This is a genomic window from Streptomyces sp. cf386, from assembly GCF_900103585.1.
Lineage (GTDB): Bacteria > Actinomycetota > Actinomycetes > Streptomycetales > Streptomycetaceae > Streptomyces.
The window spans coordinates 57,672-173,014 of sequence record NZ_FNHV01000012.1 but is presented as its reverse complement, the minus strand read 5'-3'; the positions used below and the strand labels follow the sequence as shown (position 1 = coordinate 173,014).

Annotated in this window: 105 protein-coding genes and 1 riboswitch (2 of these 106 cut by a window edge); of the genes, 85 read left to right on the top strand and 20 right to left on the bottom strand. The window is 70.2% G+C overall.

The features are described from left to right. On the bottom strand, positions 1-1,545 hold the 5' portion of the coding sequence (locus BLU79_RS29270; protein ID WP_093908938.1) for a hypothetical protein. 111 nt of this gene lie to the left of the window's left edge; 1,545 of the gene's 1,656 nt are visible here — the first part of the coding sequence; the start codon lies at positions 1,543-1,545; its stop codon lies beyond the left edge, outside the window. 154 nt (positions 1,546-1,699) lie between these two features. Continuing rightward, entirely contained in the window at positions 1,700-3,898 is a 2,199-nt protein-coding gene (locus BLU79_RS29265) for an elongation factor G-like protein EF-G2 (protein WP_093908937.1), read from the bottom strand. Between the two features lie 277 nt (positions 3,899-4,175). Between BLU79_RS29265 and pgsA the strand changes: the two genes are divergently transcribed. The 16 genes from pgsA to BLU79_RS29180 all read left to right on the top strand — a co-directional run bounded on the left by pgsA (position 4,176) and on the right by BLU79_RS29180 (position 20,155). Further along, positions 4,176-4,862, top strand: a complete 687-nt coding sequence (pgsA, locus tag BLU79_RS29260) for a phosphatidylinositol phosphate synthase (RefSeq protein WP_093908936.1) — start codon at positions 4,176-4,178, stop codon at positions 4,860-4,862. Then, entirely contained in the window at positions 4,859-5,785 is a 927-nt protein-coding gene (locus tag BLU79_RS29255) for a phosphatidylinositol mannoside acyltransferase (protein ID WP_093908935.1), read from the top strand. Before pgsA ends, BLU79_RS29255 begins: the two co-directional genes overlap by 4 nt. Next, positions 5,782-6,963, top strand: coding sequence for a glycosyltransferase family 4 protein (locus BLU79_RS29250; RefSeq protein ID WP_093908934.1), 1,182 nt, complete (start codon positions 5,782-5,784; stop codon positions 6,961-6,963). The genes BLU79_RS29255 and BLU79_RS29250 overlap by 4 nt, the downstream gene beginning before the upstream one ends. A gap of 133 nt (positions 6,964-7,096) precedes the next feature. Continuing rightward, positions 7,097-7,639, top strand: a complete 543-nt coding sequence (locus tag BLU79_RS29245; RefSeq protein WP_093908933.1) for a hypothetical protein — start codon at positions 7,097-7,099, stop codon at positions 7,637-7,639. A gap of 128 nt (positions 7,640-7,767) precedes the next feature. After that, complete coding sequence (gene pdxS, locus BLU79_RS29240; protein ID WP_093908932.1) at positions 7,768-8,673, top strand: pyridoxal 5'-phosphate synthase lyase subunit PdxS; 906 nt, start codon at positions 7,768-7,770, stop codon at positions 8,671-8,673. Positions 8,674-8,685: 12 nt separating this feature from the next. After that, positions 8,686-9,294 (top strand): pyridoxal 5'-phosphate synthase glutaminase subunit PdxT, encoded by a 609-nt coding sequence (pdxT, locus tag BLU79_RS29235; RefSeq protein ID WP_093908931.1) that lies wholly within the window; start codon positions 8,686-8,688, stop codon positions 9,292-9,294. A 49-nt stretch (positions 9,295-9,343) separates the two neighbouring features. Next, positions 9,344-10,096 (top strand): YebC/PmpR family DNA-binding transcriptional regulator, encoded by a 753-nt coding sequence (locus BLU79_RS29230; protein WP_093908930.1) that lies wholly within the window; start codon positions 9,344-9,346, stop codon positions 10,094-10,096. Positions 10,097-10,235: 139 nt separating this feature from the next. Then, complete coding sequence (ruvC, locus tag BLU79_RS29225; RefSeq protein ID WP_093908929.1) at positions 10,236-10,775, top strand: crossover junction endodeoxyribonuclease RuvC; 540 nt, start codon at positions 10,236-10,238, stop codon at positions 10,773-10,775. Beyond that, on the top strand, positions 10,772-11,377 hold the full coding sequence (gene ruvA / locus BLU79_RS29220; RefSeq protein WP_093908928.1) for a Holliday junction branch migration protein RuvA: 606 nt from the start codon (positions 10,772-10,774) through the stop codon (positions 11,375-11,377). The genes ruvC and ruvA overlap by 4 nt, the downstream gene beginning before the upstream one ends. Positions 11,378-11,470: 93 nt before the next feature. Then, on the top strand, positions 11,471-12,541 hold the full coding sequence (gene ruvB / locus BLU79_RS29215; protein ID WP_093908927.1) for a Holliday junction branch migration DNA helicase RuvB: 1,071 nt from the start codon (positions 11,471-11,473) through the stop codon (positions 12,539-12,541). A gap of 175 nt (positions 12,542-12,716) precedes the next feature. Next, a complete protein-coding gene (gene yajC / locus BLU79_RS29210; protein WP_093908926.1) occupies positions 12,717-13,220 on the top strand; it encodes a preprotein translocase subunit YajC in 504 nt (167 codons plus the stop codon). 133 nt (positions 13,221-13,353) lie between these two features. Further along, a complete protein-coding gene (secD, locus tag BLU79_RS29205; protein WP_093908925.1) occupies positions 13,354-15,117 on the top strand; it encodes a protein translocase subunit SecD in 1,764 nt (587 codons plus the stop codon). Between the two features lies 1 nt (position 15,118). Next, complete coding sequence (gene secF, locus BLU79_RS29200) at positions 15,119-16,243, top strand: protein translocase subunit SecF (protein WP_093908924.1); 1,125 nt, start codon at positions 15,119-15,121, stop codon at positions 16,241-16,243. After that, the gene (locus BLU79_RS29195) at positions 16,240-16,779 is read left to right on the top strand and encodes an adenine phosphoribosyltransferase (protein ID WP_093908923.1); all 540 of its coding nucleotides are present in this window, start codon (positions 16,240-16,242) and stop codon (positions 16,777-16,779) included. The genes secF and BLU79_RS29195 overlap by 4 nt, the downstream gene beginning before the upstream one ends. A gap of 252 nt (positions 16,780-17,031) precedes the next feature. Further along, on the top strand, positions 17,032-17,433 hold the full coding sequence (locus BLU79_RS47900; RefSeq protein ID WP_143052531.1) for a hypothetical protein: 402 nt from the start codon (positions 17,032-17,034) through the stop codon (positions 17,431-17,433). A 187-nt stretch (positions 17,434-17,620) separates the two neighbouring features. Beyond that, positions 17,621-20,155, top strand: a complete 2,535-nt coding sequence (locus tag BLU79_RS29180; protein WP_093908920.1) for a RelA/SpoT family protein — start codon at positions 17,621-17,623, stop codon at positions 20,153-20,155. Positions 20,156-20,222: 67 nt separating this feature from the next. Here the strand turns inward: BLU79_RS29180 and BLU79_RS29175 are convergent, their stop codons facing one another. Next, entirely contained in the window at positions 20,223-21,452 is a 1,230-nt protein-coding gene (locus tag BLU79_RS29175) for a DUF349 domain-containing protein (protein ID WP_093908919.1), read from the bottom strand. Positions 21,453-21,586: 134 nt separating this feature from the next. Continuing rightward, positions 21,587-22,432, bottom strand: a complete 846-nt coding sequence (locus BLU79_RS29170) for a peptidylprolyl isomerase (RefSeq protein ID WP_093908918.1) — start codon at positions 22,430-22,432, stop codon at positions 21,587-21,589. 180 nt (positions 22,433-22,612) lie between these two features. Between BLU79_RS29170 and BLU79_RS29165 the strand changes: the two genes are divergently transcribed. The 19 genes from BLU79_RS29165 (at position 22,613) to nusB (ending at position 41,598) form a co-directional block, all read left to right on the top strand. Beyond that, positions 22,613-23,320, top strand: a complete 708-nt coding sequence (locus tag BLU79_RS29165) for an MBL fold metallo-hydrolase (RefSeq protein WP_093908917.1) — start codon at positions 22,613-22,615, stop codon at positions 23,318-23,320. Between the two features lie 11 nt (positions 23,321-23,331). Next, entirely contained in the window at positions 23,332-24,594 is a 1,263-nt protein-coding gene (gene hisS, locus BLU79_RS29160; protein WP_093908916.1) for a histidine--tRNA ligase, read from the top strand. Positions 24,595-24,803: 209 nt separating this feature from the next. Continuing rightward, positions 24,804-25,460, top strand: coding sequence for a vitamin K epoxide reductase family protein (locus tag BLU79_RS29155; protein ID WP_093908915.1), 657 nt, complete (start codon positions 24,804-24,806; stop codon positions 25,458-25,460). A gap of 56 nt (positions 25,461-25,516) precedes the next feature. Then, positions 25,517-26,872, top strand: a complete 1,356-nt coding sequence (locus BLU79_RS29150) for a replication-associated recombination protein A (protein ID WP_093908914.1) — start codon at positions 25,517-25,519, stop codon at positions 26,870-26,872. 302 nt (positions 26,873-27,174) lie between these two features. Then, positions 27,175-27,789, top strand: a complete 615-nt coding sequence (gene rpsD / locus BLU79_RS29145; protein ID WP_030053239.1) for a 30S ribosomal protein S4 — start codon at positions 27,175-27,177, stop codon at positions 27,787-27,789. Between the two features lie 213 nt (positions 27,790-28,002). Further along, a complete protein-coding gene (locus tag BLU79_RS29140) occupies positions 28,003-28,452 on the top strand; it encodes a DUF948 domain-containing protein (RefSeq protein WP_093908913.1) in 450 nt (149 codons plus the stop codon). A gap of 8 nt (positions 28,453-28,460) precedes the next feature. Beyond that, positions 28,461-28,811 (top strand): hypothetical protein, encoded by a 351-nt coding sequence (locus tag BLU79_RS29135; protein WP_093908912.1) that lies wholly within the window; start codon positions 28,461-28,463, stop codon positions 28,809-28,811. Beyond that, positions 28,811-31,483, top strand: coding sequence for an alanine--tRNA ligase (gene alaS, locus BLU79_RS29130; protein ID WP_093908911.1), 2,673 nt, complete (start codon positions 28,811-28,813; stop codon positions 31,481-31,483). Before BLU79_RS29135 ends, alaS begins: the two co-directional genes overlap by 1 nt. A gap of 35 nt (positions 31,484-31,518) precedes the next feature. After that, positions 31,519-31,983, top strand: coding sequence for a Holliday junction resolvase RuvX (ruvX, locus tag BLU79_RS29125; RefSeq protein ID WP_093909088.1), 465 nt, complete (start codon positions 31,519-31,521; stop codon positions 31,981-31,983). A gap of 124 nt (positions 31,984-32,107) precedes the next feature. After that, the gene (gene mltG, locus BLU79_RS29120; RefSeq protein WP_093908910.1) at positions 32,108-33,829 is read left to right on the top strand and encodes an endolytic transglycosylase MltG; all 1,722 of its coding nucleotides are present in this window, start codon (positions 32,108-32,110) and stop codon (positions 33,827-33,829) included. Beyond that, entirely contained in the window at positions 33,810-34,649 is an 840-nt protein-coding gene (locus BLU79_RS29115) for a shikimate dehydrogenase (protein ID WP_093908909.1), read from the top strand. Before mltG ends, BLU79_RS29115 begins: the two co-directional genes overlap by 20 nt. A gap of 51 nt (positions 34,650-34,700) precedes the next feature. Then, positions 34,701-35,099: a hypothetical protein gene (locus tag BLU79_RS29110; RefSeq protein ID WP_093908908.1), complete on the top strand. Its 399-nt coding sequence runs from the start codon at positions 34,701-34,703 to the stop codon at positions 35,097-35,099. A gap of 184 nt (positions 35,100-35,283) precedes the next feature. After that, positions 35,284-36,468, top strand: coding sequence for a chorismate synthase (gene aroC / locus BLU79_RS29105; RefSeq protein ID WP_093908907.1), 1,185 nt, complete (start codon positions 35,284-35,286; stop codon positions 36,466-36,468). After that, positions 36,465-36,983: a shikimate kinase gene (locus BLU79_RS29100; RefSeq protein ID WP_093908906.1), complete on the top strand. Its 519-nt coding sequence runs from the start codon at positions 36,465-36,467 to the stop codon at positions 36,981-36,983. Before aroC ends, BLU79_RS29100 begins: the two co-directional genes overlap by 4 nt. Then, positions 36,980-38,071 (top strand): 3-dehydroquinate synthase, encoded by a 1,092-nt coding sequence (gene aroB, locus BLU79_RS29095; RefSeq protein ID WP_093908905.1) that lies wholly within the window; start codon positions 36,980-36,982, stop codon positions 38,069-38,071. The genes BLU79_RS29100 and aroB overlap by 4 nt, the downstream gene beginning before the upstream one ends. A 169-nt stretch (positions 38,072-38,240) precedes the next feature. Next, positions 38,241-39,161, top strand: a complete 921-nt coding sequence (locus BLU79_RS29090; protein ID WP_093909087.1) for a Pro-rich N-terminal domain-containing protein — start codon at positions 38,241-38,243, stop codon at positions 39,159-39,161. A gap of 275 nt (positions 39,162-39,436) precedes the next feature. Next, positions 39,437-40,543 (top strand): aminopeptidase P family protein, encoded by a 1,107-nt coding sequence (locus BLU79_RS29085; RefSeq protein ID WP_093908904.1) that lies wholly within the window; start codon positions 39,437-39,439, stop codon positions 40,541-40,543. A 51-nt stretch (positions 40,544-40,594) separates the two neighbouring features. Then, positions 40,595-41,161 carry an elongation factor P gene (gene efp / locus BLU79_RS29080; protein WP_030947394.1) on the top strand — a complete coding sequence of 189 codons (567 nt, stop codon included), beginning with the start codon at positions 40,595-40,597 and terminating at the stop codon, positions 41,159-41,161. Between the two features lie 2 nt (positions 41,162-41,163). Then, positions 41,164-41,598: a transcription antitermination factor NusB gene (nusB, locus tag BLU79_RS29075; RefSeq protein ID WP_093908903.1), complete on the top strand. Its 435-nt coding sequence runs from the start codon at positions 41,164-41,166 to the stop codon at positions 41,596-41,598. Between the two features lie 175 nt (positions 41,599-41,773). Here the strand turns inward: nusB and bldD are convergent, their stop codons facing one another. Further along, positions 41,774-42,277: a transcriptional regulator BldD gene (gene bldD, locus BLU79_RS29070; RefSeq protein WP_019757325.1), complete on the bottom strand. Its 504-nt coding sequence runs from the start codon at positions 42,275-42,277 to the stop codon at positions 41,774-41,776. 253 nt (positions 42,278-42,530) lie between these two features. On the opposite strand from bldD, the gene pyrR reads away from it, so the two are divergent. The 14 genes from pyrR (at position 42,531) to BLU79_RS29000 (ending at position 59,170) form a co-directional block, all read left to right on the top strand. Continuing rightward, positions 42,531-43,103 (top strand): bifunctional pyr operon transcriptional regulator/uracil phosphoribosyltransferase PyrR, encoded by a 573-nt coding sequence (gene pyrR / locus BLU79_RS29065; protein ID WP_093908902.1) that lies wholly within the window; start codon positions 42,531-42,533, stop codon positions 43,101-43,103. A 102-nt stretch (positions 43,104-43,205) separates the two neighbouring features. After that, positions 43,206-44,183 (top strand): aspartate carbamoyltransferase catalytic subunit, encoded by a 978-nt coding sequence (locus tag BLU79_RS29060; RefSeq protein ID WP_093908901.1) that lies wholly within the window; start codon positions 43,206-43,208, stop codon positions 44,181-44,183. A gap of 5 nt (positions 44,184-44,188) precedes the next feature. Continuing rightward, the gene (locus tag BLU79_RS29055) at positions 44,189-45,475 is read left to right on the top strand and encodes a dihydroorotase (RefSeq protein ID WP_093908900.1); all 1,287 of its coding nucleotides are present in this window, start codon (positions 44,189-44,191) and stop codon (positions 45,473-45,475) included. Continuing rightward, the gene (locus BLU79_RS29050) at positions 45,472-46,059 is read left to right on the top strand and encodes a PH-like domain-containing protein (protein ID WP_093908899.1); all 588 of its coding nucleotides are present in this window, start codon (positions 45,472-45,474) and stop codon (positions 46,057-46,059) included. The genes BLU79_RS29055 and BLU79_RS29050 overlap by 4 nt, the downstream gene beginning before the upstream one ends. Then, positions 46,056-47,198: a glutamine-hydrolyzing carbamoyl-phosphate synthase small subunit gene (gene carA / locus BLU79_RS29045; protein WP_093908898.1), complete on the top strand. Its 1,143-nt coding sequence runs from the start codon at positions 46,056-46,058 to the stop codon at positions 47,196-47,198. The genes BLU79_RS29050 and carA overlap by 4 nt, the downstream gene beginning before the upstream one ends. Continuing rightward, a complete protein-coding gene (gene carB, locus BLU79_RS29040; protein WP_093908897.1) occupies positions 47,191-50,499 on the top strand; it encodes a carbamoyl-phosphate synthase large subunit in 3,309 nt (1,102 codons plus the stop codon). The genes carA and carB overlap by 8 nt, the downstream gene beginning before the upstream one ends. 74 nt (positions 50,500-50,573) lie before the next feature. Next, positions 50,574-51,689 (top strand): quinone-dependent dihydroorotate dehydrogenase, encoded by a 1,116-nt coding sequence (locus tag BLU79_RS29035; protein ID WP_093908896.1) that lies wholly within the window; start codon positions 50,574-50,576, stop codon positions 51,687-51,689. After that, positions 51,686-52,531 (top strand): orotidine-5'-phosphate decarboxylase, encoded by an 846-nt coding sequence (pyrF, locus tag BLU79_RS29030; RefSeq protein WP_177001223.1) that lies wholly within the window; start codon positions 51,686-51,688, stop codon positions 52,529-52,531. The genes BLU79_RS29035 and pyrF overlap by 4 nt, the downstream gene beginning before the upstream one ends. A 319-nt stretch (positions 52,532-52,850) precedes the next feature. Next, on the top strand, positions 52,851-53,174 hold the full coding sequence (locus BLU79_RS29025; RefSeq protein WP_026246651.1) for an integration host factor: 324 nt from the start codon (positions 52,851-52,853) through the stop codon (positions 53,172-53,174). Positions 53,175-53,233: 59 nt separating this feature from the next. Further along, positions 53,234-53,791, top strand: coding sequence for a guanylate kinase (gene gmk, locus BLU79_RS29020; RefSeq protein ID WP_093908895.1), 558 nt, complete (start codon positions 53,234-53,236; stop codon positions 53,789-53,791). An 84-nt stretch (positions 53,792-53,875) separates the two neighbouring features. Further along, positions 53,876-54,148, top strand: coding sequence for a DNA-directed RNA polymerase subunit omega (gene rpoZ, locus BLU79_RS29015; RefSeq protein WP_003988945.1), 273 nt, complete (start codon positions 53,876-53,878; stop codon positions 54,146-54,148). An 88-nt stretch (positions 54,149-54,236) separates the two neighbouring features. Next, positions 54,237-55,439: a bifunctional phosphopantothenoylcysteine decarboxylase/phosphopantothenate--cysteine ligase CoaBC gene (gene coaBC / locus BLU79_RS29010; protein WP_093908894.1), complete on the top strand. Its 1,203-nt coding sequence runs from the start codon at positions 54,237-54,239 to the stop codon at positions 55,437-55,439. Between the two features lie 228 nt (positions 55,440-55,667). Further along, a complete protein-coding gene (metK, locus tag BLU79_RS29005; RefSeq protein WP_093908893.1) occupies positions 55,668-56,876 on the top strand; it encodes a methionine adenosyltransferase in 1,209 nt (402 codons plus the stop codon). Between the two features lie 116 nt (positions 56,877-56,992). Then, on the top strand, positions 56,993-59,170 hold the full coding sequence (locus BLU79_RS29000) for a primosomal protein N' (RefSeq protein WP_093908892.1): 2,178 nt from the start codon (positions 56,993-56,995) through the stop codon (positions 59,168-59,170). A gap of 86 nt (positions 59,171-59,256) precedes the next feature. On the opposite strand, the gene BLU79_RS28995 is transcribed toward BLU79_RS29000, so the two are convergent. Beyond that, positions 59,257-59,799 (bottom strand): hypothetical protein, encoded by a 543-nt coding sequence (locus BLU79_RS28995; protein ID WP_093908891.1) that lies wholly within the window; start codon positions 59,797-59,799, stop codon positions 59,257-59,259. A gap of 430 nt (positions 59,800-60,229) precedes the next feature. On the opposite strand from BLU79_RS28995, the gene fmt reads away from it, so the two are divergent. Both fmt and BLU79_RS28985 read left to right on the top strand, forming a co-directional pair. Beyond that, complete coding sequence (gene fmt, locus BLU79_RS28990; protein ID WP_093908890.1) at positions 60,230-61,162, top strand: methionyl-tRNA formyltransferase; 933 nt, start codon at positions 60,230-60,232, stop codon at positions 61,160-61,162. A gap of 153 nt (positions 61,163-61,315) precedes the next feature. After that, on the top strand, positions 61,316-62,734 hold the full coding sequence (locus BLU79_RS28985) for an RsmB/NOP family class I SAM-dependent RNA methyltransferase (RefSeq protein WP_093908889.1): 1,419 nt from the start codon (positions 61,316-61,318) through the stop codon (positions 62,732-62,734). Positions 62,735-62,919: 185 nt separating this feature from the next. Here the strand turns inward: BLU79_RS28985 and BLU79_RS28980 are convergent, their stop codons facing one another. Beyond that, positions 62,920-65,031 (bottom strand): MMPL family transporter, encoded by a 2,112-nt coding sequence (locus tag BLU79_RS28980; RefSeq protein ID WP_093908888.1) that lies wholly within the window; start codon positions 65,029-65,031, stop codon positions 62,920-62,922. 122 nt (positions 65,032-65,153) lie between these two features. Here BLU79_RS28980 and rpe point away from each other — a divergent pair, with 122 nt between their 5' ends. The 7 genes from rpe to BLU79_RS28945 all read left to right on the top strand — a co-directional run bounded on the left by rpe (position 65,154) and on the right by BLU79_RS28945 (position 71,731). Next, positions 65,154-65,840, top strand: a complete 687-nt coding sequence (rpe, locus tag BLU79_RS28975; protein ID WP_093908887.1) for a ribulose-phosphate 3-epimerase — start codon at positions 65,154-65,156, stop codon at positions 65,838-65,840. 78 nt (positions 65,841-65,918) lie between these two features. Then, entirely contained in the window at positions 65,919-66,962 is a 1,044-nt protein-coding gene (locus BLU79_RS28970) for a sugar-binding transcriptional regulator (protein ID WP_093908886.1), read from the top strand. A gap of 26 nt (positions 66,963-66,988) precedes the next feature. Beyond that, complete coding sequence (locus tag BLU79_RS28965; RefSeq protein WP_093908885.1) at positions 66,989-67,294, top strand: barstar family protein; 306 nt, start codon at positions 66,989-66,991, stop codon at positions 67,292-67,294. Between the two features lie 220 nt (positions 67,295-67,514). Continuing rightward, a complete protein-coding gene (locus BLU79_RS28960; protein WP_218137798.1) occupies positions 67,515-68,957 on the top strand; it encodes a GuaB1 family IMP dehydrogenase-related protein in 1,443 nt (480 codons plus the stop codon). Between the two features lie 93 nt (positions 68,958-69,050). Next, positions 69,051-69,545, top strand: a complete 495-nt coding sequence (locus BLU79_RS28955; RefSeq protein WP_093908883.1) for a GNAT family N-acetyltransferase — start codon at positions 69,051-69,053, stop codon at positions 69,543-69,545. A 232-nt stretch (positions 69,546-69,777) separates the two neighbouring features. After that, positions 69,778-71,268: an amino acid permease gene (locus BLU79_RS28950; protein ID WP_093908882.1), complete on the top strand. Its 1,491-nt coding sequence runs from the start codon at positions 69,778-69,780 to the stop codon at positions 71,266-71,268. Between the two features lie 10 nt (positions 71,269-71,278). After that, complete coding sequence (locus BLU79_RS28945; RefSeq protein WP_062713983.1) at positions 71,279-71,731, top strand: Lrp/AsnC family transcriptional regulator; 453 nt, start codon at positions 71,279-71,281, stop codon at positions 71,729-71,731. A gap of 74 nt (positions 71,732-71,805) precedes the next feature. Here BLU79_RS28945 and BLU79_RS28940 read toward each other — a convergent pair whose 3' ends face one another. Both BLU79_RS28940 and BLU79_RS28935 read right to left on the bottom strand, forming a co-directional pair. Beyond that, the gene (locus tag BLU79_RS28940; protein WP_093909085.1) at positions 71,806-72,168 is read right to left on the bottom strand and encodes a hypothetical protein; all 363 of its coding nucleotides are present in this window, start codon (positions 72,166-72,168) and stop codon (positions 71,806-71,808) included. Between the two features lie 80 nt (positions 72,169-72,248). Next, positions 72,249-72,989: a GntR family transcriptional regulator gene (locus tag BLU79_RS28935; protein WP_093908881.1), complete on the bottom strand. Its 741-nt coding sequence runs from the start codon at positions 72,987-72,989 to the stop codon at positions 72,249-72,251. A 232-nt stretch (positions 72,990-73,221) separates the two neighbouring features. Here BLU79_RS28935 and BLU79_RS28930 point away from each other — a divergent pair, with 232 nt between their 5' ends. From BLU79_RS28930 to BLU79_RS28905, 6 genes are all read left to right on the top strand, one after another. Then, a complete protein-coding gene (locus BLU79_RS28930) occupies positions 73,222-74,367 on the top strand; it encodes an ABC transporter substrate-binding protein (protein ID WP_177001230.1) in 1,146 nt (381 codons plus the stop codon). Beyond that, positions 74,364-75,296, top strand: a complete 933-nt coding sequence (locus BLU79_RS28925; RefSeq protein WP_093908879.1) for an ABC transporter permease — start codon at positions 74,364-74,366, stop codon at positions 75,294-75,296. Before BLU79_RS28930 ends, BLU79_RS28925 begins: the two co-directional genes overlap by 4 nt. Beyond that, complete coding sequence (locus BLU79_RS28920; RefSeq protein ID WP_093908878.1) at positions 75,284-76,126, top strand: ABC transporter permease; 843 nt, start codon at positions 75,284-75,286, stop codon at positions 76,124-76,126. The genes BLU79_RS28925 and BLU79_RS28920 overlap by 13 nt, the downstream gene beginning before the upstream one ends. A gap of 25 nt (positions 76,127-76,151) precedes the next feature. Then, positions 76,152-77,243: an ABC transporter ATP-binding protein gene (locus BLU79_RS28915; RefSeq protein WP_093908877.1), complete on the top strand. Its 1,092-nt coding sequence runs from the start codon at positions 76,152-76,154 to the stop codon at positions 77,241-77,243. A gap of 134 nt (positions 77,244-77,377) precedes the next feature. Then, positions 77,378-78,865, top strand: a complete 1,488-nt coding sequence (locus tag BLU79_RS28910; protein WP_371131961.1) for an HAD-IA family hydrolase — start codon at positions 77,378-77,380, stop codon at positions 78,863-78,865. Between the two features lie 120 nt (positions 78,866-78,985). Continuing rightward, positions 78,986-80,182, top strand: coding sequence for an MFS transporter (locus BLU79_RS28905; RefSeq protein ID WP_093908875.1), 1,197 nt, complete (start codon positions 78,986-78,988; stop codon positions 80,180-80,182). Here the strand turns inward: BLU79_RS28905 and BLU79_RS28900 are convergent. Beyond that, positions 80,151-80,714, bottom strand: a complete 564-nt coding sequence (locus BLU79_RS28900) for a Repetin (RefSeq protein ID WP_093908874.1) — start codon at positions 80,712-80,714, stop codon at positions 80,151-80,153. The genes BLU79_RS28905 and BLU79_RS28900 overlap by 32 nt on opposite strands. A 298-nt stretch (positions 80,715-81,012) precedes the next feature. On the opposite strand from BLU79_RS28900, the gene BLU79_RS28895 reads away from it, so the two are divergent. Beyond that, positions 81,013-81,801 (top strand): carbon-nitrogen hydrolase family protein, encoded by a 789-nt coding sequence (locus BLU79_RS28895; protein ID WP_093908873.1) that lies wholly within the window; start codon positions 81,013-81,015, stop codon positions 81,799-81,801. A 71-nt stretch (positions 81,802-81,872) separates the two neighbouring features. Then, positions 81,873-83,591, top strand: coding sequence for a flavin monoamine oxidase family protein (locus tag BLU79_RS28890; protein ID WP_093908872.1), 1,719 nt, complete (start codon positions 81,873-81,875; stop codon positions 83,589-83,591). Between the two features lie 15 nt (positions 83,592-83,606). Here BLU79_RS28890 and BLU79_RS28885 read toward each other — a convergent pair whose 3' ends face one another. Then, positions 83,607-84,536 (bottom strand): LLM class F420-dependent oxidoreductase, encoded by a 930-nt coding sequence (locus BLU79_RS28885; protein ID WP_093908871.1) that lies wholly within the window; start codon positions 84,534-84,536, stop codon positions 83,607-83,609. A gap of 99 nt (positions 84,537-84,635) precedes the next feature. After that, the gene (locus BLU79_RS28880) at positions 84,636-85,322 is read right to left on the bottom strand and encodes a DUF5995 family protein (RefSeq protein ID WP_093908870.1); all 687 of its coding nucleotides are present in this window, start codon (positions 85,320-85,322) and stop codon (positions 84,636-84,638) included. 173 nt (positions 85,323-85,495) lie between these two features. Between BLU79_RS28880 and BLU79_RS28875 the strand changes: the two genes are divergently transcribed. Continuing rightward, the gene (locus tag BLU79_RS28875) at positions 85,496-86,632 is read left to right on the top strand and encodes a glycoside hydrolase family 6 protein (protein WP_093908869.1); all 1,137 of its coding nucleotides are present in this window, start codon (positions 85,496-85,498) and stop codon (positions 86,630-86,632) included. Here BLU79_RS28875 and BLU79_RS28870 read toward each other — a convergent pair. Next, positions 86,614-88,005: a uracil-xanthine permease family protein gene (locus BLU79_RS28870; RefSeq protein ID WP_093908868.1), complete on the bottom strand. Its 1,392-nt coding sequence runs from the start codon at positions 88,003-88,005 to the stop codon at positions 86,614-86,616. The two genes, BLU79_RS28875 and BLU79_RS28870, sit on opposite strands and share 19 nt — an antisense overlap. Positions 88,006-88,129: 124 nt before the next feature. Then, positions 88,130-89,341 carry an MFS transporter gene (locus tag BLU79_RS28865; protein WP_093908867.1) on the bottom strand — a complete coding sequence of 404 codons (1,212 nt, stop codon included), beginning with the start codon at positions 89,339-89,341 and terminating at the stop codon, positions 88,130-88,132. A gap of 121 nt (positions 89,342-89,462) precedes the next feature. Between BLU79_RS28865 and BLU79_RS28860 the strand changes: the two genes are divergently transcribed. Beyond that, on the top strand, positions 89,463-91,028 hold the full coding sequence (locus tag BLU79_RS28860; protein ID WP_093908866.1) for an ROK family transcriptional regulator: 1,566 nt from the start codon (positions 89,463-89,465) through the stop codon (positions 91,026-91,028). Between the two features lie 393 nt (positions 91,029-91,421). Here the strand turns inward: BLU79_RS28860 and BLU79_RS28855 are convergent, their stop codons facing one another. Together BLU79_RS28855 and BLU79_RS28850 are read right to left on the bottom strand one after the other, a co-directional pair. Beyond that, positions 91,422-92,177 (bottom strand): SDR family oxidoreductase, encoded by a 756-nt coding sequence (locus BLU79_RS28855; protein ID WP_093908865.1) that lies wholly within the window; start codon positions 92,175-92,177, stop codon positions 91,422-91,424. Positions 92,178-92,271: 94 nt separating this feature from the next. Continuing rightward, on the bottom strand, positions 92,272-93,159 hold the full coding sequence (locus BLU79_RS28850) for an RNA polymerase sigma-70 factor (RefSeq protein ID WP_093908864.1): 888 nt from the start codon (positions 93,157-93,159) through the stop codon (positions 92,272-92,274). A gap of 365 nt (positions 93,160-93,524) precedes the next feature. Continuing rightward, positions 93,525-93,655: riboswitch (FMN riboswitch) on the top strand. Positions 93,656-93,802: 147 nt separating this feature from the next. Between BLU79_RS28850 and BLU79_RS28845 the strand changes: the two genes are divergently transcribed. The 9 genes from BLU79_RS28845 (at position 93,803) to BLU79_RS28805 (ending at position 101,237) form a co-directional block, all read left to right on the top strand. Then, the gene (locus tag BLU79_RS28845) at positions 93,803-94,420 is read left to right on the top strand and encodes a riboflavin synthase (protein ID WP_093908863.1); all 618 of its coding nucleotides are present in this window, start codon (positions 93,803-93,805) and stop codon (positions 94,418-94,420) included. Continuing rightward, entirely contained in the window at positions 94,417-95,058 is a 642-nt protein-coding gene (locus tag BLU79_RS28840; RefSeq protein WP_093908862.1) for a nicotinamide mononucleotide transporter family protein, read from the top strand. Before BLU79_RS28845 ends, BLU79_RS28840 begins: the two co-directional genes overlap by 4 nt. After that, positions 95,055-96,419 (top strand): bifunctional 3,4-dihydroxy-2-butanone-4-phosphate synthase/GTP cyclohydrolase II, encoded by a 1,365-nt coding sequence (locus BLU79_RS28835; protein ID WP_093908861.1) that lies wholly within the window; start codon positions 95,055-95,057, stop codon positions 96,417-96,419. The genes BLU79_RS28840 and BLU79_RS28835 overlap by 4 nt, the downstream gene beginning before the upstream one ends. A gap of 25 nt (positions 96,420-96,444) precedes the next feature. After that, entirely contained in the window at positions 96,445-96,930 is a 486-nt protein-coding gene (ribH, locus tag BLU79_RS28830; protein WP_093908860.1) for a 6,7-dimethyl-8-ribityllumazine synthase, read from the top strand. Between the two features lie 34 nt (positions 96,931-96,964). Beyond that, complete coding sequence (locus BLU79_RS28825; protein WP_093908859.1) at positions 96,965-97,237, top strand: phosphoribosyl-ATP diphosphatase; 273 nt, start codon at positions 96,965-96,967, stop codon at positions 97,235-97,237. A gap of 48 nt (positions 97,238-97,285) precedes the next feature. Beyond that, complete coding sequence (hisG, locus tag BLU79_RS28820; protein ID WP_093908858.1) at positions 97,286-98,146, top strand: ATP phosphoribosyltransferase; 861 nt, start codon at positions 97,286-97,288, stop codon at positions 98,144-98,146. Positions 98,147-98,165: 19 nt separating this feature from the next. Further along, a complete protein-coding gene (locus BLU79_RS28815) occupies positions 98,166-98,624 on the top strand; it encodes a PH domain-containing protein (protein ID WP_093908857.1) in 459 nt (152 codons plus the stop codon). 202 nt (positions 98,625-98,826) lie between these two features. Next, on the top strand, positions 98,827-100,152 hold the full coding sequence (locus BLU79_RS28810) for a hemolysin family protein (protein ID WP_093908856.1): 1,326 nt from the start codon (positions 98,827-98,829) through the stop codon (positions 100,150-100,152). Further along, positions 100,149-101,237: a hemolysin family protein gene (locus BLU79_RS28805; RefSeq protein ID WP_093908855.1), complete on the top strand. Its 1,089-nt coding sequence runs from the start codon at positions 100,149-100,151 to the stop codon at positions 101,235-101,237. Before BLU79_RS28810 ends, BLU79_RS28805 begins: the two co-directional genes overlap by 4 nt. Positions 101,238-101,265: 28 nt before the next feature. Here BLU79_RS28805 and BLU79_RS28800 read toward each other — a convergent pair whose 3' ends face one another. After that, a complete protein-coding gene (locus BLU79_RS28800) occupies positions 101,266-103,131 on the bottom strand; it encodes an AAA family ATPase (protein ID WP_093908854.1) in 1,866 nt (621 codons plus the stop codon). Positions 103,132-103,588: 457 nt separating this feature from the next. After that, positions 103,589-104,125: a nucleoside/nucleotide kinase family protein gene (locus tag BLU79_RS28795; protein ID WP_256333505.1), complete on the bottom strand. Its 537-nt coding sequence runs from the start codon at positions 104,123-104,125 to the stop codon at positions 103,589-103,591. 324 nt (positions 104,126-104,449) lie between these two features. On the opposite strand from BLU79_RS28795, the gene BLU79_RS28790 reads away from it, so the two are divergent. The 5 genes from BLU79_RS28790 (at position 104,450) to BLU79_RS28775 (ending at position 109,585) form a co-directional block, all read left to right on the top strand. Then, positions 104,450-105,403: a hypothetical protein gene (locus BLU79_RS28790; protein ID WP_177001222.1), complete on the top strand. Its 954-nt coding sequence runs from the start codon at positions 104,450-104,452 to the stop codon at positions 105,401-105,403. Positions 105,404-105,528: 125 nt separating this feature from the next. Beyond that, positions 105,529-106,983: an amino acid permease gene (locus tag BLU79_RS28785; RefSeq protein ID WP_371131965.1), complete on the top strand. Its 1,455-nt coding sequence runs from the start codon at positions 105,529-105,531 to the stop codon at positions 106,981-106,983. A 246-nt stretch (positions 106,984-107,229) separates the two neighbouring features. Beyond that, positions 107,230-108,591 carry a peptidase C39 family protein gene (locus BLU79_RS28780; RefSeq protein WP_093908850.1) on the top strand — a complete coding sequence of 454 codons (1,362 nt, stop codon included), beginning with the start codon at positions 107,230-107,232 and terminating at the stop codon, positions 108,589-108,591. Positions 108,592-108,637: 46 nt separating this feature from the next. Next, positions 108,638-108,778 carry an SCO1431 family membrane protein gene (locus BLU79_RS47555; RefSeq protein ID WP_107489316.1) on the top strand — a complete coding sequence of 47 codons (141 nt, stop codon included), beginning with the start codon at positions 108,638-108,640 and terminating at the stop codon, positions 108,776-108,778. Between the two features lie 147 nt (positions 108,779-108,925). Next, positions 108,926-109,585: a TetR/AcrR family transcriptional regulator gene (locus BLU79_RS28775; RefSeq protein WP_093908849.1), complete on the top strand. Its 660-nt coding sequence runs from the start codon at positions 108,926-108,928 to the stop codon at positions 109,583-109,585. A gap of 94 nt (positions 109,586-109,679) precedes the next feature. On the opposite strand, the gene BLU79_RS28770 is transcribed toward BLU79_RS28775, so the two are convergent. Further along, entirely contained in the window at positions 109,680-110,930 is a 1,251-nt protein-coding gene (locus BLU79_RS28770) for a glycoside hydrolase family 18 protein (protein WP_093908848.1), read from the bottom strand. Positions 110,931-111,262: 332 nt separating this feature from the next. Here BLU79_RS28770 and BLU79_RS28765 point away from each other — a divergent pair, with 332 nt between their 5' ends. The 3 genes from BLU79_RS28765 (at position 111,263) to BLU79_RS28750 (ending at position 115,002) form a co-directional block, all read left to right on the top strand. After that, on the top strand, positions 111,263-112,435 hold the full coding sequence (locus BLU79_RS28765; RefSeq protein WP_093908847.1) for an acyl-CoA dehydrogenase family protein: 1,173 nt from the start codon (positions 111,263-111,265) through the stop codon (positions 112,433-112,435). A 416-nt stretch (positions 112,436-112,851) separates the two neighbouring features. Next, positions 112,852-113,892, top strand: coding sequence for an Rv3169 family protein (locus tag BLU79_RS28755; RefSeq protein ID WP_093909084.1), 1,041 nt, complete (start codon positions 112,852-112,854; stop codon positions 113,890-113,892). A gap of 12 nt (positions 113,893-113,904) precedes the next feature. Then, a complete protein-coding gene (locus tag BLU79_RS28750; protein ID WP_093908845.1) occupies positions 113,905-115,002 on the top strand; it encodes a phosphotransferase family protein in 1,098 nt (365 codons plus the stop codon). 22 nt (positions 115,003-115,024) lie between these two features. On the opposite strand, the gene BLU79_RS28745 is transcribed toward BLU79_RS28750, so the two are convergent. Next, a protein-coding gene (locus tag BLU79_RS28745) for a hypothetical protein (protein ID WP_093908844.1) crosses the window boundary here: on the bottom strand, positions 115,025-115,343 show its 3' portion. It continues 119 nt past the right edge of the window; the window shows 319 of its 438 coding nt (coding positions 120-438); its start codon lies off the right edge, out of view — the gene reads right to left on this strand; it ends in the stop codon at positions 115,025-115,027.

Below are 115,343 nucleotides of genomic sequence, written 5' to 3'. Positions count from 1 at the left end.
CTTGATCGCCGCGGCATGCACCACCCGCAGCACCGGCGTGGCCGCCCGCAGCGCGTCGTCGGCCATGAAGCGATGCCGCCAGGGCTGATCCGCCCAGGCATGCCGGAGCCCGAACGGCTCGGGCAGCCCTATCGTCCCGCCGAGCCAGTTGAGCAGCGGCGGATACCAGGAGATCGGTGCCCGCACCGCCAGCCGGACCACCTCGTCGCTGTTCACCAGGGGAAGCTTCACCTTGCGGGTCTCCCACGGCTTGAGCGACTTGGTGACCTCCTTGGTCGGCGCCTCGGGCTTCTCCTGGAAGAGCCCGTTCACCGGGCCGAGCGCATGCCCGGTCACCTCGATGCGCAACGTCTCGTGCAGCACGGTCACCGTGATCAGCATGGTGATGATCAACTGCCCGTCCCAGAGCGTCCACTGGACGCCCAGGTAGTGCCGGTCACCGCTGCCGAACTGCTGCTTGTTGCAGATGTCCTGTATCGCGTGCGACTTGACCTGGTACGCCTCGACGTCCGTGCCCTCCGGCCGGGACACCGCCTTCGCGCCCTCGGCGATCGGCGTGACGACCCAGTGCCGTATCGAAGGCTTGGGAAAACCACCGGTGTTGAGCGGACCGCGCTCCAGCATGCGCAGCTGGTCGTGGATGGACCGGATGACATCCCAGCTGCGGAAGGGGTGGATCTCCCGGTCGGGGTCGGCCTGGACCAAATTCTCGGCCAGCTGCCAGCTGCCCCAGCGGGTGCCCATGCCGAGTATCCCCTTGGGCCCGGCGTAGAACACGGAGTTGGACTGCTGCTCGGCGCTGAGCTTGGCGAGGGACTGGCGCAGCTGCTCGGCCCTGCTCTCGGTGGGGCTGGTCGGCACCGCCTCCGGTACCTTCGCGCCCACGCTGCTGCCGGCCAGCAGGCTGTCCCAGCGCTCCCGCAGGTCCTTAGCGGTGCGCTCGCAGATCTGCTTCGCGACGAACCAGCCGAGCACGGGGGCGATGACCGACGCTCGCGCGTACCAGGCCCAGAAGCCCGTGAACGGCATGCGGATCAGGAAGATCACGGCAAGGGCGCCCGCCGCGAGGAGCAGCGTGGTGGCGAGCGCACCGGCCCGCTTGTCCTCCTTCTTGGCGATGGTCGTGCGCAGCAGGAAGACGAGTAGCCAGCAGAGGAGTCCGGGCAGGAAGAGCAGGCCGGAGAGCACCATGACGATCGTCAGGCGGTTGTCGCGCTCCTTGCGGATGTTGTTCGCCGCCAGGCAGTGCTCGACGACGACCTGGGGTTCGGCACCGAAGGACTGGATGAGCGGCTTCCGGTCAGGGCCGATCATGCGGTCCACCACGGCCCGGGAGAACGCCTCGCCGAGCCTGGGCTTGAACAAGGGGATCTTTCCGGGCTTGATGGTCGACTCGTGCCACTCGTTGTTGGCCTTGAGGATCGCCTCGACGTCGTTGTCCCGGTAGGCCGCCGAGGCCAGCGCGAACGTCGCTGTCTGTCCCTCGCCGGCGGTGCGCGGCACCTGCGGCCCGAAGATGTCCGCGTAGCCGCTGTCAACGGTCATTCCCGCCCCCGATCGCCGCCGTCCTGCATCTGCGGCCTTCCCGACTTCCCTGCTTCGCACACCTGTTGATCAATGATCAGCGTATCCCCAGCCACCGACAATCGTCGGCGGACGGCCCAAAGCCGCCCGCCGACTCGGAGGTGTCGCGCGCCAACTACGAGGCGTCGCGCGCGTCTTCGCGAATCCTTTCCGCGATCTGCGGCGGCATCGGTTCGTGCCGCGCGTACGAACGGCTGAAGCGTGCGGTGCCGTGCGACAGCGACCGCAGATCGACGGCGTACCGGCCGATCTCGATCTCGGGCACCTCGGCCTTGATGAGCGTGCGGCCACCGTTGGTCTGTTCGGTGCCGAGGACACGGCCGCGCCGCCCGGACAGGTCGCTCATCACGGCGCCGACGTAGTCGTCGCCGACGAGGACGGACACCTCGGCCACCGGCTCCAGCAGATGGATCTTCACGTCGGCCGCCGCCTCCCGCAGCGCGAGCGCGCCGGCCGTCTGGAACGCGGCGTCGGAGGAGTCGACGGAGTGTGCCTTGCCGTCGAGCAGCGTGATCCGGACGTCGACGAGCGGATGGCCGGCCGCGACTCCCCTGGCGGCCTGGGCCCGTACGCCCTTCTCCACCGACGGGATGAACTGCCGCGGCACCGCGCCGCCGACGACCTTGTCGACGAACTCGACGCCCGAGCCGCCCGGCAGCGGCTCCACCTCGATCTCGCAGATGGCGTACTGCCCGTGGCCGCCGGACTGCTTCACATGCCGGCCCCGGCCCGCCGATTTGCTCGCGAACGTCTCCCGCAGGGAGACCTTGTGCGGTACGACGTCTACCTGCACGCCGTAGCGGCTGCGGAGCCGTTCGAGGGCGACGTCCGCGTGCGCTTCGCCCAGGGCCCACAGCACCACCTGATGGGTGGCCTGGTTCTGTTCCAGTCGCATGGTCGGGTCCTCGGCGACCAACCGGGACAGGCCCTGCGACAGCTTGTCCTCGTCCGCCTTGCTGTGCGCCTGGATGGCCAGCGGCAGCAGCGGGTCGGGCATCTGCCAGGGCTCCATCAGGAGTGGGTCGTCCTTGGCCGACAGGGTGTCGCCGGTCTCCGCGCGGCTCAGCTTCGCCACGCACGCGAGGTCGCCGGCGATGCAGTGGCTCAGCGTGCGCTGCTGTTTGCCGAAGGGCGCGGACAGGGCGCCGATCCGCTCGTCGACGTCGTGGTCCTCGTGCCCGCGGTCGGCAAGGCCGTGCCCGGAGACGTGCACCGTCTCGTCGGGGCGCAGGGTGCCGGAGAAGACGCGCACCATCGACACCCGGCCGACGTACGGGTCGGACGCCGTCTTCACGACCTCCGCGACCAGCGGCCCGTTCGGATCGCACAGCTTCAGCTCACGCGGTTTGCCGTCGACCGTGGTGACCGTCGGTGCCTGGCGCTCCAGAGGCGTCGGGAAGCCCCGCGTGATCAGTTCCAGCACCTCGACCGTGCCGAGGCCCTGGCGGCCGCCGTCGAAGGCGGGAGCGGCGGCGAGCACGGGGAAGAACGTGCCGCGCGCGACGGCCCGCTCCAGGTCCTCGATCAGCGTCTTGACGTCGACCTGCTCGCCGCCGAGATAGCGGTCCATGAGGGTCTCGTCCTCGCTCTCGGCGATGATCCCCTCGATCAGCCGGTTGCGGGCCTCCTCGATCTCGGGCAGCTGGTCCTCGTCCGGCTCGGACTCCTTGCGCTCCCCGGAGGCGTACTCGAAGAGCTTCTGCGACAGCAGCCCGGTCAGACCGGTCACGGGCGCGTGCCCGTCCGGGCCCTGCGGGCCGTGCAGCGGCAGATACAGCGGGAGCACGGCGTCGGGGTCGTCCCCGCCGAAGGCCTCCGCGCAGATCCGCGTCATCTCCTCGTAGTTCGCCCGAGCGGCCTCCAGGTGCGTGACGACGATCGCGCGCGGCATGCCGACGGCCGCACACTCCTCCCACACCATGCGGGTCGAGCCGTCCACGCCGTCCGAGGCGGAGACAACGAAAAGGGCCGCGTCCGCCGCTCGCAGACCGGCCCTGAGTTCCCCGACGAAGTCGGCGTATCCGGGGGTGTCCAGAAGGTTGACCTTGATGCCGTCCCATTCGACCGGCACCAGGGAGAGCTGTACCGAGCGTTGCTGCCGGTGCTCGATCTCGTCGTAGTCGGAGACGGTGCCGCCGTCCTCCACGCGGCCCGCCCGGTTCACTGCCCCCGCGGTGAGCGCGAGGGCTTCCACCAAGGTGGTCTTGCCCGATCCGGAGTGGCCGACCAGCACCACATTCCGTACGGACGCGGGGTGGTCGGCCGCTGTAGCCCTGCCGGCGGCTCCGGGGTGTGCGTTCGCCTTGTCGCCCATGATCCTGCCTCCCGTGCACGGTGAGGTCACTGTGGGCGCGGACATGCGGATCCGCGTGCGATGGCGGCTCCGGTGACGCCCGCGGTTCTTCGAGCTTTCCACTCCCGTCACGGTGCGTCCATACGGCGGACGTGATCGCGCCATCCGGCACCGGTGGACCGGGCTGCCCGCCCCCTGGACGAGTGCCCGGCGGTCGCACGTACGCGCGCGTGGCTACGATGGGCCAGCCGGTGGCCAGCAGGGGCCGCCCGGCGCCACACCGACCCTCGGGAAGGCCATGCTGAACAAGTACGCGCGTGCATTCTTCACGCGTGTCCTCACACCGTTCGCCGCGTTTCTGATCCGGCGGGGCGTCAGCCCCGACACCGTCACGCTCATCGGCACCGCCGGTGTGGTCGCGGGCGCGCTGGTCTTCTACCCCATGGGCGAGTTCTTCTGGGGCACGGTCGTGATCACGCTTTTCGTGTTCTCCGACCTCGTCGACGGCAACATGGCCCGCCAGCTCGGCCGCTCCAGCCGCTGGGGCGCCTTCCTGGACTCCACGCTCGACCGGGTCGCCGACGGCGCGATCTTCGGAGGCTTCATCCTCTGGTACGCCGGTGGCGGCGACGACCTCGTCCTGTGCGCCGTCTCGATCTTCTGCCTGGCCAGCGGCCAGGTGGTGTCGTACACCAAGGCGCGTGGCGAATCGATCGGCCTGCCGGTCGCGGTCAACGGCCTCGTCGAGCGCGCCGAGCGCCTGGTGATCTCGCTGGTCGCGGCCGGTCTCGCGGGCCTGCACAAGTTCGGGGTACCCGGCATCCAGTACCTGCTGCCCGTCGCCCTGTGGATCGTCGCCGTCGGTAGCCTCGTCACGCTCATCCAGCGCGTCGTCACGGTCCGCCGTGAGTCGGCCGAGGCGGAGGCGGCGGCCGCGCAGGAGAAGGCGCAGAACGCCTCTCAAGGGAGCGAGGCAGCCAAGTGAGCGCCCAGGAACGGCTCACGGACGCGCTGTACGGCCTCGGCTGGGGCACGGTCAAGAAGCTCCCCGAGCCGGTCGCCGTACGGCTCGGCCGCACCATCGCCGACCTCGCCTGGAAGCAGCGGGGCAAGGGCGTCCGGCGGCTGGAGAGCAACTACGCGCGCGTGGTGCCCGACGCGAGCCCGGAGCGCCTTTCCGAGCTCTCGCGCGCGGGTATGCGCTCGTACCTGCGCTACTGGATGGAGTCCTTCCGGCTGCCCGCCTGGAGCGCCGAGCGAGTCAAGGACAGCTTCGACGTCAAGGGCGTCCACCACCTGACCGATGGCCTGGCCGCCGGAAACGGCGTCGTACTCGCTCTGCCGCACCTGGCCAACTGGGATCTCGCGGGCGCCTGGGTCACCACCGAGCTGAAGACGCCGTTCACGACGGTCGCCGAGCGACTCAAGCCCGAGACGCTCTACGACCGCTTCGTCGCCTACCGCGAGGGCCTCGGCATGGAAGTCCTGCCGCACAGCGGCGGCACCGCGTTCGGCACGCTGGCCCGCAGGCTGCGCGACGGCGGTCTGGTCTGCCTGGTCTCCGACCGTGACCTGTCCGCCTCCGGCGTCGAGGTGGACTTCTTCGGTGCCACGGCCCGGATGCCGGCCGGCCCGGCGCTGCTGGCCCAGCAGACGGGGGCACTCCTGCTCCCCGTCACGCTCTGGTACGACGACTCCCCGGTCATGCAGGGCCGAATCCATCCCCCGATCGAGGTACCCGAGTCAGGTACCCGGGCCGAGAAGACGTCTGTCATGACACAGGCGCTGGCCGATGCCTTCGCCTCGGGGATCGCAGAACATCCGGAGGACTGGCACATGCTCCAGCGCTTGTGGGTCGCCGACCTGGAACCACGACCGGCCGACGGCCCCTCAGGGGAGCGTCCGTGAAGATCGGGATCGTCTGCCCGTACTCCTGGGACGTGCCGGGTGGCGTCCAGTTCCACATCCGCGACCTCGCCGAGTACTTCATCCGGCTCGGCCACGAGGTGTCCGTCCTGGCCCCGGCCGACGACGAAACCCCGCTGCCGCCGTACGTCGTCTCCGCGGGCCGTGCCGTCCCCGTCCCGTACAACGGCTCGGTCGCCCGCCTGAACTTCGGCTTCCTGTCGGCGGCCCGCGTCCGCCGGTGGCTGCACGACGGCCGGTTCGACGTCATCCACATCCACGAGCCGACGTCGCCGTCCCTCGGCCTGCTGACCTGCTGGGCGGCCCAGGGCCCCATCGTCGCCACCTTCCACACCTCCAACCCGCGCTCGCGGGCGATGATCGCCGCGTACTCGATCCTCCAGGCGGCCCTGGAGAAGATCAGCGCGCGCATCGCGGTGAGCGAGTACGCCCGCCGCACGCTGGTGGAACACCTGGGCGGCGACGCGGTGGTCATCCCCAACGGCGTCGACGTCGACTTCTTCGCCAAGGCCGAGCCCAACCCCGAGTGGCAGGGCGACACGATCGGCTTCATCGGCCGTATCGACGAGCCCCGCAAGGGCCTGCCGGTGCTGATGAGGGCCCTGCCGAAGATCCTCGCTGCACGCCCCCGGGCCAGGCTCCTGGTGGCGGGCCGGGGCGACGAGGAGGAGGCGGTCGAGTCCCTGCCCGCCGAGCTCCGCTCCCGCGTCGAGTTCCTCGGCATGGTCAGCGACGAGGACAAGGCCCGCTTCCTGCGCAGCATCGACCTGTACGTCGCTCCCAACACCGGCGGCGAGAGCTTCGGCATCATCCTGGTCGAGGCGATGTCGGCCGGCGCCCCGGTCCTCGCCTCGGACCTGGACGCCTTCGCCCAGGTCCTCGACCAGGGCGCGGCCGGCGAACTCTTCACCAACGAGGACGCCGACTCCCTGGCCGAGGCCGCGGTACGCCTCATGGAGGACCCTGCCCGTCGGGCGGAGCTGCGGGAGCGGGGGAGCGCGCACGTACGCCGCTTCGACTGGTCGACGGTCGGCGCGGACATCCTGTCGGTGTACGAGACGGTGACGGCGGGGGCGGCCGCGGTGGCGGCGGACGAGCGGGCGGCCGGGGGTGGCGGGGCCGGCGGGCTGCGAGCTCGCTTGGGGTTGGCGCGAGACTGAGGACCAAGCCTGTTGAGGGCCGAAGCGGAGGTCTGGGGGCGTTGGCCCCCAGTGCCGGCAACACCGACGCCCCGCACGAAACACCGACACCCGCACGAACCTCGGCCGACCCGGCGGAGCTAAGGTGCCGCCCGTGACCGCAACCCTCATCTGGATCCTCGTAGCCCTCGTCGCCATCGGCCTCTACCTGAGCTGGACCGCCGGCCGTCTCGACCGACTGCACGCCAGGATCGACGCGGCACGCGCCGCGCTCGACGCACAGCTGCTGCGCCGCGCCTCCGTGGCCCAGGAACTGGCCACCTCCGGCGTACTGGATCCGGCCGCGTCGATCGTCCTGTACGAGGCCGCCCACGCCGCCCGGCAGGCCGAGGAGGAGCAGCGAGAGGTCGCCGAGAGCGAGCTGAGCCAGGCGTTGCGGGCGGTGTTCGCCGAAGCCCCGCAGGTGGAGGTGGTGCGGGAGGCACCCGGGGGAGAGGAGGCGGCCCGCGAACTGACCGAGGCCGTCCGCCGGGTCCCGATGGCCCGTCGCTTCCACAACGACTCCGTACGCGCGGCCCGCGCCCTGCGCCGGCACCGCAAGGTCCGCTGGTTCCGACTGGCCGGGCACGCGCCGTTCCCCATGGCGTTCGAGATGGACGACGAGCCGCCCGTGGCGCTGGTCGACAGGGCCGCCTGACCAGCGCCTTCACGCCAACAGGCCGGAAAAGGATCCACCGGCTCCTCATTGGCCCTTGCAGTGGCCTGGTCCACTCCCGTTTCCTCGGTGCTTGCTGTAACCCTCTTTTTCACCGAGTGAGGTCACCCGTGTCCATCTCCGAAAACCAGGCTCCCGAGACCGGCACCGCGCGCGTGAAGCGCGGAATGGCCGAGCAGCTCAAGGGCGGCGTGATCATGGACGTCGTCACGCCGGAGCAGGCGAAGATCGCCGAGGACGCGGGCGCCGTCGCCGTCATGGCCCTGGAGCGGGTCCCCGCCGACATCCGCAAGGACGGCGGCGTGGCCCGGATGTCCGACCCGGACATGATCGAGGGCATCATCGAGGCCGTCTCGATCCCGGTCATGGCGAAGTCCCGCATCGGCCACTTCGTCGAGGCCCAGGTCCTGCAGTCCCTCGGCGTCGACTACATCGACGAGTCCGAGGTCCTCACCCCGGCCGACGAGGTCAACCACTCCGACAAGTGGTCCTTCACGACCCCCTTCGTCTGCGGTGCCACCAACCTGGGCGAGGCCCTGCGCCGTATCGCCGAGGGCGCGGCCATGATCCGCTCCAAGGGCGAGGCCGGCACCGGCAACGTCGTCGAGGCCGTCCGCCACCTGCGCCAGATCAAGAACGAGATCGCCAAGCTGCGCGGCTTCGACAACCACGAGCTCTACGCCGCCGCCAAGGAGCTGCGCGCCCCGTACGAGCTGGTCAAGGAGGTCGCCGAGCTCGGCAAGCTCCCGGTGGTGCTGTTCTCCGCCGGCGGTGTCGCCACCCCCGCCGACGCGGCCCTGATGCGCCAGCTCGGCGCCGAGGGCGTCTTCGTCGGCTCCGGCATCTTCAAGTCCGGCGACCCGGCCAAGCGCGCCGCCGCCATCGTGAAGGCCACCACCTTCTACGACGACCCGAAGATCATCGCGGACGCGTCCCGCAACCTCGGCGAGGCCATGGTCGGCATCAACTGCGACACCCTCCCCGAGACCGAGCGCTACGCGAACCGCGGCTGGTAAGGCACTGCATCCATGAGCGACACCCCCGTCATAGGCGTCCTGGCCCTCCAGGGCGACGTACGGGAGCACCTCATCGCCCTGGCCGCGGCAGACGTCGTGGCCAGGCCGGTGCGGCGCCCCGAGGAGCTCGCCGAGGTGGACGGCCTCGTCATCCCCGGCGGCGAGTCCACGACCATCTCCAAGCTGGCCGTCCTGTTCGGCGTGATGGAGCCCCTACGTGCGCGCGTGCAGAGCGGCCTGCCCGTCTACGGCACCTGCGCCGGCATGATCATGCTCGCCGACAAGATCCTCGACCCGCGCTCGGGCCAGGAGACGATCGGCGGCATCGACATGATCGTGCGCCGCAACGCCTTCGGGCGCCAGAACGAATCCTTCGAAGCGGCGGTCGACGTCAAGGGCGTCGAGGGCGATCCTGTAGAGGGCGTCTTCATCCGCGCCCCCTGGGTCGAGTCCGTGGGCGCCGAGACCGAGGTGCTCGCCGAGCACGAGGGCCACATCGTCGCGGTCCGCCAGGGCAACGCGCTGGCCACGTCGTTCCACCCGGAACTGACCGGCGACCACCGTGTGCACTCCCTGTTCGTCGAGATGGTGCGCGCCAACCGGGCAGCGGAGTCCTTGTAGGATCTCTGGCGTTCGTTGTTTGGATGGGTTACGCGAAGGAGACAGGCAGATGTCCGGCCACTCTAAATGGGCTACGACGAAGCACAAGAAGGCCGTGATCGACGCCAAGCGCGGCAAGCTCTTCGCGAAGCTGATCAAGAACATCGAGGTCGCGGCCCGCATGGGTGGCGTTGACATCGAGGGCAACCCGACGCTGTACGACGCCATCCAGAAGGCCAAGAAGCAGTCGGTCCCGAACAAGAACATCGACTCCGCGGTCAAGCGCGGCGGCGGTCTCGAGGCCGGCGGCGCCGACTACGAGACGATCATGTACGAGGGCTACGGCCCGAACGGCGTCGCCGTGCTCATCGAGTGCCTCACGGACAACCGCAACCGCGCCGCGTCCGACGTCCGCGTCGCCATGACCCGCAACGGCGGCAACATGGCCGACCCGGGCTCCGTGTCGTACATGTTCAGCCGCAAGGGCGTCGTCATCGTCCCCAAGGGCGAGCTGACCGAGGACGACGTCCTGGGTGCCGTCCTGGACGCGGGTGCCGAGGAGGTCAACGACCTCGGCGAGTCCTTCGAGGTCATCAGCGAGGCCACCGACCTGGTCGCGGTCCGCACCGCCCTCCAGGAGGCCGGCATCGACTACGACTCCGCCGACTCCAGCTTCGTGCCGTCCGTCCAGGTCGAGCTCGACGAGGAGGGCGCCAAGAAGATCTTCAAGCTGATCGACGCGCTCGAGGACAGCGACGACGTGCAGAACGTCTTCGCCAACTTCGACGTCAGCGACGAGATCATGGAGAAGGTCGACGCGTAGCGCTGCCGCGAGCTGAACGGGCTCAACGGGCCGACGGGGTATCCCCGTCGGCCCGTCGCTTTGCCGGACGTTGGTGACCGGCGTTGTCGGTGGCACCCGATAGCCTGCACAAACAGGCGATCGAAGGGAGGGCGCGCGGGTGCGCGTACTGGGGGTGGACCCGGGGCTGACCCGATGCGGTGTCGGCGTGGTCGAAGGCGTCGCCGGACGCCCGCTCACCATGCTCGGCGTCGGTGTCGTACGGACGCCCGCGGACGCCGAGTTGGGACACCGCCTCGTCGCCATCGAGCAGGGCATCGAGCAGTGGCTGGACGAGCACCGGCCCGAATTCGTCGCCGTGGAGCGGGTGTTCAGCCAGCACAACGTCCGTACGGTGATGGGCACCGCCCAGGCCAGCGCCGTCGCCATGCTCTGCGCCGCCCGCCGGGGCATCCCGGTCGCCCTGCACACCCCCAGCGAGGTCAAGGCCGCCGTCACCGGCTCCGGCCGCGCCGACAAGGCCCAGGTCGGCGCCATGGTCACCCGGCTGCTGCGGCTCAGCGCCCCGCCCAAGCCGGCCGACGCCGCCGACGCCCTCGCGCTCGCCATCTGCCACATCTGGCGCGCGCCCGCGCAGAACCGACTCCAGCAGGCCGTCGCCCTGCACACAGCCAAAGCACCGAAAGGCCGTACGGCATGATCGCCTTCGTCAGCGGCACAGTGGCCGCACTCGCTCCGGACGCCGCGGTCGTCGAGGTGGGCGGGGTCGGCATGGCCGTCCAGTGCACGCCGAACACGCTGTCCACCCTGCGCCTCGGCAAGCCCGCCAAGCTGCACACCTCGCTGGTGGTCCGCGAGGACTCGCTCACGCTGTACGGCTTCGCGGACGACGACGAGCGGCAGACGTTCGAGCTGCTCCAGACCGCGAGCGGAGTCGGCCCGCGACTGGCCCAGGCGATGCTGGCGGTGCACTCGCCCGACGCCCTGCGCCGAGCCGTGGCGACCGCAGACGAGAAGTCGCTCACCGCCGTCCCCGGCATCGGCAAGAAGGGCGCCCAGAAGCTGCTCCTGGAGCTGAAGGACCGCCTCGGCGAACCCATCGGCGCGCCCGCCGTGGGCGCCCCGGTCACCCAGGGCTGGCGCGACCAGCTGCACGCCGCCTTGATCGGCCTCGGCTACGCGACCCGCGAGGCCGACGAGGCGGTCGCCGCGGTGACGCCACAGGCGGAAGCCGCCGAGGGCACGCCGCAGGTGGGCCAGTTGCTCAAGGCCGCTCTGCAGACCCTCAACAGAGCGCGCTGACCGAGCGGCGCCCCGGAAGGCCTGAGGGCCCGACTCCGGGGGACGCCCTGATCCTCGTACGACCCACCCGACCGCGACCCCGAGGCACACTCCATGAACTGGGACGACACCACCGACACCCCCGCCCCCGAGCGGCTCGTCGGTGCGTCCGCCGACCGTGAGGACCAGGCCGTCGAGGCCGCGCTGCGCCCGAAGGACCTGGGCGAGTTCATCGGCCAGGAGAAGGTCCGCGAACAGCTCGACCTCGTCCTGCGTGCCGCACGAGCGCGTGGCGCCACCGCCGACCATGTGCTGCTCTCCGGCGCCCCCGGCCTCGGCAAGACGACCCTCTCGATGATCATCGCGGCCGAGATGGGCGCCCCGATCCGCATCACCAGCGGCCCCGCCATCCAGCACGCAGGCGATCTCGCCGCGATCCTCTCCTCCCTCCAGGAGGGCGAGGTCCTCTTCCTCGACGAGATCCACCGCATGTCCCGGCCCGCCGAGGAGATGCTGTACATGGCGATGGAGGACTTCCGCGTCGACGTGATCGTCGGCAAGGGACCGGGCGCCACCGCCATCCCGCTCGAACTGCCCCCGTTCACCCTGGTCGGCGCCACCACGCGCGCGGGCCTGCTGCCGCCCCCGCTGCGCGACCGCTTCGGCTTCACCGCGCACATGGAGTTCTACGAGCCCGCCGAGCTGGAGCGCGTCATCCACCGCTCCGCGAACCTTCTGGACCTCGAGATCGAGGCCGAAGGCGCCGCCGAGATCGCCGGCCGCTCGCGCGGTACGCCCCGTATCGCCAACCGCCTGCTGCGCCGCGTCCGTGACTACGCCCAGGTCAAGGCGGACGGGATCATCACGCGGGAGATCGCCGGGGCCGCCCTCGCCGTGTACGAGGTCGACGCCCGGGGCCTCGACCGGCTCGACCGCGCCGTCCTGGAGGCCCTGCTGAAGCTGTTCGGCGGCGGCCCGGTCGGCCTGTCCACGCTCGCCGTCGCGGTGGGGGAGGAGCGCGAGACCGTGGAGGAGGTCGCCGAACCCTTCCTCGTACGGGAGGGCCTGCTCGCCCGCACCCCGCGCGGCCGGGTCGCCACCCCCGCGGCTTGGGCGCACCTCGGCCTCACCCCGCCCCGCTCGTCAGCTGCGGGAAACGGACAACAGGACCTGTTCGGGACGTGAAGGCTCCGTCACGGCGAGCACAGTGGCCGTAGTAGGAACCCCGGTGCCATGCTGAGCGTTGTTCCATGCGCGGGGACTCGCTTAGACTCCGCCGATGCCGCCGTTGTCGGCGGCACATAAACCCCCAACCATCAGGCCGCTCACCATCGCGGTCGTGTGAAGGAAGTTCCGACCCGTGAGTCTCGTGACCCTCCTCCCGTTCATCGTGCTCATCGGGGCCATGTTCCTGATGACCCGGTCGGCCAAGAAGAAGCAGCAGCAGGCCGCCGACATGCGGAACCAGATGCAGCCCGGATCCGGTGTCCGCACCATCGGGGGCATGTACGCCACCGTCAAGGAGGTCAGCGACGACACCGTCCTCGTCGACGCCGGCCCGGGTGTGGAGCTCCTCTTCGCCAAGAACGCGATCGGTGCCGTCCTCTCCGACGACGAGTACAACCGCATCGTGCACGGCGTCGAGCACGACCTGAAGTCCGACGTCGTCCCGGACGACGCCTCCTCCCTCACCGGGACCGACGAGCCCGCCGCTGCCGCCGACTCCGACGACAAGCCCGTCGACTTCGCCAAGAAGGACGAGGACGCGAAGGACGAGGCCGAGGAGTCCTCCGACGACGCCGTGGCCGCCGAGGCCAAGGCGGACGAGCCGAAGAAGACCGACGGCGACTCTGAGGCGAAGTAGCCATGTGCCGGGGCGCGCGGGCCACGCCTGCGCGCCCCCGGGCATGCCGATCTCGCACGGGGATCCCTACACCATGTCATGGCCGCCCGCCCGCTGATCCGGCGCGAGGCGGCCCGAGAGGGAGTACGAGAAGGTGGCAGCACCTAAGAAGGGCCGGAGCGCGAGCGCCCAGAGCAAGCCGGGGCGCTCGCTGGCCTTCATCCTGATCGCCATCGCGGCGCTCACCGGAGGAATGTTCGCCTCGGGGCACACCACTCCGCGTCTTGGCATCGACCTCGCCGGCGGCACGAGCATCACGCTCCGTGCGGAAGCCGAGCCCGGCCAGGAATCCGCGATCAATCAGACCAACATGAACACCGCGGTCCAGATCATGGAGCGCCGCGTCAATGGTCTGGGTGTCTCCGAGTCCGAGGTTCAGACCCAGGGCGACAAGAACATCATTGTCAACATCCCCAAGGGCACGAACTCCAAGGAAGCCCGGGACCAGGTCGGCACGACTGCCAAGCTCTACTTCCGCCCGGTCCTGCAGCGCGAGGCCGCCACCGGCACGGCGACACCCACTCCGAGCGCGAGCCCCAGCGGGAGCGGCTCCCCGAGCGCCTCCAGCACCGATAAGGCTGGCGCCAAGGACTCCGCGACCTCCGGCTCCCCTGGCCCGTCGGCCAGCGCCACCTCGCAGGGCCGCGCCGTCACTGAGGCGCTGAAGGCGGACGCCAAGCCGTCCGCGAGCAACAGCCCCGAGACCTCCGGCAGCCCTTCGCCATCCGCGTCCAGCACCTCCGGCTCCTCGTCGGGTGATTTGGGGAAGGCGTACGCAGCGCTCGACTGCACTGACCCGAAGCAGCGCGCCGCCGCGGGCAAGGGAGCCAAAAAGGATGAACCCACCGTCGCCTGCGGCCAGGACGACAAGGTGTGGAGCAAGTTCCTGCTGGGTCCGGTCGACGTCGACGGCACCGAGATCAAGAAGGCCCAGGCGGCCTTCGACACCCAGAGCGGCGCAGGCTGGCAGGTCAACATGACCTTCAATTCCGCCGGTGCCAAGAAGTTCGCCAGCATCACAGGCAAGCTGGCGCAGCAGACCACCCCGCAGAACGAGTTCGCGATCGTTCTGGACGACGAGGTCGTCTCCCACCCGTTCGTCCAGGGCGCTATCAGCGGCGGCAACGCGCAGATCTCCGGCAGCTTCACCCAGCAGGATGCCCAGAGCCTCGCCAACATGCTCTCGTACGGCGCCTTGCCGCTGTCCTTCCAAGAGGACAGCGTCACCACGGTGTCCCCGGCACTCGGCGGCGAGCAGCTCAAGGCCGGTCTGATCGCCGGTGCGATCGGTCTCGCCCTGGTCGTCATCTACCTGCTGATCTACTACCGCGGCCTGTCGATCATCGCGCTCCTCTCGCTGCTGGTCTCCGCGGCCCTGACGTACACGATCATGGCGCTGCTCGGCCCTGCCATCGGCTTCGCGCTGAACCTGCCGGCCGTCTGCGGTGCCATCGTCGCCATCGGCATCACAGCGGACTCGTTCATCGTGTACTTCGAACGCGTCCGCGACGAGATCCGCGAGGGCCGCTCCCTGCGCCCCGCCGTCGAGCGGGCCTGGCCGCGTGCCCGGCGCACCATCCTGGTCTCCGACTTCGTGTCGTTCCTCGCCGCCGCCGTGCTGTTCATCGTCACCGTCGGCAAGGTCCAGGGCTTCGCGTTCACGCTCGGCCTGACCACCCTGCTCGACGTGGTCGTCGTGTTCCTGTTCACCAAGCCGCTGCTCACCCTCCTGGCCCGCACCAAGTTCTTCGGAAGCGGCCACAAGTGGTCCGGCCTCGATCCCAAGCGACTGGGTGCCACGCCGCCGCTGCGCCGCACCCGCCGACCCTCCGCCCCCGTCGAGACGAAGGAGGCGTGAGATGTCGAAGCTCGGCAACCTCGGCGCCCGACTGCACCGTGGCGAGGTCGGCTACGACTTCGTCGGCAACCGCAAGCTCTGGTACGGCATCTCGATCCTGATCACCATCACGGCCATCGTCGGCCTGGCGGTGCGCGGCCTGAACATGGGCATCGAGTTCCAGGGCGGAGCGGTCTTCAACACCCCGAAGACCAGCGTCTCGGTGTCCCAGGCGCAGGAGTACGCGGAAGAGGCGTCCGGCCACGACGCGATCGTCCAGAAGCTCGGCAGCGGCGACGACGCCAAGCTGCGCATCCAGGTCTCGGGCATCGACACGGCCAAGGCCGACAAGGTCTCGGCCGAGCTGGCCGAGAAGCTGGGCGTCGAGGAGAGTGCCGTTACCGGGGAGCTGGTCGGCCCCAGCTGGGGTGAGCAGATCGCCACCAAGGCCTGGCAGGGCCTCGCCATCTTCCTGGTCCTCGTGGTGATCTATCTGGCGATCGCGTTCGAGTGGCGTATGGCGCTCGCCGCGTTCGTCGCCCTGATCCACGACATCACCATCACCGTCGGTATCTACGCGCTGGTCGGCTTCGAGGTCACACCAGGCACGGTGATCGGTCTGCTGACGATCCTCGGTTACTCGCTCTACGACACGGTCGTCGTCTTCGACAGCCTCAAGGAGCAGACGAAGGACATCACCAAACAGACCCGCTGGACCTACAGCGACGTCGCCAACCGCTCGATCAACAGCACCCTGGTCCGTTCGATCAACACCACGGTGGTCGCCCTGCTGCCGGTGGCGGGCCTGCTGTTCATCGGTGGCGGCTTCCTCGGCGCCGGCATGCTCAACGACATCTCGCTGTCGCTGTTCGTCGGCCTCGCGGCCGGTGCGTACTCCTCGATCTTCATCGCCACGCCGCTCGTCGCCGACCTCAAGGAGCTCGAGCCGCAGATGAAGGCCCTGCGCAAGCGCGTGCTCGCCAAGCGCGCCCAGGCCGCCGCACAGGGCACGGCCTCGGACGTCCCGGACAGCGACGAGGTGCTCGGCGACGAGCCGGAGGACGCGGCCCCCGCGGTCGTCGGCCCGCGCAACCAGCCCGCGTCCCGTGGCCGGGGCCGTGGCCGACCCTCGGGGAAGCGTCGATGACCGACATCAGGGAACTCCTGCTGAGCCGTATCCGTGACGTCGCGGACTACCCGGAGCCGGGGGTGATGTTCAAGGACATCACCCCGCTCCTGGCGGACCCGGCGGCGTTCACGGCGCTGACCGACGCGCTGGCCGAGATCGCCGGGAACACCGGCGCCACGAAGATCGTCGGCCTGGAGGCCCGGGGCTTCATCCTCGGAGCGCCGGTCGCGGTCCGCGCGGGCATCGGCTTCATCCCCGTACGCAAGGCGGGCAAGCTCCCTGGAGCGACGCTCAGCCAGGCGTACGACCTGGAGTACGGCTCCGCCGAGATCGAGGTGCATGCCGAGGATCTGACTGGGGACGACCGCGTGCTGGTCATCGACGACGTCCTCGCCACGGGTGGCACGGCAGAGGCTTCGATCCAGCTGATCCGCAGGGTGGGCGCTGAATTGGCCGGCCTCGCGGTCTTGATGGAATTGGGCTTCCTGGGCGGCCGCGCCCGGCTGGAACCCTTCCTGGCCGGGGCCCCGCTGGAGTCGCTGCTCACGGTCTGAAGCTCCTGGCCAAAGAGGCGGGTGCCCGGGGAGTCGTGGGCGCCCGCCTCGTTTTGCTGCGCTGTTCGGAGCGACTTCCTGATGATTGGCAACTTTCCGTCATGAGTGGGGAGACGGGTGTTGTCCTTAGGGGTTGGATGCTCAGATGTTGCTCAAGTTGCTTGTGATGCACATGCAAATTGAGGAAGGCTGAGTATCGCCCCCGATGAGGGGGCTGACCATGAACGATTGACCAAGTGGGGAGTTCGAGAATTGATCTCGAGCAAGTTTGCAGCGGGGATAGTTGCCGTCACCTCAGTCGTAGCGCTGTCTGGGGGTGTGGCGTCAGCGAACGCGGCCTCTGACGGTACTGCGGAAACCGCAAAGGTTCGGGCGGACTGCAACAGCTGGAAGTCCGCCGTCGGTGCACCTGGCGTGTGGAGCAAGTCGAAGTACCACTGCTCGCTCCTGGGCAGCAGCGGTCTCAGGGTCCGTTACAGCTGGACCGCCGACAGGGGTACGCCTTGTATCAAGGTCAAGTACTTCGTCAACGGGAACACGAAGTGGTCCGCGGAGGCGTGCCGCAAGTCCGGAACCCTGGAAGTGCCGTGGGGGAACGTCGCGGCCCACAAGGAGATCCAGATCAAGGGCTTCTCGACGCTCAAGTGGCGTTGACCCTGAAGTGTTCGGATTGACCTGACACGAACCCGAGGCGGGCCCTGAGGAATCCGGTGCCCGCCTCTTGCGTTTCTCCGGTAGACGTCCCTCACATCGGGCTGAAGGCGATCCTGGAGCGCAGGATCGCTACCATGGGGTCTCCGGAGCCTGACCGGGGGACCCGGATCGCGCACGAGGAGTCCTCTTGCCAGACGAGGCCCAGCACCTGACCGCCGCCAAGCCCGAGTCCGCCTCGGCAGCCGCGGCGAAGCCCGCGCCGAACGCGTCGCACGCGAAGAACGACCCGCGCGGGACGGTCGAGCATGCCCAGTCCGCGCCAGTCGACAAGCCGGCCGAGCAGACGCGACCCAAGCCTGCCCCGCCGGAACGCCCCGTGAACCAGCCCGCGGCCCGCCCGTCCGCCGGTCAGCCGGCCCGCACCGGTTCCTCCAACCGCGTCCGTGCCCGCCTCGCCCGTCTCGGCGTCCAGCGCTCCAACCCGTACAACCCGGTGCTGGAGCCGTTGCTGCGCATAGTCCGCAGCAACGACCCGAAGATCGAGACCGCCACGCTCCGCCAGATCGAGAAGGCCTACCAGGTCGCCGAGCGCTGGCACCGCGGCCAGAAGCGCAAGAGCGGCGACCCGTACATCACGCACCCGCTGGCGGTCACCACGATCCTCGCCGAGCTGGGTATGGATCCGGCCACCCTGATGGCGGGCCTGCTGCACGACACCGTCGAGGACACCGAGTACGGCCTCGACCAGCTCCGTCGCGACTTCGGCGACTCCGTCGCACTGCTCGTCGACGGCGTCACCAAGCTCGACAAGGTCAAGTTCGGCGAGGCCGCGCAGGCCGAGACCGTGCGCAAGATGGTCGTCGCCATGGCCAAGGACCCCCGCGTCCTGGTCATCAAGCTCGCCGACCGCCTGCACAACATGCGCACCATGCGCTACCTCAAGCGCGAGAAGCAGGAGAAGAAGGCGCGCGAGACCCTGGAGATCTACGCGCCCCTCGCCCACCGCCTCGGCATGAACACCATCAAGTGGGAGCTGGAGGACCTCGCCTTCGCGATCCTCTACCCCAAGATGTACGACGAGATCGTACGGCTGGTGGCCGAGCGGGCACCGAAGCGTGACGAGTACCTGGCCATAGTGACCGACGAGGTCCAGCAGGACCTGCGTGCGGCCCGCATCAAGGCGACCGTCACCGGCCGCCCCAAGCACTACTACAGCGTCTACCAGAAGATGATCGTCCGCGGTCGCGACTTCGCGGAGATCTATGACCTGGTGGGGATTCGTGTACTTGTCGACACGGTCCGCGACTGCTACGCGGCCCTCGGCACCGTGCACGCGCGATGGAACCCGGTCCCCGGCCGGTTCAAGGACTACATCGCGATGCCGAAGTTCAACATGTACCAGTCGCTGCACACGACGGTCATCGGCCCCAACGGCAAGCCGGTCGAACTCCAGATCCGTACGTTCGACATGCACCGCCGCGCCGAGTACGGCATCGCCGCGCACTGGAAGTACAAGCAGGAGGCCGTCGCCGGTGCCTCCAAGGTGCGTACCGACGTGCCCAAGGCCGGCAAGGACAAGGACGCCATTAACGACATGGCGTGGCTGCGGCAGCTCCTCGACTGGCAGAAGGAGACCGAGGACCCCAGCGAGTTCCTGGAGTCGCTGCGCTTCGACCTGTCCCGCAACGAGGTCTTCGTCTTCACGCCGAAGGGCGACGTCATAGCGCTCCCGGCGGGCGCCACCCCGGTCGACTTCGCGTACGCCGTCCACACCGAGGTCGGCCACCGGACCATAGGCGCGAGGGTCAACGGACGCCTGGTCCCGCTCGAGTCCACCCTGGACAACGGCGATCTGGTCGAGGTCTTCACCTCGAAGGCGGCCGGGGCGGGCCCCTCCCGCGACTGGCTCGGCTTCGTGAAGTCGCCGCGCGCCCGCAACAAGATCCGGGCGTGGTTCTCCAAGGAGCGTCGCGACGAGGCGATCGAGCAGGGCAAGGACGCCATCGTCCGCGCGATGCGCAAGCAGAACCTGCCGATCCAGCGCATCCTGACCGGCGACTCGCTGGTCACGCTCGCGCACGAGATGCGCTACCCGGACATCTCCGCGCTGTACGCGGCGATCGGCGAGGGACACGTCTCCGCCCAGAGCGTCGTACAGAAGCTCGTCTCCGCGCTCGGCGGCGAGGAGGCGGCCACCGAGGAGATCGACGAGGCGGTTCCGCCGACCCGCACCCGCGGCCGCAAGCGCCGCTCCAGCGCGGACCCGGGCGTCATCGTCAAGGGCGTCGAGGATGTGTGGGTCAAGCTGGCCCGCTGTTGTACGCCGGTACCGGGCGACCCGATCATCGGCTTCGTCACACGCGGTAGTGGTGTATCGGTTCACCGCAGCGACTGCGTGAACGTGGAGTCACTGTCCCGTGAGCCCGAGCGCATCCTCGAAGTCGAGTGGGCGCCCACCCAGTCCTCGGTCTTCCTGGTCGCCATCCAGGTCGAGGCCCTCGACCGCTCCCGGCTGCTGTCGGACGTCACCCGCGTCCTGTCCGACCAGCACGTCAACATCCTCTCCGCGGCTGTCCAGACCTCCCGCGACCGCGTCGCCACCTCACGCTTCACCTTCGAGATGGGTGACCCGAAGCACCTCGGACACGTCCTGAAGGCGGTCAGGGGCGTGGAGGGCGTCTACGACGTGTACCGGGTGACATCGGCGCGCAGCCGGTCGTAGAAACAGCTGTACGGCATACGAGAAGGGCCCCGTACCTCGCGGTACGGGGCCCTTCTCGCAGTCGGCGTCAGCCGCCGAACTCCTGAAGACCCTTCAGCGCCTGGTCCAGCAGCGCCTGGCGGCCCTCCAGCTCACGCTCCAGCTTGTCGGCCTTGGCGTTGTTGCCCTGGGCACGCGCCTGCTCGATCTGGCCCGTCAGCTTGTCCACGGCGGCCTGAAGCTGTCCGGTCAGCCCCTCGGCACGCGCGCGCGCCTCCGGGTTGGTCCGGCGCCACTCGGACTCCTCGGCCTCCTGGATGGCCCGCTCGACGGCGTGCATCCGGCCCTCGACCTTCGGGCGGGCGTCGCGCGGCACATGACCGATGGCCTCCCAGCGCTCGTTGATCGAGCGGAAGGCGGCACGCGTGCCCTTCAGGTCGCCGATCGGCAGGAGCTTCTCGGCCTCCTCGGCCAGCTCCTCCTTCAGCTTCAGGTTCTCGCCCTGTTCGGCGTCCCGCTCGGCGAAGACCGAGCTGCGGGCGGCGAAGAAGATGTCCTGGGCGCCACGGAAGCGGTTCCACAGGTCGTCCTCGTGCTCGCGCTGGGCGCGGCCCGCGGCCTTCCACTCCGCCATCAGCTCGCGGTAGCGGGCAGCCGTCGGACCCCAGTCGGTCGAACCGGACAGCGACTCGGCGTCGGCGACCAGCCGCTCCTTGGTCTTGCGGGCCTCCTCGCGCTGCGCGTCCAGCTGCGCGAAGTGCGCCTTGCGGCGCTTGGAGAACGCCGACCGGGCGTGCGAGAAGCGGTGCCACAGTTCGTCGTCCGACTTGCGGTCCAGCCGCGGCAGGCCCTTCCAGGTGTCCACCAGGGCCCGTAGCCGCTCACCGGCTGCCCGCCACTGGTCGGACCGAGCCAGCTCCTCCGCCTCGGTGACCAGCGCCTCCTTGGAGTGCCGGGCCTCGTCGGACTGCTTGGCCCGCTGCTGCTTGCGCTCCTCGCGGCGCTTGCCGACGGTCTCGACCAGCTTGTCCAGGCGGGTCCGCAGGGCGTCCAGGTCACCGACCGCGTGGTGCGCGTCGACCTGCTCACGGATGTGGTCGATCGCGGTCTGCGCGTCCTTCGCCGACAGGTCGGTGGTCTTCACTCGCTTCTCGAGGAGGCCGATTTCGACGACCAGGCCCTCGTACTTGCGCTCGAAGTAGGCCAACGCCTCCTCAGGGGAGCCGGCCTGCCAGGAACCGACGACCTGCTCGCCGTCGGCCGTACGCACGTACACGGTCCCCGTCTCGTCGACGCGGCCCCACGGGTCGCTGCTCACAGCGCCTCCTCCACATGATGCCTGCGTGGGGCTGTGTTCCCCCGGGCATCGTCCACAGTTTCGTCACGGCCAACATAGGCGACCGGCGGGTTGCCTGTCCGCATCCCGCGCGACCGAAATTACGCAGTTGGCGGTCAGGATTTCGTGACCGTCGCCTTGTTGATGACGACCGTCGCGTTGGGGGCGGTGTTCATGGTCTGGGGATCGGCGGCCTGCGCTCCAGCCCCCGCGATCTTCTTCAGGACCTTCATGCCCGCCTCGGACACAGTGCCGAACGGTGTGTAGTCGGCCGGGAGCTGACTGTCCTGGTAGACGAGGAAGAACTGACTGCCCCCGCTGTCGCGCCCCTCCTTCGTCTGGGCGTTGTACTGGTTGGCCATCGCGACCGTGCCCGCCGGGTACACACCGCCCTTGAGGCTCGTGTCCTTGAGGTTCTCGTCGGGAATCGTGTACCCGGGGCCGCCCATGCCGGTGCCCTGCGGATCACCGCACTGCAGCACGTAGATGCCGCTGTCGACGAGCCGGTGGCACTTGCTGTGGTCGAAGTAGCCCTTGCCGGCGAGGAAGGCGAACGAGTTCACGGTGTGCGGCGCGGCCGACGCCTTGAGCGCGATGTCTATGTCACCGCACGTCGTCGCGAGCTTCATCGCGTACTTCGCCGACTTGTCGATGGTCAGCTCCGGCTCCTTCTTCCAGGTCGCCGTCTTGACCTTGCCCGCGGCGGGCTTCTCGCACGGGTCCGGGGCCTTGCTGGTCGCGCTCGGAGTGACCTCCGCGTTCGCGTTGCTCTTGCTGTCGTCGTCGCCCTTGAGGACGCCGGTCGTGTACAGCGCGAGGCTGCCGATGATGACCACCGCGAGCGCCGACGCGATCGCCGCGTTGCGCGTGCGCGTCTTGCGCCGGGCGACCGTGCGTCGCTGCTGCTGCCGCAAGAACTTCTCCCGGGCGAGCTGACGCCGCCGCTGCTCCTGGCTGACCACCGGGTTCTCTCCTCATGCGTCGTAAGTGTCGACCGGCACGCGTGCGTTCATTGAGCCGATCGCCTGCGTGTGCCCCGTACCGTATATGGGTTCGCTGAGGGATCGGCAGCGCCGGTAGGCTCTGACGTCAGGCGGAGCCCGCCGACAAACCACCTGTGTCGACACAAACGAAGGACGATCGTGCTCATTGCCGGGTTCCCCGCCGGGGCCTGGGGGACGAACTGTTATCTCGTCGCCCCCGCCGCCGGCGAGGAGTGCGTGATCATCGACCCGGGCCACGAAGCGGCCCCCGGAGTCGAGGAAGCGCTGAAGAAGCATCGGCTCAAGCCCGTCGCCGTCGTCCTCACCCACGGCCACCTCGACCACGTGGCCTCGGTCGTCCCCGTGTGCGGCGCACACGACGTACCGGCCTGGATCCACCCCGAGGACCGGTACATGATGAGCGACCCCGAGAAGGCGCTCGGCCGCTCCATCGGCATGCAGCTGATGGGCGAGCTGACCATCGGGGAGCCGGACGACGTCAAGGAGCTGACCGACGGCGCCAAGCTGGATCTGGCCGGCCTGGAGCTGACCGTCGCGCACGCGCCGGGCCATACCAAGGGGTCGGTGACCTTCGGCCTGCCCGAGGCGGCGGACATCCCGCCGGTCTTCTTCTCGGGCGACCTGCTGTTCGCCGGCTCCATCGGACGCACCGACCTGCCCGGCGGTGACATGGCCGAGATCCTCGACTCGCTGGCCCGCGTGTGCCTGCCGCTCGACGACTCGACCGTGGTGCTGTCCGGCCACGGCCCCCAGACGACCATCGGCCAGGAGCGCGCCACCAACCCGTATCTGCGGCAGGTGGCCGCCGGCCTGGGAGCACAGGAAGCTCCCCGACGAGGAATGTGACGAGACCTTCCGTGAGCACCTTCAAGGCCCCCAAGGGCACGTACGACCTGATCCCGCCGGACTCCGCCAAGTACCTGGCGGTCCGTGAGGCGATCGCGGCCCCGCTGCGCAACTCCGGTTACGGCTACATCGAGACGCCCGGCTTCGAGAGCGTCGAGCTGTTCGCACGCGGCGTGGGCGAGTCCACCGACATCGTGACCAAGGAGATGTACGCCTTCGAGACCAAGGGCGGCGATCAGCTCGCCCTGCGCCCCGAGGGCACGGCCTCGGTCCTGCGCGCGGCCCTGGAGGCCAACCTGCACAAGGCGGGCAACCTCCCGGTCAAGCTCTGGTACTCGGGCTCCTACTACCGCTACGAGCGCCCTCAGAAGGGCCGTTACAGGCACTTCTCCCAGGTCGGCGCCGAGGCGATCGGCGCCGAGGACCCGGCGCTGGACGCCGAGTTGATCATCCTGGCCGACCAGGCCTACCGCTCGCTCGGCCTCAGGGACTTCCGGATCCTGCTCAACAGCCTGGGCGACAAGGAGTGCCGCCCGGTCTACCGAGCGGCCCTGCAGGACTTCCTGCGCGCTCTGGACCTGGACGAGGACACGCGTCGCCGCGTCGACATCAACCCGCTGCGGGTGCTGGACGACAAGCGCGAGTCGGTCCAGAAGCAGCTCACCGGCGCCCCGCTCCTGCGCGACTACCTCTGCGACGCCTGCAAGGCGTACCACGAGGAGGTCCGCGAACTGATCACGGCGGCGGGTGTCTCCTTCGAGGACGACCCGAGGCTGGTGCGCGGCCTGGACTACTACACGCGTACGACCTTCGAGTTCGTCCACGACGGTCTGGGCTCCCAGTCCGCGGTGGGCGGCGGCGGCCGTTACGACGGGCTGTCCGAGATGATCGGCGGCCCCGCGCTGCCGTCCGTCGGCTGGGCGCTCGGCGTCGACCGCACGGTGCTCGCCCTGGAGGCGGAGGGCGTGGAACTCCAACTCCCGTCGTCCACCAGCGTGTTCGCGGTGCCGCTCGGCGAGGAGGCCCGCCGGGTGCTGTTCGCCAAGGTCACCGAGTTGCGCAAGGTCGGCATCGCGGCGGACTTCTCCTACGGCGCCAAGGGCCTCAAGGGCGCAATGAAGAACGCCAACCGCAGCGGCGCCCGCTACACGATCGTGGCCGGCGAACGCGACCTCGCCGAGGGCGTCGTACAGCTCAAGGACATGGAGTCCGGCGAGCAGTCGGCCGTCGGCGTCAACGAGATCGTGGCGGAGCTCGAAGCCCGGCTGGGCTGATTTCCGGAGCGCTGAATTCCGGCGTTGATTTCGGGGGCGGGGACCGCGCGGTCCTCGCCCCCTTTCCTTCTCGGCGGTGTCCTGAACCGAACGCCTTTACTCAGTCACGTGCCTTTGCTTATGTCCCGCGAACGGCGGGCACGCGTGCGTGTACGGCACAATGTGCGTGCCCGGAGAAGGTCCAACTCTCAAGTGACGGAATCGGCGTGATGAGCAAGACGACAGTCAAAGACGTCTCCACCGAGCCCGAGCCGGAGCGTGCCGAGGCGGCGCCGCAGTCGGTGGGCGGCAGCCGTGCGTTCGCCCTGATGCTGGTGATCACCGGCGCGGCGGGACTGCTTGCCGCTTGGGTCATCACGATCGACAAGTTCAAGCTGCTCGAGGCCAAGGTCGAGGGCAAGACGTTCACGCCGGGCTGCAGCCTGAACCCCATCGTCTCCTGCGGCAGCGTCATGGAGAGCAAGCAGGCCGCCGCCTTCGGGTTCCCCAACCCGATGCTCGGCCTCGTCGCCTACGGCATCGTCATCGCCGTCGGCATGAGCCTGCTCGGCCGCGCCCGCTTCCCGCGCTGGTACTGGCTGACCTTCAACGCCGGCACCCTCTTCGGCGTCGGCTTCTGCGCCTGGCTGATGTTCCAGTCGCTGTACCGGATCAACGCGCTGTGCCTGTGGTGCTCGCTGGCCTGGGTCGCGACGATCATCATGTTCTGGTACGTGACGTCGTTCAACATCCGAGGCGGCTTCCTGCCCGCGCCGAACTGGCTGAAGAGCTTCTTCGGCGAGTTCACCTGGGTCCTGCCCGTGCTGCACATCGGCATCATCGGCATGCTGGTCCTGACCCGCTGGTGGGACTTCTGGACCGGCTGAGCCCGGCATCCCGGGGCCCGGCGGGATTGTCAGTGCGGTGATTTAGGGTTTCCAGCGTGGAGCCCGACCTGTTCACCGCCGCCGCAGAAGAACGCCAGGAGAACGACCCCGCGGGGAGTCCCCTGGCGGTGCGCATGCGCCCCCGCACCCTGGACGAGGTGGTGGGCCAGCAGCATCTGCTGAAGCCGGGCTCGCCGCTGCGCAGACTCGTCGGCGAGTCCGGTGGCGGCCCCGCCGGACCGTCCTCGGTGATCCTGTGGGGCCCGCCCGGCACCGGCAAGACCACCCTGGCGTACGTCGTCTCCAAGGCCACCAACAAGCGCTTCGTCGAACTCTCCGCCATCACCGCCGGGGTCAAGGAGGTCCGCGCGGTCATCGAGGGCGCCCGCCGCGCCACCGGCGGCTACGGCAAGGAGACCGTCCTCTTCCTCGACGAGATCCACCGCTTCAGCAAGGCCCAGCAGGACTCCCTCCTGCCGGCCGTCGAGAACCGCTGGGTGACGCTGATCGCGGCGACCACCGAGAACCCGTACTTCTCGGTCATCTCCCCCCTGCTCTCCCGCTCCCTCCTGCTCACCCTCGAACCCCTCACCGACGACGACCTCCGCGGCCTTCTCAAGCGCGCACTCACCGACGAACGCGGCCTCAAGGGCGCCGTCACCCTCCCCGAGGACACCGAGGCCCACCTGCTGCGCATCGCCGGCGGTGACGCCCGCCGTGCCCTGACCGCCCTGGAGGCAGCCGCGGGGGCGGCGCTCGACAAGGGCGAGACGGAGATCGGCCTCCAGACGCTGGAGGAGACGGTCGACCGGGCCGCCGTGAAGTACGACCGCGACGGCGACCAGCACTACGACGTGGCCAGCGCCCTCATCAAGTCCATCCGCGGCTCCGACGTCGACGCCGCCCTGCACTACCTGGCCCGGATGATCGAGGCCGGCGAGGACCCCCGCTTCATCGCCCGCCGCCTGATGATCTCCGCCAGCGAGGACATCGGCCTCGCCGACCCGAACGCCCTGCCGATCGCGGTCGCCGCCGCCCAGGCCGTCGCCATGATCGGCTTCCCCGAGGCCGCCCTCACCCTCAGCCACGCCACCATCGCCCTCGCCCTCGCCCCCAAGTCCAACGCCGCCACCACCGCGATCGGCGCCGCCCTGGAGGACGTACGCAAGGGACTGGCCGGCCCTGTCCCGCCCCACCTGCGCGACGGCCACTACAAGGGCGCAGCCAAGCTCGGGCACGCCCAGGGGTACGTGTATCCGCACGACCTGTCCGAGGGCATCGCCGCCCAGCAGTACGCGCCGGACGCCCTCAAGGACCGCGAGTACTACAGCCCGACCCGGCACGGCGCGGAGGCGCGGTACGCGGACGCCGTGGAGTGGACCAGAAAGAACCTCGGTCGCAAGCGCTCCTGAGCAGCCTGTAGAATCGCTCGCAGTGCTGAGTCCCGTGTCCGACTCCGGTCGGCGCCTCAGGCGGGACAACCAGCCGGATCTGTTGATCCAGGAGCGTCGCGCACCGTTGTAGGTGTCGCGGGCAGCCCACCACCACCCGGAGTTCCGGGACCGGTCGGTGGGCCGTTCGTGTGCTGCACGTATGTGCCCAGACCAGGGGAGCGGCTACCCGGCAAGTCCCTAGCGGACCTGACGGGATTCCCCGGCTGCGGATGCGACCTCCCGTAACCCCTGAGGCAGCCGAAAGAGGAAAAGGAAAAGAAGTGGCGAACCAGTCCCGCCCCAAGGTCAAGAAGTCGCGTGCCCTCGGCATCGCGCTGACCCCGAAGGCCGTCAAGTACTTCGAGGCCCGTCCCTACCCGCCGGGTGAGCACGGCCGTGGCCGCAAGCAGAACTCGGACTACAAGGTCCGTCTGCTGGAGAAGCAGCGTCTGCGTGCTCAGTACGACGTGTCCGAGCGTCAGCTCGTCCGCGCCTACGAGCGTGCCTCCAAGGTTCAGGGCAAGACCGGCGAGGCCCTGATCATCGAGCTCGAGCGTCGTCTCGACGCCCTGGTCCTGCGTTCGGGCATCGCCCGCACCATCTACCAGGCCCGTCAGATGGTCGTCCACGGCCACATCGAGGTCAACGGTGGCAAGGTCGACAAGCCGTCGTTCCGCGTCCGTCCCGACGACGTCGTGATGGTCCGTGAGCGCAGCCGCGAGAAGACCCTCTTCTCCATCGCCCGCGAGGGCGGCTTCGCCCCCGAGGGTGAGACCCCGCGCTACCTCCAGGTGAACCTCAAGGCCCTGGCGTTCCGCCTGGACCGTGAGCCGAACCGCAAGGAGATCCCGGTGATCTGCGACGAGCAGCTCGTCGTCGAGTACTACGCCCGTTGATCCTTCAGCGGCCGTAGGACTTCTGCGCCTGAGCCCGCCGTCTCCCCGCCTCCGGGTGGGGGAGCCGGCGGGCTTTCGCTTGCCCCGCGGCAACTCGGCCTCGCGCAGGCGCCGATCCGGTGCAGCGCGCCACCCCCGGCGCGATAGGCTCGGTGCACGACTTTTTCGATGTAGACCGATGTAGAGGCACGTTTCAGGGAGCGGGTGCACACAGTGTCCGGTGGAGAGGTTGCCGGGATCCTGGTGGCCGTCTTCTGGGCGATCCTGGTCTCCTTCCTCGCCGTCGCGCTGGCGAGGCTGGCCCAGACGCTCAAGGCGACCACCAAGCTCGTCGCGGATGTGACCGACCAGGCCGTCCCGCTCCTGGCAGAGGCCTCCACGGCGGTGCGCTCCGCGCAGACCCAGATCGACCGGGTCGACGCGATCGCCTCCGACGTCCAGGAGGTCACGTCGAACGCCTCCGCCCTGTCGACCACCGTCGCCTCCACCTTCGGCGGCCCCCTGGTCAAGGTCGCAGCCTTCGGCTACGGCGTGCGCCGGGCCCTCGGCGGCGGCCGCAAGGACGACGTGCCCGCCAAGGAGCCCCGGCGTACCGTGATCGTGGGCCGCACGGTCCCGGCCGCGCGACGGGACAAGCGAAACCTCCGCGGAAAGAGGGACTGAGACCCAGCATGTTCCGCCGTACGTTCTGGTTCACCACGGGCGTCGCCGCCGGTGTGTGGGCCACCACCAAGGTCAATCGGAAGCTGAAGCAGCTGACCCCCGAGAGCCTCGCCGCGACCGCGGCGAACAAGGCGATCGAGGCCGGTCACCGGCTCAAGGACCGCGCGGTGGACTTCGCGCTCGACGTCCGCGACAACATGGCCCAGCGGGAGGAGGAACTGGGCGACGCGCTCGGGCTCAACGCCCCCGTCGACCATGAACTCCCCGCACCCCGGCGGTTCGCCGCCATCGAGAACCGCAACAACCCGAAGTACGTCGACAGGACGACGTACTCGTACAACCGAAACGAGGACCACTGATGGAGTCGGCCGAGATTCGCCGCCGCTGGTTGAGCTTCTTCGAGGAGCGCGGGCACACCGTCGTCCCTTCGGCGTCGCTCATCGCGGACGACCCGACTCTGCTCCTCGTCCCGGCCGGCATGGTGCCCTTCAAGCCCTACTTCCTGGGTGAGGTCAAGCCGCCGTTCGACCGCGCCACCAGCGTGCAGAAGTGCGTGCGCACGCCGGACATCGAAGAGGTCGGCAAGACCACCCGGCACGGCACGTTCTTCCAGATGTGCGGCAACTTCTCCTTCGGCGACTACTTCAAGGAAGGCGCCATCAAGTACGCCTGGGAGCTGCTCACCAGCCCCCAGGACAAAGGTGGTTACGGCCTGGAGCCGGAGAAGCTCTGGATCACCGTCTACAAGGACGACGACGAGGCCGAGCGCATCTGGCACGAGGTCGTCGGTGTGCCGAAGGAGCGCATCCAGCGCCTCGGCATGAAGGACAACTACTGGTCCATGGGCGTCCCCGGCCCCTGCGGCCCCTGTTCCGAGATCAACTACGACCGCGGCCCCGAGTTCGGCGTCGAGGGCGGCCCCGCCGTCAACGACGAGCGGTACGTGGAGATCTGGAACCTCGTCTTCATGCAGTACGAGCGCGGCGCGGGCATCGGCAAGGACAACTTCGAGATCCTCGGCGAACTGCCCAGCAAGAACATCGACACGGGCCTGGGCCTGGAGCGACTCGCCATGATTCTGCAGGGCGTGCAGAACATGTACGAGATCGACACCTCCATGGCCGTCATCAAGAAGGCCACCGAGCTGACCGGTGTGGCCTACGGCGACGCCCACGCCTCGGACGTCTCCCTGCGCGTGGTCACCGACCACATGCGTACGTCCGTGATGCTCATCGGCGACGGTGTCACCCCCGGCAACGAGGGCCGCGGTTACGTCCTGCGCCGCATCATGCGCCGTGCCATCCGCAACATGCGTCTGCTCGGCGCGACCGGTCCGGTCGTCAAGGACCTGGTCGATGTCGTCATCGGCATGATGGGCCAGCAGTACCCCGAACTGGTCACCGACCGCGAGCGCATCGAGAAGGTCGCCCTCGCCGAGGAGAACGCCTTCCTCAAGACGCTGAAGGCCGGCACCAACATCCTCGACACGGCCGTCAGCGACACCAAGGCCGCCGGCTCCGCCGTCCTGCCCGGCGACAAGGCGTTCCTGCTCCACGACACCTGGGGCTTCCCGATCGACCTCACCCTGGAGATGGCCGCCGAGCAGGGCCTTTCCGTGGACGAGGACGGCTTCCGCCGCCTGATGAAGGAGCAGCGGGAGCGCGCCAAGGCCGACGCCCAGGCCAAGAAGACCGGCCACGCCGGCGCCGGTGCCTACCGTGAGATCGCCGACAAGGTCGGCGAGACCGACTTCATCGGCTACTCGGACACCGAGGGCGAGTCCACCATCGTCGGCATCCTCGTCGACGGCGCCTCCTCCCCGGCCGCCACCGAAGGCGACGAGGTCGAGATCGTCCTCGACCGCACCCCGTTCTACGCCGAGGGCGGCGGCCAGATCGGCGACACCGGCCGGATCAAGGCCGATTCCGGTGCCGTGATCGAGATCCGCGACTGTCAGAAGCCGGTCCCGGGTGTGTACGTCCACAAGGGCGTCGTCCAGGTCGGCGAGGTCACCGTCGGCTCCAAGGCCCACGCCTCGATCGACGACCGTCGCCGCAAGGCCATCGCCCGCGCCCACTCGGCCACCCACCTCACCCACCAGGCCCTGCGCGACGCCCTGGGTCCGACGGCCGCACAGGCCGGCTCCGAGAACCAGCCGGGCCGCTTCCGCTTCGACTTCGGTTCGCCGTCCGCCGTTCCCACGGCCGTGATGACCGACGTCGAGCAGAAGATCAACGAGGTGCTCTCCCGCGACCTCGACGTGCGCGCCGAGGTCATGGGCATCGACGAGGCCAAGAAGCAGGGCGCCATCGCCGAGTTCGGTGAGAAGTACGGCGACCGGGTGCGCGTCGTGACCATCGGCGACTTCTCCAAGGAGCTGTGCGGCGGCACGCATGTGCACAACACCGCCCAGCTCGGCCTGGTGAAGCTGCTCGGTGAGTCGTCGATCGGCTCGGGTGTCCGCCGTATCGAAGCCCTCGTCGGCGTCGACGCGTACAACTTCCTCGCCCGTGAGCACACGGTCGTCAACCAGCTGACCGAACTGCTCAAGGGCCGCTCGGAGGAACTGCCCGAGAAGGTCTCCGCCATGCTCGGCAAGTTGAAGGACGCCGAGAAGGAGATCGAGAAGTTCCGCGCCGAGAAGGTGCTGCAGGCCGCCGCCGGTCTCGCCGAGTCCGCCAAGGACGTGAACGGCATCGCCGTCGTCACCGGCCAGGTCCCGGACGGCACCACCGCCGACGACCTGCGCAAGCTGGTCCTCGACGTGCGTGGACGTATCCAGGGCGGACGCGCTGCCGTGGTCGCCCTGTTCACCGTCAACAACGGCAAGCCGCTCACGGTCATCGCCACCAACGAGGCCGCTCGCGAGCGTGGCCTCAAGGCCGGTGACCTGGTCCGTACGGCGGCCAAGACCCTCGGCGGCGGCGGTGGCGGCAAGCCGGACGTCGCCCAGGGCGGCGGCCAGAACCCGGCCGCCATCGGCGACGCGGTCGACGCCGTCGAGCGGCTCGTGGCGGAAACGGCCAAGTGAGCGACGACACACACGCGGGTGGTGACGGCCGGGGCATGCGCCGCGGCCGTCGCCTGGCGATCGACGTCGGGGACGCCCGTATCGGCGTCGCCTCGTGCGACCCCGACGGGATCCTCGCCACACCGGTGGAGACGGTCCCGGGCCGGGACATCCCGGCAGCTCACCGCCGTCTCAAGCAACTCGTCGAGGAATACGAGCCGATCGAGGTCGTCGTCGGCCTGCCCCGTTCCCTCAAGGGGGGCGAGGGTCCGGCCGCGGTCAAGGTCAGAGGGTTCACGCAGGAACTGGCCCGCATGATCGCGCCCGTTCCGGTCAGGCTCGTGGACGAGCGGATGACCACCGTGACGGCCAGTCAGGGACTGCGCGCCTCGGGCGTGAAGTCGAAGAAGGGCCGGTCGGTGATCGACCAGGCAGCGGCTGTGATCATCTTGCAGCAGGCGCTCGAATCCGAACGGGTGTCAGGTAAAGCTCCGGGCGAGAGCGTCGAAGTGGTTATCTGATCGCGATACGGTAACGTTCCGCGCGATGCGCCGGTTTTCGAACAGCCGACGCACAAAGAGAGGCGGGACGGAAGCCGGATCTTCAACAGCCGCGTGACCGCCGCCTCGCGGCTCTAGGGGATCGATGACTGAGTATGGCCGGGGCCCAGGCTCCGAACCGTGGCATCCCGAGGACCCGTTGTTCGGGGACGGCGGATGGGAAGGGCAGCAGGCCCAGCCGGGCCAGCAAGCTGCCTACGGCGGCCAGCCGCAGCACTATCCGGAGCAGCAGCAGCCGCAGCACTACGGCGACTGGGGCAACGGCCAGCAGGCCGCATACGGTCAGGCGCAGCAGCAGTACCAGCAGCAAGGTCACGGTCAGCAGTACCCGCAGCAGGGCCAGGCGCAGCAGTACCAGCAGCAGTACGACCAGCAGATGTACGCGGGTCAGGGGCAGCAGCCGTACGACAACAACGGCTGGGCGACCGGCACTCACCACCAGGCCCAGTACCCCGACCCGGCGGACCCCTACGGGCAGCAGGCCGGTGCGTACGGTGGTCAGCAGCCCGATTACTACGGGACCCCCGAGGCCTACCCGCCGCCGGAGCCGCCGAGTCGGCGGCAGGCCGAACCCGAGCCGCCCCAGACCGACTGGGATCCAGGCCCTGACCAGGGCGAACACGCATTCTTTGCCGGTGGCGGCGATGATGACGACGACTCCGACGACGAGTCGGGGGACGGCCGAGGGCGCGGCGACCGGCGGGGCCGGGGCGGGGGCAAGCCCAAGAAGCGGCGCAGCGGGTTCGCCTGTCTGGTGGTCGTGCTGATCTTCGGCGGAGGCGTGGCCGGAGTTGGATATTTCGGGCACAAGTTTTTCCAGGATCGTTTCGGCGATGCGCCGGACTTCGCGGGTGACGGCACGAGCGCCACGGTGTCCGTCGAGATCCCCAAGGGTGCCCCCGGCTCCGAGATCGGTCAGCGGCTGAAGGCGGCCGGTGTCGTGAAGAGCGTCGACGCGTTCGTCGCCGCCCAGGCGGACAATCCGGACGGGGACAAGATCCAGGCGGGTGCCTATCTGCTGAAGAAGCAGATGTCCGCCGCGAGTGCCGTCGAGATGATGCTCGACCCCAAGAGCCAGAACAACGTTCTGGTCAGGCCGGGCGACCGCAATGTGGCCGTCTACAAGGCGATCGACGAAAAGCTCGAATTGTCGGCCGGTACCACCGCGAAGGCCGCCGAGCAGAAATACAAGACCCTCGGACTTCCGAGCTGGGCGAACGACAACAGCGAGATCAAGGACCCGTTGGAGGGCTTCCTCTACCCGGGCACCTATCCCGCCGCGAAGGGCATGAAGCCCGAGGCGGTGCTGAAGGAGATGGTGACCCAGGCCGCGAACAAGTACGACGCGCTGGGTCTGGAGGCCAAGGCCAAGGCGCTCAAGCTGGACAACCCGCTGCAGGTCGTCACGGTCGCGAGCCTTGTCCAGGCCGAGGGCAAGACCACCGACGACTTCCGCAAGATGGCGGAAGTGGTCTACAACCGGCTCGACCTCGCGAATCCCGAGACCTATGGGGCCGTGCAGTTCGACTCGACTTACAACTATGTGAAGAAACAGAGCAACATCGACGTCACCGAGTCGGAAGTCAAGGGTAACTACGACCCGTACAACACGTACACACACAAGGGGCTGCCGCCCGGACCGATCGGAAACCCCGGGGACGACGCGATGAAGTCGACTCTGAATCCGACGGACGACGGCTGGTACTACTTCGTGGCGACCGACGGCGTGAGCAAGACCGAATTCGCCAAGACGCATGACGATTTCCTGAAGCTCAAGGACAAGTTCAATGACAGCAGGGGCGGCTGACCCCCGCCGGGCCGCCGTCCTCGGCAAGCCCATCGCGCATTCCCTCTCCCCGGTGCTGCACCGCGCCGCGTACGAGGAGCTGAAGCTCACGAGCTGGTCGTACGACCGGTTCGAGATCGACGAGACCGCTCTGCCCGGGTTCTTCGCCGAACTGGGGCCGGAGTGGGCCGGGTTGTCCCTGACCATGCCGCTCAAGCGGGCCGTCATCCCGCTGCTCGACGAGATCAGCGAGACGGCGGCCTCGGTCGAGGCGGTCAACACGGTCCTCTTCACCGAGGACGGCCGTCGCGTCGGCGACAACACCGACATCCCCGGCATGGTCGCGGCGCTGCGCGAGCGCGGCATCGAACAGGTCGACTCGGCGGCGATCCTCGGCGCCGGCGCCACCGCGTCCTCCGCGCTGGCCGCGCTCGCGCGGATCTGCACCGGTGAGGTCGTGGCCTACGTGCGCAGCGAGGCACGCGCCGCCGAGATGCGGCAGTGGGGCGAGCGACTCGACATCGAGGTACGGACGGCCGACTGGGCGGACGCGGACCGGGCGTTGCGCGCACCGCTGGTGATCGCGACCACGCCGGCCGGGACGACGGACGCCCTCGCCGCCGTGGTACCGGAGCGCGCCGCCACCCTGTTCGATGTGCTCTACGACCCCTGGCCGACCGCTCTCGCCGCGCGCTGGTCCATGTACGGCGGAGCCGTCGTCAGCGGGCTCGACCTGCTGGTGCACCAGGCGGTGCTGCAGGTGGAGCAGATGACCGGCCGTGTTCCGGCACCCCTGGACGCCATGCGAAAAGCGGGAGAGCGCGCTCTCGCGGCCCGCTAGGATCCGCTGAGTTCCGCAGGGGGCGGAGCGTATCGAGGGGGAGTACCAACCGTGTCCACTGGTGTGCCGCTGGCGTCCGGCAAGGGCGAAATATTCGAGATCGTCCTGCAGTTCATGCCGGACTGGGTGCAGATCCCTGTGCTCGTCCTGGTCGTGCTGCTCGTCGTCGGGTCGTGGGCCTTCACGCTGAAGCGCAAGATCGCCCAGCGGCGCGCGAGGCGCCAGGGGCAGGCCGTCCAGGTGGCCGCGCAGCACGGGCAGCGGCGGGGCGCCGACTACCTGGGCCCGTACGCTCCCCAGCAGCAGGCGCAGCAGCCGAGCGGCGCCGACTTTCTCGGCGCCTACGCCCCACAGCCGACGCAGGCCGCGCAGCCCGGCCCGCAGGGCAGCGGCGCCGACCACCTCGGTGCGTACGCCCCGCGACAGCCCCAGGGCAACAGCCCCGCATGATCCTCGTCGGCCTCCGGCGCCGTCCGTCTTCCGTCCGTCTGGTGGACCGGCGGCCGGGCACCGGCCTGGGACGTGGGAGGATCGGAGGTGGCGGGCCGGGGCCGCGCACCTGGTCGCGCCGTCGCCGTACGCGAGGACGCGCGTACGCAAGGCAGTACCAGGGCGCGAGCATCGAGGAGCACCGTTGAGCAGGTTGCGCTGGCTGACCGCGGGGGAGTCCCATGGCCCCGCACTCGTCGCGACGCTGGAGGGCCTTCCCGCCGGCGTGCCGATCACCACGCAGATGGTGGCGGACCACCTGGCCAGGCGGCGGCTCGGCTATGGCCGCGGTGCGCGCATGAAGTTCGAGCAGGACGAGGTCACCTTCATCGGCGGCGTCCGGCACGGACTCACCCTGGGCTCGCCGGTCGCGATCATGGTGGGCAACACCGAGTGGCCGAAGTGGGAGCAGGTCATGGCGGCCGACCCGGTGGACCCGGAGATCCTGGCCGGGCTCGCCCGCAACGCCCCGCTGACCCGCCCGCGCCCCGGCCACGCCGACCTCGCCGGCATGCAGAAGTACGGCTTCGACGAGGCACGGCCGATCCTGGAGCGCGCCTCCGCCCGTGAGACGGCGGCCCGTGTGGCGCTGGGTGCGGTGGCCCGGTCGTACATCAAGGAGACGGCCGGCATCGAGATCGTCAGCCACGTCGTGGAGCTGTGCTCCGTGAAGGCCCCGCAGGGCGTGTACCCCACGCCCGCCGATGTGGAGAAGCTGGACGCTGACCCGCTGCGTTGCCTGGACGCGGACGCGTCGAAGGCGATGGTGGCCGAGGTCGACCAGGCCCACAAGGACGGCGACACCCTCGGTGGCGTGGTCGAGATCCTGGCGTACGGCGTGCCGGTGGGCCTGGGCTCGCACGTGCACTGGGACCGCAAGCTGGACGCCCGCCTCGCGGGTGCGCTCATGGGCATCCAGGCGATCAAGGGCGTCGAGCTCGGGGACGGCTTCGAGCTGGCGCGGGTGCCCGGCTCCAAGGCGCACGACGAGATCGTGAAGACCGACGAGGGCATCCGCCGTGTCTCCGGCCGCTCCGGCGGCACCGAGGGCGGCCTGACCACCGGTGAGCTGCTGCGGGTCCGCGCCGCGATGAAGCCGATCGCGACCGTGCCGCGCGCCCTGCAGACGGTGGACGTGACGACGGGTGAGGCGACGCAGGCCCACCACCAGCGCTCCGACGTCTCCGCGGTCCCGGCGGCCGGCATCGTCGCCGAAGCCATGGTGGCGCTCGTCCTCGCGGACGCGGTGGCGGAGAAGTTCGGTGGCGACAGCGTGGCCGAGACGCGCCGGAACGTGACCTCGTACCTCGACAACCTGGCCATCCGATGAGCGCAGCGCCTGTGGTTGTGCTGGTCGGGCCGATGGGCGTGGGCAAGTCCACCGTCGGGCAGTTGCTGGCCGAGCGGCTCGGTGTCGGATACCGGGACACCGACGACGACATCGTCGCCGAGCAGGGCCGCACCATCGCGGAGATCTTCGTCGACGAGGGCGAGCCCGTGTTCAGGGCGATCGAGAAGCAGGCCGTTCACCGGGCGCTCGCCACGTACGACGGTGTCCTCGCGCTGGGCGGCGGTTCGATCCTGGACGCCGACACGCGCGCGCTGCTCGCCGGACAGCGGGTCCTCTATCTCTCGATGGACGTCGAGGAGGCCGTCAAGCGCACCGGACTGAACGCCGCCCGCCCGCTGCTCGCGGTCAACCCGCGCAAGCAGTGGCGCGAGCTGATGGAGGCCCGCCGGCATCTGTACGAGGAGGTCGCCACGGCGGTTGTGGCCACCGATGGCCGTACTCCCGAAGAAGTGACTCAAGCCGCCCTGGACGCACTGGAGTTGAAGGACGCATGACTGAGGCAGTGACGCGGATCCAGGTCGGCGGCACCGCGGGGAACGACCCGTACGAGGTCCTGGTGGGCCGTCAGCTCCTGGGCGAGCTGGGCGGGTTGATCGGCGGCCGGGTCAAGCGGGTCGCCGTCATCCACCCCGAGGCGCTGGCCGAGACCGGCGAGGCGCTCTGTGCCGATCTGGCCGAGCAGGGCTACGAGGCGGTCGCCATCCAGGTGCCGAACGCCGAGGAGGCCAAGACCGCCGAGGTGGCCGCCTACTGCTGGAAGGCGCTCGGCCAGTCCGGCTTCACCCGCTCCGACGTCATCGTCGGCGTCGGCGGCGGCGCGACCACCGACCTGGCCGGGTTCGTGGCGGCGACCTGGCTGCGCGGGGTGCGCTGGATCGCGATCCCGACCACCGTGCTCGCCATGGTGGACGCGGCGGTGGGCGGCAAGACCGGCATCAACACCGCCGAGGGCAAGAACCTCGTCGGCGCCTTCCACCCGCCGGCCGGAGTGCTGTGCGACCTGGCCGCGCTGGAATCCCTGCCGGTCAACGACTACGTGTCCGGTCTCGCGGAGATCATCAAGGCCGGCTTCATCGCCGACCCGGCGATCCTGGAGCTGATCGAGGCCGACCCGCAGGCCGCGCGCACCCCGGCGGGCCCGCACACCGCCGAGCTGATCGAGCGGTCGATCCGGGTCAAGGCCGAGGTCGTCTCGTCGGACCTGAAGGAGTCGGGGCTGCGGGAGATCCTCAACTACGGCCACACCCTCGGCCACGCCATCGAGAAGAACGAGCGCTACAAGTGGCGGCACGGCGCGGCGGTTTCCGTCGGCATGCACTTCGCCGCCGAACTCGGGCGTCTCGCCGGGCGGTTGGACGACGCGACGGCCGACCGCCACCGCACCGTCCTCGAATCGGTCGGCCTGCCCCTCCACTACCGCTACGACCAGTGGCCCAAGCTGCTGGAGACCATGAAGGTGGACAAGAAGTCGCGCGGCGATCTGCTGCGCTTCATCGTCCTGGACGGCCTGGCCAAGCCCACCGTCCTGGAGGGCCCGGACCCGGCCGTCCTCCTCGCCGCGTACGGCGAAGTCGGCCAGTAAGTCCGGCCTACCACCCTTCCGTCCGATTCACCTGTGGCGATGGGCACTTCAGACCGCCTCCGGCCGTTCACCAATCGACGGCCGGGGGCGGTACCGTTCGGTAGCAGGCGGGGTCCGTGCCCTGCTGCCAGCGCCCATGGCCATGGAAGACGAGATGGAGTGGCACCGGATGCAGCATGCAGTGGGTTCTCCGCTGCCGCCGCCCCACCAGTCGGGGGACGGCTGGTCGCCGGCCGCACAACACCCCGGCCCGCACCACCCGGGCGCGCACCAAGGACCGGCACCGCATCAGGGACCCACACCGCATCCGGGACCTGCCCCGCACCTGGGACCCGCCCCCGTACCCCCGCCACCCCAGGCACCGGGCTTCACGCCCCCCGGCCCGGTCCCGCCCGCGCCACACCACGCCCCGGTTCCGCCGGCCCCGCCCGCTCTGCCGACCCCCGAGACCACCGGCCATGTACAGCTGCCGCCGGGCGGCCCCGTCGCCATGCCGAGCACCCCGCCCGCCATGGCGTCCCCCGACCCGACGACCACGACCCTCGCGGTGCTGCTCATCGGGCCCGCGGGGGCCGGTAAGACGAGCGTCGCCAAGTACTGGGCGGACCACCGCCGGGTCCCCACGGCCCACATCAGCCTCGACGACGTACGCGAATGGGTCCGCTCAGGCTTCGCCGACCCCCAGTCCGGGTGGAACGACAACTCCGAGGCCCAGTACCGCCTCGCCCGCCGCACCTGCGGCTTCGCCGCGCGCAACTTCCTGGCCAACGGCATCTCGTGCATCCTCGACGACGCGGTCTTCCCCGACCGCCCCGTGGTCGGCCTCGGCGGCTGGAAGCGTCACGTGGGCCCCGGCCTCCTCCCGGTCGTCCTGCTCCCGGGCCTGGAGATAGTCCTGGAGCGCAACGCCGAACGCACGGGCAACCGCCGCCTCACCGACGAGGAGGTCGCCCGCATCCACGGCCGCATGGCCGGCTGGTACGGCTCCGGCCTCCCGATCATCGACAACTCCCAGCTGGACGTCCCACAGACAGCCCAGGTCCTGAACGACGTACTGACAAGATCAATAGCAAGCCCCCCGAACTGGTAAGGGACGAGGGCTGGACCCCCTGAAGGGGCGCGGGTCTGTATCGACACGCAGCTCCGCCGCGTGGTCGCGACCCCAGCTGGTAGCCAAGGTGAGTGGACGCGCCTAAGGGGCGAGGGGAACTGCGCGACAAGCCCCCACGCACCCGCAGACGGCACACACCCCAAAGCCGCACCCCCGTTCCCCGAACGGCACCACCCCGACCCGCACAATCCAGGCACCGCCCACTCAGACGCCCTCAACCAGCGCCAACCCGGCGAAGCTCTTACGCTCGGGTCATGTCAGAGGTGTACGCCACCCGCCGATCCCGGCTGAGGGACCGCTGCCAAGCCAGCGGCAGCGCCACCGCGCTGATCTCCCGCCCCGCCAACGTCCGCTACCTCGCGGGCGCCGCCCCCCAGGGCTCCGCGCTGCTCCTCGGCAAGACCGAAGACCTGCTCGTATGCGTCGGCCCGCCCGACGACCGCTCCGCCCAGGGCCGCCCCGACGAGGCACTGCGCATCCACTCCCTCCCCGGCGCCGAGGGCGACCCCGCCGTCGCCGCGGCCGACCTCGCGGCAGCGCAGGGCGGGGAGACCCTGGCCGTCGAGGAACACCACCTCACGGTGGCCCGCCACCGAGCCATCCGCTCGGTTGTCCCGCGGCTGCGTCTCGGCGACCTCGGCGGAGCCGTGGAGCAGCTCAGGGTGGTCAAGGACGAGGAGGAGATCTCCTGCCTCAGAATCGGGGCCGAGATCGCCGACCAGGCGCTCGGGGAGCTCCTCGAATCCATCCTCGTCGGCCGCACCGAACGCCACCTCGCCCTGGAACTCGAACGACGCCTGGTCGATCACGGCGCCGACGGCCCGGCCTTCCGCACCTCCGTCGCCACCGGCCCGAACGCCGGCCGACGCGGCCACCGGCCCACCGATCGCCGCGTCGAGGAGGGCGACTTCCTCTCGGTCTGCCTGGGGGCCACGTACCGCGGCTACCGGTGCGAGATCGGCCGCACCTTCGTCATCGGTACGTCCCCCGCCGACTGGCAGATCGAGTTGTACGACGTCGTCTTCGCCGCTCAGCGCGCCGGACGGGAGTCCCTGGCACCCGGTGCGGCCTACCGTGACGTGGACCGCGCCGCACGTCAGGTGCTGGATTCCGCGGGGTACCACGAGGGCCTGCCGACCCTCACCGGCCATGGCGTAGGGCTCGAAATCGACGAGGACCCGCAGCTGGCTCCCGCGGCCATGGGTAAACTGGACGCTTGCGTGCCGGTCACCGTCGAACCGGGGGTCCACCTCCCGGGCCGGGGCGGCGTCCGGATCGATGACACGCTCGTCGTCCGCCCCGAGGCGGACGGCGGACCCGAGCTACTCACCATCACGACCAAGGAGCTGCTCGCCCTCTAGAAAGTGGCGTGCGCCGGGGTCGTCCACCGCAGTCCAGGAGATTCCGCAACCGTGGCTTCCACGAACGACCTCAAGAACGGCATGGTGCTCAAGCTCGATGGCGGCCAGCTGTGGTCCGTCGTCGAGTTCCAGCACGTCAAGCCCGGCAAGGGCCCGGCCTTCGTGCGCACCAAGCTCAAGAACGTGCTCTCCGGGAAGGTCGTCGACAAGACCTTCAACGCCGGCGTGAAGGTCGAGACGGCCACCGTCGACAAGCGGGACATGCAGTTCTCCTACATGGACGGCGAGTACTTCGTCTTCATGGACATGGAGACCTACGACCAGCTCATGGTCGACCGCAAGGCCGTCGGTGACGCCGCCAACTTCCTCATCGAGGGCTTCATGGCCACCGTCGCCCAGCACGAGGGCGAGGTGCTCTTCGTCGAGCTGCCGGCCGCCGTCGAACTCGTCATCCAGGAGACCGAGCCGGGCGTCCAGGGCGACCGCTCCACCGGCGGCACCAAGCCCGCCACCCTGGAGACCGGTCACCAGATCCAGGTCCCGCTCTTCATCACCACCGGTGAGAAGATCAAGGTCGACACCCGCACCAGCGACTACCTCGGCCGGGTGAACAGCTAACCGTGGCTGCTCGCAACACGGCCCGCAAGCGCGCCTTCCAGATCCTCTTCGAGGGCGACCAGCGCGGCGCCGACGTCCTGACGGTCCTCGCGGACTGGATCCGGCTCTCCCGGGCCGACACCCGGCAGCCGCCGGTCAGCGAGTACACGATGCAGCTGGTCGAGGGCTACGCGGGGCACGCGAAGCGGATCGACGAGCTGATCGCTCAGTACTCCGTCGGCTGGACGCTCGACCGGATGCCGGTCGTGGACCGCAACATCCTGCGCCTCGGTGCGTACGAACTGATCTGGGTCGACGAGACCCCGGACGCGGTCGTGCTCGACGAGATGGTGCAGCTGGCGAAGGAGTTCTCCACGGACGAGTCGCCCTCGTTCGTCAACGGCCTCCTCGGTCGGCTCAAGGACCTGAAGTCCTCGCTGCGCCGAGAGGAAGCGTAAGAGACTTCGAAAGACGCCGGAGGGCCCGCAGCATCGCCGCTACGGGCCCTCCGGCGTCCTGTACCACGGGGGACCCATCAGGCCCGCAGAACGCCGCCGGGGTGGCCGGAACCGCAAAGTTCCGGCCACCCCCGGCGGCACGTTTCTGCTGACTGGGTCGAACCCGGTGGAGCGCTCAGCTCTCCTCGGCGTGAGTGACCGCGCGGCGCGCGTCCGCGTCCAGCACACCCCAGCTGATCAGCTGCTCGGTCAGGACCGAGGGCGACTGGTCATAGATGACGGCGAGTGTGCGCAGGTCGTCCTGGCGGATCGAGAGCACCTTGCCGTTGTAGTCACCGCGCTGCGACTGGATCGTCGCGGCGTACCGCTGCAGCGGACCCGCCTTCTCGGCCGGCACGTGGGCCAGCCGCTCCAGGTCCAGGACCAGCTTCGGCGGCGGCTCGGCGGCCCCGCCCGGCGTGGTGCCAGGCAGCAGCTCCTGCACCGGGACGCCGTAGAAATCCGCCAACTCGGCGAGGCGCTGCACGGTCACGGCGCGGTCGCCGCGCTCGTACGAACCGACCACAACGGCCTTCCAGCGTCCCTGGGACTTCTCCTCGACACCGTGAAGGGAAAGGCCCTGCTGGGTGCGGATGGCCCGGAGCTTGGCCCCGAGCTGTTTGGCGTATTCGCTGGACATATAGCTCCCCGGCACTGGGTCGACGCGACTGGCTTGGGTTCCATGCCGCGCGGTTGGTAACTCACTGTGAGGTTACGCAGCGTTACTCTGGCGCGTCAAGCCGAATGGTCCACACCGACTCTTCCGTGCTATCGGTGGCCGATTAGGCCAAGGGGGTGAACGAGGTCGCGCCACCGGCCTGCTACCGTGGATGGCGCAAACCAGACGTCCTTTAAGGTCCGTCCCGTGAGGCGGAGAAGGAGGTCCCTTTCGTATGGACAGGCACCAGGACACGCAAGCGTCCGACGCCAGGCCCGTGCTCGAAGGCCCTGACATCGCGCGGGTGTTGACCCGCATCGCCCACGAGATCGTCGAACGCGCCAAGGGCGCGGACGACGTGGTGCTCCTCGGCATTCCCACCCGAGGCGTCTTCCTCGCCCAGCGGCTCGCCGCCAAGCTCGAGGAGATCACCGACCGCAAGATCCCGGTCGGTTCGCTCGACATCACCATGTACCGCGACGACCTGCGCATGCACCCTCCGCGTGCGTTGGCCCGCACCGAGATCCCCGGTGACGGCATCGACGGACGCCTCGTCGTCCTCGTCGACGACGTGCTCTTCTCCGGCCGCACCATCCGCGCCGCCCTCGACGCCCTGAACGACATCGGTCGTCCGCGCGCGGTCCAGCTCGCGGTCCTCGTCGACCGCGGCCACCGCGAACTGCCCATCCGCGCCGACTACGTCGGCAAGAACATCCCCACGTCGCTGCGGGAGACGGTCAAGGTCCAGCTCGCCGAGGAGGACGGTCGCGACACCGTGCTGCTCGGCGCCAAGCAGACCTCCCAGTAGCGCCCACGGCGTACGGCGGCTGCCGTGCGCCCGCTCAGCGCGCCCTCGCGCGCACCCGTCTGCCCCATTCGTCCGAATGAACTGCCTTACGGAGCCTGACAGATGCAGCGTCATCTCATCTCGGCCGCCGACCTCACCCGCGACGACGCCGTCCTGATCCTCGACACCGCCGAGGAGATGGCCCGGGTCGCCGACCGGCCGATCAAGAAACTGCCGACCCTGCGTGGCCGCACCGTCGTGAACCTCTTCTTCGAGGACTCCACGCGCACGCGTATCTCCTTCGAGGCTGCCGAGAAGCGGCTGTCGGCGGACGTCATCAACTTCTCCGCCAAGGGGTCGAGCGTGTCCAAGGGCGAGTCCCTGAAGGACACCGCCCAGACCCTGGAGGCCATGGGCGTCGACGCCGTCGTCATCCGGCACGGCGCCTCCGGAGCCCCGTACCGCCTCGCCAACTCCGGCTGGATCGACGCGGCCGTCATCAATGCCGGTGACGGCACCCACCAGCACCCCACGCAGGCGCTGTTGGACGCCTTCACGATGCGCCGCCGGCTCGTCGGTCGGGACGCCGGGATAGGGCAGGACCTCGCCGGCAAGCGCATCACGATCGTCGGCGACATCCTGCACGGCCGGGTCGCGCGCTCCAACGTGGACCTGCTGCACACCCTCGGCGCCGAGGTCACCCTCGTCGCGCCGCCCACCCTGGTGCCGGTCGGCGTCGAGACCTGGCCCTGCGAGGTGTCGTACGACCTCGACTCGACGCTGCCCAAGTCCGATGCGGTGATGATGCTGCGCGTGCAGCGCGAGCGGATGAACGCCGCGTTCTTCCCGACCGAGCGCGAGTACTCGCGGCGCTACGGCCTCGACGGCGACCGCATGGCCAAGATGCCCGAGCACGCCATCGTGATGCACCCCGGTCCGATGGTCCGCGGCATGGAGATCACCGCCGAGGTCGCCGACTCCGAGCGCTGCACCGCCATCGAGCAGGTCGCAAACGGAGTGTCCATCCGGATGGCCGTTCTGTACCTGCTGCTCGGGGGCAATGAGCCCGCCGTCACCCAGACCCGTACCGAGGAGAAGTAAGACAGATGAGCAAGATCCTGATCCGTGGTGCGAAGGTGCTCGGCGGCGAGCCGCAGGACGTGTTGATCGACGGCGGGACCATCGCCGAGGTGGGTACCGGTCTGAGCGCCGAGGGTGTCCAGGTCGTCGAGGCGGCGGGCAAGGTGCTGCTGCCGGGCCTGGTCGACCTGCACACGCACCTGCGTGAGCCCGGCCGCGAGGACTCCGAGACCGTGCTGACCGGCACGCGCGCGGCGGCCTCCGGAGGCTTCACGGCCGTGTTCGCCATGGCCAACACGTTCCCGGTCGCCGACACCGCCGGTGTCGTCGAGCAGGTCTACCGGCTTGGCCAGGAGCACGGCTACTGCGATGTGCAGCCCATCGGCGCCGTCACCGTCGGCCTGGAGGGCAAGAAGCTCGCCGAGCTGGGGGCCATGCACGAGTCGGCGGCCGGTGTCACCGTGTTCTCGGACGACGGCAAGTGCGTCGACGACGCCGTGATCATGCGGCGGGCGCTGGAGTACGTGAAGGCCTTCGGCGGTGTCGTCGCCCAGCACGCGCAGGAGCCGCGGCTGACCGAGGGCGCCCAGATGAACGAGGGCGTCGTCTCCGCCGAGCTGGGGCTCGGGGGCTGGCCCGCGGTGGCCGAAGAATCGATCATCGCCCGGGATGTCCTGCTCGCCGAGCACGTCGGCTCCCGCGTCCACATCTGCCACCTGTCGACCGCGGGCTCCGTCGAGATCGTGCGCTGGGCCAAGTCCCGCGGCATCGACGTCACCGCCGAGGTCACCCCGCACCACCTCCTCCTCACCGACGAGCTGGTCCGCAGCTACAACCCGGTCTACAAGGTGAACCCGCCGCTGCGCACCGAGCGTGATGTGTTCGCCCTGCGCGAGGCGCTCGCCGACGGCACGATCGACATCGTCGCCACCGACCACGCCCCGCACCCGCACGAGGACAAGGACTGCGAGTGGGCCGCGGCCGCCATGGGCATGGTCGGCCTGGAGACCGCGCTGTCAGTGGTGCAGGAGACCATGGTGGACACCGGGCTCCTCACCTGGGCCGGGGTCGCCGAGCGCATGTCCTTCAAGCCCGCCGAGATCGGGCAGGCGAAGGGGCACGGCCGTCCCGTCTCGGCTGGTGAGCCCGCCAACCTCACGCTCGTCGACACGGAATACCGTGGGTCCGTGGACCCCGCGGGCTTCGCCTCGCGCAGCCGCAACACCCCGTACGAGGGGCGTGAGCTGCCGGGCCGTGTGACGCACACGTGGCTCCGGGGCAAGGCCACGCTCGTCGACGGGAAGCTCACGTGACACCTGCAACACTGCTCGCAGCCGGCACCGGACTCGCGGCCGAACAGAAGTCGGCCGAAGTGACCGACTGGGCCGCCCGCGTCGGCTGGGTCGTCGGACTCGTCCTCTTCATCGCGCTCGTCTACTGGCTGATGCGCGAGGGCTGGAAGTGGCGCGGCACGCTCCAGGGCGACCTGCCCGAGCTGCCCAGCGCGCCGGACGACCCCGGCCCGGCGAGACTGAGCATGAGCGGCCGCTACCACGGCTCGACCACCGCCGGTCAGTGGCTGGACCGCATCGTGGCGCACGGCCTCGGCACCCGCAGCCGGGTCGAGCTCACCCTGACGGACGCGGGACTGGACGTCGTACGCCCCGGCGCGACCGACTTCTTCGTCCCGGCCGACCGGCTGCGCGAGGCCCGGCTCGACAAGGGCATCGCCGGCAAGGTCCTGACCGAGGGCGGACTGCTCGTGGTGACCTGGGCGCACGGCGAGCGGCTGATCGACTCAGGGTTCCGCTCGGACCACGCGGCGGAGCACAACGAGTGGGTCGACGTCATTAACTCCATGATCAACACCAACAGCACGGAAGGCGCCGAACGATGACGACCTCCACAAGGGGAGCCGCCAAGGTTCCCGCAGTACTCGTCCTGGAGGACGGCCGGATCTTCCGCGGCCGTGCCTACGGGGCCGTGGGGGTGACCTTCGGCGAGGCCGTGTTCTCCACCGGCATGACCGGCTACCAGGAGACTCTCACCGACCCGTCGTACCACCGCCAGGTCGTCGTGATGACCGCCCCGCACGTCGGCAACACCGGCGTCAACGACGAGGACCCGGAGAGCAAGCAGATCTGGGTCGCCGGCTACGTCGTGCGCGACCCCGCGCGCGTGCCGTCCAACTGGCGTGCCAAGCGGTCGCTGGACGAGGAACTGCGCCACCAGGGCGTCGTCGGGATCTCCGGCATCGACACGCGCGCGTTGACGCGTCATCTGCGTGAGCGCGGCGCCATGCGCGTCGGCATCTTCTCCGGCAACGCGCTGCCCGACGAGGGCGTCATGCTCGCCGAGGTGCGCCAGGCCCCCGAGATGAAGGGCGCCGACCTCTCCGCCGAGGTCGCCACCAAGGAGGCGTACGTCGTCCCGGCGATCGGTGAGAAGAAGTTCACCGTCGCCGCCGTCGACCTCGGCATCAAGGGCATGACCCCGCACCGCATGGCCGAGCGCGGCATCGAGGTGCACGTGCTCCCGGCCACGTCCACCGCCGAGGACGTGTACGCCGTCCAGCCCGACGGCGTGTTCTTCTCCAACGGCCCCGGCGACCCGGCCACCGCCGACCACCCGGTCTCCGTCATGCAGGCGGTCCTGGAGCGCGGCACCCCGCTCTTCGGCATCTGCTTCGGCAACCAGATCCTGGGCCGCGCCCTCGGCTTCGGCACCTACAAGCTGAAGTACGGCCACCGCGGCATCAACCAGCCGGTGCAGGACCGTACGACCGGCAAGGTCGAGGTCACCGCGCACAACCACGGCTTCGCCGTCGACGCCCCGACGGACAAGGTCTCCGAGACCCCCTACGGCCGCGCCGAGGTCTCCCACGTCTGCCTGAACGACAACGTGGTGGAGGGCCTCCAGCTCCTCGACAAGCCGGCCTTCAGCGTCCAGTACCACCCCGAAGCGGCAGCGGGCCCGCACGACGCCGCCTACCTGTTCGACCGCTTCGTATCCCTGATGGAGGGCCAGCGTGCCTAAGCGCACCGATATCCAGTCCGTCCTGGTCATCGGCTCCGGCCCGATCGTCATCGGCCAGGCCGCCGAGTTCGACTACTCCGGCACCCAGGCGTGCCGCATCCTGCGCGCGGAGGGCCTCAGGGTCATCCTCGTGAACTCCAACCCGGCGACGATCATGACCGACCCGGAGATCGCCGACGCCACCTACGTCGAGCCGATCACCCCGGAGTTCGTCGAGAAGATCATCGCCAAGGAGCGGCCGGACGCCCTGCTGCCCACCCTGGGCGGCCAGACGGCCCTCAACACGGCGATCTCGCTGAGCGAGGCCGGCACCCTCGAGAAGTACGGCGTCGAGCTGATCGGCGCCAACGTCGAGGCCATCAACAAGGGCGAGGACCGCGACCTCTTCAAGGAGGTCGTCGAGGCCGTCCGCGCCAAGATCGGGCACGGCGAGTCCGCCCGCTCGGTCATCTGCCACTCCATGGAGGACGTTCTCGCGGGTGTCGAGACGCTCGGCGGCTACCCGGTCGTCGTCCGCCCGTCCTTCACCATGGGCGGCGCCGGCTCCGGCTTCGCGCACGACGAGGAGGAGCTGCGCCGCATCGCCGGCCAGGGCCTGACCCTGTCTCCCACCACCGAGGTGCTCCTGGAGGAGTCCATCCTCGGCTGGAAGGAGTACGAGCTGGAGCTGATGCGCGACAAGCACGACAACGTCGTGGTCGTCTGCTCCATCGAGAACTTCGACCCCATGGGCGTGCACACCGGCGACTCGATCACGGTCGCGCCCGCCATGACGCTGACCGACCGCGAGTACCAGATCCTGCGGGACATCGGCATCGCCGTCATTCGCGAGGTCGGCGTCGACACCGGTGGCTGCAACATCCAGTTCGCGGTGAACCCCGAAGACGGCCGGGTCATCGTCATCGAGATGAACCCGCGCGTGTCGCGCTCCTCGGCCCTCGCCTCCAAGGCGACCGGCTTCCCGATCGCGAAGATCGCTGCCAAGCTCGCCGTCGGCTACACCCTCGACGAGATCCCCAACGACATCACGCAGGAGACCCCGGCCTCCTTCGAGCCGACGCTCGACTACGTGGTCGTGAAGGCGCCGCGCTTCGCTTTCGAGAAGTTCCCGCAGGCCGACTCCACGCTGACCACGACCATGAAGTCGGTCGGCGAGGCCATGGCCATCGGCCGCAACTTCACCGAGGCCTTCCAGAAGGCACTGCGCTCGCTGGAGAAGAAGGGCAGCCAGTTCACCTTCGTCGGCGAGCCCGGCGACAAGGACGAGCTGCTGCGCGAGGCCGTACGGCCCACCGACGGCCGTATCAACGCCGTCATGCAGGCCATCCGCGCGGGCGCCACGCAGGAAGAGGTCTTCGAGTACACGAAGATCGACCCCTGGTTCGTCGACCAGCTCTTCCTCATCAAGGAGATCGCCGACGAACTCGCCGAGGCGCCGGAGCTGACGAAGGACCTGATCGCCGAGGCCAAGCGGCACGGCTTCTCCGACCAGCAGATCGGCGAGATCCGCGGCCTGCGCGAGGACGTCGTCCGCGAGGTCCGGCACGCGCTCGGTATCCGCCCGGTCTACAAGACGGTCGACACCTGCGCCGCCGAGTTCGCGGCCAGGACGCCGTACTTCTACTCCTCCTACGACGAGGAGACGGAGGTCGCTCCGCGCGAGAAGCCGGCCGTCATCATCCTCGGCTCCGGCCCCAACCGCATCGGCCAGGGCATCGAGTTCGACTACTCCTGCGTCCACGCCTCCTTCGCGCTGAGCGACGCCGGGTACGAGACCGTGATGGTCAACTGCAACCCGGAGACCGTCTCCACGGACTACGACACCTCCGACCGCCTGTACTTCGAGCCGCTGACGCTGGAAGACGTGCTGGAGATCGTCCACGCGGAGTCGCTGGCCGGTCCGATCGCGGGCGTCGTGGTGCAGTTGGGCGGACAGACCCCGCTGGGTCTGTCGCAGGCGCTCAAGGACAACGGCGTGCCGATCGTGGGCACTTCTCCGGAGGCGATCCACGCGGCCGAGGACCGCGGCGCGTTCGGCCGCGTCCTCGCGGAGGCCGGCCTCCCGGCTCCCAAGCACGGCACCGCCACCACCTTCGAAGAGGCCAAGGCCATCGCCGACGAGATCGGCTACCCGGTCCTGGTGCGGCCGTCGTACGTCCTCGGCGGGCGCGGCATGGAGATCGTCTACGACGAGACGCGGCTGTCGTCCTACATCGCCGAGTCGACCGAGATCAGCCCCTCCCGGCCGGTGCTGGTCGACCGCTTCCTCGACGACGCGATCGAGATCGACGTCGACGCGCTCTACGACGGCCAGGAGCTCTACCTCGGCGGCGTCATGGAGCACATCGAGGAGGCCGGCATCCACTCCGGCGACTCGGCGTGCGCGCTGCCGCCGATCACGCTGGGCGGCTTCGACATCAAGCGGCTGCGCGCCTCGACCGAGGCCATCGCCAAGGGCGTCGGAGTGCGCGGCCTGATCAACATCCAGTTCGCGATGGCCGGCGACATCCTGTACGTCCTGGAGGCCAACCCGCGCGCGTCCCGTACGGTCCCCTTCACCTCGAAGGCGACCGCGGTGCCGCTGGCCAAGGCCGCCGCCCGGATCTCGCTCGGCGCCACCATCGCCGAACTGCGGGTCGAAGGGCTGCTCCCGGCGACCGGCGACAGCGGTGAGCTGCCGCTCGACGCGCCGATCTCCGTCAAGGAGGCCGTGATGCCGTGGTCGCGCTTCCGTGACATCCAGGGCCGCGGCGTCGACACCGTCCTCGGCCCGGAGATGCGCTCCACCGGCGAGGTCATGGGCATCGACTCCGTCTTCGGCACGGCGTACGCCAAGTCGCAGGCGGGCGCCTACGGGCCGCTGCCGACCAAGGGCCGCGCCTTCATCTCGGTCGCCAACCGCGACAAGCGCTCGATGATCTTCCCGGCGCGTGAACTGGTCGCCCACGGCTTCGAGTTGCTCGCCACGTCCGGCACCGCCGAGGTGCTCAAGCGCAACGGCATCAACGCCACCGTCGTGCGCAAGCAGTCCGAGGGCACCGGCCCGAACGGCGAGCGCACCATCGTCCAGCTCATCCACGACGGCGAGGTCGACCTCATCGTCAACACGCCGTACGGCACCGGAGGCCGCCTCGACGGCTACGACATCCGTACGGCGGCCGTGGCGCGGTCGGTCCCGTGCCTGACGACGGTCCAGGCGCTCGCCGCCGCCGTCCAGGGCATCGACGCCCTCAACCACGGTGATGTGGGCGTCCGTTCGCTCCAGGAACACGCGGAACACCTGATCGCGGCCCGCGACTAGCAGCCCTGAGGGGGACACCGGAAACGGTGTCCCCCTCTTCGTGAGGTCACCTGAGACTTCAAGAGGACAGAGTGATGTACAAGCTTTTCTTCCGTCTGGTCTTCACACGGATGGATCCCGAGCAGGCCCACTACCTGGCGTTCCGGTGGATCCGACTCGCCGCCAGGATCCCGGTGCTGCGCACCTTCGTCGCGGCCGCACTCGCGCCCCGCTACGAGGAACTGCGCACCGAGGCCTTCGGTCTGCGTATGCACGGCCCCTTCGGGCTCGCCGCGGGCTTCGACAAGAACGCGGTCGCGATCGACGGGATGTCGATGCTCGGCTTCGACCACGTCGAGATCGGCACGGTCACGGGGGAGGCGCAGCCGGGCAACCCCAAGAAGCGGCTGTTCCGGCTCGTGAAGGACCGTGCGCTGATCAACCGCATGGGCTTCAACAACGAGGGCTCGCTGGTCGTGGCGGCCCGCCTGGCGTCCCGTGAGCCGGTCTTCCGGACCGTCGTGGGCGTCAACATCGGCAAGACCAAGGTCGTCCCGGAGGAGGAAGCCGCCGGCGACTACGTGAAGTCGACCGAGCGGCTCGCGCCGTACGCCGACTACCTGGTCGTGAACGTCTCCTCGCCCAACACGCCCGGCCTGCGCAACCTTCAGGCCACCGAGGCGCTGCGCCCCCTCCTGAGCGCCGTCCGCGAGGCCGCCGACCGCACGGTGACCAGCCGTCGCGTCCCACTCCTCGTGAAGATCGCGCCCGACCTCGCCGACGAGGACGTGGACGCGGTCGCCGACCTGGCCGTGGAACTGGGCCTGGACGGGATCATCGCCACGAACACCACCATCGCGCGCGAGGGGCTCGGTTTGAAATCCGAACCCTCCCTGGTCAAGGAGGCCGGCGGGCTCTCCGGCGCCCCCCTGAAGGCGCGCTCCCTGGAGGTGCTGCGGCGCCTGTACGCGCGCGTGGGCGACCGGATCACCCTCGTGGGCGTCGGCGGCGTCGAGAACGCCGAGGACGCCTGGCAGCGGATCCTGGCGGGCGCCACGCTGGTCCAGGGGTACAGCGCCTTCATCTACGAGGGTCCCTTCTGGGGCCGCGCCATCCACAAGGGCCTCGCCGCCCGCCTCCGCACCAGCCCGTACGCCACCCTCGCCGACGCGGTCGGCGCCGACGTCAGGAAGGCAAGGAAGACCGCATGAATGCTCTGGAACCCTTTGGCGCGCGTCTCCGCAGGGCCATGGACGAGCGCGGCCCGCTGTGCGTAGGTATCGACCCGCACGCGTCCCTGCTCGCCGAGTGGGGCCTGAACGACGACGTGACCGGCCTGGAGCGGTTCAGCCGCACGGTCGTCGAGGCGATGGCCGACCGGATCGCCGTGCTCAAGCCGCAGAGCGCGTTCTTCGAGCGCTTCGGGTCGCGCGGTGTCGCGGTCCTGGAGAGGTCGGTCTCGGAGGCGCGGGCGGCCGGGGCGCTGGTGGTGATGGACGCCAAGCGCGGCGACATCGGCTCGACCATGGCCGCGTACGCCGAGTCCTTCCTCCACAAGGACTCCCCACTCTTCTCGGACGCGTTGACCGTCTCGCCGTATCTCGGCTACGGCTCGCTGTCCCCGGCCGTCGCCCTGGCCCGGGAGAGCGGCACCGGCCTGTTCGTGCTCGCACTGACGTCGAACCCGGAGGGCGGCGAGGTCCAGCACGCGGTCCGCGCGGACGGCCGCAACGTCGGCGCGACGATGCTGGCGCACCTGGCCGCCGAGAACACGGGGGAGGAGCCCATGGGTTCCTTCGGGGCGGTCGTCGGCGCCACGCTCGGCGATCTGTCGACGTACGACCTCGACATCAACGGTCCCCTCCTCGCGCCCGGCATCGGCGCGCAGGGTGCCACCCCGTCCGATCTTCCCCGGGTCTTCGGGGCGGCGGCGCGCAATGTCGTGCCGAATGTCAGCCGGGGTGTTCTACGTCACGGTCCCGACGTCGTCGCTCTGCGTGAGGCCGCGTCACGCTTCGCCGAGGAGATCCGGGCGGCTGTGGCGGTCGACTGACCGTCGTCAGGGACTTTCGAGCTCCGCGGGAGACCTCCGATGAGTGGCTCGGAGCCGACTTGAGTCTGAATACATCCTCAAATCCGGGGCGTTATGTCCTAAATGTCCGGCCTGGCGGAGGCTGACCAGGACTTTTCCGCTGTTCTCGCTGACTCTGGCGGACTTGCCCGCTAGTCTCCGACGAGTGGGGGCACCTCCCACACCCATTAGGTAGTGGGGGAGAACGGGCAAGCGTGTTGCTCGTGGCTCCCCAGGTGTGGGGCGACTAGGTTCCTCACCGGTCCGTATCCGACAGTTCGACATCCGAGGTGACGTAGGCGTGGCTCTTCCGCCCCTTACCCCTGAACAGCGCGCAGCCGCGCTCGAAAAGGCCGCCGCGGCTCGCCGGGAGCGGGCCGAGGTCAAGAATCGACTCAAGCACTCCGGCGCCTCCCTGCACGAGGTCATCAAGCAGGGCCAGGAGAACGACGTCATCGGCAAGATGAAGGTCTCCGCGCTGCTTGAGTCCCTGCCGGGCGTGGGCAAGGTCCGCGCCAAGCAGATCATGGAGCGACTCGGCATCTCCGAGAGCCGCCGCGTGCGCGGCCTCGGCTCGAATCAGATCGCTTCCCTGGAGCGTGAGTTCGGCAGCACCGGCGCCTGAGTCCGGAAGCTCCGGACCGGGAGTCCCGGGCACTCCGGGATTGCTGGAATAATCGCTGCATGAGTGAACGTCCGCGGCTGACCGTGCTCTCCGGCCCCTCCGGGGTCGGCAAGAGCACGGTCGTCGCCCATATGCGCAAGGAACACCCCGAGGTCTGGCTCTCGGTGTCGGCGACGACCCGCAAGCCCCGCCCCGGCGAGAAGCACGGAGTCCACTACTTCTTCGTCACCGACGAGGAGATGGACAAGCTGATCGCCAACGGCGAGCTGTTGGAGTGGGCCGAGTTCGCCGGCAACCGCTACGGCACCCCGCGTGCGGCCGTGCTGGAGCGGCTGGAGGCGGGTGAGGCCGTCCTTCTGGAGATCGACCTCCAGGGCGCGCGGCAGGTCCGCGAGTCCATGGCGGATGCTCAGCTGGTGTTCCTGGCCCCTCCCTCCTGGGAGGAGCTCGTGCGCAGACTCACCGGACGTGGCACCGAGCCGCCCGAGGTGATCGAGCGGCGTCTGGACGCGGCGAAGGTCGAGCTGGCGGCAGAGCCGGAGTTCGACGTGACCTTGGTCAACACCTCCGTCGAGGACGTGGCGCGCGAGCTGCTAGCCTTGATGGACGTTGTGTGATCGTGGCTGATCGTTGAGGTTTGGTCATTTCGTTCAAGCCTGATCATTCACACTGATTCTTTCCCATCCATCGGAAGGTAGAGCGTGTCCTCTTCCATCTCCGCGCCCGAGGGCATCATCAACCCGCCGATCGACGAGCTCCTCGAGGCCACCGACTCGAAGTACAGCCTCGTGATCTACGCGGCCAAGCGGGCCCGCCAGATCAACGCGTACTACTCGCAGCTCGGCGAGGGCCTCCTCGAGTACGTCGGTCCGCTCGTCGACACCCACGTCCACGAGAAGCCGCTCTCGATCGCCCTGCGCGAGATCAACGCGGGTCTGCTGACGTCCGAGGCCGTCGAGGGCCCCGCGCAGTAGCTGTTCGTTTTCGCATGACAGGCCCGGCGGCGCGACCGCCGGGCCTGTGGTGTGTCATGGAGACTAGGTTCGACGAAGAGGAGACCCGGTGGACAAGCCGAAGGTCGTTCTGGGCGTCAGCGGCGGAATCGCCGCGTACAAGGCCTGTGAGCTGCTGCGCAGACTGACGGAGTCCGGCCATGACGTCCGGGTCGTGCCCACCGACTCCGCGCTGCACTTCGTCGGCGCCGCCACCTGGTCCGCCCTGTCCGGCAACCCCGTCTCGACGGAGGTCTGGGACGACGTCCACGAGGTCCCGCACGTCCGTATCGGCCAGCAGGCCGACCTGGTGGTCGTCGCCCCGGCCACGGCCGACATGCTCGCCAAGGCCGCGCACGGCCTCGCCGACGACCTGCTGACCAACACCCTGCTCACCGCACGCTGTCCGGTGGTCTTCGCCCCGGCCATGCACACCGAGATGTGGGAGCACCCCGCCACCCAGGAGAACGTGGCGACGCTGCGTCGGCGTGGCGCGGTCGTCATCGAGCCCGCCGTCGGCCGCCTCACCGGCGTCGACACGGGCAAGGGCCGGCTGCCCGAGCCGGCCGAGATCTTCGAGGTCTGTCGCCGGGTCCTGGCCCGGGGCGTCACCGAGCCGGACCTCAAGGGGCGGCATGTCGTCGTGAGTGCCGGGGGCACACGCGAACCCCTCGACCCGGTCCGCTTCCTCGGCAACCGCTCCTCCGGCAAGCAGGGCTACGCCCTGGCCCGCACCGCCGCCGCCCGGGGCGCCCGGGTCACGCTGATCGCAGCCAACACCGGGCTGCCCGACCCGGCGGGCGTGGACGTGGTGCAGGTCGGCACGGCCGTGCAGCTGCGGGAGGCTGTCCTCAAGGCGGCCCCGGAGGCCGACGCGGTGGTCATGGCGGCGGCGGTCGCGGACTTCCGCCCGGCGACGTACGCGGCCGGAAAGATCAAGAAAAGGGACGGGCAGGAGCCGGAGCCCATAGTCCTGGTGCGGAATCCGGACATCCTTGCGGAGATCTCGACCGACCGGGTCCGCCCCGGCCAGGTGATCGTCGGCTTCGCCGCCGAGACGGACGATGTCCTGGCCAACGGGCGCAAGAAGCTGGAACGCAAGGGGTGCGACCTGCTCGTGGTGAACGAGGTGGGTGAGCGCAAGACGTTCGGCTCGGAGGAGAACGAGGCGGTCGTTCTGGGTGCCGACGGCAGCGAGACCCCCGTACCGCACGGGCCCAAGGAAGCCTTGGCCGAAACCGTGTGGGACCTGGTGACGCGGCGACTGGGGTGAATGTTTGATGCGCTGCGGGCCGCCCCCGATTCGGGTGTGGCGGCCCTGGCCAAGGGCGCGTGGCATTGGGCAGAATGCCCGTGCCGCAGGTCACAGCGCTCCCGAGAGGCGAGACAGGGGGTCCGTGGCCGAGCGCGACAGATAAACTGTCCTCGGACGACGCCGGGCGCAGCCCCCGTCCCGTCCGCCAATGATCAGCCAGCAGCCGCTGCAACCCCAGGGAGCGTTGTGTCCCGTCGCCTGTTCACCTCGGAGTCCGTGACCGAAGGTCACCCCGACAAGATCGCTGACCAGATCAGTGACACCATTCTCGACGCGCTACTGCGCGAGGACCCGACCTCTCGGGTCGCCGTTGAAACCCTGATCACGACCGGCCTCGTGCATGTGGCCGGTGAGGTCACGACCAAGACGTACGCGGACATCGCGACGCTGGTCCGCAACACGATCCTCGAGATCGGCTACGACTCCTCGAAGAAGGGCTTCGACGGCGCCTCCTGCGGCGTCTCCGTCTCGATCGGCTCGCAGTCGCCGGACATCGCGCAGGGTGTCGACACGGCGTACGAGTCCCGCGTCGAGGGCGACGAGGACGAGCTGGACCGCCAGGGCGCCGGTGACCAGGGCCTGATGTTCGGCTACGCGACGGACGAGACGCCGACGCTGATGCCGCTGCCGATCTTCCTGGCGCACCGTCTGTCGAAGCGCCTCTCCGAGGTCCGCAAGAACGGCACCATCCCTTACCTCCGCCCGGACGGCAAGACCCAGGTCACCATCGAGTACGACGGCGACAAGGCGGTCCGTCTGGACACGGTGGTCGTCTCCTCGCAGCACGCGAGCGACATCGACCTGGACTCGCTCCTGGCGCCCGACATCCGGGAGTTCGTGGTCGAGCCGGAGCTGAAGGCCCTGCTGGACGAGGGCATCAAGCTGGACACCGACGGCTACCGCCTGCTGGTGAACCCGACCGGGCGGTTCGAGATCGGTGGCCCGATGGGTGACGCCGGCCTGACCGGCCGGAAGATCATCATCGACACGTACGGCGGCATGGCCCGGCACGGCGGTGGCGCGTTCTCCGGCAAGGACCCGTCCAAGGTGGACCGTTCCGCGGCGTACGCGATGCGCTGGGTCGCCAAGAACGTCGTCGCGGCGGGTCTGGCCTCGCGCTGCGAGGTCCAGGTCGCCTACGCGATCGGCAAGGCCGAGCCGGTCGGGCTCTTCGTCGAGACCTTCGGCACGGCCAAGGTCGACACCGAGAAGATCGAGAAGGCCATCGACGAGGTCTTCGACCTCCGCCCGGCCGCGATCATCCGCGACCTGGACCTGCTCCGCCCGATCTACGCCCAGACCGCTGCCTACGGTCACTTCGGCCGTGAGCTGCCGGAGTTCACGTGGGAGCGCACGGACCGGGTCGAGGCGCTGCGGAAGGCGTCGGGGCTGTAAGGCCTGATTCCACTGGTGTGCACGAGGCCCGGCGTCCCTTGGGGCGCCGGGCCTCGGTGTGCGTCGGGGAACTCGGGCGCCGTCGGTTGTCAGTGGCGTTTGGTAAGAATGCAAGCGTGAGCAGCGAGAACGGGCAGACGGGCGGTGGGGCCGAGGGGGCGCCGCCCGAGCAGCTTGCGCTCATTCGGGAGAGCGTGCGCAGGGCCAACGTCCCCAAGGCCAAGCCGCGGACCTGGCGGGGCGCCGCGCTGGCCAAGGAACTGCCCGTGGCGCGGGTGCTGGTCGACAAGGGTGTGCTGCACCTCGATCGGTACTTCGACTATGCCGTTCCCGAGGAGTTGGACGCCGACGCACAGCCGGGCGTGCGGGTGCGGGTGCGGTTCGGGGCCGGGCGGCATCGGGTGCGGGAGGGGCGACGCGAGGGTGGGGGGCTCATTGACGGGTTCCTTGTCGAGCGGGTCGCGGAGTCCGACTACTCCGGGCCCCTGGCGGCTCTCGCACAGGTCGTTTCCCCCGAGCGGGTGTTGAGCGAGGAGTTGTTGGGGCTCGCTCGGGCCGTTGCCGATCGGTATGCCGGAGGGCTTGCCGATGTGCTGCAGCTGGCCGTGCCGCCGCGCAGCGCCAGGGCCGAACAGCGGCCTTCGCCGGAGCCGCTTCCGGCGCCCGGTGCGCCGGAGGTGGGGTCATGGGGGCGCTACGAGCGAGGGGCTGCCTTTCTGGAGTCGCTGGCTTCCGGCGGCACGCCGCGTGCCGTATGGAATGCGTTGCCCGGGCCCGAGTGGAGCGAGGAGTTGGCTCGGGCGGTTGTCGCGACGCTGGCCTCCGGGCGCGGGGCGCTCGTCGTGCTGCCCGACGGCAGAGCTGTCGCGCGGGTTGACGCCGCGCTGACCTCGCTGATGGGGGAAGGGCGGCATGCGGTGCTGACCGCGGACGCCGGGCCCGAGAAGCGGTATCGGGAGTGGCTCGCGGTGCGGCGGGGGAGTGTGCGGGCGGTGGTGGGGACTCGTGCCGCCATGTTCGCGCCCGTGCAGGACCTCGGGCTGGTCGCCCTCTGGGACGACGGCGACGACAGCCACAGTGAGCAGCATGCTCCGCAGCCTCATGCGCGGGAAGTGCTGTTGCTTCGGGCCGCGCAGGACAAGTGCGGCTTTCTGCTGGGGAGTTGGAGCTGCACCGTCGAGGCCGCCCAGCTCGTGGAGAGCGGTTGGGCCCGGCCGTTGGTCGCCGGGCGGGAACAGGTGCGGGGCGCGGCTCCGCTCGTACGGACCGTGGGGGACGGGGATCTCGCACGGGACGAGGCCGCTCGAGCCGCCCGGTTGCCGACTCTCGCCTGGCAGGTGGTGCGCGAGGGGCTGCGGCAGGGGCCGGTGCTCGTGCAGGTGCCCCGGCGTGGGTATGTGCCGCGGATGGCCTGCGCCAACTGCCGGGCGCCGGCGCGGTGCCGGCACTGCTCCGGGCCCCTGGAGGCGCAGGGCTCCGGGGCCGATCTGCGGTGCGGGTGGTGCGGGCGCGACGAGGGCTCCTGGCACTGTCCGGAGTGCGGTGGGTTCCGGCTGCGGGCTCAGGTGGTGGGAGCCCGGCGGACCGCCGAGGAGCTGGGGCGGGCCTTTCCCGCGGTTCCGGTGCGGACGTCCGGGCGTGAGCACGTGCTGGACACCGTGCCGGGCACTCCCTCGCTGGTCGTGAGTACCCCAGGGGCCGAGCCCGTGGCCGAGGGAGGGTATGCGGCGGCCCTGCTGCTGGACGGCTGGGCCATACTCGGGCGGCCCGATCTGCGGGCGGGGGAGGACGCGTTGCGGCGGTGGATCGGGGCCGCGTCGCTGGTACGGCCGCAGCGGGTCGGGGGGACGGTGGTGGTCGTCGCCGAGCCCACCCTGCGGCCCGTGCAGGCGCTGGTGCGATGGGACCCGGTCGGGCATGCGGTACGGGAGCTGGCCGAGCGGGCCGAGCTGGGGTTTCCACCGGTGTCCCGGATGGCTGCCGTGGCCGGGCCGGCGGAGACCATCGCCGAGTTCCTCGGTGCGGTCGAACTGCCGCCCGAGGCCGAGGTGTTGGGTCCTGTTCCGTTGCCCATGACGCCGGTGGGGCGGCCGAGGCGCGTGGGTGGGCCGCCGCCCGGGGAGCACTGGGAGCGGGCACTGATCCGGGTGCCACCGGGGCGGGGTGCCGCGTTGGCGTCCGCGTTGAAGGCCGCGCAGGCGGCACGGATGGCTCGGGGGAGTGGAGGCGGCAGCGGGGGTGGCGAGGGCGCGGTGCGGGTGTGGGTTCGGGTTGATCCGCCGGATATTGGGTGACGGTGGTGCCCTGGCGGGCGGTTGTTCGCGCACCGGCATGGCTCTGCCCTCCCGGGTGCGCTCCGGGAGGGCAGAGTTAGGGGGTGTCAGCCGTTGCGCGGGCCGGGGAAGGCCGTGGGCCTGGCCTCGTCGCGCAGCCCCGGGCTGCCTGCCGTCGGCTGCGTCGGCATGGAGCGGGCCGCGGGGACCGTCGGCACGCTGGGGATGGCGGTGGTGACGTTGACCGTACGGCTTCCCGCGGGTTCGGTCGTACGCTCGGCCTCGGCTGCCGCCTGGGTGGCGGCACGGCGAGCGCCGTAGCGGCGGTGTACCGCCTGTTTGGTGACGCCGAGGGCGGAACCCACCGCGTCCCAGGAGAAGCCGAGTGAGCGGTCGAAGTCCACGGCTGCCGTGACCAGGGTCTCGACACTGTCCCGCAGCTCCTGGGCGAGACGGACCGTCGGGGCGGGGGCGCGTCCGTAGACGACGAAGCCCGTGGCGGGACCGGAGCGGCGCGGGCGGTAGACGTTGCCCAGTTGCGCGGTGAGCGTGCGCAGTGCGTCCACCTGCCGGCGGACCCGCTCGATGTCCCGCACCAGCAAGTGCAGGCTGGCCCGAGCCTGGGCGTCGTGGGTTGCGTGGTCGGCCATGAACAAGCCTCTCGAACCGGCGTTGAAGGAGTGGGCCGCGGATACGGATGCGGCGGGTGCGGCCCGTTGTGGTCAACTCTTTCTTGACCAACGCGGGAGCGCTCCGCGGGTCACGGTGTGGGGGCGTGTGGGCATATGCCTACGCCCCTGCGCGGGGGGTGTGCGCCTCGGCCTTCGGCCTTGGATGTTTGCCCGCCGGCGCACCACCCGTTTCCAGTCGGCCAAGAGGCTGGACCCTCCTGTGGGGGTTGCTGCCGCCGGCGGCTTTCGGCTTGTGGGCCGGGAACGTAACTGGGTGTGGGCAGGGCTTGGTCGCTGTGGACAAGCGGGGGCGGTCGTTCCTGGGCCGCCGACGTGAGACCCCGTGGTGCGCACCCATAGACTTGTGTGTTGCCCAAGCCCATCCCGCCCGAGAGGCCCGTGCCCACCCATGAAGCTTGTCTTCGCCGGTACCCCCGAGGTCGCCGTTCCCGCTCTGGACGCTCTGATCGCCTCCGGGCGGCACGAGGTGGCCGCTGTCGTCACGCGGCCCGACGCGCCGGCCGGGCGTGGGCGCAGGCTGGTGGCCAGCCCGGTGGCCGAGCGGGCCGAGGAGGCCGGCATCGAGGTGCTCAAGCCGGCCAAGCCGCGGGACCCGGAGTTCCTGGAGCGGCTCAGGGAGATCGCCCCCGACTGCTGTCCCGTCGTCGCCTACGGCGCCCTGCTGCCGCGCGTCGCCCTCGACATCCCGGCCCACGGCTGGGTCAACCTGCACTTCTCGCTGTTGCCCGCCTGGCGTGGGGCCGCGCCCGTGCAGCACGCCATCATGGCCGGTGACGAGATCACCGGGGCCTCCACCTTCCTCATCGAGGAGGGGCTCGACTCCGGGCCCGTCTACGGCACCGTCACCGAGGAGGTCCGGGCCACCGACACCAGCGGCGACCTGCTGACCCGGCTCGCCTTCGCGGGCGCGGGGTTGCTCGCCGCGACCATGGACGGGATCGCCGACGGCACGCTGAAGGCCGTACCGCAGCCGTCCGAAGGGATCACCCTCGCTCCCAAGGTCAACGTCGAGGACGCCCACATCGACTGGAGCGCGCCTTCCCTGCGCGTCGACCGTGTCGTGCGCGGGTGCACCCCCGCGCCGGGGGCCTGGACCGTCTTCCGCGGTGAGCGGCTCAAGCTGATCCATCTGCAGCCGGTGCCCGGGCGGGACGATCTCGCGCCCGGTGCGCTCTCCGTCGGGAAGAACAACGTGTACGTCGGCACCGGGTCGTACGCCGTCGAGTTGCTGTGGGTGCAGGCTCAGGGGAAGAAGCCGATGCGGGCGGCGGACTGGGCCCGGGGTGTCAGGATCGGGGACGGGGAGATTCTCGGGGTTTGAGAGGGAGAGCCTCGGGGTTTGACGGAGAGAGCCCCGGGGTTTGACGGGGAGAATCTCGGTGCCGGGTGATCGCCCGCCCTTCCTGCGCACCGGGTGCCTGGTGCGACGTACGCTGTGTGCATATCTCAATCCAGCAATCCGGAGCACCTTTTCGTGAGCGACACCTCCCCTCGGTCCAGCAGACCTGGCAAGCCCTATCGACGGCCGAAGAAGGACCCCGTCCGGATGCTCGCCTTCGAGGCGTTGCGTGCCGTGGACGAGCGGGACGCGTATGCCAACCTCGTCCTGCCGCCACTGCTCAGGAAGGCGCGGGAGAAGGGCGACTTCGACGGGCGGGACGCCGCGCTCGCGACCGAGCTGGTGTACGGGACGCTGCGGCGGCAGGGGACGTATGACGCCGTCATCGCCTCCTGTGTGGACCGGCCGTTGCGTGAGGTCGATCCGCCGGTGCTCGATGTGCTCAGCCTCGGTGTGCATCAGCTGCTCGGGACGCGGATTCCCTCGCACGCCGCTGTGTCCGCGTCCGTGGAGCTCGCCCGGGTCGTGCTCGGGGACGGGCGGGCCAAGTTCGTCAACGCCGTGCTGCGGAAGGTCGCGCAGGACGATCTCGACGGGTGGGTCCAGAAGGTCGCGCCGCCGTACGACGAGGATCCCGAGGACCATCTCGCCGTGGTGCACTCGCATCCGCGGTGGGTCGTCTCAGCGCTGTGGGACTCGCTCGGTGGGGGGCGGGCCGGGATCGAGCGGTTGCTGGAGGCCGACAACGAGCGGCCCGAGGTGACGTTGGTCGCGCGGCCGGGGCGGGCCACTCCCGAGGAGTTGCTCGGGGAGGAGGCCGCGGTGCCGGGGCGGTGGTCGCCGTATGCCGTGCGGCTTGCCGAAGGTGGGGAGCCGGGGGCGATCGAGGCCGTGCGGGAAGGGCGCGCGGGGGTGCAGGACGAGGGGAGTCAGCTGGTTGCCCTCGCTCTTGCCCATGCTCCGCTGGACGGGCCCGATGAGCGGTGGCTCGACGGGTGTGCCGGGCCCGGGGGCAAGGCCGCGTTGCTCGGGGCGTTGGCCGCTGAGCGGGGGGCCGTGTTGGTCGCCTCCGAGAAGCAACCGCATCGGGCCGGGCTGGTGGCCAAGGCGTTGGCGGGGAATCCGGGGCCGTATCAGGTCATCGCCGCCGATGGGACGCGGCCGGCGTGGCGGTCCGGGAGCTTTGACCGGGTGCTGATGGATGTTCCGTGTACCGGGTTGGGGGCGTTGCGGCGGCGGCCCGAGGCGCGGTGGCGGCGGCGGCCGGAGGATCTTGAGGGGTTTGCGACGTTGCAGCGGGAGTTGTTGCGGGCGGCGCTTGACTCTGTGCGGGTGGGTGGGGTGGTGGGGTACGCCACCTGTTCGCCGCATCTTGCTGAGACGCGGGTGGTTGTTGAGGACGTGTTGAAGCGTCGGGGTGGTGGGGAGCTCATCGATGCTCGGGGGTTGTTCCCTGGGGTGCCGGAGTTGGGGGAGGGGCCTGATGTGCAGTTGTGGCCTCATCTGCATGGGACGGATGCGATGTATTTGGCGTTGATTCGGCGGGTGGGCTGAGCGGGGGTGTTGGTGCGGGGTCGGGTGTTTCTCGCCCCCGCCGCCCCTACCCGTCCCCTCCCCAGGGGCTCCGCCCCTTCGACCCCGCACGGGCTGCCGCCCCAGACCCCGCTCCGGCCCTGAAGGGGCCTTGTCCTCAAACGCCGGACGGGCTGAGATTGCGGCCGGCGTCTGTGGGTGGGTCCTCAAACGCCGGACGGGCTGGAAGTCCCCCGCGCCAGTCTGTGTGGCCACCACACCCTCGGGCCCACGTCCAGGAACAGTGCCGTCACCAGGACCGAGCGGACGATGAAGGTGTCCAGGAGTACGCCCAGGGCTACCGCGAAGCCGATTTCGGCGAAGGCGACCATCGGGAGGGTGCCGAGGGCGGCGAAGGTGCCGGCCAGGACCAGGCCTGCCGAGGTGATGACCGCGCCGGTGGCGGCGAGACCGGTGACCACGCCGGGGCGGGTGCCCTGGTGGGTGGCCTCCTCGCGGATGCGGGTCGTGAGGAAGATGTTGTAGTCGATGCCGAGTGCCACCAGGAAGACGAAGACGAACAGCGGGAAGTCGGTCGACTCGCCCGCGTAGTCGAAGAGGTGGCGGAAGGCCAGCGCGCTGATGCCCAGGGCGGCGGTGAAGGACAGGATCACCGTGCCGACCAGCAGGAGTGGGGCGATCAGGGCGCGGAGCAGGGCGCAGAGGATCAGCAGGACGACCAGCAGGACCAGCGGGATGATCAGGATGTTGTCGTGCGTGGTCGCCCTGTCCATGTCCAGCAGGGCTGCCGTACCGCCGCCCACCCGCGCGTCGGCGTCCGGCACCGCGTGCACCGCGTCGCGTACCCGTTCGACCGTCTGTTTCGCCGCCTCGCTGTCCGCGGGAGCGGTCATCGTGGCCTCGAAGAGCACCTTGCCGTCGTAGGAGGGTTTTGTGCCTGGGGGGAGGCCGAGTGACTCGGGGACCACGCCGCGTGTCCCGGCCACCGTGCGGCCCACCTGTTCCGCCTGTGCCTGGTTGCTGACGATGACCAGCGGGTCGCCGCTGCCGGCCGGGAAGTAGCGCTCGGAGATCTCCTGGCCGGTGATCGAGTCCGGCTTGTCGGTGAACGCGTCGGCGTTGCTCAGGCCGTTGGCGCGCAGTTGGACCAGGCCGAGGGAGCAGACCGCGAGGGCGATGGCGGTGACGGCCCAGACCATGCGCGGGCGGTGGGAGATACGGCGGCCCATCCGGGCCCAGACGCCTCGCTTGTCCGGGTTCTCCGTGCCCAGGTGCGGGATCACCGGCCAGAAGATCCAGCGGCCGACGATGACGAGGAGGGCGGGGAAGAGCGTGAGCATCGCGATCAGGCCCACCGCCACGCCGATCGCGGCAACCGGGCCCAGGCCGCTCGTCGAGTTCATCTCCGCCGCCAGCAGCACCAGCATGCTGAGGACGACGGTCGCGCCGGAGGCGATCACCGCCGGGCCCGCGCGGTGCAGGGCCAGGGCCATCGCCTCGTGGCGGTCCTCGTGTCGGCGTAGCTCCTCCCGGTAGCGGGCGACCAGCAGCAGTGCGTAGTCCGTGCCCGCGCCGAAGACCAGGACCGTGAGGATGCCGGCGCTCTGGCCGTTCACCGTCAGGCCCGCGTGTTCCGCCAGGAGATAGATGAAGGCCTGCGCGGTGAACAGGGCGGCGATCACGGAGAGGAGGGGGATCAGTAGAAGGGTCGGGCTGCGGTAGGTCAGCAGGAGCATCACGACGACCACAGCCATCGCCGACAGCAGGAGGGTGGAGTCGATGCCCTCGAAGGCCTCGGCGAAGTCCGCGGAGGTGCCGCCGGGGCCCGTGATGTGCACGGTGAGCCCCGCGCCGCCCTCGCCGACCACATCCCGGACGGAGTCGACCGCGGGCCCGATACGTTCCCAGCCCTGCTCGTCCATGGTGATCGGGACCTGGATCTGGGCCGCGCGCGGGTCCGCCTCGCGGTCGAAGACCGGGCCCCGTGTCTCGGCGCCCCGGATGCCGTGGTCGGTCAGCTGCTTGAGCCGGTCCACGTCCTCGGTGATCGCCACCCGGTCCTGTGCCGTCAGGCCGCCGTCACGGGAGTAGACGACGACCGCGGGGATCTGCTCCGGCCTGAAGTTCTCGGAAATCTGCAGGACTTGGGTGGATTCGGCGGAGCCGGGCAGCCACGAGGCCGCGTCGTTGTCCTGGGCGTCGGTGAGCTTCTGGGCGAACGGTGCGGTCAGGAACAGCACCACCAGCCACAGGACGAGCACCACCCACTTGGCGCGTCGCCCGCAGACAAGGTGCGCTATGCCTCGGTTCCCCGTCATGGCCACCCCCGTAGCCGGTTGGCCGCCAAGGATGGCACGCGCGGCGCGGACACAACATCCGATGAACGTCTCAGGTCTGTACCGGCGCGAACATTCGTGCCCGGACGTGGCAGTCTTGGGTCATGGCCGCGCAGATCAACCCCAGCATCCTGTCCGCCGACTTCGCCCGCCTCGCGGACGAGGCCAGGGCGGTCGCGGGAGCCGACTGGCTCCACGTCGACGTCATGGACAACCATTTCGTCCCGAACCTCACGCTCGGCGTGCCGGTCGTAGAGTCCCTGGCCCGTGCGACGGACACCCCGCTGGACTGCCATCTGATGATCGAGGCCCCCGATCGATGGGCGCCCCAGTACGTGGAAGCGGGGGCCTCCTCGGTCACCTTCCATGTCGAGGCCGCGGCGGCACCCGTGCGGCTGGCCAGGGAGATCCGGGCCAAGGGTGCCCGTGCCTCCATGGCGCTCAAGCCCGCGACGCCCATCGAGCCGTACGAGGATCTGCTGCCCGAGCTGGACATGCTGCTGATCATGACGGTCGAGCCGGGCTTCGGAGGTCAGGCGTTTCTCGACATCATGCTTCCGAAGATCCGCCGCACCCGCGAGTTGATCAGCAAGCACGGTCTTGAGTTGTGGCTCCAGGTCGATGGCGGTGTGGCCGCCTCGACCATCGAGAGGTGTGCCGAGGCCGGTGCCGATGTCTTCGTCGCCGGTTCGGCGGTGTACGGGGCCGAGGACCCGGCCGAAGCGGTCCGTGCGTTGCGTGCTCAGGCGGAAGCGGCCACCAAGACCGCAGCCTGGGCGTGCGACCACTGAGCCAAGGGAACGTGAACGGCGCCCATCAGGGCAAATCAAGAGCGCCGGATCTGCAAGGATGAACGGCGAATCCAGAGTGTGAACAGCAGTGAGGAGATCGCCGTGTCGGGTATGTCGGCGGGCCGGTCAGCCATGCGGATGGGACCCGCTGAGCTGGTGCAGGCGGCGGCCATGGCCCGCCGCTTCTACCTCGAGGGCAAGTCCAAGATCCAGATCGCGGAGGAGTTCGGCGTCAGCCGCTTCAAGGTGGCCCGGGTTCTGGAGACCGCTCTCGAACGGGATCTGGTGCGCATCGAGATCCGTGTGCCGGCCGAGCTGGACGCGGAGCGCTCGGACGCGCTGCGCGCCCGGTACGGCCTCAGGCACGCCGTCGTGGTCGAGTCCCCGGCCGAGGCCGAGGAGACGCCCGACCCCGAGAACCTGGGAGAGGTGGCCGCCGATCTGCTCGGCGAGCTGGTGAACGAAGGGGATGTACTGGGACTGGCGTGGGGCCGGTCCACCATCCACATGGCAGCCGCCCTCGACCGGCTGCCGCCGTGCACCGTGGTGCAGCTGACGGGCGTCTACGACGCCGGGACCGCCGAGCGCGGTTCGGTGGAGGCCGTACGGCGGGCCGCGCAGGTCTCCGGCGGCGACGCCCACCCCATCTACGCGCCGATGCTGCTGCCGGACGCGGCCACCGCGGCGGCGCTGCGCCACCAGACCGGGATCGCCCGGGCCTTCGAGTACTTCGACAAGGTCACGGTCGCCTGTGTCTCCATCGGCTCCTGGGAACCCGGTATCTCGACGGTGCACGACATGCTCAGCGACGAGGAGCGGGCGCATTACGCCTCCCTCGGCGTCGCCGCCGAGATGTCCGCGCACCTCTTCGACGGGGAGGGGCGCCGGGTCGGGCGGGATCTCGGCGAGCGGTGCATCACCGTCAAGGCCGACCAGCTCCGCCGTATCCCCGAGGTCGTCGCCATCGCGGGCGGAGCGCGCAAGGCGGCCGCCATCGACGCGGTGCTGCGCTCGGGGCTCGTCACCAGTCTGGTGACGGACACCTCGGCGGCGGACGTGCTGATGACGGCGGGCACGACGCCGAAGCCGGCGCTCAACAGGGCCGATCCGGACGGAAACTGACGGGATGTCAGGAGAACGGGGCTGAGATGACGGAGTTCGTGGTCACGCTGGACCTCGACGGGGTCACCGACAAGGCGGGTCTGATGGACCGCTGCGCCGGTGCCCTGCGGCTGCCCGACTGGTTCGGCCGCAACTGGGACGCGCTGGCCGACTCCCTCTCCGACCACACGGTCTGGCCGGAGGGTGCCGTCGAGCGGGGGTTGCTGGTCGTCGTACGGAACTGGCAGCCGTACGCGAAGACCAAGCCCGAGGAGTGGGCGGTCGCGCAGGACGTGTTCGGCGACGCGGTCGCCCGCGCGTCCTCGCTCACCGTGGCGCTCGCCCTCGGGTGACGCCTGCCGCGGGTGCTGACGGTCGAGCTCCCTCTGCGGCGCGTGCCGCCTCTCGCATGTCTGACGGCGGTCTTGGAGGTTCCTCCCAAGGGACCTCTGACCTGCTTGGACGATGTGACCGTGCATCGCAATCCGGTCAGCATGGGACAATGAAGTACGTGCTCCTCCCCCTGGCTGACCTGTCCGGGGGCCACCTCTGATCGACTGGGATGTGCAGCACGTGCGTTTCCTCAATGACATCCAGCCCGCGTACGACCTGACGTACGACGACGTCTTCATGGTCCCGAGCCGCAGTGCGGTCGGCTCGCGGCAGGGCGTGGACCTCAGCTCCCCGGACGGCACGGGCACCACGATCCCGCTGGTCGTCGCCAACATGACCGCCATCGCCGGCCGCCGGATGGCCGAGACGATGGCCCGGCGCGGCGGCCTGGTGGTCATCCCGCAGGACATCCCGATCGACGTCATCACCGATGTCATCTCCTGGGTCAAGAGCCGCCACCATGTCCTCGACACCCCGATCGTGCTGGCCCCGCACCAGACCGTCGCCGACGCGCTGGCCCTGCTGCCCAAGCGCGCGCACAACGCCGGTGTCGTCGTCGACGAGGACCACAAGCCGATCGGCGTCGTCACCGACTCCGACCTCTCCGGCGTGGACCGCTTCACTCAGCTCGAAGTGGTCATGTCCCGCGACCTGCTGATCATCGACGCGGACCTCGACCCGCGCGAGGCCTTCAACACCCTCGACCACCACAACCGGCGCTACGCCCCGGCCGTGGACGCCGAGGGCCGCCTCGTCGGCATCCTCACCCGCAAGGGAGCCCTGCGCGCCACGCTGTACACGCCGGCCGTCGACGCGAACGGCAAGCTGCGCATAGCGGCCGCCGTCGGCATCAACGGCGACGTGGCGGGCAAGGCCAAGCAGTTGCTCGACGCGGGCGTCGACACGCTGGTCATCGACACGGCGCACGGCCACCAGGAGTCGATGATCGCCGCGATCCGGACGGTGCGGGCGCTCGACCCGCAGGTGCCGATCGTGGCCGGCAACATCGTCGCCGCGGAGGGTGTGCGGGATCTGATCGAGGCCGGTGCGGACATCATCAAGGTCGGTGTCGGGCCCGGCGCCATGTGCACGACCCGCATGATGACCGGCGTCGGCCGGCCGCAGTTCTCGGCGGTGCTGGAGTGCGCGGCCGAGGCGAAGAAGTACGGCAAGCACGTGTGGGCCGACGGCGGCGTCCGGCACCCGCGCGATGTCGCCATGGCGCTGGCCGCCGGTGCGTCCAACGTGATGGTCGGGTCCTGGTTCGCGGGCACGTACGAGTCCCCGGGCGACCTTCAGCAGGACGCCAACGGCCGCCTCTACAAGGAGTCCTTCGGCATGGCGTCCGCGCGTGCCGTGCTCAACCGCACGTCGGAGGAGTCGGCGTACGACCGTGCCCGCAAGGCGCTGTTCGAGGAGGGCATCTCCACCTCGCGCATGTTCCTCGACCCGACCCGCCCGGGCGTGGAGGACCTGATCGACTCGATCATCGCGGGCGTGCGGTCGTCCTGCACCTACGCCGGTGCAGGCTCCCTTGAGGAGTTCGCCGAGAAGGCGGTCGTCGGCATCCAGAGCGCGGCCGGCTACGCGGAGGGCAAGCCGCTGCACGCCAGCTGGAGCTGACGGCTCGTCAATGCCTTTGTGTACGGCCCCCGTTGTCCCGTCCATCGGGAAAATCGGGGGCCGTTCCGCATGCCTGGGCCCTACCGTCGGCGTATGGAGATCGCCGTCTGCAGGGCCGAGGACATCCAGGTGCTGGACCGCTTCATGCCGTCGCGCAGCGTCGACGGCAACCATGCCGCCCGCTTCGCACGGCAGGAGGCGGGGGACAGCACCTATCTGATCCCGTGGCTGAACGGCAGGCCCGTGGGCCACGCGGAGGTGCGCTGGACCGGGTGCGCGGCGCCCGAGGTGCGGGCCGCACAGCCGGGCTGCCCCGAGATCAACGGCCTCCTCGTCCGGCCCGAATCGCTCCGCTCCCAAGGCGTCGGCACCGCCCTGCTGCACACCGCCGAGCGACTGGCCCAAGAGCGCGGAGTCGGCGTCATGGGTCTGGGTGTCGGCGACGACAACCCGCGCGCGGCGGCCCTGTACGCACGGCTCGGCTATCAGCCCAGGGTGGCCTACGTCGATCGCTGGGCGCACCTCGACGCCGACGGCGTACGGCATGAGCAGGCCGATCCCTGCATGTTCCTGGTCAAGGCCCTCTGAAGGGCCCTCGCGCAACGGTCGAAAGCCGCCGCGCAACGAACACCCACCCAACCCCCAGGAACGCAATGATCTTGCGGGTATGCGCAAGGTTGCTGCATTTCACCCGCAACGCCACTCCTCGTAGGCTGTCGCCTCGAACGTGGCGTGGCAGGGACCCCGCTCGGTGGGTCCCTGTTCCCAGGGGTGCCGCTGGTCCCTGCCGCCCTGAACGGCAGCGATAAGGAGCCAGCGCGTGCTCGACCAAGGCGCACCACCACAGAACCAGAGCCGGACCGCCGCCCCCGCGTCCCCGGGCGTCGGCGCGCGCCTGATGCGTCGCAAGCCCGTGGAACACCTGGTCGCGGAGGGTGGCCAGGGCGAGGGAGGGTCCCTGCGGCGCTCCCTGGGCATGTGGCAGCTCACCATGATCAGCATCGGTGCCACCCTCGGCACCGGCATCTTCGTCGTCCTCGGCGACGCCGTCCCGGAGGCCGGCCCCGCGGTCACCCTGGCGTTCGTGATCGCCGGACTCACGGCGCTGTTCTCGGCCCTCTCCTACGCCGAGCTGGCGGGCAGCATCCCCGTCGCGGGCTCCTCCTACTCGTATGCGTACGCAACGATGGGCGAGCTGGTCGCCTGGGTCTGCGGCTGGTGTCTGGTGCTGGAGTACGGCGTCTCGGTGGCCGCCGTCGCCGTCGGCTGGGGCGAGTACCTCAACGAGCTGCTCGACGGGACCATAGGCGTCACCATCCCGTCCGTGCTGTCCTCCGCCCCCGGCGAGGGCGGGATCATCAACCTGCCGGCGCTGATCGTCGTCCTGCTGGCGATGGTGTTCCTGCTGGGCGGCGTGCGTGAGTCCGCGCGCGCCAACACGATCATGGTCGCCGTCAAGATCGCCGCGCTGGTGCTGTTCTGCGCGGTCGGCTTCATGGGCTTCAAGTCCGGCAACTACGAGGACTTCATGCCGCTCGGCATGGCCGGCGTGAGCGCCGCGGGTGCCACGCTCTTCTTCTCGTACATCGGCTTCGACGCCGCCTCCACCGCCGGTGAGGAGGCGAAGGACCCCAAGCGGGACCTGCCGCGGGCGATCATGCTCTCGCTGATCATCGTGACCGTGCTGTACGTGCTCGTCGCGGGCGTCGCCGTCGGCGCCTGGAACTGGACCAAGTTCGAGGGCTCCGAGGCCTCCCTCGCCGCGATCATGAACGATGTCAGTGGCCAGAGCTTCTGGGGCACCCTGCTCGCCCTCGGCGCCGTCATCTCCATCGCGAGCGTCGTCCTCACCGTGCTCTACGGCCAGACCCGCATCCTCTTCGCGATGTCCCGCGACGGCCTGGTGCCCAAGGCGCTCGGCAAGGTCCACGCGAAGACCGGAGCGCCCCGGCTCAACACGGTCATCGTGTCCCTCTTCTGCGGTGCGCTGGCCGCGCTGATCCCGCTGGGCAAGCTGGTCGACGCCACCAGCATCGGCACGCTGTTCGCCTTCGGGCTGGTCAACATCGCGGTGATCATCCTGCGCTATCGGCGGCCGGAGCTCGAGCGCACGTTCAGGGTGCCGTTCGGGCCGGTGCTGCCGGTGCTGGGCTTCCTGTTCTGCGCGTACAACATGTTCAGCCTCGACACCGTCACCTGGGTGGTCTTCGGGTTCTGGATGGCCGCCGGTCTCGTGTTCTACTTCGTGTACGGCTATCGCCGTTCGCGCCTTGCCGCAGCAGGCGCATCAGTCGCATCAGAAGTGAAGTGAACCACCCGCAGTGCTGAACGATCTCGACGAACGCATCGTGCACGCCCTCGCCGAGGACGCCCGCCGCTCCTACGCGGACATCGGGCAACTGGTCGGCCTGTCCGCGCCCGCCGTGAAGCGGCGCGTGGACCGGCTGCGCGCCACCGGGGCCATCACCGGGTTCACCGTGCGGGTGGACCCGTCGGCGCTCGGCTGGGAGACCGAGGGGTTCGTCGAGATCTACTGCCGGCACAACACCTCGCCGGAGACGATTCGGCGGGGTCTTGAGCGGTACCAGGAGGTTGTGGCCGCGTCCACGGTGACCGGGGACGCGGACGCGGTGGTGCAGGTGTTCGCGTCTGACATGCGGCACTTCGAGCGGGTCCTTGAGCGGATTGCCGGGGAGCCGTTCGTGGAGCGGACCAAGTCTGTGCTGGTGCTGTCGCCGTTGTTGCGGCGGTTTTCTTCCGGGTCGCCCACGTAGTTTGTTGGCTGCGGGGCGGTGGGGGCTTGTCGCGCCCACGCGGCGGAGCCGCAGATTTATACAGCCCCGCGCCCCTACGGGGCGCTTCTACGCACCTTCTTCAGCATGTGCCGTATGGCCATCGCGTGCCCGCCCGTGCCTATGACCAGCCACCGATAGACGGCGCCTGCTCGGCCGGGGAACCTTGCCCTGCTCTCGGCGCGCAGGCGGGTGTGGCCCTGGCCGGTCTCCTCCAAGTGGAAGATCAGGGCGTACGTCGAGAACGGGTGACGGCCGACCAGGGCCAGCTCTTGGCCCGGGGTGGACACCGCCACCCGGAAACCGCGGGAGCCGCCCATCATGGTGCCCAGTTCGCGCCAGACGGCGTCTGTGCTCGCCTCGACGACCGCCGTGTGTTCGTCGACGAACGGCAGCGTGGGGATTTCGATGGCGTCCATGTGGGAAAGTCTTGCCCGCCGGCCCACACGGTGGCCTCCTCCGGCAGGCTGACCCGCATAGCCGCTCGGCGGAGGGCGCGTCAGTCGGCCGTCTTCCTCGCCAGGGCGTTGTTGTCGATCGAGTTGTGCACGCTGAAGCTCACCGCGTCCGAGCGGTAGCGGTCGTCCGACCACTCCACCGGGCGGCCCTCGCGGGTGGTCGTCACGCGCCGCACCCTCAGCAGCGGGCTCGTCCGGCGGATGCCCAACAGCTCGGCGTCCTGGGCGCCGGCCGCCACCGCGTCGATGACGTGCTCGCCGTAGGCGAAGACCAACCCCGTCTCCTCGTACAGGCGTTGAGTGACGGACGCGCACTCGGGCTCTATGGCCGCAACGGCGGGGGAGATCCAGTCGGCGTAGACCGTGCGCTCCAGCAGTACCGGCTCGCCGTCCAGGCCGCGGACCCGCAGGACGTGCAACACCGGGGTTCCGGCGCTCAGTTGGAGCCGTACCGCGTCCTCCTTCGTCGCCGGGTGGTACTCCTGCGCGACCACGTGCCCGGTCGCCTCCCGGCCCATCGCGTGCGCCCACTGGGCGAAGCTGCGCAGTTCGGCGAAGCTCTGGCTGCGGCGGCTGGCCAGCACCACGCGACGGGCGCCCTGGCGGGAGCCGATGAGGCCCTCGCCGGTCAGTGTGGCGACGGCCTGCCGGACCGTGCCGCGTGAGACGCCGTAGTGGGCCGCGAGTTCCGTCTCGGCGGGCAGCAGGCTGCCGACGGTGTACTCCTCGCGGTCGATCGCCCGGCGCAGCTCGTCGGCGATCTCCTCGTGTCGCGCCGTCATGCTTCCCCTCTGAGTCGGTTGCTGTGCACAGCGTGACCAGCCTAATCGAGATCGTCCGGTGATCCTTGTCGGTGGGGAGTGTGCACAAATTCAGGGCAGAGGCTTTCGCCAGTGTTTACGAACGTGTCACCATCGGCGGGCCTACTGGGGCCAACTTGTTCAGACAAGTTAGCGACCTTTCCTGGGCAAGATCCTCCTGCACCCTCGCGCGTCCCCTGGAGCAACCGTGTCCCTGCCGAGAACCGCCGTCCCGGTCGGCGCCCTCGCCGTCGTCGCCGCGCTCGCCCTGAGCGCCTGTGGCGCCGCCCCCGACAACGCGTCCACCACAGCCGACGGCAAGAACGTCGCCACCGCCACCTCCGCCGCCGACTTCGGCGGCATGGACGCGCTGGTGAAGGCGGCCAAGAAGGAGGGCAAGCTCAACGCGATCGCCCTGCCGCGTGACTGGGCGAACTACGGCGCCCTCATCGACGGGTTCCAGAAGAAATACGGCATCAAAGTCGAGGTCGACAATCCGGACGGGTCCAGCCAGGAGGAGATCAGCGCGGTCACCACGCTCAAGGGCCAGGACCGGGCGCCCGACGTGCTGGACCTGGGGCAGTCGTTCGCGCTGAGCGGGGCCCAGCAGGGCCTGTTCGCCTCCTACAAGGTGGCGTCGTTCGACGGCATTCCCGCAGGGCAGAAGGACGCTCAGGCCCGCTGGTACAACGACTACGGCGGCTACATCTCCATCGGCTGCGACGCGAAGCGCGTCAAGGAGTGCCCGACCACCTTCAAGGACCTGCTGAAGCCGCAGTACAAGGGCCAGGTCGCGCTCAACGGCAACCCCACCAAGTCGGGTTCGGCCTTCGCCGGCGTGTGGGCGGCGGCCCTGGCGAACGGCGGCTCGTTCGACGACCTGCAGCCCGGCATCGACTTCTTCGCCGAGCTGAAGAAGAACGGCAACTTCACGCCGGTCGAGTCGACCCCGGCCACCGTCGAGAAGGGCGAGACGCCCATCACCATCGACTGGGACTACCTGAACGCCGGCTACGCGCAGGAGTTCAAGTCCAAGGGCCTGGACTGGAAGGTCGCCGTCCCGACCGACGGCAAGTTCTCCCAGTACTACTCGCAGGCCATCAACAAGGACGCCCCGCACCCGGCGGCCGCCCGGCTCTGGCAGGAGTACCTCTACAGCACCGAGGGCCAGAACCTCTGGCTCAAGGGGTTCGCACGCCCGGCTCTCATGTCCTCGATGGAGAAGGCCGGCACGCTCGACAAGGCCGCCGCGGCCAAGCTGCCCGAGGTCTCGGGCACGGCGACCTTCCCGACCGAGGCCCAGCAGGGCAAGGCCAAGGAAGTCCTCGGCGCAGGCTGGGGCAAGGCCGTCTCCGGATGACGACCGAGACCGACGCGACCGTCGCCCCCGCTGCTTCGGCGGACACCGGCACCGACGCCGCCGCGCCCGCCGCCCCCTCCGGGCGGCGGCGCCGCGTCGGTGGCGGGCTCGCCGTCGTCCCGCTGCTCGCCTTCGTGGCGCTCGCCTTCGGGATCCCCGCCCTGGCCATGCTGAACGGCGCCTTCACCGTCAAGGACCCCGGCACGGGCGCCAGTTCGTACGGCGTGGCCAATGTGACCGCCTCGATGCAGGGGGCGTACCTCACCGCGCTGATCGGCAGCGTGAAGCTCTCCGCGTTCTCCGCGGCCATCGGCGTGGTGTGCGGGTTGCTGCTGGCGCAGGCCGTGGTGACCTCACGGTCCAGGGTGCTGCGTGAGGCCGTGCTCACCGCCTCCGGGGTCCTCGCCAACTTCGGTGGCGTCCCGCTGGCCTTCGCCTTCGTCGCCACGCTCGGCAACTCGGGCTTCCTCACCCGCCGCCTGGACCTGACGGACAAGGGGTGGAGCCTCTACGGCTTCTCCGGGCTGACGTTGGCCTATCTGTACTTCCTGATCCCGCTGATGGTCCTCACCATCACCCCGGCACTCGAAGGTCTGAGGGTCCAGTGGCGTGAGGCCGCCCGGAACAACGGCGCCACCAACACGCAGTACTGGCGGCATGTCGCGCTGCCGGTGCTCGCCCCGTCACTGCTCGGCGGCTTCGTGCTGCTCTTCGGCAGCGCCTTCGCCGCGTACGCCACCGCGGCCGCCATGGTCGGCAGCTCGATCCCGCTGGTCACCCTGCAGATCGCCGACGCCCTCGCCGGCAACGTCCTGGTCGGCCAGGAGAACGTCGCGCTGGCCCTGAGCCTGGACATGGTCCTCGTGGCGGGCCTCGTGATGGCCGTGTACCTGCCCCTGCAACGACGGAGTGCCCGATGGCTCGCCTGACCAGTCGCGGAATCGGGAAGGTCCGCCCCGGGCGCGCCGTCGTCCTGCTGTGCGCCGCGGTCTACTTCCTGTTGCCGCTCGCCGCCTCCGTGATCTTCACGGTCGACATACCGGGCGAGGGGGTGAACTTCGACGTCTACGGGCAGATCCTCGGCGCCGACGGCTTCGTCTCCAGCCTGCTGCTCTCGCTGGAACTGGCCGCCGCCACCATCGCGCTGGTCCTGCTGCTGATGGTGCCGGCGATGGTCGCCCTGCGGCTCGGTGCGCGGCGGCTGCGCCCGGTCGTGGAGATCGTCTGCGCGCTGCCGCTGGTCCTGCCGCCGATCGCGTTCGTCGCGGGCATCGCCACGGTGCTGAAGTGGGGGCCCGAGTACTTCTCCACGACCCCGTTGTTCCAGACCTTCGTGGCCGTCCAGAACCCCGACTTCCCCGTCGTGCTCGTCCTCGCCTACACGGTGATGGCGCTGCCGTTCGTGTACCGGGCGCTGGACGCGGGCCTGCGGTCGATCGACGTACCCACCCTCGTGGAGGCGGCCCGCAACTGCGGCGCCGGCTGGGCGCAGGCGCTGGTCCGGGCGGTGCTGCCCAACCTGCGCGGGGCCCTGCTGAACGCCTCGTTCCTCACGCTGGCGCTGGTGCTCGGGGAGTTCACGGTCGCCCAGATCCTGAAGTTCCGGCCCTTTGCGGTCTGGATCGTCGGCATCGGCGGCTCGCAGGCGCAGATGTCCGTGGCGGTGTCCGTCCTCAGCCTGTTCGTGACCTGGCTGCTGCTGCTCGCCATCGCCGCCGTCGGCGGACGTACCCCCTCCCCGACCACCACCGAGAAGTGATCCGATCCCAGAGGTGACCCGGAAGATGACACTCACAGCACCCCAGCCGAAGGCCGCCACGGCCGATACGGCCGCCACGGTCGAGTTCCGGGGCCTGCGCCGCTCCTTCGGTGGCACGGTCGCCCTCGACGGCCTCGACCTCGCCGTACGGCCCGGCGAACTCCTCGCCCTCCTCGGCCCCTCCGGCTGCGGCAAGACCACGGCCCTGCGCATGCTCGCCGGGTTCGAGCATCCCGACTCGGGCGCCGTCCTGGTCGACGGCGAGGACGTCACCCGGGTCCCGGCGCACCGTCGCGACGCCGGCATGGTCTTCCAGTCGTACAGCCTGTTCCCGCACCTCAGCGCGCTCGACAACGTCGCCTTCGGGCTGCGCATGCGCAAGGTCGGCACGTCCGAGCGCCGTGCCCGGGCCGCCGAACTGCTGGAGCTCGTCGGGCTCGGGGACAAGAGCGGGCGTTACCCGCACCAGCTCTCGGGCGGCCAGCAACAGCGTGTGGCACTGGCCCGTGCCCTCGCCCTGCGCCCCCGGGTCCTGCTGCTCGACGAGCCGTTGTCCGCGCTGGACGCCAAGGTGCGGCTCACCCTCCGCGAGGAGATCCGCCGCATCCAGCAGGAGCTCGGCATCACCACCCTGTTCGTGACCCACGACCAGGAGGAGGCCCTGTCCCTGGCGGACCGCGTGGCGGTGATGCGCGGCGGACGCCTGGAGCAGTGCTCCACCCCCCGGGAGCTGTACGCCGACCCGGCGACGGAGTTCGTGGCGGAGTTCGTCGGCACGGTGAGCCGACTGCCCGGCCGCACGACCGGTACGGACACGGTGCGGGTGCTCGGCCGCACGCTGCCCGTGAAGTCCGGCTCCCCTGCCGGGGGAGTCGAGGTGGATGTCCTCGCCCGCCCGGAGGCCGTACGAGTCGCCGTGGATCCGGAGGGGAACGGGCAGGTGGTCGCGGCCACCTTCCTGGGGGCGACCACCCGCCTCACGGTGCGAGTGCCGCACGACGGCCCCGAGATCAAGGCCGACATACCCACGGCCGACGCCGTGGACTTCGCCCCCGGCGTCCGCGTGGCCGTCACGCTGCCCGACCGGCCGGTGATGGTGGTGGACCGGGCCGGGTGATTACTTGAACATGCCGCAGTAGAGGTTCCCCGACGGGGTCTCCCAACGGAATTTCGGCGGTAATTGCAATCCACCTCGCTTCAGCATCGTTCCGTCCAATCCACCCTGAAGAGAATTGAAAGAGTCGGCGAAACGTGGCATCCCGAGACCGTGAAAATCCATCAGGGAATTCCCTGAGCGCCGTCCTGTTCGATATGGACGGCACGCTCGTCGACACCGAGCGACTGTGGTGGGAGGCGGTGGAGCAGGTCGCCGGACGGGCGCTGACCGAGGCGGACGAGGCGGAGGTGCTCGGGCGGCCCGTCGAGTACACCGCCGACTGGTTGGCCGCGGCCACGGGCGCGCCGGCCGCCGATCTCGCCGACGCGCTCCACCGCGAGTTCGCCGACCGCGTCCGCGCCGGCATCGTCCCCCGCCCCGGCGCGCTCGACCTGCTCGACGCGCTGGCCCGCGAGGGCGTCCCCACGGCCCTGGTCACGGCGTCACCCCGAGCCGTCGCCGACACGGTCCTCGAAGCCCTCGGCGCGAGCCGCTTCGCGGTCTCCGTCACCGCCGACGACACCGACCGGACCAAGCCCGCCCCCGACCCCTACCTCGCCGCCTGCCGCGCCCTCGGCGTCGACCCGAGGGCCTGCGTCGCCGTGGAGGACACCCGGACCGGCGTCAGCTCCGCCGAGGCGGCCGGCTGCACGGTGCTCGCGGTGCCCTCGCTCGCCCCGATCGAGCCGGCCCCCGGACGCACCGTCCTCCCCAGTCTGGAGGGCGTCACCACGCAGCGGCTGCGCACCCTGCCGACCGCCGCGCTGCCCTCGCCCGAGCTGCGCGTCATGAGCTGGAACCTCTGGTACGGCGGCACCAAGGTCCACGACCACCGGGCCAAGCAGCTCAAGGTCATCGCCGAGACCGGCGTCGACGTGGTCGGCCTCCAGGAGACGTACGGCACCGCAGCCCAGGAACTCGCCGACGCGCTCGGCTGGTACCACCACCGGGCCGGCGAGAACCTCGGAGTCATCAGCCGCCACCCGATCACGGGCCGCTTCGGCGACCCGGACGTCGGGTTCTACGGTGCGGCCGGCGTGCGCATCCAGGCGGGCGAGCGGGAGGTCGACCTCTGGACGGCCCACCTCGACTACACGCCCTATGGCCCCTACGAGTCGGCCTTCGACGGGCTCCCGGCCGCCGAGCTCATCGCCCACGAGAAGGTGCGGCTCGCACAGATGCGGGACGCCCTGCGCCGGATCGAGGAGACGGCCGCTCCGGGTGTGCCCGTCGTCCTCGTCGGCGACTTCAACAGCCCCTCCCACTTGGACCGGCCCGACGTGGAGTGGCCGGTGACGAAGGCCGCCGAGGAGGCGGGCCTGCGAGACTCCTACCGCGAGGCCCACCCGGACCCGGCCGCCCACCCCGGCCACACCTGGTCGCCGGTCCACGCCCTGCACGAGGACGGCGGCGGTCGCCCGGAGCCGCAGGACCGGATCGACTTCGTCCTGCACCGGGGCCTGCGCGTGCTCGACTCCAGGACGTACGTCAGCGGCCGGCCGCGCCCCTGGCCGGACGTCGAGGACAACGACTGGCCGTCCGACCACGCGGCCGTGATCACCACATTTTCCCTGCGCGAATGAGCGCGAGCCGCCTACCATCGGTGTCATGACCTGGCGACATTGATCCACCAGCCGTGCCTCCCGAGGGCCGCCTCGGACGCCGTACCGACGACGTCCGAACCGCCCTTCCGGGAAGGCCTCATGACACTCACACCCGCACGCGTGCCCGCCACCGGCGTCCGACGCCTGACGGCCACGCTGTACGGCTACTCGTTCCTCGACGACTTCGTCCTGCTCTACCCGGTGTACGCGCTGCTGTTCGCCGACACCGGCATGTCGCTCTGGCAGATCTCCTCGCTGTTCGCCCTGTGGTCGATCACGGCCGTCGTGCTGGAGGTTCCCTCCGGCGCGCTGGCCGACGCCGTCTCCCGACGGCTGCTGCTGTGGATCGGCCCGCTGTTCAACGCCGTCGGCTTCGCCCTGTGGGTGATCGTCCCGTCGTACTGGGCCTTCGCGCTCGGGTTCGTCCTGTGGGGCGTCGGCGGAGCACTGTGTTCCGGCTCGCTGGAGGCGCTGGCCTACGACGAGCTGGACCGGCTCGGCGCCGCCGGCCGGTACGCGCGCGTGATGGGACGGGTGCGGGCGGCGCGGCTGGCGGCCACCATGGCGTCGATCGGCCTCGCCGGACCCGTGTTCGCGCTGGGCGGCTACCGGGCCGTGGGCATCGCCAGCGTCCTGGCCTGTCTGCTGGCCGCCGCGGTGGCGATCCGGCTGCCGGAGCACCGGACGCGACCGGAACATGGTGGTGACGGCTGGTGGGTGACCCTGCGCACCGGCCTCGCCGAAGCCCGCCAGAACCATTCCGTGCGCGGCGCCCTCCTGCTGATCCCCGCCGTCGCCGCGGTGTGGGGCGCGCTCGACGAGTACACGCCCCTGCTGGCCCGGGACACCGGCGTGGCGGAGACGACAGTGCCGTACCTGATCCTGCTCGTCTGGACGCTCGTCACGGCGGCCAGCCTGCTGGCCGGACCGGCGGAACGCCTCGGCACCACAGGGATGGCCTGGCTGCTCGCGGGCTCCGCGCTCGCCCTGGCCGTCGGCGCCGCGGCCCGGACCCCGGCCGGCATCGCCCTCGTGGGCCTCGCCTTCGGCGGTTTCCAGCTGGCGGAGGTCCTCGCCGACGTCCGGCTCCAGCACCGGATCGACGAGTCCCGCCGGGCCACGCTGACCTCCGTGGCGAGCCTGGGGACGGAGCTCGCCACGGTCGCCACGTTCGGCGTGTACGCGCTGCTCGGCACCGGCGCGGCGCACAGCACGGTCTTCGCGGTGCTCGCCGTGCCCTACCTGGTGACAGCGCTGGCCCTGGCTAGAACTCGGGCCGCCACGGCACGACGGTGAAGTCGCCCGTCCCCTTCTTGACCTTCTCGAAGGGGGCGGAGCCGACACACTTGGGCAGCTCCTTCGTCTCGACGGGGTTGCCCGTCGAGGCCCAGCTGTAGCCGAGCCGGTCGCGGTGGCCGACGTCGTGGACGGTGATGCCGACCCGCTTGCCCTCGGCACCGGGCAGGTCGGAGGAGGTGATGACCCCGGAGACGACGGCCACCTTCCCGCCGGTCAGCAGGCAGTCGACCCTGGCCTTCGCCTTCGCGCCCTCGCCGTTCAGATAGTGGCTGAACTCGAAGGTGCCGGTGGCCTTCGTCGGATCGGCGTTGTCCTTCGCCGCCAGGTGCGCGTCGAAGGAGAAGGTGATGTCGTCCCCGGCCGAGCGGTACAGCTTGGCGGTGCCGGTGAGCGCGGCGGCCTCCCGCTGGCGCGGTGCGTCCGAGTCCGACGCCGTGGCGGCCGAGGCCGCCCCCGCCGTGAGCAGCAGTGCGGAGCCGAGCACGACGATCTTCGTACGGCGGTTCAGGGCGATCCTTCGGCGGTTCATCGTGGTCCTTTCGGCAGGTCAAGCGGACGGTCCCCACTCTCCCGACGCCGCGCCGGCACCACATCGCGCCGGAGACGGGCCCCCGTCTCCGCCGCCCGGCGGGGACGCCGTAGCGCCCTGCGCCCCGGGAACGAGCGGACGTACGCCTGTGGTCGCGCAACGAATCGCCGCCCACCCCCTGAGGCACGCAACAAACCGCTCACCGGCGCGCAACGGCTCCTTCTTGTCCGCCCTGGTCGGCCGCCCGTACCGTCTACGTGGCCCCCACAACCACCCCTCCGCCCCGGTGAGGACACGCATGCGCACCGCCCTGCTCCAGAGCTCCGGCCGCCCCGGCTCGACCGTCGAGAACCTCAAGGTCCTCGACGAGGCCGCGGGCCGTGCCGCCGCCGCGGGCGCCGGTCTGCTGGTCGCGCCGGAGATGTTCCTCACCGGGTACGCCATCGGCGACGACATCGCCCGCCTCGCGGAGCCCGCCGACGGCGACTGCGCGGACGCGATCGCCGAGACGGCGACGAGGCACGGGCTGGCGATCGCCTACGGCTACCCCGAGCGCGCGGGCGAGACCGTCTTCAACTCCGCCCAGCTGATCTCCGCCGACGGCACCCGGCTCGCGAACTACCGCAAGACCCATCTCTTCGGCTGCTTCGAGCGCGACCACTTCACGCCGGGCGACCAGCCGCTCGTCCAGGCCGAGCTCGACGGCCTCCGCGTCGGCATCCTGATCTGCTACGACGTCGAGTTCCCGGAGAACGTCCGTGCCCACGCCCTCGCCGGCACCGACCTGCTGCTCGTCCCGACGGCCCAGATGCACCCGTTCCAGTTCGTCGCCGAGTCGATGATCCCGGTGCGGGCCTTCGAGAACCAGATGTACGTCGCGTACGTCAACCGGGTCGACCGGGAAGGGGAGTTCGAGTTCGTCGGCCTTTCCACCCTCGCCGGGCCCGACGGAGTCGCCCGCACCCGCGCCGGACGAGGCGAGGAGCTGGTGTTCGCCGACGCCGACCCCGCCTTCCTCGCCGCGTCCCGCGAGGCGAACCCGTATCTGCGGGATCGCCGGCCCGGCCTCTACGGGTCCCTGGTCTGAACCCCCCACTCTCTGGCCTGAACCCCCCTGAGCTTCCCCCGAGTTCACTTCGTGCAAGGAGTCCGTACCGCATGACGTCCATGGTGCCCAACGCCGTCGAGCACACCGACGAGCAGCAGCAGCCGCCGATCACCATGTTCGGCCCGGACTTCCCCTACGCCTACGACGACTTCCTCGCCCACCCGGCGGGGCTCGGCCAGATACCGGCGACCGAGCACGGCACCGAGGTCGCGGTCATCGGCGGTGGTCTGTCCGGCATCGTCGCCGCGTACGAGCTGATGAAGATGGGCCTGAAGCCGGTCGTGTACGAGGCCGACCAGATCGGCGGCCGGCTGCGCACCGTCGGCTTCGACGGCCCCAGCACCGAGGGCCTGACCGCGGAGATGGGCGCGATGCGCTTCCCGCCGTCCTCCACGGCCCTGCAGCACTACATCGACCTGGTGGACCTCAAGACCGAGGCCTTCCCCAACCCCCTTGCCGAGGCGACCCCTTCGACGGTCGTCGACCTCAAGGGCGAGAGCCACTACGCCGAGACGATCGACGATCTCCCGCAGGTCTACCGGGATGTCGCCGACGCCTGGAACAAGTGCCTCGAAGAGGGTGCCGACTTCTCCGACATGAACCGGGCGATGCGCGAGCGGGACGTGCCGCGCATCCGGGAGATCTGGGCGAAGCTCGTCGAGAAGCTCGACAACCAGACCTTCTACGGCTTCCTCTGCGACTCCGAGGCCTTCAAGTCCTTCCGGCACCGCGAGATCTTCGGCCAGGTCGGCTTCGGCACCGGCGGCTGGGACACCGACTTCCCGAACTCCATCCTGGAGATCCTGCGCGTCGTCTACACCGAGGCCGACGACCACCACCGCGGCATCGTCGGCGGCTCCCAGCAGCTGCCGGTGCGCATGTGGGAGCGAGAGCCGGAGAAGATCGTCCACTGGTCCTACGGCACCTCGCTCGCGAAGCTCCACGAGAACGGCGAGCCCCGCCCGGCCGTGACCCGGCTGCACCGCGCCGCCGGCAACCGGATCACCGTGACCGACGCCAACGGTGACATCCGTACGTACCAGGCCGCCGTCTTCACCGCCCAGTCCTGGATGCTGCTGTCGAAGATCGCCTGCGACGACTCGCTCTTCCCGATCGACCACTGGACGGCGATCGAGCGCACCCACTACATGGAGTCCAGCAAGCTCTTCGTGCCCGTCGACCGGCCCTTCTGGCTGGACAAGGCCGTCGACGACAGGGGAAATCCGACCGGCCGGGACGTCATGTCGATGACGCTGACCGACCGGATGACGCGCGGCACCTATCTGTTGGACGACGGGCCGGACAAGCCCGCCGTCATCTGCCTCTCCTACACCTGGTGCGACGACAGCCTGAAGTGGCTGCCGCTGTCCGCGAACGAGCGGATGGAGGTCATGCTGAAGTCGCTCGGCGAGATCTATCCCAAGGTCGACATCAGGAAGCACATCATCGGCAACCCGGTGACCGTCTCCTGGGAGAACGAGCCCTACTTCATGGGCGCGTTCAAGGCCAACCTGCCCGGCCACTACCGCTACCAGCGGCGCCTGTTCACGCACTTCATGCAGGACCGGCTGCCCGAGGACAAGCGGGGCATCTTCCTCGCCGGTGACGACATCTCCTGGACGGCCGGCTGGGCCGAGGGCGCGATCCAGACCGCGCTGAACGCGGTCTGGGGCGTGATGCACCACTTCGGCGGCACGACCGACCCCTCCAACCCGGGGCCGGGCGACCGCTACGACGAGATCGCGCCGGTGGAGCTGCCGGAGGACTGAGTCCTCAGGGGCCCGTCACAGCCCGGCGGCCCGCACCGCCCCGAACAGCTCGGCGGCGACGTCCTTCAGCTCCTCGGCGTCGCGCGCCAGACCCTGGAGCTCGAAGAAGAACTCGTCGAGCCCCTCGGCGGCGTGGGCCGCCAGGTCCTCGGCGATCTGCTCGGCGCTGCCCTGGAACGCGGCGCGGTCGGCGCCGTCGTACGCCTTCGCGCTGTACTGCGCATTGATCCGGACCACCGCCTGGATCGGCTCGGTTCGGCCGCGCTCGGCCGCGAGGTCGCGCAACTGCCCCCACTGTGCGGCGAGTTGCTCGGCGCCCATGGCGATCGGCATCCAGCCGTCGAGGCGGTCGACCAGCCGGGTCATCGCCTTCTTGCTGTTGGTGGGCACCAGGATCGGGATCGGCCGCGCGGGCTTCGGGGAGACCACGGCCGACGCGATCTTGGTGTGCCGGCCCTCGTACCGCACCGGGTCCGGGCCCCACACGGCCCGGCACACGTCGATGACCTCGTCGAGCACCTTGCCCCGCTCCTCGAAGGGAGCCAGGCCCGCGGCCGCGTACTCGTCGAGCGACCAGCCGGTGCCGAAGCCCGCCACGACCCGGCCGCCGCTCGCCGCGTCCAGGGTGGCGAGGGCCTTGGCCAGCTGGAACGGGTTGTGGAGCGGGGCCACCAGGACGCTGGTGCCGAGCCGGGCCCGCTCGGTGGCCGACACCGCCAGGGCCAGCGTCACCAGGGGGTCCGGGACGCCCCGGTACATATCGGGCCACTCCAGCCCTTCGATGCCGTACAAGCCCTGGGTGTGCGGTTCCGGGAACAGGGCCCGTTCATAGACCCAGAGGCTCTCGTAGCCGATCTGCTCGGCGGTGCGCGCGACGTCCGGCACGTCACGGCCGATGTCGTACTGCTGTGCTTGGGGGAGGCTGAGCCCCAGCCTGATGGCCATCCGTACGCTCCTTTGCGTCGGTTTGTCTCAGACGGTTCAATCATCAACTTAACTCGGATGTCCGCCTGAGGCAGGTGTATGGCGCCGGTGTGGCCGAGATCAGTCCGCCAGTGGCGTAAGCAGCATGCGTCCCGCGAACCCCACCGCCGCGTCCAGCCGCTCCGTGAACTCCTCGGCGACGTCCGGGAGCCGGCGCAGCGCCCACAGCGCCCGGGCCGCCACCCAGGTGGCGTCGCGAGCGCGCTCCAGGCTCCAGGAGCCGAGCAGATGGGTGAGCGGGTCGGTGATCTGGAGCAGATCGGGACCCGGCATCAGATCTTCGCGGATGCGCTCCTCCAGCGAGACGAGGAGATCACCCACCCGATCGAACTCGTCCTCCAAGTCGGCGGGTTCGCAGCCGAGGCTACGACAGGCGTCCACCACGGCGAGCGCCAGATCGTGGCCGATGTGCGCATTGATGCCCGCGAGCGCGAACTGCAACGGTCGTACGCCCGGATGGCGGCGCATCTGGAACAGGGGCCGCCAGCAGGCCGGTGGGCGCCGCTCGTCCTCGGCCCGGTCCACCGCCGCGAGATACCGCTCCGCGAACCGCACGTCCAGCGTGATCGCCGCCCGCGCGTCCGCGAACCGGCCGCCGTCGATGTGCCGGTCCACCGTCTCCGTGACGGTGAGGTAGACGCGGTTGAAGACCGCGACTCCGTCGTGTTCGGGCAGGCCCGCGTCGAGGGCGCGCATACGGGAGATGACCGCGTCCACGGGTGTGGTGAATTGTTCGCATTGCGCCATGGGGGCAATGTCCCAGCTTTAGGCTGACGGGAGTGTCGGCGGGCCCGGCGCTTCCCCAGAACGGGGGAACGCGCTCGCTGTGCGGGAGGGGGAGCAGGACCGTGTCAGGCTTACGCGCCCAGCGACTGGCCGCACGCAGGTCCGAGCGCAGGAGGGCGGCCCGGCGCCATGCCATGGTCGTGGCGGCCTCGGTCGTGGTCGCCATCGGCACCGTGACCGGCATGATGTCCGCGCTCGACGACAGAGGGCGCTCCGACGAGGCCGGGCCGCCCGAGGTGACGCGCTCGCCGAGCCTGGAGACCCTGCCGGTCGTGCCCGCGCCCTCCCCGTCCGTGACGAAGTCACCGTCACCCACGTCCGCTGCTCCGACGCCGAAGCGGACGGCCGGTCCCACACCCTCGCCGACCAGGACCGAGACCGAGAGGAGGCAGCAGCCGACCGTGGTGTCCGCCCGCCTCTACCGCCACCCCGAGTCCCAGGTACTGGAGTGGGTCCGCGATAACTCCGGCGATCCGCGCCACGCCCTCATACAGACCCGGATCGCCGCCCAGCCGGCCGCGGTGTGGTTCGCCGACTTCACGCCGGACACCATCACCGCCCGGGTCCGCGCGGTCACCTCGGGCGGGTCGGCGTCGGGCCGGGTGCCGGTGGTCGTGCCGTACGCGATCCCGGACCGCGACTGCGGCGGGCACTCCCAGGGCGGGGCGCCCGACCTCGACGCCTACGACGCCTGGATCGACCGGTTCGCCGCCGGGCTGGGCTCCGGCGACGTCATCGTGATCCTGGAGCCCGACTCCGTCGCCCAGTCCGAGTGCCTCTCCGCCGGGGAGCGCGCCGACCGCTTCGCCTCGCTGGCCCGGGCGGGCCGCGCCTTCAAGGCGGCGAACCCGAAGGCCCGCGTGTACTACGACGCCGGGCACTCCGGTTGGAACGCGCCCGGCAAGCAGGCGCAGTGGCTGAAGCAGGCCGGCGCCGCCTCGACGGCGTCCTCCGACGGCGTCTTCAGCAACGTCTCCAACTTCCACGACACCACCGACGAGATCGCCTACGACCGTCAGGTCCTCGACGCCCTCGGCGGCCCCGCGAGCCTCGGCGCCGTGATCGACACCAGCCGCAACGGCGCCGGGGCGCCGACCGACGGGGAGTGGTGTGACCCGGCCGGCCGCAAGCTGGGCCGGGCGCCGACGCTCGCCACGGGTGAGGCGCGGATCGACGCCTACCTGTGGGTGAAGCTGCCGGGGGAGTCGGACGGCTGCAAGGGGAAGCCGGGGACCTTCACGGCGTCGTACGCCTACGACTTGGCGCGCTGATCCTCGCTGTCGTAGGAGGACGTGCCTTCGTCGAGCAGCGGCGCTTGCGTCTTGAGATGGGCCGGGGCGAACGCCCGCAGCGCGTGGTAGCCGGTGATCACGACGAGCGTGCCCAGCGCGATGCCGCTCAGCTCGAAGGTGTCGGTGAACTCCATGGTGACGTTGCCGACGCCGATGATGATGCCCGCCGCGGCCGGCACCAGGTTGAGCGGATTGCGCAGGTCCACCTCGGCGTTGATCCAGATCTGCGCGCCGAGCAGGCCGATCATGCCGTACAGGATGACGGTGATACCGCCGAGGACACCGCCCGGGATGGCGGCCACGACCGCGCCGAACTTGGGGCAGACACCGAAGAGCAGCGCGAAACCGGCGGCGGCCCAGTAGGCGGCGGTCGAGTAGACACGGGTCGCGGCCATCACGCCGATGTTCTCGGAGTACGTGGTGTTGGGCGGGCCGCCCACCGCGGTGGACAGCATCGAGGCGGCGCCGTCCGCGGAGATCGCGGTGCCCAGCTTGTCGTCCAGGTCGTCGCCGGTCATCTCGCCGACCGCCTTGACGTGCCCGGCGTTCTCGGCGACCAGGGCGATGACGACGGGCAGCGCGACCAGGATCGCCGACCACTGGAAGGACGGGCCGTGCAGGTCGGGCAGCCCGATCCAGTCGGCCTTCGAGACACCCGAGAGGTCGAGCCGCCAGTGGTCGGTGAGCTTGCCGCTCGCGTCGACCGAGTGGATCTTCCCGAAGACGCGGTCGAAGGCCCAGGAGATGCCGTAGCCGAAGATCAGGCCCAGGAAGATCGCGATACGGGACCAGAATCCGCGCAGACAGACCACCGCCAGCCCGGTGAACAGCATCACCAGCAGCGCCGTCCACTGGTCCTGCGGCCAGTACGTCGAGGCCGTCACCGGGGCGAGGTTGAAGCCGATCAGCATCACGACGGCACCCGTGACGATCGGCGGCATCGCGATGTGGATGATCCGTGCCCCGAAGCGCCGCACGGCGAGACCGACCAGGAACAGCACGGCCCCGACGACGAGGACCGCGCCGGTCACGGTCGCGCTCGAACCGCCGTCGGCCCGGATGACCGCGGCGACGCCGACGAAGGAGAGGGAGCAGCCGAGGTAGCTGGGCACCCTGCCGCGGGTGGCGAGCAGGAAGATGACCGTCGCGACGCCCGACATCATGATCGCGAGGTTGGGGTCGAGTCCCATCAGGACCGGCGCCACGAAGGACGCGCCGAACATGGCCACCACATGCTGGGCGCCGAGTCCGACGGTGCGGGGCCAGGAGAGCCGTTCGTCGGGGCGGACGACCGCGCCGGGCGCCGGAGTGCGTCCGTCACCGTGCAGTTTCCAGCGGACGCCGAGATCCATGGTGCGGTTTCGCTTTCGTCGTGCGGGTGCGTGTCCGGACCATTGTCAGGGACGCCGCAGTCCGCTCCGACCAGGCCCGATCAGGGATGTTGAGCCCCCGCTGCCGACGCCGCGCGGCGAGCGCTCAGGGGCGCGGGTCGGGAACCGCCGCGTCCGGGCGGCTGACCTTCGGGCGGTCGCGGTCGCCGGCCCGCAGGACGCGCGCGAACACGACGAGCCCCGAGGACAGCACGGTGACCAGGCAGAAGGACACCACCAGGCTGGTGGCCTGGGCGATCCCGCCGATCGCGCTCGGGGCGACGAGCCCCGAGGTGTACGTGATCGTCGCGACGCCCGCGATGGCCAGCGAGGGGTTGGGGCCGCTGCGACCGGCCGCCGCGAAGCACAGCGGCACGACCACCGCGATGCCCAGACCCAGCAGCGCGAACCCGGCCATCGCCAGGGCCGGCCGGTCCGACACCACGATGAGCAGGCCGCCGATCGTGGCCAGGACGCCGCTGAACCGGACCGTGCGCACGGCGCCGTAGCGGTCCACCACCCTGTCTCCCGCGATCCGGGCGATCGCCATGGTGAGCGTGAACCCGGTCGTGCACGCCGCCGCGAGCCCGGCCGAGGTGTCCAGCTGGTCCCGCAGATAGACCGCCGACCAGTCCAGGCTCGCGCCCTCCGCGAAGACCGCGCAGAACCCGACCGCGCCGATGAGCAGCGCCGACTTGGGCGGCAGCGCGAACCGGGGCGGCGGCTCCTCGTCCTCGGCGGGCTGGAGGTCGAGGACCCAGCGGCAGGCCAGTACGCCGAGCAGGGTGAGGGTCGCCGCCGCGAGCGCGTGGTGCAGCCGGGCGTCCGAGCCGAGGTGGGCCGCGAGCGTGCCGGCCGCCGAGCCGACCAGGGCGCCGGCGCTCCACATGCCGTGCAGCCCGGACATGATCGACCGGTCCAGCCGGTTCTCGACCTCGACGCCGAGCGCGTTCATCGCCACGTCCGCCATGCCGGCCGAGGCGCCGTAGACGAACAGCGCCAGGCAGAGGGCCGGCATGTTGGGGGCGAGGGCGGGCAGGACCAGCGCGAGCGTCCACAGGGCGATCAGTCCGCGCAGGGCGTTCCGGGCACCGAAGCGGTGGCTGATGCTGCCCGCGAGCGGCATCGCCACGGACGCGCCGAGCGCAGGGAAGGCGAGCGCGAGCCCCAACTGGCCCGCGCTGACCCCGGCGTGGTCCTGGATCCACGGCACGCGCGTCGCGAACGAGCCGGTGACGGCACCGTGCACGGCGAAGACGGCCGCCACGGCGTACCGGGCGCGCCTCACCTCACGCAGGTCGTAGACCACCTCACTCATTGTCAGGCCCCTCCTGGTCCTCGCCCGGTGCGTATGCCGCGCGTAAACTATCAGGAACCCTGCCTGATAGATAGAGACCCTTTACGGCCACCCGGCCCCGCCGATCTGGAAGGATCCCGGCATGCCCGCATCCCCGAGCACCGCCCGGGTCATCAACGACCGGCTCGCCCTCCGCCTCCTCCAGCAGGAAGGCCCCTTGACGGCAGGGCAGTTGAAGCAACTGACCGGCCTGTCCCGGCCGACCGTCGCCGACCTCGTCGAGCGCCTCACCGACGCCGGTCTGATCGAGGTGGTCGGCGAGGCGGGGGAGCAGCGGCGCGGGCCGAACGCCAAGCTGTACGGCATCGTCGCCGGCCGCGCCCAATTGGCGGCGCTGGACGTCCGTACCGAGGGCGTCTCGGTGGTGGTGTCCGACCTGGTCGGGGCCGTGCTCGCAGAGGAGTCGGTGCCGATCGGCGGCGACACGGGGACCGGGCCCGCGGTGGAGCAGGCGGTGGCCCTGGTGGAGCGGGTCGTGAAGGAGGCGGGGGCCGACCGGCTCCATACGGTGGGCATCGGCGCCCCGGGCCTCATCGACCCGGCGAGCGGAGAGCTGCGCGACTCCACGGGCCTGCCCGCCTGGCACCGCCGCCTGGTGGCAGCCCTGCAGGAACGGCTCCCCGAGGCCCGCGTCAACGTCGAGAACGAGACCAACCTCGCCGCCCTGGCGGAACAGCGCGACGGGGCGGCCCGCGACCGCGACACCTTCGTGCTCCTGTGGCTGGGCCACGGCACAGGCGCGGCCGTGGTCCTCGACGGCGCCCTGCGCCGCGGGGCCTCCGGCGGGACCGGCGAGATCGGGTTCCTGCCGGTACCGGGGACTTCGGGGCTGCCCTCGGCGGTGGACTGCGAGGGGGGATTCCATTCGCTGGCGGGGTCGGCGGCGATCGTGGAGCTGGCGCAGGAGTACGGGCTGGGTGTCGAGGGCGGCGCTGCGCACGAGCCGCCGGCCGCGGGGGTGGTCAGGGGCGCGGTGGCGTGGGTTGCGGCGGGCAGCGGGGAGAGCCTGGGGGACGGGGACGGGCGTGGAGGCGGGGGCGGGGACGGGGCCCGGAGGGCGGGGCGCAGCGGGGCGGACGCCTCCGGCGGTTTGGGCGGCCAGGCTGAGGTGGCCGACGCCAGGGTGCGCAGCCGAGTGGGACGGACCGATCAGGGACCTGCCGCGTCCGGTGCGTCGTCCGGGCTGTCGGGTGCGGGGGCTTCGGTGGAGTCGTCCGGGCTCTCGGGTGCGGCGGCATCCGCGGAATCGCCCCGCCTCTCCGGCACGGCTGCTTCCGCGGAATCCTCCCGCGCCTACACCACCGCGGTTCCCGTCAGCCCACACCACGACGCGGCTTCTGCCGCCCTGCCGCACAACGCCCCGGCATCCGCCGCCCGCTTCCTGGACGCCCTCGCCGACCGCCTTGCCATCGGCGTCGCCTCCGTCGTCGCCGTCCTCGACCCCGGCTGTGTGGTCCTCGCCGGGGAGGTCGGACAGGCCGGCGGGGAGGAACTCGCCGGGCGGGTGGAGGAGCGGATCCGGCGGATGTCGCCCCTGTCGACGAGCGTGCGGCCCAGCAGCCTGGGCGGCGCCGCCGTCCTGCGCGGAGCGCTGCTCACCGCACGGGACGCCGCACAGGACGAGCTGTTCACGCCGCCGGACCGGTGACTTGCCCGGCGTAAGGCCGCCGCGGGCCTTCCGGGGTGGATCGTAGGGGCGCTGCGGAGCTTCCGAGCCGGACCGTAGGGGCGCCGTGGGCCCTCGGCAAGACCGGCCGGTTCCCGCGGCCCCGGGGTCAGGCCGCTGCCGGTCCCCGGGTCAGCCAGCGCAGCCGCCGTGGGCCCCCGGGTCAGGCCGGATGGTCCCTGCGGCTCTGGGTCAGGTCGTACAGCTGCCGCTGGCCCTTTGGGTCAGGCCGCATGGCCGCGGCAGGCCCCGGGGCAGCGCGCGCACAGCTGCCGTGGGCCCGGGGCGGCCCGCGCAGCCGCCGTGGGCCCCCGGGTCAGACCGGACGGTCCCCGCGTCCAGGGTCAGCCCGCCCAGCCGCCCCCGAACCCCGGATCAGACCCCCTCCCCATCCCCGAACCGCCGCCCCAGACACTCCTCGAACGTCCCCTTGCCCACCGCGTGCCCCGGTGTCAGATGGCCCCCCGAGCGGAAGCCCCCGTACGCCTTCCCCCACAGCGGCACGCTCACCACGAGCCGCCTGCGGCCCGTCGCCCTCAGATAGGCGCGGGCCAGCGAATCGAGGGTCCGTACCTCGGGGCCGCCCATGTCCTCGACCCGTCCGGCCGGAGCCGCCAGGGCCAACTCGGCGAGCCGGTTCGCGACCTCGGCCGCCTCGACGGGCTGGTCCTTCACCCGGGCCGGCAGCAGCATGACGGGCGGCTTGGACACGATGCCGAACATCCTGAGCAGCAGGTCGTGGAACTGCGTCGCTCGCAGCACCGTCCAGCCCAGTCCCGATTCCTCGATCAGCCCCTCCACGGCGAGCTTGGTCCGGTAGTAGCCGTACGGCACTTGCTCGATGCCGACGATCGAGATGTACACGAGGTGTCGTACGCCGGCCTGCCGCGCCGCCGCGATCAGATGTGCGGCCGCCTTCTCGTCACCACCGCCGGGCGAGGTCGCGCAGTGCACGATCGTGTCCACGCCCGCCACGGCCGTGTCCAGGCCCGGGCCGCCCTTGACCAGGTCGACGGCGTACGGCTGGGCGTGCCGGCTGAGCACCCGCACCTCGTGCCCGTCCGCCCGCAGCCGTTCGCTGACGAGTCGGCCCAGCGTTCCCGTGCCGCCGGTCACCAGGATCGTGGTCATGGCGTTTCAGTCCCTTCGGACGCCGGGCGCCCCCGAATGGAGCGCCCCTCGTCAGCTGGGACCGAGTACCCGGTGCGGAATGTGACAGACGGCCCTACACCCCGGCCAGCTGACGGCCCGCGAACGTCAGCTTGTCCGGGTTCACCACGGCCCGGGCGTGCACGACGAGGCCGTCGCGCAGTTCGAACGCGACCACGCCGAGGAGCGTGCCGCCCGCCCACACGGCCACCCCCGGCCCGCCGTTGATCTCGGCCGTCGCGAAGTCCAGGCCCTGCGCGAACCGCTGGAACAGGCCCAGCAGAAAGCGGGACACCTTCTCCCGGCCCTCGACCGGCCGCAGGGCCGCCGAGACCTTGCCGCCCCCGTCGCTCGACCAGGTCACGTCGGCCGCCAGCAGCTTCTCCAGCCGGGCCAGATCACCCTCCCGGGCAGCCGCGACGAAGGACGCGACGAGCTCCTCCTGCCGCTCGGGCGTCGGCTCGAACCGCGCCCCCGGCTCCCCGACCCGCCGCACCGCCCGCCGGTACAGCTGCCGGCAGTTGGCCTCGGTCAGCTCCAGCACCGCGGCGATCTCCCGGTGGCCGTACGCGAACGCCTCCCGCAGCACATAGACGGCCCGCTCGGTGGGCGTGAGCCGCTCCAGCAGCACCAGCATCGCCATCGACACCGCGTCCCGCCGCTCGGCGGACTCCAGCGGCCCGAGGGTGCCGTCGGAGGTGACCACGGGCTCCGGCAGCCAGGGCCCGACATACCGCTCGCGGCGGACCCTGGCCGAGGTCAGCCGGTTCAGACAGAGGTTGGTGACGACCTTGGCGAGCCAGGCCGCGGGGTGCTCGATCGCGCCGCGGTCGGCGCCGCTGAAGCGCAGATACGCGTCCTGGACGGTGTCCTCCGCCTCCTCGGCGGAGCCCAGCATGCGATAGGCCAGGCCGAACAGCCGGGAGCGATACGTCTCGAACTCATCGGCGGTCGCTGTCGTCACGCTCCTCACCCTGCCAGAGCCGCCGGCGGCGGGAGTTGGGAGGCCCGGCGGCGGGCAAGGGCCGTCGTCACCGCCGCCGGGCCGTCTGAGCAGGGTCCGCGCATGACCCGCTGGCAGAGGTCCGATCTTGAAGAGGTCCGATAGGGCGAGGGGGTTCCCGCAGATTCCCGCAGGTCCCCGCACCCTAGAGAGGACTAGACCATAGCGTCAATAGGTATGGACCAATCTCAAGAGCGGCTCCACGCAAGGGAGTTGGGATGCCGCGATTCGCCGGGGAAGTCCAGTGAGAGAGCCTGTGAGCCACCCCACACCGTTCGCTCGTATGGACGCCGATCAGGCGTGGCACACTGGCCCTGTACCAGAAGCAGCGCACTCCGGGGTCGGTGAAAGTCCGAACCGGCGGTTACAGTCCGCGACCCGGTCGCCTCCAGCGACCGGTTGACCAGGTGAAATTCCTGGACCGACGGTTAAAGTCCGGATGGGAGGCAGTGCGCGGCGGGCGGGCATTCGTGCGCGCCGCCGTATCGGTTCGTCCATGTGGCGAGCTCTGTTCGGCGTCGCCCCCGGTGTCCCTGCTCGTACATTCTGTCGTCATCGACAGGCCCCGGAGTCCGTGCCCCAATGTGGCAGGAGGACCCGGGAAGTGTTCACCGGAATCGTCGAAGAGCTGGGCGAGATCACCGCCGTCGAGACCCTCGACGACGCCTGTCGCTTCCGAGTGCGCGGCCCCGTCGTCACCGACGGCGCGAAGCACGGCGACTCCATCGCGGTCAACGGCGTCTGCCTCACGGTCGTGGACCACGAGGGCGACGAGTTCACCGCCGACGTCATGGCCGAGACCCTGAACCGCTCCAGCCTGGGCGTCCTCACCGCGGGCTCCCGCGTCAACCTCGAACGCCCCACCGCCGTCGGCGCGCGCCTCGGCGGGCACATCGTGCAGGGACACGTCGACGGCACCGCCGAGGTGCTGGAGCGCAAGCCCTCCGACAACTGGGAGATCGTGAAGATCTCGCTCCCCGCGGACCTCTCCCGGTACGTCGTGGAGAAGGGCTCCATCACCGTCGACGGCATCAGCCTCACCGTCGTCGACGCCGGGCCCGACTACTTCACCGTCAGCCTCATCCCCACCACCCTCGACCTGACCACGCTCGGCCTGAAGCAGCCCGGCGACCCGGTCAACCTCGAGGTCGACGTCATCGCCAAGTACGTCGAGCGGATGCTGGGCGACCGCCTCTCCTCGGAAGGGACGGCGGCCAAGTGAACTCGCTGAACTCCGAGGCGTTCGTCTTGTTCGGCCAGCACATCCTCTGGTCCGACATGGTCGGCAACCTCTTCGGCCTCGCCGCCCTCGCCCTCGGCTGGCGGCGCTCCATCTGGACCTGGCCCGTGCAGTTCCTGGCCGGCCTGATCCTCTTCGGCGCCTTCTTCGGCCATCTCACCGGCAGCGCGGGCAAGCAGGCGGTCGTCATGGTCGTCGCGCTGTACGGCTGGTGGCAGTGGCAGCGTGGCAAGGGACAGGGCGAGGACGGCCACATCGCCGTACGCTTCGCCACCTGGCGCGAGCGCGGGGCGATGATCGCCGCGGCAGCCGCCGGCACCGTCGCGGTGGCGCTGCTCTTCAAGGCGTACCCGACCCTGTCCTGGGACCCCTGGCCGGACGCCTACATCTTTGTCGGCACCATCGTCGCCATGTACGCCCAGGCGCGCGGCATGGTCGAGTTCTGGTTCGCCTGGCTGCTCGTCGACCTGGTCGGCGTCCCCCTCAACTTCGCCAACGGCTACGCCTTCTCAGGCTTCGTCTACGTCATCTACGGCGCACTCGTCCTGTGGGGCATGCGCGACTGGTGGCTGCGCTCCCGCAGGGACACGCGGCCCGTCCTGGAAGGAGCGCCGGCATGACCACGGCACCGATCCTGTACCGCACCGAAGGTCCGGAGGACCTCACGCTCGACTCCGTCGAGCAGGCCATCGCCGACATCGCCGCGGGCCGCCCGATCGTGGTGGTCGACGACGAGAACCGGGAGAACGAGGGCGACCTCGTCGTCGCCGCCGAGAAGATCACCCCCGAGATCGTCGCCTTCATGATGAGCGAGTGCCGCGGCCTGATCTGCGCCCCCATGGAGCCCGAGGAGCTGGACCGGCTGGGGCTCCCGCAGATGGTCGACGACAACACCGAGTCGATGAAGACCGCGTTCACGGTGTCCGTGGACGCCTCCGCCGCGCACGGGGTGACCACGGGCATCTCCGCCTCCGACCGCGCCACCACGCTCCAGCTCCTCGCGAGCGGTGAGGCCCAGCCGTCGGACCTCGTCCGCCCCGGCCACATCTTCCCGCTGCGCGCCCGCCCCGGCGGCGTCCTCGTCCGCAACGGCCACACCGAGGCCGCCGTCGACCTGGCCCGGCTCGCGGGCCTGCGCCCGGCCGGCGCCATCGTCGAGATCGCCGGCGCGGACGGCGAGATGCTGCGGCTGCCCCAGCTGATCCCGTTCGCCCGCAAGCACGGCCTGACGATCATCTCCATCGAGGACCTGATCGCCCACCTCCGCGGCGCCGAACTGCGCGAGCAGGCCGCGCCCGAGCCGGCCGAGCAGGAGCCGTTCCTGTCCGAGCCCACGGCCGAACCCACCGTCCGCCGCGAGGCCGAGGTCCACCTGCCCACCGCCCACGGCGCCTTCACGGCGTACGGCTACCGCTCCACCGTCGACGGCGTCGAGCATGTCGCCCTCGTCCACGGCGAGATCGGCGACGGCGAGGACGTGCTCGTCCGCGTCCACTCCGAGTGCCTCACCGGCGACGTCTTCCACTCCCAGCGCTGCGACTGCGGCCCCCAGCTGGAGGCGGCCCTGGAGCGCATCCGGGCCGAGGGCCGGGGAGTCGTCGTCTACCTGCGCGGACACGAGGGGCGGGGCATCGGCCTGATGTCCAAGCTGCGCGCGTACGAGCTCCAGGAGCGCGGTCGCGACACCCTCGACGCCAACCTCGAACTCGGCCTGCCCGCCGACGCCCGCGACTACGGCGCCGGCGCGCAGATCCTGGCGGACCTGGGCGTGCACGGCGTGCGCCTGCTGACCAACAACCCCGACAAGTCCGACGCGCTCCTCGCTCACGGCCTCAAGGTCACCGAGCGCGAGCCGATGCCCGTACAGGCGGGCGAGCACAACCTCCGGTACCTGCGCACCAAGCGCGACCGGATGGGCCACGACCTGCCCTGGCTGGACGCGGCGCCCGAGGCCGCCCTGTCCACCTGCAGCAACCAGTAAGAGCACACCGAGGAGACTTGAGAACGTGAGCGGCAAGGGCGCACCGGAACTGTCCGTACGCAATGTGGGTGACCTGCGGGTCGCGGTCATCGCGGCGCAGTGGCACGAGAAGGTGATGGACGGTTTGGTTGACGGCGCGCTGCGCGCCCTGCACGACCTGGGGATCGACGAGCCGACCCTGCTCCGGGTCCCCGGCAGCTGGGAACTCCCGGTGGTCGCCAAGGTCCTCGCGGGGCGCGGCTACGACGCGATCGTGGCCCTCGGCGTCGTCATCCGCGGAGGCACCCCCCATTTCGAGTTCGTCTGCCAGGGCGTGACCCAGGGCCTCACCCAGGTGTCGGTCGAGACCGGCGTGCCGATCGGTTTCGGCGTGCTGACCTGCGACACCGAGGAGCAGGCCCTGGACCGGGCCGGCATCGAGGGCTCCAACGAGGACAAGGGGCACGAGGCGGTGACGGCGGCGGTGGCGACCGCGGCCACCCTCCGCTCAGTATCCGAACCCTGGCGCTGACGAATCGAGTAATTGGCATAGGCTGAGCGTCACCATGTCCAAGAAGACGTTCGAGGAGCTCTTCACCGAGCTCCAGCACAAGGCCGCCCACGGCGATCCCGCCACTTCCCGCACCGCAGAACTGGTCGAGAACGGCGTCCATGCCATCGGCAAGAAGGTCGTCGAGGAAGCCGCCGAAGTCTGGATGGCCGCCGAGTACGAGGGCAAGGAAGCGGCTGCCGAGGAGATCTCGCAGCTGCTCTACCACGTCCAGGTGATGATGGTCGCCCGCGGGATCTCCCTCGACGACGTCTACGCCCACCTCTGAGCACCAGCAACCAACCCACCACCAGAGCGAACGAAGGAAGCCGACCTCATGCTGCGCATCGCCGTCCCCAACAAGGGTTCCCTGTCCGGCCCTGCGGCGGAGATGCTGCATGAGGCCGGCTACCAGCAGCGCCGCGAGTCCAAGGAACTGCGGATCGTCGACCCGGAGAACGAGGTCGAGTTCTTCTACCTCCGCCCCCGCGACATCGCGATCTACGTCTCCTCCGGCCAGCTCGACATCGGCATCACCGGCCGCGACCTGCTGATCGACTCCGGCGCCAACGCCGAGGAGATCCTGCCGCTGGGCTTCGCCCGCTCCACCTTCCGCTTCGCCACCAAGCCGGGCATCGTCGGCGACGACCTGGCGGACCTGAACGGCAAGACGGTCGCCACCTCCTACGAGGGCATCGTCGCCAAGCACCTCGCCGACCACGGCATCGACGCCTCCGTCGTCCACCTCGACGGCGCCGTCGAGACCGCCATCCAGCTGGGTGTCGCCCAGGTCATCGCGGACGTCGTCGAGACGGGCACCTCGCTGCGCAACGCCGGCCTGGAGGTCGTCGGCGACCCGATCATGAAGTCCGAGGCCGTCGTCATCCGCCGCACCGGCGCGGACGCCGAGGAAGCCGCCGAGTCGAAGGTTCAGCAGTTCCTGCGCCGTCTCCAGGGCGTCCTGGTCGCCCGGACCTACGTGATGATGGACTACGACTGCCGCGTCGAGCAGCTGGAGAAGGCCGTCGCCCTCACCCCGGGTCTCGAGTCGCCGACCGTCTCGCCGCTGCACAACGAGGGCTGGGTCGCCGTCCGGGCGATGGTTCCGGCCAAGGAAGCCCAGCGGATCATGGACGACCTGTACGACATCGGCGCGCGGGCCATCCTGACCACGGCCATCCACGCCTGCCGCCTCTGAGCCGAGGGGCCGTAGACCGATGTCCTCCGAACTGCCCACCCTGCCCGTCACGTTCCGGCCGGGCCGCACCCGGGCCGTCCTGCTCACCGCAGGCGTCGCGATCTTCGTCGTCATCACGGCGGTCGCGCTGCTGCTGGAGAAGCTCGGCCCCGGGGAGCGCCTCAGCTTCATCTTCACCGCGGCGCTGATGTTCGGCGTGCTGGCCATGCTGGCCAGGGTCAAGGTCGTCGCCGACGAGTCGGGCGTCACCGTCGTGAACATCGCCACCAAGCGCCGTCTGGAGTGGGCCGAGATCGTTCAGGTGAACCTCCGCCCGGGTGATCCCTGGGTGTTCCTCAACCTCAGCGACGGCACCAGCCTGCCCGCCCTCGGCATCCAGCCGGGCATCGCCAAGCAGCACGCCATCGCCGACGCACGCGCCCTGCGGGCCCTGGCCGAAGCCCGGGCCGTCAAGGAGCCGGGGGACCAACCGGACTGACTCAGGGGCGTTCACCCTGCCGTAAATCCCCATGTCTTGATTAATCTGTTGGCGGAGGCGTATTTCTGGCGCCTCCGCCACTGATGTGCCCACCGGGCTTCAGAGGCCCCCTGCAATCCGAGGAGTGATTCCCTCCAGCGATGGACGGATCGTCCGGTAGTACCTGCGCCGCCCCCTCCCGACATACCGGGGCGGCGGCATCATGACCATCCCCTTGCTGCTTCTGGCAGCCGCGTTCCTCCTGATCCTCGCGAACGGCTTCTTCGTGGCCGCCGAGTTCGGCCTGGTCACGGTCGAGGCGACGGACGCCGAGAAGGCCGCCGCCGAGGGCGACCGACGGGCCCACCGTGTCGTCGAGTCACTCAAGGAACTGTCCTTCCAGCTCTCCGGCACCCAACTCGGCATCACCATCACCTCCCTCGTCGTCGGCATGCTCGCCGAACCGGCGTTGGCGCAGCTGCTGGGCGGCCCCTTCACCGCGATCGGCATCCCCGAGGGCGCGGTGTCCGGAGTGGCCGTGGTCGTCGGCATGCTGCTGGCCTCGGCCGTGCAGATGGTGATCGGCGAGCTGGTGCCCAAGAACTGGGCGGTGTCCCGGCCGATGCAGGTCGCGCGCTTCGTCGCCGGCCCGCAGCACGTCTTCGCGCGCCTGTTCCGCCCGGTGATCGCCGGGCTGAACTCGGTCGCCAACCGACTCGTGCGCGCCCTGGGCATCGAGCCCACCGAGGAGCTGGCCTCCGCCCGCACCCCCGGCGAACTCGTCTCCCTGGCCCGGCACTCGGCCCAGGCCGGCGCCCTGGAACAGGACACCGCGGACCTCTTCGTACGGACCCTGTCGCTCGCCGAACTGACCGCGCAGCACGTCATGACCCCGCGCGTGAAGGTCAGCGCGCTGCAGTCGTCGGCGACCGCCGAGGATGTGGTGAACCTCACCCGCGCCACGGGTCTGTCCCGCTTCCCGGTCTACCGGGAGAAGATCGACGAGATCGTCGGCATGGTCCATCTGAAGGACGCGCTGGCGATCCGTTCGAGTGACCGACTGCGCACCCCGGTCGGCCGTATCGCCCGCCCGGCGCTGCTGGTCCCGGAGACCCTGCCGGTCCAGCCGCTCCTCGCCCAGCTGCGCAGCGAGCAGCCCATCGCGGTCGTCGTCGACGAGTACGGCGGTACGGCCGGTGTGGTCACGCTGGAGGACATCGTCGAGGAGATCGTCGGCGAGGTCCGCGACGAGCACGACGGGCAGGACCTGCCCGAACTCGCCGCCGCCCAGCCGGAGGACGGCCGCCCTGCCTGGGATGCCGACGGCAGCTGCCGGGTCGACATCCTCCAGCGGATAGGGCTCGATGTGCCCGAGGGGCCGTACGAGACCGTCGCCGGACTCGTCGCCGACCTGCTCGGACGCATCCCGGCCGTCGGTGACAAGGCCGAGCTGCCGGGCTGGCGGCTGTCGGTGCGCCGGGTCGGCCACTACCGCGCCGAGCGCGTCCGGCTGGTCCGCACCGGGTCCGTGGTGGAGGTCGCCCGATGAGCGTGCTCCAACTCGCCTTCGCCGGGCTGCTCGTGCTCGCCAACGGCTTCTTCGTGGGCGCCGAGTTCGCCCTCGTGTCGGTCCGCCGCAGCCAGATCGAACCGCTCGGGACGGCGCGCGCCCGACAGGTGCTCTACGGCCTGGAGCGGCTGCCGCAGATGATGGCGGCGGCCCAGTTCGGCATCACGCTGTGCTCGCTGACGCTCGGCGCGGTCGCCGAGCCGACGGTGGCGCATCTGCTGGAGCCGGTGTTCGAGTGGATCCATCTGCCGGACGGCATGATCCATCCGCTCACCTATGTCATCGCGCTCGCCGCGGTGGTCTTCTTCCATCTGGTCATCGGGGAGATGCTGCCGAAGAACCTGGCGATGGCGGCCCCCGAGAAGGTCGCGCTGTGGCTCAGCCCCGGGCTGGTCTACTTCGCACGCTTCTGCCGGCCGATCACCGTGGCCCTCGGCGCCGTCGCGCAGGCCATCCTTCGGCTCTTCCGCGTCGAGCCGAAGGACGAGGTCGAGGCGGTGTTCACCAGCGAGCAGCTCAACCGGCTCGTCGAGGACTCCGGCCAGGCGGGCCTGCTCGACCCCGAGGAGCAGGAGCGTCTGGAGGACGCCCTGGAACTGGGCTCCCGCCCGGTGACGGACGTGCTGCTGACACGCGAGTCCCTGGTCACGGTCAGCCCGTCGGTCACCCCGGGCCAGATCGTCGCGCTCACCGCCCGCACCGGGTACTCCCGCTTCCCGGTCGCGGCGGAGAACGGCGCCTTCATGGGCTACCTCCACGTGAAGGACGTACTCGACCTGGAGGAGTCGGAACGCGCGGTGCCGCAGCAGGTGTGGCACCCGATGACGACCCTGCGGTCGGAACTGCCGCTCGACGACGCCCTCACGGTCATGCGCCGCGCCGCGACCCATCTCGCCCAGGTGGCCGACGCGTCCGGCAAGGTGCTGGGGCTCGTCGCGCTGGAGGACGTACTGGAACTGCTGGTGGGCGAGGTCCGGGACCCGGCCCACCGGGAGCTGCCGGAGGTGCGGGTCACGGGGCCGCGGGTGAGCAGCGGGGAGCCGGAAGGGGTGCTGGCCGGATAGCGGGAGCCGCGGGACCCGTCCGCCTGCCTCAGATGGCGGACGGGTCCTGCGGGCCCCTTCCCGACAGCACTTCGCCGTACGCCTGCATCAGATCCGGCAGCCGCAACGTCGACAGGTCGTCCCTCGTCAACGCCCCCGGATAGGTCGTCAACCGCAGATCCCGGTAGGCACAGCTCTTCTCGTACAGCGTCCGCAGGAACCGCCCGTTGCCCAGCTCGTCGATCCACCCCTGATCGACCACGTGCCCGGCGATCGACCGCAGCTCGTCCAGCGCCTCCTCGTCCCACACGTCCCCGTTCTCCGCGGCGAGCACCTCGCCGATCGAGGTCAGTTCGAGGGGGCGGTACGAGGGGAAGTCGACACGGCTTGTGAAGCGCGAGGACAGGCCGGGGTTAGCGGCAAGCAAGCGGTCCATGCCCTCGGGATAGCCGGCCAGGATCACCACCAGGTGGTCCCGGTTGTCCTCCGCGCGCTTCAGCAGCACCTGAAGGGCTTCGTCGCCGTAGGCGTCGCCCTTGCCGTAGCCGGAGTTGGAGAGGGAGTACGCCTCGTCCACGAAGAGGACCCCGCCGAGCGCGGAGTCGATGAGCTCGTTGGCCTTCACGGCCGTCTGGCCCAGGTACTCGCCGACGAGGTCGGCGCGCTGGGCCTCCACGAGATGGTCGCCGCCGAGGAGCCCGAGGGCGTAGAAGACGCGGCCCAGGATGCGGGCGACCGTGGTCTTGCCGGTGCCCGAGGGGCCGGAGAAGACGAAGTGCCGTTTCGGCGGCTGGACCGGCAGCCCCTGCCCGGCCCGCAGCCGGGCCATGTTCAACTGGGCGGACAGCGCCTTGACCTGGCGTTTGACGGGTTCGAGCCCCACCATGCGCTCGAGCTCGGCGAGCGCCTCCTCGAGTAACCCGGGGTCGGTGGGCCCGGCGGGCAGTGGCTGTGACCCTACGGCCGTCTTCTCGCGCACGGTCGGATCGATCACCGACGGCAGCGGACCGGTGGGCGGCAGGTCGGCGTCCGGCAGCCTCAGGTCCCGTCCCTCGGTGCCGAAGAGCGGATCGAACCCGTCGGGACCGTCGACCACGTCCTGCCCCATCCCGGTCAGCGTGATCGCCGCGAGGTCGGTGGGGTCGTCGTACCCGTCGCCCTCGGCGATGGCCGCGAGCCGGGCCGAGGTGTCCATGAAGGCGGGGTCGACGCGGTGCACGGCGCGGTAGAGCGGTAAGGCAGCGGCGGACCTGCCCGTGCCCTCGTGCGCCCGGGCCAGCCAGTACCGCAGCTCCTTGCGCTGCGGCTGCTCACTGCGGCAGCGCATCAGCGCGGCCGACAGGAGCGGTTCGGCCTGGCCGTACATCTCCAGCCGCACCCGCGCCATGCCGCCGAACAGACCCGCCTCGATGCCGAGCAGCTGATCGTCGAGCAGCGGGTCGGTGTGCCGGACCAGCTGTTCCCAGTCCTTGACCAGGTAGGCGCGGCAGGCGTGCAGAAAGCGGACCTGGTGGTCGGTGTCCACGGGCGGCAGTCCGGCGAGCGCGCGGTCCAGCTCCGGGACGTGCCGGCCGTCCAGCCAGTGCGAGGCGTGGGCCAGCAGCAGATCGCGCGGGCTCTCCAGGACCGGCTGCACCCACCAGCCCAGCCAGTACCAGGAGTTGATCGTCCGCCGGTGCCGGGTGCGCTGCTCCCCGAAGCGGTCCCGGTGGCGGAACATTCGCAGCAGCGCCGTCGTCGTGTCGACGCGCAGCGCGTGCAGGCCGAGCCAGCCGTCGGCCATCCCGGGATCGATCCGCACCGCGGTGCGGAACTCCTCCTCCGCCTGCGGATAGGCCCCCATCGTGTAGGCATCCACACCTCGCAACCAGGCGAGGTCGGCCGGGGCCTCGGGGCCCTGCATGCCGAAGTCCATCCCGTCCCCCACAGACCGTGCCCCCGTCGGTTGGCCGCCGGGCCGTCGCCCGGGGCCGCCTTGTTCGAACCGCCGTACCGCGGACCGGAGTTGCAACGGTGCGCAGAGCAGCCGTCCGTAGGTCGCACCGAGGGCATCGTACCTGCGCGAGCATGCCCGCCCCAGGGTGCCGCACAGGCCGTTTGACGAGGTGGGAGCAGATCGCGTGCACCGCGCTCGGTGACCGAGGGTGAGCGAATAACGCCTCACGGCGCGCGAAAAGTGGTGTGAGGGCAGAACGAAGCCCCCGATCACGGGGGAACAACCGGGGGCTTCGCGTATGGGGGCGACCTCGATTGGCCGCACATTGAGAACGTAAGTCCTGTACGGCCCCCCGGTCAAGCCGAGTTGAAGCACTCCGGTAACTAATCCCGCAAGGCTCTTCACAAGTTCAGCACATTGCCGATGGGCCGTCACCCTACGTGAAGGGCTGGTCCGGTCCAACCGTCCCAGCGGGCCCATTAGTCACCTCATACCCCTTGCCGCACTGTCGAATCAGAAGATCGGCGAACGGCCGGGAAGGGTCGTCGGCGAAGTGTTTCCGCTCCGCCCGGACCCACCCCCGCCAGAACTCCCGCTGCTCCTCCCCGTCCCGTGAGCGGCCCCGCGCCCAGGACTCCTCGTGCGGCAGCTCCATCCACAGCAACTGGGCGAGATGCGGGCGCAGCGCACGGCGGCCGGCGCCGACGCCCTCGACGACGACCACCGGGGCAGGGGGTACGGGAAGGGGCGGTCCGAATCGGCGGGCCCGCCAGTCGTAGGGGGTGTAGTGGGCGGTCTCGCCCCGGGTGAGGGGTTCGATCACCTGGGTCAGCAGGCGGCCGGTCCACTCGAACAGCTCGTCATGGCTCGCGATGTCGTCGAGATGCAGCACCGGGGCGTCGTCCAGGGCCCGGGCCAACTGCCCGGCGAACGTGGACTTTCCGGAGCCGGCGTGCCCGTCGACGGCGACCATGCGGACGGGGCCGCAGGACGGGGGGAGTCGGCGGAGCCGGGTGGCGAGGTCGTGAATCGTTTTTCCCGGAGTGAAGTGGAGGTCGGCATATTTCTTTGGAACATTCTAGTGGGGAGTGAAAGCGGTTGCCGGGGCGGGGTGGTGTCCATGACGGCGGGACGGAATGAGAAAAGGTGTCGCTTTGAACTAGCCCCGGCCGAGCCGCAATGCCGCCGAAAAACTCCGGCCGCCACCCCGAAATGTACGTTCCGGTTGAGTCCCACGATGAGTAAGGTTCCTGGTGCACAACTGTGAGGTGCCGTAACGGGGGATGGGCTGGGGCAGATGACCGCGGGGTTATTCGAAGGGCAGTATGTGTGGCATCCGGCTGCCGACGACCGCGTGCTCGCGAGCGTATGCGTCGATGTCCGGGCCGGCCGATATCTGAGCGCCCGGGACGCCCTGGCCGAAACCCGCGGTGACTTCGCCCTGCGCGCCCACCGCTCCCTCGTGCTCGCCTCGGAGGCCGCCGACTCCGACCTCGTGGAACGCTGGCTCGCCGAGGAGCCCGGCCCCGAGGCGGCGCTGCTGTGGGCCCGGGTCGCCGTACTGCGGGCGCTGCGCGCGGCCGACGCCCGCGACCCGCGCACCGAGGCGCTGGAGCGGATAGCGCTGGCCGCCTGCGAGCGGGCCGCCTCGGCCGACCCCGCCGATCCCACGCCCTGGGTGGCCAAGCTGGCCATGGCCCGGCTGCACCGGCTGCGCGACCAGGCGCCGCGCGGGCTGCTCACCGCACCGCCCGGGCCCTGGCGTCTGTTCGCGCACATCCTCTCGCTCGACCCCTGGCACCGCGAGGCCCATCACCGCTTCCTGGCCTGCTTCTTCGCTCGGTACGGCGGCTCCGTGACCGCCGCATGGGACGTCGCCGCGTTCCTCGGCCAGCGTGCGCCCGCCGACTCACCGCTGCGCCTGCTGCCCCTGGTCGCCCTGGTCGAGTGCTACGACCCGACCAGGCTGCTCGCCGACCGTGTCTGGGAGCAGCCGCAGTGGACCTCGACCGCGCTGGCGATCCACGAGAACTGGCTGCCCGCGGTGGCCGAGTACCGCTCCACCCCCGTTCTCGACCTGGCCTACCTCGCCCACGCCCTGGTCATGGCCCGGCGCGAGGAGGAGGCACGCGCCGCCTTCACGGCGATGGGGCCGTACGCCTCCCGTATGCCCTGGTCCGTCTTCGGCGACCCGGCCGAGCAGCTGTCCCGGGCGCGCCGCGCCTGCGGGCTGCCAGTACCGACCGCCTGACGTACCGCAACCCCCCACCCAAGAGAAAGGTCCGTTCCGTGTCAGAAGGGATAACGGCTCCGCGTGCCACAGCGCGCGGGGGAGCGGTTCCGATCGAGCTCGACGACGACGCCACCCTGCACGCCATGGGTTATCCGAGAAAACTCACGCGGCGTTTTCAGGCGTTCGACAATTTCGCCATCTCGTTCACCATCATCAACATCATCTCGGGCATCTTCTCGGCAATCGGTTTCGGTCTGAACGCGGGCGGACCGGCAATTCTAGTCTTCGGCTGGATCGGCGTCTCCGTCATGGTGCTCTTCGTGGGAGCATCGATGGCGGAAGTCGCCTCGGCCTATCCGACGAGCGGCGCGTTGTATTTCTCCGCCGGAAAGCTCGCCAAACGGCACAAGGGCGCCTGGTCCTGGTACACCGGCTGGCTGAACTTCGTGGGCCAGGTCGGCGGGACGGCCGCCACCGGGTACGCCGCCGCGACCTTTCTCCAGGCCTTCATCGCCCTGCAGTGGCCCTCGTACGAGCCGACCCCGCACCGGACGGTGCTGATCACGGCCCTGATCATCGTGCTCCAGGGGCTCGCCAACACCTACACCGTGCAGCTGGTGGCCGTCCTGAACCGGATCTCCGTGTGGTGGCTGCTGATCGGACTCGTGGTGATCGTGAGTGCGCTGATCGTGATGCCCGAACATCATCAGTCGGCTTCCTTCGTCACGCATTTCGTGAACAACACCGGTTTCACGAGCGGCCTTTACGGCGGGATGCTCGGTCTGCTGGTCACCAGCTGGACCTTCACCGGCTTCGACGGCAGCTTCCACATGTCCGAGGAAACGGTCCGGGCGACGGTGAACGCGCCGCGGGGGATCACGCGGGCGATCGGATTCTCGGCGATCGCGGGTCTGCTGCTGATGCTCGCATTGGTCTACAGCATTCGTGACTACGACCGGGTGGCGAGTGCCGACGCACCGCCCGTGCAGATCCTGATCGACGGGCTCGGTCTCGGCACCGCGAAGGCGCTGCTGCTGATCGTGATCGGCGCCATGCTCTTCTGCGGCCTCGCCAATCTCACCAGCAACACCCGACAGATCTTCGCCTTCTCCCGGGACGGCGCGATGCCGGGCTCCCGCTGGTGGCACTCGGTCTCGCCGCGCACCCGCACCCCCGTCAAGGCGGTGTGGCTGGCGGTCGCCTGCTCGCTGGCGCTCGTGCTGCCCGGCTGGTGGTCGCACACGGCGTTCACCGCCATCGTCAGCGTCAACGTCGTCGGCCTCTTCCTCGCCTACGCCGTCCCGATCCTGCTCCGGCTGAGGCTGGGGGACGAGTTCCAGCCGGGGCCCTGGCACCTGGGCCGGTGGGGACGGCCGGTCGGGGCCGTAGCGGTGGCCTGGATCATGCTCAGCAGCGTCCTGTTCATGCTGCCGCACGCCTCACCGATCACCGCCCACTCCTTCAACTACGCGCCGATCGCCCTGGCCGTCGTCCTGGCCGTGGCCACGGTGTGGTGGTTCACCACCGCCCGCCGCCGCTTCCACGGCCCGGTCAGCTACGGCCGTCCGGACGAAGTCGCCGCCATGGATCTCGTCTGACGATCTGTCACCCGTCTCGGCGTACGCCGTTGCAGCGACGTACGCCGAGACCCGGCTCGCTCATCTCGCCCTGCTCATAAGGAGGTTGGGGCGGAGGGCCGTCCCGCTTCGCGCCAGTGGTCGAGACCAATATTGGTAGGCGCGCCAGGGGCCGAAGTGCTGGCAGACGGTGCCTCCTGCAGCCATAGTTGGCGGACAGCCGTGCATTGGACCTTGCCGACTCGGACACCTGGGAGTCTTCCGCCCATGAGCAGAGCCGAACAGCCGTCCCGGAGAGCCGTCCTGACCGCCGCCGTCGCCGCAGCCGTCGCCGGCAGCGCGGGCCCGACCGCCGCCGACGAGGGCGCCGATGCCCCGGCCCTCGCCAACGCCCCGGCCCGCACCGTCGACAACCGCGCCTGGACCGCCTACGCCGACTGGCGCCGCGGCACCGCCGAGGGCACGCGTGCCGTCGCGGGCGCCCGCCCCGGCATCGTGATCGCGGGGCCCCTCGGCGCCAGCGACTACACCGACCCGCACACCGGTCGGACCGCCCGCTGGGAGTACGCGACCTGGACGTCCCCCGTCCACCGCCTCACCGTCCCCGCGACCGAGGTGATCGCCTCCTGGAACGCACACACCCCCGACGGCACCTGGCTCCAGATCGAGCTGCGGGGCACCTACACCGACGGCACCGAGACCCCCTGGTACGTGCTGGGCCGCTGGGCCGCCGGCGACCAGGACATCCGGCGGACCTCGGTCGACGACCAGAGCGACGGCAAGAGCAGCGTGTGGACGGACACCTTCGCCGTCGACGACCCGGCCACCGGGCTGCGCCTCACGTCGTACCGGCTCCGGCTGACCCTCTACCGCAAGCCCGGCACGAAGCTCACCCCCAAGGTCTGGCGGGTCGGCGCCATGGGCTCCGACGTCCCCGACCGCTTCACCGTCCCGGCCTCCACGCCGGGCCTCGCCCGAGAACTGATCGTCCCGCGGTACTCGCAGGAGACCCACATCGGCCAGTACCCGGAGTACGACAACGGCGGCGAGGCCTGGTGCAGCCCCACCTCCTCGCAGATGATCATCGAGTACTGGGGCGGGCGCCTCACCCCGGAGCAGCTGGCCTGGGTCGATCCGGCGTTCGCCGACCCGCAGGTCTGCCATGCGGCCCGGTTCACCTTCGACTACCAGTACGAGGGCTGCGGCAACTGGCCGTTCAACGCCGCCTACGCGGCCACCTTCAAGGACCTCCAGGGCGTGGTCACCCGGCTCGGATCGCTCACCGACCTGGAGACGCTGATCGCGGTCGGCATCCCGGCCATAACGTCCCAGTCCTTCCTCAAGGAGGAGCTGACCGGGGCGGGGTACGGCACCGCCGGGCATCTGATGACCGTCATAGGGTTCACCCCCGACGGCGACGTGATCGCCAACGACCCGAACTCGCCGAGCAACCCGGCGGTGCGGCGCGTCTACAAGCGGCGCGAATGGGAGAACATCTGGCTGCGGACCAAGCGGTACAACGCCGCGGGCAAGGTCGTATCCGGCACCGGCGGTGTCTGTTACCTCTACTTCCCGGCGCGTCCGACCCCGCGCCAGCGGGCGGCACTCGCGGCGGTGGGTGTGCTGTGAGCAAGGTCTCCGCCGGGGCGGCCGTTGCCGATGGCATGGTGGGCATATGACCGCGCACTCAGTCACAGCCGCCCGGGTCCGCACCGGCGGCCCCAAGGACGACGGCCCCAAGATCCTCGAGCACGCCATGGGCTGGATCCTTGTCGTGGTCGTCGCGATGCTCGTCACCCAGCTCGGACTGCTGTGACCTGGCACACACGGGGCGCTTTGTTCGGACAAATACCGACCCTGTTGTCGAGCGTGTTCATCGGAGTCGATCAGACTCGAACAAGCAGCTGGTGAAGGTCTGCCATACTGCGGATGTCCCGCCGCCCGTTGAACAACAGGGTCTAAATTGAATATCAGTCAACAGCGTGACGCGGCCCGTCCCCGGGCCCGCGGCACCGAGCGTTCCGTGGCGCGTCGTGCCGAACTCATCAGTATCGGGCGGAAGTTGTTCGCCGACACGTCGTACGACGCGCTCTCCATGGATGACATCGCCCGGCAGGCCCATGTCGCCAAGGGACTCATTTACTACTACTTCCAGTCCAAGCGCGGCTACTACCTGGCGATCATCCAGGACTCCGTCGCCGACCTGGTCACCTACGCGGCGAGCGGCGTCGAACTGCAGCCGGTGGACCGGGTCCACCGCACCATCGACAGCTACCTCCGCTACGCCGAGCACAACCAGGCCGCTTACCGCACCATCGTCAGCGGCGGCGTCGGCTTCGACGCCGAGGTGCACGCCGTCCGGGACGGGGTGCGCGAGGCGATCGTGGCGACCCTCGCGGAGGGGGCGTACGGCCGAGTCGACATCGCCCCGCTGGCCCGGATGGGCCTGCTCGCCTGGGTGTGCAGCGTGGAGGGCGCCACGCTCGACTGGATCGACCGCCCCGAGCTGTCCCGCGACACCATGTGCGAGCTGCTGGTGAAGATGCTGGGCGGCGCCATGCGCGCCATCGAGGAACTCGACCCCTCCTACAAGGCGCCCGACCCGGCCCGCCGGGACTACTGAACCGGTCCGCAAGGGCGAAGGACAAAGGGCAAAGGACAAAGGGCGAGGGGCGGAGGCCTCGTGGTCCTCCGCCCCAAGTCCCCCGAGGGTCCCGCTACTTGATGGACTTGATCAGCTCGCCGTTCGCGGTGTCCCCGCTGAGCTCCCAGAAGAAGGTCCCGCCCAGACCCTGTCGGTCCTTGTACTGCATCTTGGTCCTGATGGTCGCCGGAGTGTCGTAACTCCACCAGTCGTTCCCGCACTTGGCGTACGCCGTGCCGCCCACCGTGCCGGTCGCCGGGCAGGTCTGCTTGAGCACCTTGTAGTCCTCGAAGCCGTCTTCGTACGTCCCCTTCGCGGGGCCGGTGGCCGTACCGCCCGGGGCCGCCTGGGTGACGCCGGTCCAGCCGCGGCCGTAGAAGCCGATGCCGAGCAGCAGCTTCGAGGACGGGATGCCCAGGCCCTTGAGCTTGGCGATGGTGGCGGCCGTGTTGTAGCCCTCCTGGGGGATGCCCGGGTAGGAGCGCAGCGGGGAGTGCGGTGCCGTGGGGCCGGCGGCGGCCCAGGCGCCGAAGTAGTCGTAGGTCATCGGGTTGTACCAGTCGACGTACCGCGCCGCGCCCGCGTAGTTCGCCGCGTCGATCCGGCCGCCGTCGCTGGCATCGGCCGTGATCGCCGCCGTGACCAGATTCCGCTTGCCGAACTTGGCGCGCAGCGCCTTCATCAGCTCAGGGAAGGCCTCCCGGCCGCTGGTGTCACAGGTCAGCCCGCAGGCGCCCGGGTACTCCCAGTCGATGTCGATGCCGTCGAAGACATCCGCCCACTTGGGGTTCTCGACCATGTCGTAGCAGGACTGGGCGAAGGCCGCCGGGTTCTTGGCCGCCTCGCCGAAACCGCCGGACCAGCTCCAGCCGCCGATCGACCAGACGACCTTGAGGTTCGGGTGGAGCTTCTTCAGCTTGCGCAGCTGGTTGAAGTTGCCGCTCAGCGGCTGGTCCGCGGTGTCCGCGACACCGTCCACGGACTCCGCCGCGGTGAACGGCTTGTCGGTGTCCGCCCAGGTGTCGCCGATGGCGCACTTGCCGTCGACGACGTTGCCGAAGGCGTAGTTGATGTGCGTGAGCTCCTTCGCCGAGCCGGAGGTCTCGATGTTCTTGACGTAGTACTGGCGGTCGTAGATGCCCCAGTCGGTGAAGTAGCCGACCACCTTGGAGCCGGCGGCCTTGCGGGCGCCGTCCTGGTCCGGGCCGTTCTGGTCGGCGGTCGCCGTGCCGGCGGCGGCGAGCAGACCGGCGCCGAGAGCGGCGGAACACGCGGCGGCCAGCAGGGCGCGGCCGCGTGACCGGGAGGGGAGCGGGGTGTGCATCGGGTGTCTCCTCGCAGGGGACAGAGGGGATCGCACGCCGATTGGCATGAACGCGGGGAGGCGTTGGACCGAAACGGTAGGAGGACTAGACCAATTGGTCAATGGTTCGGACCAATTTGCGCAGCCGGGGAGTAGTCCGAAAGTTTCTTGGAGTAAGCGGTCGTTAACTGGTGACTCGATGTCCCGGATCGGGCATACTCACCGCAGAGCCGCTGGTCAGCAGCTTCCGCGACCCGGGAGCGGAGCACCGGCCCGCACCCGAGAGACCAGGCGGAGCCGCCCCACCCAAGGCGCGCGACCGCCGACATCCCGAAAGGGAGGAGAGCGTCGCCATGCCCGACCGCGCCCCGCAGCCGGTGGACCGTCAACTGCCCACGGACGAGGCCCGGGATCTGATCTCGCTCGTCCGCGACATCGCGCAGCGCGAGATCGCCCCGAAGGCGGCCGAGGAGGAGGACGCCGGACGCTTCCCGCGCGAGGTCTTCATCCTGCTCTCCGAATCAGGACTGCTCGGTCTGCCGTACGAATCCGAGTACGGCGGCGGTGACCAGCCGTACGAGGTCTACCTCCAGGTCCTGGAGGAACTCGCCGCGGTCCGCCTCACCGTCGGCCTCGGCGTCAGCGTGCACACCCTGGCCTCCTACGCCCTCGCCACCTACGGCACCAAGCAGCAGCAGGTCGAGCACCTGCCGGCGATGCTCGGCGGCGGGCTGCTCGGCGCGTACTGCCTCTCCGAGCCGGCCTCCGGGTCCGATGCGGCCTCGCTGCGGACCAAGGCGGTGCGCGAGGGCGACGAATGGGTGATCACGGGCAACAAGGCCTGGATCACCCACGGCGGCATCGCCGACTTCTACACCGTCATGGCGCGTACCGGCGAGGAGGGCCCGCGCGGGATCACCGCGTTCCTGGTGCCCGGCGACGCGCAGGGGCTGAGCGCCGCGGTGCCCGAGAAGAAGATGGGCATGAAGGGCTCACCCACCGCCCAGGTCCACTTCGACGGCGTCCGGGTCCCCGACGAGCGGCGCATCGGCGACGAGGGCCAGGGCTTCGCGATCGCCCTGGCCGCGCTCGACTCCGGGCGGCTCGGCATCGCGGCCTGCGCGATCGGCGTGGCCCAGGCCGCGCTGGACGAGGCGGTGCGGTACGCGACCGAGCGACGGCAGTTCGGCAAGCCGATCGCCGACTTCCAGGGCCTGCGCTTCATGCTCGCCGACATGGCGACCCAGATCGAGGCGGGCCGCGCGCTGTACCTCGCGGCGGCACGGCTGCGCGACGCGGGCCGGCCGTTCGCCAAGCAGGCGGCCATGGCCAAGCTGCACTGCACCGACACCGCGATGCGGGTCACCACCGACGCCGTCCAGGTCCTCGGCGGGTACGGCTACACCGCGGACTTCCCGGCCGAGCGCTATATGCGGGAGGCCAAGGTCCTGCAGATCGTCGAGGGCACCAACCAGATCCAGCGGATGGTCATCGCCCGTCACCTGGCAGGTCCCGAAGGACGCTGAACTGACCGTGCCTGACCGTGGGCGCCGTGAGCCGGATCCACTCCGGGTCGTGGCGCCCCGGCAGGGTGCGGCCGCGGTCGGCCCACATGCGCATCAGATCGCGGTAGATCGGCGGATCCGGCTGCTGCGGGGGCGCCGGCGGCGTGACCGTTCCCGCGGGCCGCGGAACGAAGACGCGGCGCTGGGACCCGGTCGCGGAGTACGTGGGGGGCATACCAGGGCAACGCGGAGGCCGACGGACAAGTCACCGCTTGTGGGAATAGGGCGTGAGTTCGCGAACGTCCGACACCCTCTCTGGCCACCTGAGCGCAGCTGACGTACCGTCAGCCCAGCCGCCTCCAGGGAGGTTTGCCGTGGCCGACGACGACCGTCCGGTACCGCTCGACGAGTACCCGGTGCACCAGGTACCCCTGTCTATGAAGTACGTCGCGACCAGCGACCGGAACGCCTACGACCGGTGCATCTTCCACATCCTCGACCACGAGGGGCGTGCCCTGCTGATCCTCGGCCTCGGGGTGTACCCCAACGTCGGGGTGATCGACGCGTACGCGACCCTGCGGGTGGGGGACACGCTGCACGCGGTGCGGGCCTCGGACGCACTCGGTAAGGACCGGATGCGGCTTGCCGTCGGGCCGCTGCGCATCGAGGTGGCTGAGCCGCTGCGCCGGCTGCGGCTGACCTGCGACGACGACACGTTGTCGTACGACATCACCTGGACCGCCGACTTCCCCGCCCTGTGGGAACCCCACCACCTCCAGCACCGCGGCGACCGGCTCACCCTCGAAGGGCGCCGCTTCGTGCAGGCGGGCGGAGTGGCGGGTGTCGTGCGCGCGGGCGGGCAGGAGTTCCGCGTCGTCCCTGGCGAGTGGACCGGTACACGTGATCGCAGTTGGGGTGTGCGGCCGATACCGGGGGAGGAGGGCGGGCGGTTCGCTGAGGAGCGTCCGACCGAGGGCTTCCACTGGATCTGGTGCCCGGTCCGGTTCGAGGACCGGTTCCTGATGGTGATCGTCCAGGAGGACGCGGACGGGTACCGCTCGCTGAGCGAGGCGACGATGGTCCGCCCCGGCCGCCGGGACCGCCAACTCGGCTGGCCCCAGGCCGAGATCACCTACCGCTCGGGCACCCGCCACCCCGAGCGAGCCCTCCTTCACCTCGGCGACGTACGCAAGCCCCAGGAGCTGGAGGTGGAGATCCTCACCTCGTCCGCGCTCGCCATCGGCGCCGGCTACCCGCCGGCCGAGGACTGGCAGCACGGCACCTGGCAAGGGCGCGGATGGGTCGACCGGCGCAGCTACGACCTCACCGAGGCCCACCCGTTGGCCGCGTACGGCGTCACCGATCACGCCGCGCGGTTCCGGCTGGACGGCAGGGTCGGCCACGGAATCTTCGAGCACGGCTCGTTCGGGCGGCACGACCCGAGCGGGTTCGCGGACTTCAAGTCGGTCGCACCGTAGGGGGTTTGGGACATGGCAGCCACGGCACCGCGCCCGCGCACCACCACCCGCGACCCCGAGGAACTAACCCGCCGCCTCACCGCCTGGCTCGGCACCCGGCTGCCCGGCGCGAAGTCGGTCGGCGTCACCGTCCCCGAGTCGAACGGCCTGTCCAGCGAGACCCTGCTCTTCGACATCGAGCACCCCGAACCGCCGGTGCGCGCCTGTGCGTTGCGGCTCGCGGCGGATCCGGCGGCGTACACCGTCTTCCCGGTGTACGACATGCCGCGCCAGTACCGGACGATGCGCGTCGTGGCCGAGCACACCGATCTGCCCGTGCCGAAGGTGTTGTGGCTGGAGGAGAACCCCGGCCCGCTCGGGACGCCCTTCTTCGTCATGGAGCGCGTCGAGGGGCGCGTGCCGCCCGACGTCATGCCGTACACCTACGAGGGCAACTGGCTGCACGCGGCGAGCGAAGCCGAGCGCGAGCACCTGGAGGCGGCCACCATCGGACTGCTGGCCCGGCTGCACGACCAAGTCCCGCTGAGGGAAGCCGAGTTTCTCGCGCTTCCGGGCGAGGACGACGCGCTGCGGCGGCATGTCACTGCTCAACGCGCGTACTACGAATGGGTGGTTGACGGACTGGTCCGCTCACCGCTCATCGAGGACGCGTTCGAGCGCCTGGAGGAGCTCTGGCCGCACGATCCGGGCGCGCCGGTGCTCAACTGGGGTGACGCGCGCATCGGGAACGTCATCTACGACGGTTTCGAACCCGCCGCCGTTCTCGACTGGGAGATGGCGGCCCTGGCCCCGCGCGAGGTCGACCTCGGCTGGACCGTCTATCTGCACCGCTTCTTCCACGACCTGACGGTCGCCTTCGGACAGCGCGGGCTGCCCGACTTCCTGCGCCGCGACCGGATCGAGGCCCGCTATGCGGACCTCACCGGCCACACGCCGCGCGACATGGACTTCTACACGCTGTACGCCGCCTTGCGGCACGCCGTCGTCATGCTGCGGATCGCCTACCGCCAGGCGTACTTCGGCGAAGTCGCCGTCCCGGCGGACCCGGACACACTGATCCTGCACCACGGCAGCCTGCGAGCCATGGTGCAGGGCAGCTACTGGGATTGAGCGAAGCGACCGGTGCGGTCGCTCAGGCGGCCTGGCGACGCATCGCCGGGATCCTGATGGGGCGCGAGCCCGGTCCGCCGACGTGCGAGAAGGGCTGGGTCCGCCAGTTCAGCCCCTGAGGGAGCGTCAACAGAAGGGCCAGCTCCTGCTCGTGGGGCTCCTCGGACTCGTCCGCGGAACCTGCCTCGGCGGCCTTGCGGCCCGTACCGGCGCAGACCGTGAGGCCGAACGGATTCCACGGCGAGGCGCACAGCGCGTGCTCCGGCAGGACCTCCTCGTCGGCCAGCAGGGCGATGGGCTGCGCGCAGTTCGGGCAGATCACCCGGTACATCTCGAAGGTG

Excerpts from the sequence above, each read along its gene's own strand:
- BLU79_RS29265 (WP_093908937.1), bottom strand. The coding sequence starts at position 3,898 with ATGGGCGACAAGGCGAACGCACACCCCGGAGCCGCCGGCAGGGCTACA.
- pgsA (WP_093908936.1), top strand. The coding sequence starts at position 4,176 with ATGCTGAACAAGTACGCGCGTGCATTCTTCACGCGTGTCCTCACACCG.
- pdxT (WP_093908931.1), top strand. The coding sequence starts at position 8,686 with ATGAGCGACACCCCCGTCATAGGCGTCCTGGCCCTCCAGGGCGACGTA.
- BLU79_RS29230 (WP_093908930.1), top strand. The coding sequence starts at position 9,344 with ATGTCCGGCCACTCTAAATGGGCTACGACGAAGCACAAGAAGGCCGTG.
- ruvA (WP_093908928.1), top strand. The coding sequence starts at position 10,772 with ATGATCGCCTTCGTCAGCGGCACAGTGGCCGCACTCGCTCCGGACGCC.
- ruvB (WP_093908927.1), top strand. The coding sequence starts at position 11,471 with ATGAACTGGGACGACACCACCGACACCCCCGCCCCCGAGCGGCTCGTC.
- secF (WP_093908924.1), top strand. The coding sequence starts at position 15,119 with ATGTCGAAGCTCGGCAACCTCGGCGCCCGACTGCACCGTGGCGAGGTC.
- BLU79_RS29195 (WP_093908923.1), top strand. The coding sequence starts at position 16,240 with ATGACCGACATCAGGGAACTCCTGCTGAGCCGTATCCGTGACGTCGCG.
- BLU79_RS29155 (WP_093908915.1), top strand. The coding sequence starts at position 24,804 with ATGAGCAAGACGACAGTCAAAGACGTCTCCACCGAGCCCGAGCCGGAG.
- BLU79_RS29135 (WP_093908912.1), top strand. The coding sequence starts at position 28,461 with ATGTTCCGCCGTACGTTCTGGTTCACCACGGGCGTCGCCGCCGGTGTG.
- alaS (WP_093908911.1), top strand. The coding sequence starts at position 28,811 with ATGGAGTCGGCCGAGATTCGCCGCCGCTGGTTGAGCTTCTTCGAGGAG.
- ruvX (WP_093909088.1), top strand. The coding sequence starts at position 31,519 with ATGCGCCGCGGCCGTCGCCTGGCGATCGACGTCGGGGACGCCCGTATC.
- mltG (WP_093908910.1), top strand. The coding sequence starts at position 32,108 with ATGACTGAGTATGGCCGGGGCCCAGGCTCCGAACCGTGGCATCCCGAG.
- BLU79_RS29115 (WP_093908909.1), top strand. The coding sequence starts at position 33,810 with ATGACAGCAGGGGCGGCTGACCCCCGCCGGGCCGCCGTCCTCGGCAAG.
- BLU79_RS29100 (WP_093908906.1), top strand. The coding sequence starts at position 36,465 with ATGAGCGCAGCGCCTGTGGTTGTGCTGGTCGGGCCGATGGGCGTGGGC.
- aroB (WP_093908905.1), top strand. The coding sequence starts at position 36,980 with ATGACTGAGGCAGTGACGCGGATCCAGGTCGGCGGCACCGCGGGGAAC.
- BLU79_RS29090 (WP_093909087.1), top strand. The coding sequence starts at position 38,241 with ATGCAGCATGCAGTGGGTTCTCCGCTGCCGCCGCCCCACCAGTCGGGG.
- BLU79_RS29085 (WP_093908904.1), top strand. The coding sequence starts at position 39,437 with ATGTCAGAGGTGTACGCCACCCGCCGATCCCGGCTGAGGGACCGCTGC.
- bldD (WP_019757325.1), bottom strand. The coding sequence starts at position 42,277 with ATGTCCAGCGAATACGCCAAACAGCTCGGGGCCAAGCTCCGGGCCATC.
- pyrR (WP_093908902.1), top strand. The coding sequence starts at position 42,531 with ATGGACAGGCACCAGGACACGCAAGCGTCCGACGCCAGGCCCGTGCTC.
- BLU79_RS29060 (WP_093908901.1), top strand. The coding sequence starts at position 43,206 with ATGCAGCGTCATCTCATCTCGGCCGCCGACCTCACCCGCGACGACGCC.
- BLU79_RS29055 (WP_093908900.1), top strand. The coding sequence starts at position 44,189 with ATGAGCAAGATCCTGATCCGTGGTGCGAAGGTGCTCGGCGGCGAGCCG.
- carA (WP_093908898.1), top strand. The coding sequence starts at position 46,056 with ATGACGACCTCCACAAGGGGAGCCGCCAAGGTTCCCGCAGTACTCGTC.
- BLU79_RS29035 (WP_093908896.1), top strand. The coding sequence starts at position 50,574 with ATGTACAAGCTTTTCTTCCGTCTGGTCTTCACACGGATGGATCCCGAG.
- pyrF (WP_177001223.1), top strand. The coding sequence starts at position 51,686 with ATGAATGCTCTGGAACCCTTTGGCGCGCGTCTCCGCAGGGCCATGGAC.
- gmk (WP_093908895.1), top strand. The coding sequence starts at position 53,234 with ATGAGTGAACGTCCGCGGCTGACCGTGCTCTCCGGCCCCTCCGGGGTC.
- BLU79_RS28995 (WP_093908891.1), bottom strand. The coding sequence starts at position 59,799 with ATGGCCGACCACGCAACCCACGACGCCCAGGCTCGGGCCAGCCTGCAC.
- fmt (WP_093908890.1), top strand. The coding sequence starts at position 60,230 with ATGAAGCTTGTCTTCGCCGGTACCCCCGAGGTCGCCGTTCCCGCTCTG.
- BLU79_RS28980 (WP_093908888.1), bottom strand. The coding sequence starts at position 65,031 with ATGACGGGGAACCGAGGCATAGCGCACCTTGTCTGCGGGCGACGCGCC.
- rpe (WP_093908887.1), top strand. The coding sequence starts at position 65,154 with ATGGCCGCGCAGATCAACCCCAGCATCCTGTCCGCCGACTTCGCCCGC.
- BLU79_RS28965 (WP_093908885.1), top strand. The coding sequence starts at position 66,989 with ATGACGGAGTTCGTGGTCACGCTGGACCTCGACGGGGTCACCGACAAG.
- BLU79_RS28955 (WP_093908883.1), top strand. The coding sequence starts at position 69,051 with ATGGAGATCGCCGTCTGCAGGGCCGAGGACATCCAGGTGCTGGACCGC.
- BLU79_RS28940 (WP_093909085.1), bottom strand. The coding sequence starts at position 72,168 with ATGGACGCCATCGAAATCCCCACGCTGCCGTTCGTCGACGAACACACG.
- BLU79_RS28935 (WP_093908881.1), bottom strand. The coding sequence starts at position 72,989 with ATGACGGCGCGACACGAGGAGATCGCCGACGAGCTGCGCCGGGCGATC.
- BLU79_RS28925 (WP_093908879.1), top strand. The coding sequence starts at position 74,364 with ATGACGACCGAGACCGACGCGACCGTCGCCCCCGCTGCTTCGGCGGAC.
- BLU79_RS28920 (WP_093908878.1), top strand. The coding sequence starts at position 75,284 with ATGGCTCGCCTGACCAGTCGCGGAATCGGGAAGGTCCGCCCCGGGCGC.
- BLU79_RS28915 (WP_093908877.1), top strand. The coding sequence starts at position 76,152 with ATGACACTCACAGCACCCCAGCCGAAGGCCGCCACGGCCGATACGGCC.
- BLU79_RS28905 (WP_093908875.1), top strand. The coding sequence starts at position 78,986 with ATGACACTCACACCCGCACGCGTGCCCGCCACCGGCGTCCGACGCCTG.
- BLU79_RS28900 (WP_093908874.1), bottom strand. The coding sequence starts at position 80,714 with ATGAACCGCCGAAGGATCGCCCTGAACCGCCGTACGAAGATCGTCGTG.
- BLU79_RS28895 (WP_093908873.1), top strand. The coding sequence starts at position 81,013 with ATGCGCACCGCCCTGCTCCAGAGCTCCGGCCGCCCCGGCTCGACCGTC.
- BLU79_RS28890 (WP_093908872.1), top strand. The coding sequence starts at position 81,873 with ATGACGTCCATGGTGCCCAACGCCGTCGAGCACACCGACGAGCAGCAG.
- BLU79_RS28885 (WP_093908871.1), bottom strand. The coding sequence starts at position 84,536 with ATGGCCATCAGGCTGGGGCTCAGCCTCCCCCAAGCACAGCAGTACGAC.
- BLU79_RS28880 (WP_093908870.1), bottom strand. The coding sequence starts at position 85,322 with ATGGCGCAATGCGAACAATTCACCACACCCGTGGACGCGGTCATCTCC.
- BLU79_RS28875 (WP_093908869.1), top strand. The coding sequence starts at position 85,496 with ATGGTCGTGGCGGCCTCGGTCGTGGTCGCCATCGGCACCGTGACCGGC.
- BLU79_RS28870 (WP_093908868.1), bottom strand. The coding sequence starts at position 88,005 with ATGGATCTCGGCGTCCGCTGGAAACTGCACGGTGACGGACGCACTCCG.
- BLU79_RS28865 (WP_093908867.1), bottom strand. The coding sequence starts at position 89,341 with ATGAGTGAGGTGGTCTACGACCTGCGTGAGGTGAGGCGCGCCCGGTAC.
- BLU79_RS28860 (WP_093908866.1), top strand. The coding sequence starts at position 89,463 with ATGCCCGCATCCCCGAGCACCGCCCGGGTCATCAACGACCGGCTCGCC.
- BLU79_RS28855 (WP_093908865.1), bottom strand. The coding sequence starts at position 92,177 with ATGACCACGATCCTGGTGACCGGCGGCACGGGAACGCTGGGCCGACTC.
- BLU79_RS28835 (WP_093908861.1), top strand. The coding sequence starts at position 95,055 with ATGACCACGGCACCGATCCTGTACCGCACCGAAGGTCCGGAGGACCTC.
- BLU79_RS28825 (WP_093908859.1), top strand. The coding sequence starts at position 96,965 with ATGTCCAAGAAGACGTTCGAGGAGCTCTTCACCGAGCTCCAGCACAAG.
- hisG (WP_093908858.1), top strand. The coding sequence starts at position 97,286 with ATGCTGCGCATCGCCGTCCCCAACAAGGGTTCCCTGTCCGGCCCTGCG.
- BLU79_RS28815 (WP_093908857.1), top strand. The coding sequence starts at position 98,166 with ATGTCCTCCGAACTGCCCACCCTGCCCGTCACGTTCCGGCCGGGCCGC.
- BLU79_RS28810 (WP_093908856.1), top strand. The coding sequence starts at position 98,827 with ATGACCATCCCCTTGCTGCTTCTGGCAGCCGCGTTCCTCCTGATCCTC.
- BLU79_RS28805 (WP_093908855.1), top strand. The coding sequence starts at position 100,149 with ATGAGCGTGCTCCAACTCGCCTTCGCCGGGCTGCTCGTGCTCGCCAAC.
- BLU79_RS28800 (WP_093908854.1), bottom strand. The coding sequence starts at position 103,131 with ATGGACTTCGGCATGCAGGGCCCCGAGGCCCCGGCCGACCTCGCCTGG.
- BLU79_RS28795 (WP_256333505.1), bottom strand. The coding sequence starts at position 104,125 with ATGGTCGCCGTCGACGGGCACGCCGGCTCCGGAAAGTCCACGTTCGCC.
- BLU79_RS28790 (WP_177001222.1), top strand. The coding sequence starts at position 104,450 with ATGACCGCGGGGTTATTCGAAGGGCAGTATGTGTGGCATCCGGCTGCC.
- BLU79_RS28785 (WP_371131965.1), top strand. The coding sequence starts at position 105,529 with ATGGGTTATCCGAGAAAACTCACGCGGCGTTTTCAGGCGTTCGACAAT.
- BLU79_RS28780 (WP_093908850.1), top strand. The coding sequence starts at position 107,230 with ATGAGCAGAGCCGAACAGCCGTCCCGGAGAGCCGTCCTGACCGCCGCC.
- BLU79_RS47555 (WP_107489316.1), top strand. The coding sequence starts at position 108,638 with ATGACCGCGCACTCAGTCACAGCCGCCCGGGTCCGCACCGGCGGCCCC.
- BLU79_RS28770 (WP_093908848.1), bottom strand. The coding sequence starts at position 110,930 with ATGCACACCCCGCTCCCCTCCCGGTCACGCGGCCGCGCCCTGCTGGCC.
- BLU79_RS28765 (WP_093908847.1), top strand. The coding sequence starts at position 111,263 with ATGCCCGACCGCGCCCCGCAGCCGGTGGACCGTCAACTGCCCACGGAC.
- BLU79_RS28755 (WP_093909084.1), top strand. The coding sequence starts at position 112,852 with ATGAAGTACGTCGCGACCAGCGACCGGAACGCCTACGACCGGTGCATC.
- BLU79_RS28750 (WP_093908845.1), top strand. The coding sequence starts at position 113,905 with ATGGCAGCCACGGCACCGCGCCCGCGCACCACCACCCGCGACCCCGAG.